General features: G+C 72.5%; 101 protein-coding genes and 2 pseudogenes (2 of these 103 running past the window's edge). 57 read left to right on the top strand and 46 right to left on the bottom strand.

Features of this window, described 5'->3' with window-relative positions:
• A protein-coding gene (locus KVT45_RS02705) for a glycosyltransferase (RefSeq protein WP_217544796.1) crosses the window boundary here: on the bottom strand, positions 1-854 show its 5' portion. 340 nt of this gene lie to the left of the window's left edge; only the first 854 of its 1,194 coding nucleotides appear in the window; the start codon lies at positions 852-854; its stop codon lies off the left edge, out of view.
• A 39-nt stretch (positions 855-893) separates the two neighbouring features.
• On the opposite strand from KVT45_RS02705, the gene KVT45_RS02700 reads away from it, so the two are divergent.
• Positions 894-1,685, top strand: a complete 792-nt coding sequence (locus tag KVT45_RS02700; protein WP_217544795.1) for a glutamate racemase — start codon at positions 894-896, stop codon at positions 1,683-1,685.
• 89 nt (positions 1,686-1,774) lie between these two features.
• Positions 1,775-2,332 carry a hypothetical protein gene (locus KVT45_RS02695; protein ID WP_217544794.1) on the top strand — a complete coding sequence of 186 codons (558 nt, stop codon included), beginning with the start codon at positions 1,775-1,777 and terminating at the stop codon, positions 2,330-2,332.
• Between the two features lie 100 nt (positions 2,333-2,432).
• Here KVT45_RS02695 and KVT45_RS02690 read toward each other — a convergent pair whose 3' ends face one another.
• Positions 2,433-3,470 carry an O-antigen ligase gene (locus KVT45_RS02690; RefSeq protein WP_217544793.1) on the bottom strand — a complete coding sequence of 346 codons (1,038 nt, stop codon included), beginning with the start codon at positions 3,468-3,470 and terminating at the stop codon, positions 2,433-2,435.
• A 185-nt stretch (positions 3,471-3,655) separates the two neighbouring features.
• Between KVT45_RS02690 and lnt the strand changes: the two genes are divergently transcribed.
• The 4 genes from lnt (at position 3,656) to KVT45_RS02670 (ending at position 8,726) form a co-directional block, all read left to right on the top strand.
• Entirely contained in the window at positions 3,656-5,269 is a 1,614-nt protein-coding gene (gene lnt, locus KVT45_RS02685) for an apolipoprotein N-acyltransferase (RefSeq protein ID WP_217544792.1), read from the top strand.
• 67 nt (positions 5,270-5,336) lie between these two features.
• Positions 5,337-5,816, top strand: coding sequence for an NUDIX domain-containing protein (locus KVT45_RS02680; protein ID WP_217544791.1), 480 nt, complete (start codon positions 5,337-5,339; stop codon positions 5,814-5,816).
• A gap of 54 nt (positions 5,817-5,870) precedes the next feature.
• A complete protein-coding gene (locus KVT45_RS02675; RefSeq protein WP_217544790.1) occupies positions 5,871-6,677 on the top strand; it encodes a 3-hydroxybutyrate dehydrogenase in 807 nt (268 codons plus the stop codon).
• An 81-nt stretch (positions 6,678-6,758) separates the two neighbouring features.
• Positions 6,759-8,726 (top strand): GAF domain-containing protein, encoded by a 1,968-nt coding sequence (locus tag KVT45_RS02670; protein ID WP_217544789.1) that lies wholly within the window; start codon positions 6,759-6,761, stop codon positions 8,724-8,726.
• A gap of 517 nt (positions 8,727-9,243) precedes the next feature.
• Here KVT45_RS02670 and KVT45_RS02665 read toward each other — a convergent pair.
• Positions 9,244-10,140 carry a helix-turn-helix transcriptional regulator gene (locus tag KVT45_RS02665; RefSeq protein ID WP_217544788.1) on the bottom strand — a complete coding sequence of 299 codons (897 nt, stop codon included), beginning with the start codon at positions 10,138-10,140 and terminating at the stop codon, positions 9,244-9,246.
• Positions 10,141-10,403: 263 nt separating this feature from the next.
• Between KVT45_RS02665 and KVT45_RS02660 the strand changes: the two genes are divergently transcribed.
• The 5 genes from KVT45_RS02660 to KVT45_RS02640 all read left to right on the top strand — a co-directional run bounded on the left by KVT45_RS02660 (position 10,404) and on the right by KVT45_RS02640 (position 13,753).
• Positions 10,404-10,727 carry a carboxymuconolactone decarboxylase family protein gene (locus KVT45_RS02660; RefSeq protein ID WP_217544787.1) on the top strand — a complete coding sequence of 108 codons (324 nt, stop codon included), beginning with the start codon at positions 10,404-10,406 and terminating at the stop codon, positions 10,725-10,727.
• Between the two features lie 68 nt (positions 10,728-10,795).
• Positions 10,796-11,203 carry a cupin domain-containing protein gene (locus KVT45_RS02655; protein ID WP_217544786.1) on the top strand — a complete coding sequence of 136 codons (408 nt, stop codon included), beginning with the start codon at positions 10,796-10,798 and terminating at the stop codon, positions 11,201-11,203.
• Positions 11,204-11,321: 118 nt separating this feature from the next.
• Positions 11,322-11,537, top strand: coding sequence for a hypothetical protein (locus KVT45_RS02650; RefSeq protein ID WP_217544785.1), 216 nt, complete (start codon positions 11,322-11,324; stop codon positions 11,535-11,537).
• Positions 11,538-11,641: 104 nt separating this feature from the next.
• Positions 11,642-12,613 (top strand): aldo/keto reductase, encoded by a 972-nt coding sequence (locus tag KVT45_RS02645; RefSeq protein ID WP_217544784.1) that lies wholly within the window; start codon positions 11,642-11,644, stop codon positions 12,611-12,613.
• Between the two features lie 51 nt (positions 12,614-12,664).
• Positions 12,665-13,753, top strand: coding sequence for an aldo/keto reductase (locus KVT45_RS02640; RefSeq protein ID WP_217544783.1), 1,089 nt, complete (start codon positions 12,665-12,667; stop codon positions 13,751-13,753).
• Positions 13,754-13,803: 50 nt separating this feature from the next.
• Here the strand turns inward: KVT45_RS02640 and KVT45_RS02635 are convergent, their stop codons facing one another.
• Positions 13,804-14,601, bottom strand: a complete 798-nt coding sequence (locus KVT45_RS02635; protein ID WP_217544782.1) for an acetoacetate decarboxylase family protein — start codon at positions 14,599-14,601, stop codon at positions 13,804-13,806.
• A gap of 108 nt (positions 14,602-14,709) precedes the next feature.
• Between KVT45_RS02635 and KVT45_RS02630 the strand changes: the two genes are divergently transcribed.
• From KVT45_RS02630 to KVT45_RS02620, 3 genes are all read left to right on the top strand, one after another.
• Positions 14,710-15,324, top strand: a complete 615-nt coding sequence (locus KVT45_RS02630; protein ID WP_217544781.1) for a TetR/AcrR family transcriptional regulator — start codon at positions 14,710-14,712, stop codon at positions 15,322-15,324.
• Positions 15,325-15,387: 63 nt separating this feature from the next.
• Positions 15,388-16,146: an IclR family transcriptional regulator gene (locus KVT45_RS02625; RefSeq protein ID WP_217544780.1), complete on the top strand. Its 759-nt coding sequence runs from the start codon at positions 15,388-15,390 to the stop codon at positions 16,144-16,146.
• Between the two features lie 97 nt (positions 16,147-16,243).
• Positions 16,244-17,620: a PP2C family protein-serine/threonine phosphatase gene (locus KVT45_RS02620; RefSeq protein WP_254646146.1), complete on the top strand. Its 1,377-nt coding sequence runs from the start codon at positions 16,244-16,246 to the stop codon at positions 17,618-17,620.
• A gap of 32 nt (positions 17,621-17,652) precedes the next feature.
• Here the strand turns inward: KVT45_RS02620 and KVT45_RS02615 are convergent, their stop codons facing one another.
• Entirely contained in the window at positions 17,653-18,078 is a 426-nt protein-coding gene (locus KVT45_RS02615; RefSeq protein ID WP_217544779.1) for an ATP-binding protein, read from the bottom strand.
• Positions 18,079-18,277: 199 nt separating this feature from the next.
• Here KVT45_RS02615 and KVT45_RS02610 point away from each other — a divergent pair, with 199 nt between their 5' ends.
• The 8 genes from KVT45_RS02610 to KVT45_RS02575 all read left to right on the top strand — a co-directional run bounded on the left by KVT45_RS02610 (position 18,278) and on the right by KVT45_RS02575 (position 26,745).
• Positions 18,278-19,045: an IclR family transcriptional regulator gene (locus tag KVT45_RS02610; RefSeq protein ID WP_217544778.1), complete on the top strand. Its 768-nt coding sequence runs from the start codon at positions 18,278-18,280 to the stop codon at positions 19,043-19,045.
• Between the two features lie 51 nt (positions 19,046-19,096).
• Positions 19,097-20,617 (top strand): glycerol kinase GlpK, encoded by a 1,521-nt coding sequence (gene glpK, locus KVT45_RS02605; RefSeq protein ID WP_217544777.1) that lies wholly within the window; start codon positions 19,097-19,099, stop codon positions 20,615-20,617.
• Between the two features lie 284 nt (positions 20,618-20,901).
• A complete protein-coding gene (locus tag KVT45_RS02600) occupies positions 20,902-21,270 on the top strand; it encodes an SCP2 sterol-binding domain-containing protein (RefSeq protein ID WP_217544776.1) in 369 nt (122 codons plus the stop codon).
• 58 nt (positions 21,271-21,328) lie between these two features.
• Positions 21,329-22,558: an acyl-CoA dehydrogenase family protein gene (locus tag KVT45_RS02595; protein ID WP_308310625.1), complete on the top strand. Its 1,230-nt coding sequence runs from the start codon at positions 21,329-21,331 to the stop codon at positions 22,556-22,558.
• Complete coding sequence (locus KVT45_RS02590) at positions 22,555-23,544, top strand: hypothetical protein (protein ID WP_217544775.1); 990 nt, start codon at positions 22,555-22,557, stop codon at positions 23,542-23,544. The genes KVT45_RS02595 and KVT45_RS02590 overlap by 4 nt, the downstream gene beginning before the upstream one ends.
• The gene (locus tag KVT45_RS02585; protein ID WP_308310624.1) at positions 23,541-24,509 is read left to right on the top strand and encodes a ThiF family adenylyltransferase; all 969 of its coding nucleotides are present in this window, start codon (positions 23,541-23,543) and stop codon (positions 24,507-24,509) included. The genes KVT45_RS02590 and KVT45_RS02585 overlap by 4 nt, the downstream gene beginning before the upstream one ends.
• 62 nt (positions 24,510-24,571) lie before the next feature.
• Positions 24,572-25,999, top strand: a complete 1,428-nt coding sequence (locus KVT45_RS02580; RefSeq protein WP_217544774.1) for an MFS transporter — start codon at positions 24,572-24,574, stop codon at positions 25,997-25,999.
• Positions 26,000-26,010: 11 nt separating this feature from the next.
• On the top strand, positions 26,011-26,745 hold the full coding sequence (locus KVT45_RS02575; RefSeq protein WP_217544773.1) for a response regulator transcription factor: 735 nt from the start codon (positions 26,011-26,013) through the stop codon (positions 26,743-26,745).
• Between the two features lie 75 nt (positions 26,746-26,820).
• Here the strand turns inward: KVT45_RS02575 and KVT45_RS02570 are convergent, their stop codons facing one another.
• On the bottom strand, positions 26,821-27,345 hold the full coding sequence (locus KVT45_RS02570; protein WP_308310623.1) for a helix-turn-helix domain-containing protein: 525 nt from the start codon (positions 27,343-27,345) through the stop codon (positions 26,821-26,823).
• Positions 27,346-27,565: 220 nt separating this feature from the next.
• On the opposite strand from KVT45_RS02570, the gene KVT45_RS02565 reads away from it, so the two are divergent.
• Positions 27,566-27,844 (top strand): hypothetical protein, encoded by a 279-nt coding sequence (locus KVT45_RS02565; RefSeq protein WP_217544771.1) that lies wholly within the window; start codon positions 27,566-27,568, stop codon positions 27,842-27,844.
• A 52-nt stretch (positions 27,845-27,896) separates the two neighbouring features.
• A complete protein-coding gene (locus KVT45_RS02560) occupies positions 27,897-29,087 on the top strand; it encodes a beta-ketoacyl-[acyl-carrier-protein] synthase family protein (protein ID WP_308310622.1) in 1,191 nt (396 codons plus the stop codon).
• 46 nt (positions 29,088-29,133) lie between these two features.
• Here KVT45_RS02560 and KVT45_RS02555 read toward each other — a convergent pair whose 3' ends face one another.
• The 3 genes from KVT45_RS02555 to KVT45_RS02545 form a co-directional block, all read right to left on the bottom strand.
• A complete protein-coding gene (locus KVT45_RS02555) occupies positions 29,134-30,861 on the bottom strand; it encodes an alpha/beta fold hydrolase (RefSeq protein WP_217544769.1) in 1,728 nt (575 codons plus the stop codon).
• A 220-nt stretch (positions 30,862-31,081) separates the two neighbouring features.
• Positions 31,082-31,834 carry an NADPH-dependent F420 reductase gene (locus KVT45_RS02550; protein ID WP_217544768.1) on the bottom strand — a complete coding sequence of 251 codons (753 nt, stop codon included), beginning with the start codon at positions 31,832-31,834 and terminating at the stop codon, positions 31,082-31,084.
• A gap of 4 nt (positions 31,835-31,838) precedes the next feature.
• Positions 31,839-32,906: an LLM class flavin-dependent oxidoreductase gene (locus KVT45_RS02545; RefSeq protein WP_217544767.1), complete on the bottom strand. Its 1,068-nt coding sequence runs from the start codon at positions 32,904-32,906 to the stop codon at positions 31,839-31,841.
• Between the two features lie 78 nt (positions 32,907-32,984).
• Here KVT45_RS02545 and KVT45_RS02540 point away from each other — a divergent pair, with 78 nt between their 5' ends.
• On the top strand, positions 32,985-33,458 hold the full coding sequence (locus KVT45_RS02540) for a MarR family winged helix-turn-helix transcriptional regulator (RefSeq protein ID WP_254646145.1): 474 nt from the start codon (positions 32,985-32,987) through the stop codon (positions 33,456-33,458).
• A 128-nt stretch (positions 33,459-33,586) separates the two neighbouring features.
• On the opposite strand, the gene KVT45_RS02535 is transcribed toward KVT45_RS02540, so the two are convergent.
• A complete protein-coding gene (locus KVT45_RS02535) occupies positions 33,587-34,498 on the bottom strand; it encodes a LysR family transcriptional regulator (protein ID WP_217544766.1) in 912 nt (303 codons plus the stop codon).
• A gap of 137 nt (positions 34,499-34,635) precedes the next feature.
• Between KVT45_RS02535 and KVT45_RS58370 the strand changes: the two genes are divergently transcribed.
• From KVT45_RS58370 to KVT45_RS02515, 5 genes and pseudogenes are all read left to right on the top strand, one after another.
• Positions 34,636-34,719: a putative leader peptide gene (locus KVT45_RS58370; protein WP_350760414.1), complete on the top strand. Its 84-nt coding sequence runs from the start codon at positions 34,636-34,638 to the stop codon at positions 34,717-34,719.
• A gap of 142 nt (positions 34,720-34,861) precedes the next feature.
• Positions 34,862-35,836, top strand: a pseudogene (locus tag KVT45_RS02530) (LLM class flavin-dependent oxidoreductase).
• Between the two features lie 56 nt (positions 35,837-35,892).
• Positions 35,893-36,450, top strand: coding sequence for an NADPH-dependent FMN reductase (gene ssuE, locus KVT45_RS02525; RefSeq protein ID WP_217544765.1), 558 nt, complete (start codon positions 35,893-35,895; stop codon positions 36,448-36,450).
• Between the two features lie 4 nt (positions 36,451-36,454).
• Positions 36,455-37,639 (top strand): SfnB family sulfur acquisition oxidoreductase, encoded by a 1,185-nt coding sequence (locus KVT45_RS02520; RefSeq protein ID WP_217544764.1) that lies wholly within the window; start codon positions 36,455-36,457, stop codon positions 37,637-37,639.
• A 57-nt stretch (positions 37,640-37,696) separates the two neighbouring features.
• The gene (locus tag KVT45_RS02515) at positions 37,697-38,839 is read left to right on the top strand and encodes an LLM class flavin-dependent oxidoreductase (protein WP_217544763.1); all 1,143 of its coding nucleotides are present in this window, start codon (positions 37,697-37,699) and stop codon (positions 38,837-38,839) included.
• 28 nt (positions 38,840-38,867) lie between these two features.
• Here KVT45_RS02515 and KVT45_RS02510 read toward each other — a convergent pair whose 3' ends face one another.
• Positions 38,868-39,992: a Gfo/Idh/MocA family protein gene (locus tag KVT45_RS02510; RefSeq protein WP_217544762.1), complete on the bottom strand. Its 1,125-nt coding sequence runs from the start codon at positions 39,990-39,992 to the stop codon at positions 38,868-38,870.
• Complete coding sequence (locus tag KVT45_RS02505) at positions 39,989-40,321, bottom strand: hypothetical protein (protein ID WP_217544883.1); 333 nt, start codon at positions 40,319-40,321, stop codon at positions 39,989-39,991. The genes KVT45_RS02510 and KVT45_RS02505 overlap by 4 nt, the downstream gene beginning before the upstream one ends.
• A 113-nt stretch (positions 40,322-40,434) precedes the next feature.
• Here KVT45_RS02505 and KVT45_RS02500 point away from each other — a divergent pair, with 113 nt between their 5' ends.
• From KVT45_RS02500 to KVT45_RS02485, 4 genes are all read left to right on the top strand, one after another.
• Complete coding sequence (locus KVT45_RS02500; protein WP_217544761.1) at positions 40,435-40,881, top strand: MarR family winged helix-turn-helix transcriptional regulator; 447 nt, start codon at positions 40,435-40,437, stop codon at positions 40,879-40,881.
• Positions 40,882-41,051: 170 nt separating this feature from the next.
• Positions 41,052-41,675 (top strand): DUF6230 family protein, encoded by a 624-nt coding sequence (locus tag KVT45_RS02495; RefSeq protein ID WP_217544760.1) that lies wholly within the window; start codon positions 41,052-41,054, stop codon positions 41,673-41,675.
• Between the two features lie 87 nt (positions 41,676-41,762).
• Positions 41,763-42,290: a DUF6114 domain-containing protein gene (locus KVT45_RS02490; protein WP_217544759.1), complete on the top strand. Its 528-nt coding sequence runs from the start codon at positions 41,763-41,765 to the stop codon at positions 42,288-42,290.
• Entirely contained in the window at positions 42,280-42,918 is a 639-nt protein-coding gene (locus tag KVT45_RS02485) for a hypothetical protein (RefSeq protein ID WP_217544758.1), read from the top strand. The genes KVT45_RS02490 and KVT45_RS02485 overlap by 11 nt, the downstream gene beginning before the upstream one ends.
• 106 nt (positions 42,919-43,024) lie before the next feature.
• Here the strand turns inward: KVT45_RS02485 and KVT45_RS02480 are convergent, their stop codons facing one another.
• Positions 43,025-43,918 carry a YncE family protein gene (locus tag KVT45_RS02480; RefSeq protein ID WP_254646143.1) on the bottom strand — a complete coding sequence of 298 codons (894 nt, stop codon included), beginning with the start codon at positions 43,916-43,918 and terminating at the stop codon, positions 43,025-43,027.
• A complete protein-coding gene (locus tag KVT45_RS02475) occupies positions 43,918-44,910 on the bottom strand; it encodes a 3-hydroxyacyl-CoA dehydrogenase NAD-binding domain-containing protein (protein ID WP_217544756.1) in 993 nt (330 codons plus the stop codon). The genes KVT45_RS02480 and KVT45_RS02475 overlap by 1 nt, the downstream gene beginning before the upstream one ends.
• 431 nt (positions 44,911-45,341) lie before the next feature.
• On the opposite strand from KVT45_RS02475, the gene KVT45_RS02470 reads away from it, so the two are divergent.
• Genes KVT45_RS02470 through KVT45_RS02460 form a run of 3 tightly spaced genes read left to right on the top strand, consistent with a single transcriptional unit; the run spans position 45,342 to position 48,683 of the window.
• Positions 45,342-46,619: an acyl-CoA dehydrogenase family protein gene (locus tag KVT45_RS02470; protein WP_217544755.1), complete on the top strand. Its 1,278-nt coding sequence runs from the start codon at positions 45,342-45,344 to the stop codon at positions 46,617-46,619.
• 31 nt (positions 46,620-46,650) lie between these two features.
• On the top strand, positions 46,651-47,868 hold the full coding sequence (locus KVT45_RS02465; RefSeq protein ID WP_217544754.1) for a CaiB/BaiF CoA-transferase family protein: 1,218 nt from the start codon (positions 46,651-46,653) through the stop codon (positions 47,866-47,868).
• Positions 47,869-47,903: 35 nt separating this feature from the next.
• Positions 47,904-48,683 (top strand): crotonase/enoyl-CoA hydratase family protein, encoded by a 780-nt coding sequence (locus tag KVT45_RS02460; protein ID WP_217544753.1) that lies wholly within the window; start codon positions 47,904-47,906, stop codon positions 48,681-48,683.
• A gap of 28 nt (positions 48,684-48,711) precedes the next feature.
• Here the strand turns inward: KVT45_RS02460 and KVT45_RS02455 are convergent, their stop codons facing one another.
• Positions 48,712-49,983, bottom strand: coding sequence for a CdaR family transcriptional regulator (locus tag KVT45_RS02455; RefSeq protein ID WP_217544752.1), 1,272 nt, complete (start codon positions 49,981-49,983; stop codon positions 48,712-48,714).
• Positions 49,984-50,123: 140 nt separating this feature from the next.
• On the opposite strand from KVT45_RS02455, the gene KVT45_RS02450 reads away from it, so the two are divergent.
• Positions 50,124-51,614 (top strand): long-chain fatty acid--CoA ligase, encoded by a 1,491-nt coding sequence (locus KVT45_RS02450; protein ID WP_217544751.1) that lies wholly within the window; start codon positions 50,124-50,126, stop codon positions 51,612-51,614.
• 8 nt (positions 51,615-51,622) lie between these two features.
• On the opposite strand, the gene KVT45_RS02445 is transcribed toward KVT45_RS02450, so the two are convergent.
• The 3 genes from KVT45_RS02445 to KVT45_RS02435 are packed head-to-tail and all read right to left on the bottom strand — an operon-like array spanning position 51,623 to position 54,380.
• Positions 51,623-52,210, bottom strand: a complete 588-nt coding sequence (locus KVT45_RS02445; protein ID WP_217544750.1) for a hypothetical protein — start codon at positions 52,208-52,210, stop codon at positions 51,623-51,625.
• The gene (locus tag KVT45_RS02440; protein WP_217544749.1) at positions 52,207-53,691 is read right to left on the bottom strand and encodes a HAMP domain-containing sensor histidine kinase; all 1,485 of its coding nucleotides are present in this window, start codon (positions 53,689-53,691) and stop codon (positions 52,207-52,209) included. Before KVT45_RS02440 ends, KVT45_RS02445 begins: the two co-directional genes overlap by 4 nt.
• On the bottom strand, positions 53,688-54,380 hold the full coding sequence (locus KVT45_RS02435) for a response regulator transcription factor (protein ID WP_217544748.1): 693 nt from the start codon (positions 54,378-54,380) through the stop codon (positions 53,688-53,690). The genes KVT45_RS02440 and KVT45_RS02435 overlap by 4 nt, the downstream gene beginning before the upstream one ends.
• Before the next feature lie 241 nt (positions 54,381-54,621).
• Here KVT45_RS02435 and KVT45_RS02430 point away from each other — a divergent pair, with 241 nt between their 5' ends.
• Positions 54,622-55,410 (top strand): DUF3152 domain-containing protein, encoded by a 789-nt coding sequence (locus KVT45_RS02430; protein WP_308310621.1) that lies wholly within the window; start codon positions 54,622-54,624, stop codon positions 55,408-55,410.
• Between the two features lie 69 nt (positions 55,411-55,479).
• Positions 55,480-55,977, top strand: coding sequence for a MarR family transcriptional regulator (locus KVT45_RS02425; protein WP_308310620.1), 498 nt, complete (start codon positions 55,480-55,482; stop codon positions 55,975-55,977).
• 46 nt (positions 55,978-56,023) lie between these two features.
• Here KVT45_RS02425 and KVT45_RS02420 read toward each other — a convergent pair whose 3' ends face one another.
• A complete protein-coding gene (locus KVT45_RS02420; protein ID WP_217544746.1) occupies positions 56,024-56,467 on the bottom strand; it encodes a MarR family winged helix-turn-helix transcriptional regulator in 444 nt (147 codons plus the stop codon).
• A gap of 114 nt (positions 56,468-56,581) precedes the next feature.
• On the opposite strand from KVT45_RS02420, the gene KVT45_RS02415 reads away from it, so the two are divergent.
• Together KVT45_RS02415 and KVT45_RS02410 are read left to right on the top strand one after the other, a co-directional pair.
• A complete protein-coding gene (locus KVT45_RS02415; RefSeq protein WP_217544745.1) occupies positions 56,582-57,181 on the top strand; it encodes a non-oxidative hydroxyarylic acid decarboxylases subunit B in 600 nt (199 codons plus the stop codon).
• The gene (locus KVT45_RS02410; RefSeq protein ID WP_217544744.1) at positions 57,181-58,674 is read left to right on the top strand and encodes a UbiD family decarboxylase; all 1,494 of its coding nucleotides are present in this window, start codon (positions 57,181-57,183) and stop codon (positions 58,672-58,674) included. Before KVT45_RS02415 ends, KVT45_RS02410 begins: the two co-directional genes overlap by 1 nt.
• 4 nt (positions 58,675-58,678) lie before the next feature.
• Here the strand turns inward: KVT45_RS02410 and KVT45_RS02405 are convergent, their stop codons facing one another.
• From KVT45_RS02405 to KVT45_RS02395, 3 genes are all read right to left on the bottom strand, one after another.
• Entirely contained in the window at positions 58,679-59,650 is a 972-nt protein-coding gene (locus KVT45_RS02405; protein WP_217544743.1) for an RNA polymerase sigma factor, read from the bottom strand.
• A gap of 130 nt (positions 59,651-59,780) precedes the next feature.
• The gene (locus tag KVT45_RS02400; protein WP_217544742.1) at positions 59,781-61,142 is read right to left on the bottom strand and encodes a carotenoid oxygenase family protein; all 1,362 of its coding nucleotides are present in this window, start codon (positions 61,140-61,142) and stop codon (positions 59,781-59,783) included.
• A 144-nt stretch (positions 61,143-61,286) separates the two neighbouring features.
• Positions 61,287-61,874 carry a hypothetical protein gene (locus tag KVT45_RS02395; RefSeq protein WP_254646142.1) on the bottom strand — a complete coding sequence of 196 codons (588 nt, stop codon included), beginning with the start codon at positions 61,872-61,874 and terminating at the stop codon, positions 61,287-61,289.
• 177 nt (positions 61,875-62,051) lie between these two features.
• On the opposite strand from KVT45_RS02395, the gene KVT45_RS02390 reads away from it, so the two are divergent.
• From KVT45_RS02390 to KVT45_RS02370, 5 genes are read left to right on the top strand one after another with little or no spacing between them, the layout of a single operon-like run.
• Positions 62,052-63,317 (top strand): sensor histidine kinase, encoded by a 1,266-nt coding sequence (locus KVT45_RS02390; protein WP_254646251.1) that lies wholly within the window; start codon positions 62,052-62,054, stop codon positions 63,315-63,317.
• Positions 63,314-64,033 carry a response regulator transcription factor gene (locus tag KVT45_RS02385; RefSeq protein ID WP_217544741.1) on the top strand — a complete coding sequence of 240 codons (720 nt, stop codon included), beginning with the start codon at positions 63,314-63,316 and terminating at the stop codon, positions 64,031-64,033. The genes KVT45_RS02390 and KVT45_RS02385 overlap by 4 nt, the downstream gene beginning before the upstream one ends.
• Before the next feature lie 35 nt (positions 64,034-64,068).
• The gene (locus KVT45_RS02380; RefSeq protein ID WP_217544740.1) at positions 64,069-65,001 is read left to right on the top strand and encodes an ATP-binding cassette domain-containing protein; all 933 of its coding nucleotides are present in this window, start codon (positions 64,069-64,071) and stop codon (positions 64,999-65,001) included.
• Positions 64,998-66,512 (top strand): ABC transporter permease subunit, encoded by a 1,515-nt coding sequence (locus tag KVT45_RS02375; protein WP_217544739.1) that lies wholly within the window; start codon positions 64,998-65,000, stop codon positions 66,510-66,512. The genes KVT45_RS02380 and KVT45_RS02375 overlap by 4 nt, the downstream gene beginning before the upstream one ends.
• On the top strand, positions 66,509-67,285 hold the full coding sequence (locus KVT45_RS02370; protein ID WP_217544738.1) for an ABC transporter permease: 777 nt from the start codon (positions 66,509-66,511) through the stop codon (positions 67,283-67,285). The genes KVT45_RS02375 and KVT45_RS02370 overlap by 4 nt, the downstream gene beginning before the upstream one ends.
• A 49-nt stretch (positions 67,286-67,334) precedes the next feature.
• Here KVT45_RS02370 and KVT45_RS02365 read toward each other — a convergent pair whose 3' ends face one another.
• Positions 67,335-67,724 (bottom strand): cold-shock protein, encoded by a 390-nt coding sequence (locus tag KVT45_RS02365; RefSeq protein ID WP_089105746.1) that lies wholly within the window; start codon positions 67,722-67,724, stop codon positions 67,335-67,337.
• A gap of 243 nt (positions 67,725-67,967) precedes the next feature.
• Between KVT45_RS02365 and KVT45_RS02360 the strand changes: the two genes are divergently transcribed.
• The gene (locus KVT45_RS02360) at positions 67,968-68,768 is read left to right on the top strand and encodes an SAM-dependent methyltransferase (RefSeq protein ID WP_308310619.1); all 801 of its coding nucleotides are present in this window, start codon (positions 67,968-67,970) and stop codon (positions 68,766-68,768) included.
• A 28-nt stretch (positions 68,769-68,796) separates the two neighbouring features.
• On the opposite strand, the gene KVT45_RS02355 is transcribed toward KVT45_RS02360, so the two are convergent.
• From KVT45_RS02355 to KVT45_RS02340, 4 genes are all read right to left on the bottom strand, one after another.
• Positions 68,797-70,053 carry a hypothetical protein gene (locus tag KVT45_RS02355; RefSeq protein WP_254646140.1) on the bottom strand — a complete coding sequence of 419 codons (1,257 nt, stop codon included), beginning with the start codon at positions 70,051-70,053 and terminating at the stop codon, positions 68,797-68,799.
• Positions 70,050-71,183 carry a dolichyl-phosphate beta-glucosyltransferase gene (locus KVT45_RS02350; protein ID WP_217544736.1) on the bottom strand — a complete coding sequence of 378 codons (1,134 nt, stop codon included), beginning with the start codon at positions 71,181-71,183 and terminating at the stop codon, positions 70,050-70,052. Before KVT45_RS02350 ends, KVT45_RS02355 begins: the two co-directional genes overlap by 4 nt.
• A 113-nt stretch (positions 71,184-71,296) precedes the next feature.
• Positions 71,297-71,848, bottom strand: coding sequence for a hypothetical protein (locus KVT45_RS02345; RefSeq protein WP_217544735.1), 552 nt, complete (start codon positions 71,846-71,848; stop codon positions 71,297-71,299).
• A gap of 10 nt (positions 71,849-71,858) precedes the next feature.
• A complete protein-coding gene (locus KVT45_RS02340; RefSeq protein ID WP_217544734.1) occupies positions 71,859-72,365 on the bottom strand; it encodes a SigE family RNA polymerase sigma factor in 507 nt (168 codons plus the stop codon).
• Positions 72,366-72,575: 210 nt separating this feature from the next.
• Between KVT45_RS02340 and KVT45_RS02335 the strand changes: the two genes are divergently transcribed.
• Genes KVT45_RS02335 through KVT45_RS02325 form a run of 3 tightly spaced genes read left to right on the top strand, consistent with a single transcriptional unit; the run spans position 72,576 to position 76,581 of the window.
• Positions 72,576-74,018, top strand: coding sequence for a hypothetical protein (locus tag KVT45_RS02335; RefSeq protein WP_217544733.1), 1,443 nt, complete (start codon positions 72,576-72,578; stop codon positions 74,016-74,018).
• 41 nt (positions 74,019-74,059) lie between these two features.
• On the top strand, positions 74,060-75,277 hold the full coding sequence (locus tag KVT45_RS02330) for a MoxR family ATPase (RefSeq protein ID WP_217544732.1): 1,218 nt from the start codon (positions 74,060-74,062) through the stop codon (positions 75,275-75,277).
• Positions 75,274-76,581 (top strand): VWA-like domain-containing protein, encoded by a 1,308-nt coding sequence (locus KVT45_RS02325; protein ID WP_217544731.1) that lies wholly within the window; start codon positions 75,274-75,276, stop codon positions 76,579-76,581. The genes KVT45_RS02330 and KVT45_RS02325 overlap by 4 nt, the downstream gene beginning before the upstream one ends.
• Positions 76,582-76,608: 27 nt before the next feature.
• On the opposite strand, the gene KVT45_RS02320 is transcribed toward KVT45_RS02325, so the two are convergent.
• Complete coding sequence (locus KVT45_RS02320; protein ID WP_217544730.1) at positions 76,609-77,289, bottom strand: transcriptional regulator; 681 nt, start codon at positions 77,287-77,289, stop codon at positions 76,609-76,611.
• A 110-nt stretch (positions 77,290-77,399) separates the two neighbouring features.
• On the opposite strand from KVT45_RS02320, the gene KVT45_RS02315 reads away from it, so the two are divergent.
• Positions 77,400-78,368: a threo-3-hydroxy-L-aspartate ammonia-lyase gene (locus tag KVT45_RS02315; protein ID WP_217544729.1), complete on the top strand. Its 969-nt coding sequence runs from the start codon at positions 77,400-77,402 to the stop codon at positions 78,366-78,368.
• 53 nt (positions 78,369-78,421) lie between these two features.
• On the opposite strand, the gene KVT45_RS02310 is transcribed toward KVT45_RS02315, so the two are convergent.
• A complete protein-coding gene (locus KVT45_RS02310) occupies positions 78,422-79,867 on the bottom strand; it encodes an MFS transporter (RefSeq protein WP_217544728.1) in 1,446 nt (481 codons plus the stop codon).
• A 72-nt stretch (positions 79,868-79,939) separates the two neighbouring features.
• Positions 79,940-80,341, bottom strand: coding sequence for a DUF3291 domain-containing protein (locus tag KVT45_RS02305; protein ID WP_217544727.1), 402 nt, complete (start codon positions 80,339-80,341; stop codon positions 79,940-79,942).
• Between the two features lie 137 nt (positions 80,342-80,478).
• Here KVT45_RS02305 and KVT45_RS02300 point away from each other — a divergent pair, with 137 nt between their 5' ends.
• Positions 80,479-81,096 (top strand): MerR family transcriptional regulator, encoded by a 618-nt coding sequence (locus tag KVT45_RS02300; RefSeq protein WP_217544726.1) that lies wholly within the window; start codon positions 80,479-80,481, stop codon positions 81,094-81,096.
• A 153-nt stretch (positions 81,097-81,249) separates the two neighbouring features.
• Here KVT45_RS02300 and KVT45_RS02295 read toward each other — a convergent pair whose 3' ends face one another.
• The 10 genes and pseudogenes from KVT45_RS02295 to KVT45_RS02255 all read right to left on the bottom strand — a co-directional run bounded on the left by KVT45_RS02295 (position 81,250) and on the right by KVT45_RS02255 (position 103,060).
• Positions 81,250-82,539: an NAD(P)/FAD-dependent oxidoreductase gene (locus KVT45_RS02295; RefSeq protein ID WP_217544725.1), complete on the bottom strand. Its 1,290-nt coding sequence runs from the start codon at positions 82,537-82,539 to the stop codon at positions 81,250-81,252.
• 32 nt (positions 82,540-82,571) lie between these two features.
• Positions 82,572-83,267, bottom strand: coding sequence for a 4'-phosphopantetheinyl transferase superfamily protein (locus KVT45_RS02290; RefSeq protein ID WP_217544724.1), 696 nt, complete (start codon positions 83,265-83,267; stop codon positions 82,572-82,574).
• 1 nt (position 83,268) lies between these two features.
• Positions 83,269-85,035 carry an acyl-CoA dehydrogenase family protein gene (locus KVT45_RS02285; RefSeq protein WP_217544723.1) on the bottom strand — a complete coding sequence of 589 codons (1,767 nt, stop codon included), beginning with the start codon at positions 85,033-85,035 and terminating at the stop codon, positions 83,269-83,271.
• Positions 85,036-85,050: 15 nt separating this feature from the next.
• The gene (locus KVT45_RS02280) at positions 85,051-86,733 is read right to left on the bottom strand and encodes an acyl-CoA dehydrogenase family protein (RefSeq protein ID WP_217544722.1); all 1,683 of its coding nucleotides are present in this window, start codon (positions 86,731-86,733) and stop codon (positions 85,051-85,053) included.
• A complete protein-coding gene (locus KVT45_RS02275; RefSeq protein ID WP_217544721.1) occupies positions 86,730-88,349 on the bottom strand; it encodes a PfaD family polyunsaturated fatty acid/polyketide biosynthesis protein in 1,620 nt (539 codons plus the stop codon). Before KVT45_RS02275 ends, KVT45_RS02280 begins: the two co-directional genes overlap by 4 nt.
• 23 nt (positions 88,350-88,372) lie before the next feature.
• On the bottom strand, positions 88,373-95,578 hold the full coding sequence (locus tag KVT45_RS02270; protein ID WP_217544720.1) for a beta-ketoacyl synthase N-terminal-like domain-containing protein: 7,206 nt from the start codon (positions 95,576-95,578) through the stop codon (positions 88,373-88,375).
• Between the two features lie 86 nt (positions 95,579-95,664).
• Positions 95,665-98,664 (bottom strand): SDR family NAD(P)-dependent oxidoreductase, encoded by a 3,000-nt coding sequence (locus KVT45_RS02265; RefSeq protein ID WP_308310627.1) that lies wholly within the window; start codon positions 98,662-98,664, stop codon positions 95,665-95,667.
• Between the two features lie 87 nt (positions 98,665-98,751).
• Positions 98,752-99,732: pseudogene (locus tag KVT45_RS56075) on the bottom strand (biotin/lipoyl-containing protein); the annotation flags it as partial.
• A gap of 60 nt (positions 99,733-99,792) precedes the next feature.
• Entirely contained in the window at positions 99,793-101,181 is a 1,389-nt protein-coding gene (gene lpdA / locus KVT45_RS02260) for a dihydrolipoyl dehydrogenase (protein ID WP_217544718.1), read from the bottom strand.
• Positions 101,182-101,515: 334 nt separating this feature from the next.
• The gene (locus tag KVT45_RS02255) at positions 101,516-103,060 is read right to left on the bottom strand and encodes a leucyl aminopeptidase (RefSeq protein WP_217544717.1); all 1,545 of its coding nucleotides are present in this window, start codon (positions 103,058-103,060) and stop codon (positions 101,516-101,518) included.
• A 429-nt stretch (positions 103,061-103,489) separates the two neighbouring features.
• Between KVT45_RS02255 and KVT45_RS02250 the strand changes: the two genes are divergently transcribed.
• A complete protein-coding gene (locus KVT45_RS02250; protein ID WP_217544716.1) occupies positions 103,490-104,263 on the top strand; it encodes an endo alpha-1,4 polygalactosaminidase in 774 nt (257 codons plus the stop codon).
• 9 nt (positions 104,264-104,272) lie between these two features.
• On the opposite strand, the gene KVT45_RS02245 is transcribed toward KVT45_RS02250, so the two are convergent.
• Positions 104,273-105,067: an adenosylcobinamide-GDP ribazoletransferase gene (locus KVT45_RS02245; protein ID WP_217544715.1), complete on the bottom strand. Its 795-nt coding sequence runs from the start codon at positions 105,065-105,067 to the stop codon at positions 104,273-104,275.
• Between the two features lie 108 nt (positions 105,068-105,175).
• On the opposite strand from KVT45_RS02245, the gene KVT45_RS02240 reads away from it, so the two are divergent.
• On the top strand, positions 105,176-105,967 hold the full coding sequence (locus KVT45_RS02240) for a hypothetical protein (RefSeq protein WP_217544714.1): 792 nt from the start codon (positions 105,176-105,178) through the stop codon (positions 105,965-105,967).
• Here the strand turns inward: KVT45_RS02240 and KVT45_RS02235 are convergent.
• The 3 genes from KVT45_RS02235 to cobT form a co-directional block, all read right to left on the bottom strand.
• On the bottom strand, positions 105,880-106,629 hold the full coding sequence (locus KVT45_RS02235) for a hypothetical protein (protein ID WP_217544713.1): 750 nt from the start codon (positions 106,627-106,629) through the stop codon (positions 105,880-105,882). The genes KVT45_RS02240 and KVT45_RS02235 overlap by 88 nt on opposite strands.
• A gap of 10 nt (positions 106,630-106,639) precedes the next feature.
• Entirely contained in the window at positions 106,640-108,460 is a 1,821-nt protein-coding gene (locus KVT45_RS02230) for a phosphatidylglycerol lysyltransferase domain-containing protein (protein ID WP_217544712.1), read from the bottom strand.
• A 433-nt stretch (positions 108,461-108,893) separates the two neighbouring features.
• The gene (cobT, locus tag KVT45_RS02225; protein WP_217544711.1) at positions 108,894-109,964 is read right to left on the bottom strand and encodes a nicotinate-nucleotide--dimethylbenzimidazole phosphoribosyltransferase; all 1,071 of its coding nucleotides are present in this window, start codon (positions 109,962-109,964) and stop codon (positions 108,894-108,896) included.
• A 150-nt stretch (positions 109,965-110,114) separates the two neighbouring features.
• Here cobT and KVT45_RS02220 point away from each other — a divergent pair, with 150 nt between their 5' ends.
• Entirely contained in the window at positions 110,115-111,092 is a 978-nt protein-coding gene (locus tag KVT45_RS02220) for a class I SAM-dependent methyltransferase (protein ID WP_217544710.1), read from the top strand.
• A 150-nt stretch (positions 111,093-111,242) separates the two neighbouring features.
• Here KVT45_RS02220 and KVT45_RS02215 read toward each other — a convergent pair whose 3' ends face one another.
• Positions 111,243-112,442, bottom strand: coding sequence for a bifunctional adenosylcobinamide kinase/adenosylcobinamide-phosphate guanylyltransferase (locus KVT45_RS02215; RefSeq protein ID WP_217544709.1), 1,200 nt, complete (start codon positions 112,440-112,442; stop codon positions 111,243-111,245).
• A 205-nt stretch (positions 112,443-112,647) separates the two neighbouring features.
• Here KVT45_RS02215 and KVT45_RS02210 point away from each other — a divergent pair, with 205 nt between their 5' ends.
• The gene (locus tag KVT45_RS02210) at positions 112,648-112,860 is read left to right on the top strand and encodes a hypothetical protein (RefSeq protein WP_217544708.1); all 213 of its coding nucleotides are present in this window, start codon (positions 112,648-112,650) and stop codon (positions 112,858-112,860) included.
• A gap of 51 nt (positions 112,861-112,911) precedes the next feature.
• Here the strand turns inward: KVT45_RS02210 and KVT45_RS02205 are convergent, their stop codons facing one another.
• Positions 112,912-113,529: the 3' portion of a S1C family serine protease gene (locus KVT45_RS02205; RefSeq protein WP_217544707.1), read on the bottom strand. Its footprint extends 462 nt past the window's final position; only the last 618 of its 1,080 coding nucleotides appear in the window; its start codon lies beyond the right edge, outside the window; its stop codon occupies positions 112,912-112,914.

The following is a 113,529-nucleotide window of genomic DNA, read 5'->3' as shown; positions in this document are numbered from 1 at the left end:
TACGCGCTGCGGGAGACCATCCGCCACAGGTCGTGCAGGCGCGGATAGGGGCGCACGCTGTCCACCCGGTCGGCGAGCCCCAGCCAGATGTGCCCTCCGGTGGCCTTCACCGCGCGGGCGAGTGCCACGTCGTCGATCACGGCGTGCCGGATGGCGTCAGGGATGCGCGCCCTCTCGGCCGTGCCGGCGCGCAGCAGGACACAGCCGCCCGCCGCTGCCGTCGTGCGCGAGCCCTTCCGGCCGATCCGGCGGAACGGGTACAGCTGAGCGAAGAAGTAGACGAAGGCGGGCACCACGAGCCGCTCCCACAGGCTTGCCACCCGCAGCCGGGCCATTTGCGAGACCACGTCGAAGCCCCCGGTGTCGGCGGCCGCCACCAGCATCCGCAGGCTGTCCCGCTCGTGCGCGATGTCGGCGTCCGTGAGCAGCAGGTACTCGGGGCCACGCGCGCGTGCCAGAGCGATGCCGTGCCGTACCGCCCACAGCTTGCCCGTCCAGCCCGCCGGCGGCTCACCGGGCGAGGTCACGGTCAGTGGCAGCCCGCCATGGCGCGCGGCCAGCTCCCGGGCCAGCTCCCCGGTGCCGTCCGTACTGCCGTCGTCGACCAGGAACACCTCCGCCCGACCCGGATAGTCCTGCGCCAGCAGCGACGGCAGACTCAGGGGAAGCACCGCGGCCTCGTCCCGGGCCGGGACGACCACGCACACGTCCGGCCACTGAGCGGGCTCGCGCCGGGGCGGCAGCCGGACGTCGGTGCGCCAGAAGAAGCCCTGGCAGAGCAGCAGCCACAGCCAGGCGGCGAGGGATACGGCGGCGGTCCACGCGATGGCGCTCACCCGCGCAGTCTGCCCCATCGGACCTGCTCCCAACGGCCCATCGTCTATCGTGGCCGGGTGAAGATCGCGCTCATCGACTCCGGAATCGGCCTGCTGGCGGCTACCGCAGCGGTACGGCGGCTGCGCCCCGACGCCGATCTCGTCCTCTCGTTCGACCCCGAGGGCATGCCCTGGGGACCCCGTACCCCCGAGGGCATCACCGAGCGTGCCGTGGCCGTCGCCGAGGCCGCCGCCGCCCGCCGGCCCGACGCGCTGATCATCGGCTGCAACACGGCCACCGTGAACTCCCTGTCGGCGCTGCGCGCGCGCCTGGAACCCGGTATCCCGGTCATCGGCACGGTCCCGGCGATCAAGCCGGCCGCCGCCGGCGGCGGCCCCGTCGCGATCTGGGCGACCCCTGCGACCACGGGCAGCGCGTATCAGCGGGGCCTCATCGAGGAATTCGCCGGCGGTGTGCCGGTCACCGAGGTGCCCTGCTGGGGGCTGGCCGAGGCCGTGGAGCACGCCGACCAGGCCGCCGTCGACGCCGCCGTGACCGCGGCGGCCGAGCTCACCCCCGACGATGTAACGACCGTCGTCCTGGGGTGCACCCATTACGAACTCCTGGCGGAACGTATCCGCGCCGCCGTCCAGCGCCCCGGCGCCGCACCCCTCGCCCTGCACGGCTCCGCCGGTGCGGTGGCCGCCCAGGCGCTTCGCCGGATCGGTGCGCAGCCGGCCCCCGGCGCACCGGCCACCGGCACGGTGACGGTGCTGCTCAACGGCCGGGAAGGCGAGCTGCCCGAGGCCGCGCTCAGCTACGCCGAGGCCCGCCTGCTGCGCACGGCCAGTCCTGCCGCGTCCCAGTGACCCCCCGGGGCCGGGGATACCGCCCGACGTGAGCAGTCACCCTCCGCAACGCGGTACCCGCGCAGCGAAACGTGAGTAATCTCGTAGACATGAGGGACCACCCCCGCGACCACTCTCCGGACAAGGGCGCCCCGCACCCGGATGTCTGGACCGGGCGCGCCACGAACCGGGTCCAGTGGCTGCTCGCGCTGGTCGGCGCGGCGTGCATGGCGCTCGGTATCGAACTGGCCGTGGACTCCGCCTGGAACTCGGGGATCGCCCCGCTGGTGATGTCGGTCGTGGGCTGCATCGCGGCCGGGCTGCTGGTCCTCTTCGGCACCCTTGCCTTCGTGCACGTCGACCTGAGGCTCGACAAGGAGTGCCTCGAAATCCGCTGCGGTCATATAGGAGTACCGCGGCGTCGTATTCCGCTCTCCCATGTGGTCGGCGCCGACTTCTCCCCGCAGATCACCCCGCGCCACTGGGGCGGCTGGGGCTACCGCTGGCGCCCCGAGAAGGGCACAGCCGTCGTCGTCCGTCGCGGCGAGGGCATCGTCCTGAGTCTGTGGGACGGCCATACCTTCACCATCACCGTGGACAACGCCGAGTCTGCGGTGCGGGTCATCAGGGAACGCCTGCGGACGATCACACCGGGTACGGCTCACTGACGTAGTTCGCGCACAGGGCTGGACCGCACAGGGCTGCATCACATCTGGCTGGATCACATGTGCCTGGATCACATGTGCCTGGGCCACACACCCGTATGGCTCAACCGCCCGGCACCGCCGCCACCCCCGCCACCCACGGGCGTGCCGTCGCCAGGCCCGCCAGCAGGCCCGCGCCCGCCGACACCGTCGTGAAACTCAGCGCGTTGCCGACCGCGGCGATCGCGGCCAGGGCGGTGAGTGCCGCGCCCGCGGTGAGGGTGACCGGTGTGGAGCGGGGGGACCGCCACAGGGCGTAGAGGATCCAGCAGAACGCGGTGGCCAGCAGCAGGACACCGACCAGGCCCTGTTCGGCGGCCTGCTGGAGCGGGGCGGAGTGTGGTTTGCCGTCGGGCAGCAGGGCCCCGGGCGCGGTGCCGCTCAGCTCGCCGAAGCGCCCCGGGCCGACGCCCAGGCCGGTGTTCCGGTGCGCGAGACGCACGGCGTCCCGCCACAGCTGCACGCGGTGCTCGGCGAGGGGGCCCGCCAGGGCGGAGGTGAGGCCGGCGGGCAGGACGTTCGCGGCGACCGCCCAGACCGTGCCCGCCACCAGGGCGGCCGCCAGAGCCAGCCCGGCGATGCCCGGCCCCCGCCGCCGCACCCGGCCGGCGGCGAGGGAGCACAGCAGGACGACGGCACTGGCCGCGCAGCCCGGTCCCGAGCCGACGGCCGCCCCGGCCGCCGCGATGCCGGCGGCCAGCATCCGCAGTCCGAACCGAAGCGCCGGAACCGGCGTCGCCCAAGCGGCACAGCACGCGCCGCCCGTCGCGAGAGCCAGCAGCGCCGCGACGGCGCCGGCATGACCGAGCGGGGTCGTGAACTGGGGGCCCGGAGCCACCTGAGGCATCGCCACCGCGAGCGTCAGCCCGGCCAGTGCGCCCGCACACGGCGCGGCGACCGGCAGCAGCGACCCGGACACCCGGCCCGCGGCATAGCCCGCGGCCACCGCGAGCACCGCCAGCAGTACACCCTCGGGCCGTCCGTCGCGACCCGTCGCGGAGATCAGCGGCCACACTGCGCAGGCCCCGAGCACCACGACGCCCACCACGTCAGAAACGTTTCGTCTGTCGTTGTCCGCGGCCGTCTCGGCAGCGGACGTCATCCCGGTCGACCCCACCGTCGCCCCCCGTACCCCGGTCCCCCGACCTGCGGCAGGCCCCGCCGCCCGCCTCGGCACACCGTAACCTCTGATGCCCGCTTTGTGGACGACTTGCGCGGGAACGGTGTGATTCCTGCATGCCGAGACCGTGCTGTCGGCCGCAAGGTCAACCGCCGTACACTCCCCGGGTGACCGTCACCGCAACTTCCGTGGACCAGTCGGACCAGCTCACGCCGCGTCCCGCCCCCCGCGCACGCGCCCTCCGGCTGCTCCGCCGCCTGGTCCCGGCCGCCGCCTCCGCCCTCAGCGGAGTGCTGCTGTACGTCAGCTTCCCGCCGCGCACCCTGTGGTGGCTGGCCCTGCCCGCCTTCGCCGGATTCGCATGGGTACTGCGCGGCCGCACCTGGAAGGCGGCCCTCGGTCTCGGCTATGTCTTCGGTCTCGGCTTCCTGCTGCCGCTGCTGGTGTGGACCGGCGTCGAGGTCGGCCCCGGGCCGTGGGTCGCGCTGGTGGCCATCGAGGCGATCTTCATCGCACTGGTCGGTGTGGGTGTGGCCGCGGTCTCCAAGCTCCCGGCCTGGCCGGTGTGGGCGGCCGCCATATGGATCGCGGGCGAGGCGGTACGCGCGCGCGTGCCCTTCCGCGGCTTTCCCTGGGGCAAGATCGCCTTCGGCCAGGCGGACGGCGTCTTCCTGCCGCTCGCCGCGCTGGGCGGCACCCCGGTGCTCGGTTTCGCCGTAGTCCTGTGCGGGTTCGGTCTCTACGAGGCGGGGCGGTTGGCCGTCGAGGGCCGGCGCACCCGCGAGATCCGCCGCGGGGCGGCGGCCGCGGCCCTGCTGAGCGTGGCCGTGCCGGTGGTGGGCGCGGTCGCGGCGCGGACGCTGGTGAGCGACAAGGCCGAGGACGGCGCCGTCACCGTCGCGGTCATCCAGGGCAACGTGCCGCGCGCCGGCCTGGAGTTCGCGGCCCAGCGGCAGGCCGTACTCGACTACCACGTGAAGGAGACGCTGAAGCTCGCCGCGGACATCAAGGCGGGCAAGGCCGCCAAGCCCGACTTCGTGCTGTGGCCGGAGAACTCCTCCGACGTCGACCCGTTCGCCGACGCCGACGCGGCCGCCGTGATCGACGAGGCCGCCAAGGCGGTGGGCGTCCCCATTTCGGTGGGCGGGGTCGTCGAGCGGGACGGCAAGCTGCTCAACGAGCAGATCCTGTGGGACCCGGTCAAGGGCCCGACGTCGACGTACGACAAGCGGCAGATCCAGCCCTTCGGCGAGTACCTCCCGCTGCGCGGTCTGGTCGGCGCCGTCAACAAGAACTGGACCAGCATGGTCCGCCAGGACTTCAGCCGGGGCACGAAGCCCGGTGTGTTCGACATCGACGGCACCAAGGTCGGCCTCGCCACCTGCTACGAGGCGGCCTTCGACTGGGACGTGCGGGACACCGTCACGCACGGCGCCGAGATGATCTCCGTGCCGAGCAACAACGCCACCTTCGACCGCAGCGAGATGACCTACCAGCAGCTCGCCATGTCCCGGATCCGCGCGGTCGAGCACAGCCGGACCGTCACCGTGCCGGTGACCAGCGGCGTGAGCGCGATCATCATGCCGGACGGGAAGATCACCCAGAAGACCGGCATGTTCGTGCCCGCCTACCTGGTCCAGAAGGTGCCGCTGCGCACCTCTGAGACGCCCGCGACCAGGCTGGGCATCCTGCCCGAGATCGCGCTGGTGCTGGTCGCCGCGGGTGGGGTCGGCTGGGCGATCGGGTCCGGAATGCGCGGCCGGCGCGCCGGTGACGCGTAGCCGTACACCCGCTGTACGCCCCGTGGTTCCGGCCGGGTGCGAGGAACCGGGAGGTTAGGGTCGCCTCATGGCTACTCCTGACTTCATCCGCGCGATCCGCGCCTCCGCGGGCCACCAGCTGCTCTGGCTGCCCGGGATCACCGCCATCGTCTTCGACGACGAGGGCAGAGTGCTCCTGGGCCGCCGCACCGACACCCGCAAGTGGTCGGTCATCGGCGGCATTCCGGAGCCGGGGGAGCAGCCCGCGGCCTGCGCCGTGCGGGAGGTCTTCGAGGAGACGGCGGTGCGCTGTGTCGCCGAGCGGGTGGTCCTCGTCCAGGCGCTGGAGCGCGTCACCTACCCGAACAGTGATGTCTGCCAGTACATGGACATCACCTTCCGCTGCCGGGCCGTCGGCGGCGAGGCCCGCGTGAACGACGACGAGTCGCTGGAAGTGGCCTGGTTCGACGTGGACGCACTGCCGGAGCTGAACGAGTTCGGTGTGTTCCGGATCAAGCAGGCGCTGTCGGATGCACCCACATGGTTCGACGCTACGGCTTTCAGCTGAAGTATGTGTGCTGACGCTATGCGGGAGCGGGTGGGCGCCGCCTAGGGTCCACCCATGAGCTCGCCCAGCACCCGCACCGCCCCCGCCCTCGACCTGCACGGCCGCACCGCCCTGGTCACCGGCGCCGCCGGAGGCATCGGCCGCGCCTGCACCCTGCGTCTCGCGGCGGCCGGCGCCCGGGTCAGAGCCGTCGACCGGGACGCGACGGGGCTGGCCGAGCTCGTGGACTTCGCCGGGCGGGCCCGGGGCGCGGCGGGCGGCGGTGCCGTCGAGCCGTACGTCCTCGATCTCACCGACCTGGACGCGGCCGAACGCGCCGCCGCCGGCACCGACGTCCTCGTCAACAACGCGGGTCTTCAACTGGTGCGCCCCATCGAGGAGTTCCCGCCGGACGTCTTCCACACCGTACTGACCGTGATGCTGGAGGCGCCGTTCCGGTTGATCCGGGGCGCGCTGCCGCACATGTACGCGCAGGGCTGGGGGCGGATCGTGAACGTGTCCTCCGTCCACGGGCTGCGCGCCTCTGCCTACAAGTCCGCCTATGTGGCCGCCAAACACGGTCTGGAGGGGCTGTCGAAGACGGCCGCTCTGGAGGGCGCGCCCCATGGGGTGACCTCGAACTGTGTGAACCCCGGCTATGTGCGCACCCCACTGGTCGAGAAGCAGCTCGCCGATCAGGCCCGGGCGCACGGCATCCCCGAGGAGCGGGTGCTGTCCGAGGTGCTCCTGACCGACAGCGCCGTCAAGCGGCTCGTGGAACCGGAGGAGGTGGCCGAGGCCGTGGCCTACCTCTGCGCTCCCCAGGCGTCCTTCGTCACGGGCACCTCGCTGGTGCTCGACGGCGGTTGGACGGCCCACTGACGGGACGGGCCGGACACCCGCCGGCCCGCGAGTTTTCCACAGGCCCGACGGGCCGGAGCGGCGATGCGGAATCCTGTGACCATGTCTCGCAATCACGTGCAGTCCGCCAGGCGGCCGGCCCCGGCCCTGGCGGCCGGTGCCCTCGACCTGGGCGCCGAAGTGCCGGGGGCCGCCGAGCCGGCGTACCTCGAACTGCTGGCCAGGGGTGCCTCGGCGGAGGCGTACGAGCAGCCGGTGCTGCTCGCCCGCGCAGAGAACCGGTCACCGGAGCGGATCGCCGCCCTGGAGCGGGCCAAGCTGCTCGCGCTGCGGGTCCGCGGCGAGCTGGAGGGCAGACGCCGGCGCGAGGCCGAGCTGTCCGCCCTGTTCGAGACCGCGCACGACCTGGCGGGACTGCGGGACGTGGACGCCGTACTCCAGGCGATCGTCCAGCGCGCCCGTTCCCTGCTCGGCACGGACGTCGCCTATCTGAGCCTGAACGACCCGGCGCGCGGCGACACCTACATGCGGGTCACCGAGGGTTCGGTCGCGGCCCGCTTCCAGCAGTTGCGGCTCGGCATGGGGGAGGGGCTCGGCGGACTCGTCGCGCAGACCGCGCGGCCGTACGTCACCGACGACTACTTCAAGGACGACCGCTTCCAGCACACGCTCACCATCGATGCCGGGGTTCGCGACGAGGGCCTGGTCGCCATCCTCGGCGTCCCGCTGATGCTGGGACCGCACGTCATCGGGGTGCTGTTCGCCGCGGACCGGCGGGCACGCGTCTTCGAACGGGAGCAGATCGCCCTGCTCGGCTCCTTCGCCGCGCTCGCCGCGGCCGCCATCGACACGGCGAACCTGCTCACCGAGACCCGTTCGGCCATGGCCGGCCTGGAGCGGGCCAACGAGATCATCAAGGACCGCAGCGCGGTCATCGAACGTGCCTCGGACGTCCACGACCGGCTCGCCGAGCTCGTGCTGCGCGGCGGCCAGGTCCGTGACGTGGCCGCCGCCGTGTCCCAGATCCTGGGCGGCACGGTCGAGTTCACCGACACCGCCGACCCCCGGTCGCTGGAGACGTCGCGCACGGAGGGGCACGCGGTACGGCACGGCCACGACTGGATCGCCGCGGTCGCCGCGGGCGGCGAACTCCTCGGCGCGCTGGTGCTCCGCGGCCATCCCGGCCTGGACCCCGTCGACCAGCGGACTCTGGAGCGCGCCGCGATGGTCACCTCACTGCTCCTGCTGGCCCGCCGCTCCGCCGCCGAGGCCGAACAGCGGGTGCGCGGCGAACTGCTGGACGACCTTCTCGACGCCCGCGACCGGGAGCCGCGCCAACTGCGCGACCGCGCCGCCCGGTTGCACGCCGACCTCGACGCCGCCCACGTCGTGCTCGCCGCCCGCCTGGACGGCCCCGCGGCGGACGCCGAGGAGGCGGCGGCAGCGCGCCGCCGGCTGTGGTCGGCCGCCTCCCACCTCGCCACCACCCGGCACGGCCTGGCCGCCGCCCGCGACGGCGGCACCGTCGTGCTGCTGCCCCTCGACCCCGGCGAGACCGCCACCGACCTCGCCCGGCGCACCGCGCGGCAGCTCGGCACCGCCGTCCACCAGCCGGTGACCGTGGGCGCCTCCGCCCCCGTCGCCGACCTCGCGACCCGCCCCGACACCGTGGCTGCCGCGTATGCCGAGGGCCGCCGCTGCCTCGACGCTCTGAACCTGCTCGGCCGGGGCGGGGACGGTGCCGCCGCCGAGGACTTCGGCTTCCTCGGCCTGCTCCTCGCCGGCGAACGGGACGTCACCGCGTTCGTCACGCACACCATCGGCCCGGTCGTCGCCTACGACACACGGCGCGGCACGGAACTGCTGCGCACCCTCGACGCGTACTTCGCCTGCGGGATGAGCCCGGCCCGCACCAAGGACGAACTCCACGTCCACGTGAACACGGTGGCCCAGCGGCTGGAGCGGGTGGCCCGCCTCCTCGGCGACGACTGGCAGCAGCCGGCCCGCGCCCTGGAGATCCAACTGGCCCTGCGCCTGCACCGGTTGGGGGCGGCACCGGAGCGCCGCTGATCCCGGGGGCCGGGCCAGCGGTGCGGGCTCAGCGGGGGTGGGGGGTACGTCTTCGGTGCGCGCCCTGACGGTCGCGGCGCCCTCGTGTCAGCCACCGCCGGATCAAGAACAGCCGCCTGGCCGCGGCCGGCCGGCACCGGGCGTTGGCCGCACTCACCGCTTCACCCGGGGCCCATTCCCACGACAACCGCCGACGGGAAGCCGGCGACCGCTGCCACGCGGCCCTCCGCAACCTGTTCAACCGCATGATCGGCCGGCTCCCTCACTGCCTGACCACCCGCCAGAAGCTCGACGAAGCGGTCGCCTTCGCCCCGCCGGCACTGCCACCGCTCGCAACCTCCGGTTGCCCGCGCGGCCGCCCAGGTCCCAGCCGCGGCATCCGGATCGCCTCCAGGACCGGTTCGAGCCGCGGTGAGTCACCCCTCTGCCCGGCCGTGATCACGCCTGCGCCATCCACATGGCCTCAACACCGCCGGTGCGTACGACCAGGTTTGCAGTAGCGCGGTGCCGGCTCCCGCTATGCGCTCTGTTCGCCGCCGGCGGCAGCGGTGTCCGGTTGGGCGTCCTGGTCGAGGGTGGCGGCCCAGCTGGCCAGGAGCTTGAGGCTGTCGTGGGACGGGGTGCCGGGTTCGGCGCTGAGGGCGGTGAGGGTGAGGCCGGGGTCCGTCGGGATGGGCATGGCCTCGAAGGGGAGGACGAGTTCGCCGACCGCGGGGTGGCGGAAGTGCTTGACGCCGGTCTGGTGCAGGCGCACGTCGTGCGCGGCCCACAGAGTGCGGAACTTCTCGCTGCGGGTGGAGAGTTCGCCGACGAGGTCGGTCAGGTCCCGGTTGTACGGGTCGCGTCCCGCTTCGGTGCGCAGGAGCGCCACCGCGCCGGCCGACTGGGCCTCCAGGTGGGGCAGGAAGTCGGCCGCGCCGGGGTTGAGGAACTCGTACCGGGCGAGGTTCACGGGCCGGGCCGGGTCGGCGAAGACCGGGTCGTACAGGGCGCGGCCTAGCCGGTTGGTGGCCAGGATGTCCAGGCGGCCGTTGCGGATGAAGGCCGGGGCTTCGGTCATCGCGTCGAGCAGGTGCTGCAGGCTCGCACGGATCGGCTGCGGCGCCCGCCGGCGGGGCGCGCGGCGGGTGGTGTTCGCGGTGCGCGCGAGGTCGTCGAGGTGGGCGCGCTCGGCCTCGTCGAGCTGGAGGGCGCGGGCGAGGGAGTCGATGACGGTCTCGGAGACGCCGGAGAGGTTGCCGCGCTCCAGGCGGGCGTAGTACTCGGCGCTGACGCCGGCGAGCAGCGCGACCTCTTCCCTGCGCAGCCCCTTGACGCGCCGGTTGCCGGTGAAGGCGGGCAGCCCCGCCTGCTGAGGCGTGATCTTGGCACGGCGGCTGGTCAGGAACTCGCGTACCTCGCTCCGGTTGTCCATGCCCTTGAGGCTACGTCGGCTTCCGCGACCGTGGGGTGTACTGCCAGTACACGTATCAACGAGCCCTTCCACGCGCGTGTGACCTGCGGTTCCATCGGTTGTGGCGCGATCGGCGCCAGGCCGGCCGGCCCGGTCGGCGGGAACCAAGTCCGGGTGTCGGCGGCCGCGGCGTGCGGGCGGAACGAAACCCCGGCGCGGTGTCGCCCGCCCGTCTGACGGCGGGCCGATGAACACCGGCGCGCCACGTGGAAAGGACACGAACAATGACGGAGAAGACCCAGCCGGGTCCGCGGGACCTGTTCGGGGACGTCGCTCCCGCACTGGCCGGTTACAGCGAGGACGTGCTGTTCGGACAGGTATGGAAGAGCCCGGAGCTGTCCCCGAGGGATCGCAGCCTGGTGACCGTGGCCAGCCTCATCACCATCGGCAGCAGCGAGCAGCTCGGCTTCCACATCCCCTTGGCCGAGCAGAACGGCGTGACCCGGGCGGAACTCATCGAGACGATCACGCACATGGCGTTCTACGCCGGCTGGCCCAAGGCCATGTCCGCGCTGACCGTGGCCCGCGAACTGTTCCGCTCGGCCTGACCCGTCCCAACGCCGGTTCACCCCCTACGGCCGCCCTGCGACGGCCGACGCAAGGAGTACGTACCACCATGGAGATCCTCAAGAAGCCCGCGACCATGAAGCTGCCCGCCCAGTGGTTCACCGGTGACGCCTGGGCGGATGTGATCCACCGGGGCGAGGAGCCCTCCCGGGCGCGGGCCAACATGGTCCGCTTCGCCCCCGGCGCCCGCACCGCCTGGCACAGCCACGGCCTGGGCCAGACGCTGCACGTCGTGTCCGGAGCCGCCCTGATCGGCACCCGGGACGGCGTGATCATCGAGGCCCACCCGGGCGACACCATCGGCTGCCCGCCCGGCGAGGAACACTGGCACGGCGCGAGTCCGGACCAGTTCATGGAGCACATCGCCCTGTGGGAGGGCGACGAGGTCAACTGGCTGGAGCACGTCACCGACGCCGAGTACGGCGGCCCGCGCACCAGCACCCGTACCTCCCGCTGATCACAGCCGGAGCCTGAGCGTCAGCCGGTTCCGGGGCCGGCACACCCCACATGGCGGCGGTGATCACGCACGCGGGGGTTCGCCGAGCGGAACCGCCACGTGCCTCCTCGGCAACGCCGTGACGGCCGGATCGACGCTGAGCGCCGCCGACCGGATGACCGCGACGCACTTGCCCGCACCGCCGGACGAGCTGACGGAACGGCCGACTCGTCCCCCCCCGAGCACCTGGGACCAGGCGCAGCCGCGCTCGTTCACGGCCGCCGACGACCTGCACATCTCGCCGTACCGCGGCTCGGTCACCGTCCGCATCATCCCTGCCGCACCGACCGACTGACGGAACGACGGCGACCGGCCGACCGCGGCTGCCCGGCACTCAGGCGGCTCGAAACCCCCGACTCCACAGCCCCGAACCGTATGTGACCGTGAAGGAGCGCCCCCATGGAATACACCCGTCTCGGCACCACCGGGCTGAAGGTGAGCCGGCTCGCCCTCGGCTGCATGAGCTACGGCGACCCGACCGTCCCCCGTGCCCACCCCTGGGCGCTGACCGAGGACAAGGCCGCGCCGTTCTTCCGGCAGGCCGTCGAGCTGGGCATCACCTTCTGGGACACCGCCAACGTCTACCAGGCCGGAACCTCCGAGGAGATCGTCGGCCGCGCCATCACGAAGTACTCCCGGCGCGAGGACATCGTCCTCGCCACCAAGGTCCGCGGCCCCATGCACGACGGTCCCGGCGGTGCGGGACTGTCCCGCAAGGCGATCCTGGAACAGGTCGACGCCTCCCTGGTACGGCTGGGCACGGACTACATCGACCTCTACCAGATCCACCGCTTCGACGACGATGTACCGGTCGAGGAGACGATGGCGGCGCTGCACGACGTCGTCAAGGCCGGAAAGGTCCGCTACCTCGGCGCCTCGTCGATGTACGCCTGGCAGTTCGCCAAGCTCCAGCACGCCGCCGACCTGGGCGGATGGACCCGCTTCGGGTCCATGCAGAACCAGTACAACCTCCTGCGCCGCCAGGACGAACCCGAACTCATGGCCATGTGCCGCGACATGGGCGTGGGACTGGTCCCCTACTCCCCGAACGGCAAGGGCCGCCTCGCCCGCCCCGTCGGCGAACAGAGCACCCGCTCCCGCACCGACCACGTCGTGCAGTCCTTCGACAGCGAGTACGACGAGCCGGTCATCAACGCCGTGCAGCAGCTCGCCGAAGCCCGACGCGTGCCCATGGCCCAGATCGCCCTCGCCTGGGTGCTGCGCAACCCGCTGGTCTCGGCGCCCATCGTCGGAGCCACCCGGCCCCACCACCTTCGGCAGGCAGTCGACGCGCTCGCCCTACGGCTGTCGGACGAGGAAGCGGCAGTCCTGGAGAAGCCGTACACCAACGCCGGGCCTTCCTGGTTCTGACCACGCGAACACGGCCGAACTCCTCAGCAACGGAAAGGCGTTCAGAACGTCATGCGATACCGCACCCTCGGCAACTCCGGTCTCGCCGTGTCCGAACTGGCGCTCGGCACCATGTACTTCGGCAGCGAGAACACCGAAGACGAGGCATTCGCCCTGCTCGATGCCTTCACCGAGGTCGGCGGCACCCTGCTCGACACGTCCGACGTCTACTCCGGCAGCCTCTCCGAACAGATCATCGGCCGCTGGCTGGCCGCCCGCCCGAGCGAGGTCACCGACCGCGTCGTCCTCGCCACCAAGGGCCGCTTCACCACCGGTCCCGACGTCAACGACCTGGGCCTGTCCCGACGCCACCTGCACCGCGCGCTGGACGCCTCCCTGCGCCGGCTCGGCGTGGAGACCGTCGACCTCTACCAGATGCACGGCTGGGACGCACACACCCCCGTCGAGGAGACCCTCTCCTTCCTCGACGACGCCGTCCGCGCCGGGAAGATCCACTACGCGGGTCTGTCGAACTTCACCGGCTGGCAGCTCCAGCTGACCGTCTCGACCGCCAGGGCGATGGGAGTCCAGGTCCCGCTCACCCTTCAGCAGCAGTACAGCCTGCTGTCCCGGGAGAGCGAGTACGAGATGGTCCCTGCCGCGCTGCACAACAAGATCGGCCTGCTGCCGTGGTCACCGCTGGCCGGTGGCTTGCTCACCGGGAAGTACGAGCGCGGTACGACCCCGGCGTCGGGCACCCGCGCCGGGTCCGCGAACGAGCTGTACCAGTGGGTGTCGGCCGAGTACGCCGCTGCCGACCGCAACTGGGCCACGATCGACGAGGTCGTCCGCATCGCCAAGGAGACCGGCGCCACCCCCGCCCAGGTCGCCCTGCGCTGGATCGCCGACCGCTCCGGTGTCGTCGCCCCCGTCTTCGGCGCCCGCACCCTGCAGCAACTCCACGACGGCCTCGGCGCGGTCGCCCTCACCCTGGACGACGAGGCCACCGCCGCCCTCGACAAGGTCAGCGCGCCCACGCCGGGCGGCTACCCCTACGGCGCGTTCGGCACCAGCCAGCGCGACCGCCGGCTCCAGGGCGGCCCCCAAGCCCTCGGCGACCTCGTCGGCAACGGCTCCGACCACCCCACCGGCCGCCTGTAGAGGAAGGATCTCTACTTCTGGGACGACCGTGGTGGGGACGGGCCCGGCGGTCAGCCGCTGTGGTCGACGAGGGTCTTGAGGTCGGTCACGGTGTAGGCGAGGTCGAAGTGGAATCCCCTGCCGACGCGCTGGATGGCCAGGTCGGCGAGTTCCTCGCCGCGGGCGGGGAGGAAGGCGAGGTCGGCGGTGCCCACCCAGGCGTCGCTGATCGCGGTGTTGTCCAGGACGGACATGACCAGTTCGTGGACGGCCGGCTTGTCGTGCAGTCCGGCGGCCAGGCGGGGGAAGTGCCGCAGGTTGACCACGGGGCGGTTCATCAGGGCGGTGGGGTCGGGGACCTCCTGCTCGAGGGTGATCTCGGCTTCGGCGATGCGCTGTCCGGCGGAGGACGCGGTGGCGCCGAACCGTCCGCCCGGACCGAGGACCGGGGTGCCGGGTCCGCCGACGGAGTAGGCGCGCGTCTGGTGGACGGTGCCGAGCTTCTTGGGGAAGCCCTGGACCCAGCCGCGGGCCATCGCGGAGTCGTTGTCGACGTAGATGTACGGGCACCAGGCCACCGGCGTGTCGTGGTGGCGGGCGTCCAGGGTGACCAGGAACTCGCGGTACTGCGAGCGTGCGGGGTCCAGGTACTCCAGGTCCGTGGCGGAGTACTGCCAGTCGATGAACATCGCGACGCCGCGGCCGGCGGAGTCAGGGTCGGGGGTCAGGCCCTCCGGCAGGGTCGCCGCGGCGGCCGCGGGGTCGGCGAAGAACTCCACGCCCACCACGGTGCCGGCGTAGTGCCACGGCGGAGCGGGCGCCAGGTTCGCGATGCCACGGGGAGAGAGGGGGACGGTGTAGCCCTTCATGTCACGTCCTTGGGGGAGACGGGAGGAAACGATACGTATCGTTTCGTCGACGTCCACGACCGTAGCACGCCTTGACCCCAAAGTGAAACGATACGTATCGTTCAGCGCATGGCTTCTGTCTTCTCCTCGCCCCAGGCGGCCGGCGGGCCGCGCTCTCTTGCGAAGATCCTCGACGCGGCACGGGGCGTCCTGTCGGAACACGGATATCCGGCGCTGACCATCGAAGCCGTCGCGGCGGCCGCGGGCGTCGGCAAGTCCACCATCTACCGTTGGTGGCCCAACAAGGAGGCGCTCGTGGCCGACGCGCTCGCCGAGGTCTTTCGCGCCGACGACATCCCCGACCTGGGCGACACCCGCGCCGAGCTCCGCTACGCCGTCGACATGACCATCGACAACTACGCGAACGAGGACATCGCCGCCTCGCTGCCCGCACTCGCCGCCGGTCTGCTTCCCCACCCCGAACTCATGACCCGGTTCCGCGAAGCCTTCCTGTTCCGCAAGCGGGAGAACATCGCCGTCGCGCTGCGCCGCGCCGTCGGGCGGGGCGATCTGCCCGACGATCTCGACACCGACCTGGTCCAGGACATCTGGGCGGGCACCATCCTCTACCGGCGGCTCATGACCGGTTCCCCCCTCGACGCCGATCTCGCGGAACATCTCGTCCGCCTCGTCACCGACACGCCAGGAAGGCGAAGCGGCGAGAGCGACCGCGGGGGCGCCTGAGCCGGGGTGGCCGCGAGAACCCCGCGTCTTGCCCGTACCGGGTGGTGGGCGCACGCTTGTGGCATGAGCGTTCATGAGAGCCCCACGCTCATCATGTCCGTGCAGCGTGCCTTCCGGCTGCTGGAAGCGGTGAGCGCGCACGAGAACGGCGCGCCCGCGAAGCAGTTGGCGCGTGAGACGGGGCTGCCTCTGGCCACCGCCTATCACCTGCTGCGGACGATGGTCCACGACGGGTACCTGCGGAAGCTGGCCGACGGCGGATTCGTCCTCGGCGACAAGATGCAGACGCTGCACACCGCGGGTCAGACCCAGGCGCTGCTCACCCGGGTCCGGCCGACGCTCGCCGCGCTCCGTGACGAGCTGGTCACCGCCACCTACCTCACGTTCTACGAGGGGGGTGAGATCAGCGTCGCCGAGATCGTCGACGGGCCCCGCGCGCCCCGGGTCGACCTCTGGGTGGGGTTCGAGGACGCGGGGCACGCCACCGCGCTGGGCAAGTCCGTACTGCGCGAACTGGACGAGGAGTCCCGTCGTGACTACCTCTCCCGGCATGATCTCGCCGACCTGACGCCACGGACCATCACCAGCCTCCCGGAACTGCTCCGGAACCTCGACGCCTCCCCCATGGCACCGGCCGTCACAGATCTCGAGGAGTACTCACTGGGCACGGTGTGTGTCGCCGTGCCCATCTACCGGGGCGACGTCCTCGGCTCCCTCGGCGTCTCCCTCCCGGCGGAACGGCTCTCCCGGCTCCCGGAGGTCCGGGCCCGGCTGATCTCGGTCGCGGACCGCGTGACCAGAGGCCTGTCGCTCACTATCTGAAATCCCGCTCCTTGTGGCTTGTTGGCCGAACCCCTTTCCTGGATGAAACGGATAAGTCGGGCTTAAGGCTCGTACGGGTGAGGATTGCGGAAGAGACATGAGGCAGGCGCGAGACCATGGTGGCAACCACTGGCTGTTGCGGCCGCTCCGGAAACCGGTGACAGGCTTCGGGGCGCCGGTCCCCAGGCGTGCCGCCTCACAGCTGGCCGCCGGAATGCCCGTGGTGCCGGTTCTGATCGTCTCCGGCATCGCGCTCGTCGACGTCTTCGCCGGGTCGGGGATGTTCTGGCTGCCGTTGCTGGCGGCCGGGCCGGCGCTGGCCGCCAGCACCAACGGTCCCCGAGGCGTCCTGTTCGTGGGACTCCTCGCCGCGGTGCTGGGCGCGACCCTGGGGGTCAGGGAGGCCGGTCCGGGGCATGAACTGGCGGCCGTGCTCTCGGCACTGCTCGCCGTCACCCTGGCGAGCGCCCTGGCCAGCGCACTGCGCGGCCGCCGGGAACGGGTGCTCGCCGCCGTCCGCTCGGTCGCGGAGGCCGCCCAGCACGCGGTTCTCAAGCCCATCCCGGAGACCGTCGGCCCGTTCCGGGTCGCGGTCCGCTACAGCGCGGCGGCGGCGGAGGCCCGTATCGGCGGTGATCTCTACGCACTGGTGCCCACCCCGCACGGGGTCCGGCTGATCGTCGGCGACGTACGCGGCAAGGGGCTGCCGGCTGTGGAGATCGCCGCGCTCGTCCTCGGTGTCTTTCGCGAGGCCGCCTATGACGAGCCCGATCTCCTTGCCGTCGTCGGCAGGATCGAGCGGAGCCTGGCCCGCAACCTCGGGCCCGACGACTTCGTCACCGCGGTGGTCGTCGGACACCCGTGCGCCGGGCAGCTCGAGATGGTCAACTGCGGACACGCGTCGCCCCTGCTCATACCCGCGTCAGGGGGCGTCGTAGCGGTCGAGGCCAGCCGTCCGGCTCCGCCCCTCGGCCTGCGTGCCCTCGTCGGCGAGCCCCCCTGTCTGGAGATCCTGCCCTTCTCCGACGGTGATCAGCTGCTGCTCTACACCGACGGGGTCATCGAGGCCCGCGACCGCGACCGCGAGTTCTACCCGCTGGCCGAAAGGGTGGCCCGGCATGTGTCCGGCGAGCCGGAGCACATCCTCTCCGCGGTCCATGACGAACTGCTGGCGCACGTGGGCGGCCGGCTGCACGACGACGCGGCGCTGCTCCTGCTCCAGATGCAGGCTGTGGGCGAACCGGTGCCGTCCGCATCGGAGGTACAGGGAACGGCCGTCCCGGAATCGGCATCGGAACCTGGCGCCGGACCGGAAGGGGAACCCGGATCCGGACCTGGACCGGAAGGGCATGACGGCCGCGGGACCGTCTCCGTGGTGTCGCGCAGCCGGTCCGCCACCGGCGGCCCGGACGGTGGAAGGCGCTGGTCGGCCCAGCGGACGGACGCCGCGTTCTCCTCGGGACCCGGCCGCTGACGGGAAGGGAACCTGCGCAGGCCCCCGCCTCCTCACACCGCGACGAGATCCGCCCACCGGGTGACCGCGCCGGGACGCACATGGATGCCGTACCGAGTCGCCAGCGCGTGCACGATGCCCTCGCCCCGGCCGTGCTCGTCCGGGTCGATCCCCGCGGGCGGCTGTCCCGCCGTACGCGCGGGACCCGCGTCGGTGACCTCGATGCGCAGGGTGCCGAGTCCGGCGTCGCGCATCCACGAAAGCCGCAGCACCGCCGGGGGCAGGGCATGCACCATCGCGTTGGTGAGCAGTTCCGATATCACCAGCAGCGCGTCCTCGACGACGTCCGGGGACACCTTCCAGGTGGCCAGGACTGCGGCCGCCCGTCGACGTACGTCCGGGACGGCACCGGCGACGGGCGGCATCGGGAAGACGTATTCGCTTGCCCCCCGCACCCGCGTGTTGAGCTGTACCGCCATCTCGTGTCTCCAGGGGTGAGGGCCTCAGGCCCCGCATCACGAGCCTCGGCACGTTGCCGGGCCTGATAGCACGCTAAGGAGCCTCGCCGGGTCGGTCAATGAACGTGGGTCGGCATTACCGAACGGAACCTCCCGGGCCGGCGCCGCGGCGCCCTGTGCACGTACGGCAGACCTTCCGATACGGTAATAGGCTCGATTCATGACCGGTCCGGTCCAGTCCATCGAACGGGCGGCCGCGATTCTGCGCCTGCTCGCCGGTGGGCCCCGCCGACTCGGGCTCGGAGAGGTGGCGGCCTCCCTCGGGCTGGCCAAGGGCACCGCCCACGGCATTCTGCGCACGCTCCAGCACGTGGATTTCGTGGAGCAGGACGCGGCGACCGGCAAGTACCAGCTCGGAGCCGCCCTGCTGCATCTGGGCACGAGTTATCTCGACGTCAACGAGTTGCGGTCCCGATCCATCAACTGGGCCGACGCCCTGGCCGCCCGCAGCGGGGAGGCGGTGCGCCTGGGCACCCCCCTGGAAGGCATGGTCCTGGTCGTCCACCACGTGTTCCGGCCGGACGACACGCTCCAGACCCTGGACGTGGGCTCGCTGCTGCCGCTGCACGCCTCCTCGCTGGGCAAGGTGCTGCTGGCGTACGGGACCGCGCCCTTCGAGTCCGCCCTGGATTCGGGCCTGGAGGCGTACACCAGGCACACCCTGGTCACCCGGGAGCAGCTCACCCGGGCACTCGCCGAGGTCCGGGAGGTGGGCTGGGCCGCCGAGATACAGGAAATGAGCATGGGCGAGGCCGGGCTCGCCGTGCCGATCCGCGGGCACGGCGGCCTTGTCGTCGGTGCCATCGGACTGTCCGGCCCGGTCGAGCGGGTCTGTGACAGCCAGGGCCACCCCCGGCCCGCCCTGATCACACTGATCCGGGAGGCCGCACGGGCGATCTCCAGAGACCTGGGCGCCGCCCGCTGGTGAACCCCCTGGCCCCGCGCTCACTCCGCGACCCATCGGAAGGCGGACCCGATCATGGTGGAACGGTATGTGATGTCCATCGATCAGGGCACCAATTCCACACGATGCATCCTGTTCGACCGGGGCGGGCGGCTGGTGTCCGTCGCGCAGCGCGAGCACCAGCAGCACTTCCCCAAACCGGGCTGGGTCGAGCACGACGCCGTGGAGATCTGGCAGAACCTGCGACGTGTGGTGTCCGAGGCCCTGTCCGGAGCCGGCACGGCCGTCGACGCGGCGCAGGTCGCCGCCATCGGTCTGGCCAACCAGCGGGAGACGACGGTGCTCTGGGACCGCCGTACGGGCACCCCGCTGGGCCGGGCGCTCGTCTGGCAGGACACGCGCACGGCGCCGCTGGTCGAGGAGCTCAGGGAACGGCCCGGGGAGGAGTTCTTCCTCGACCGGTGCGGGCTGCCGCCCTCCACCTACTTCTCGGCACTGCGGCTCCGCTGGCTGTTCGACCACGTCAAGGGCCTGGAACAGCGTGCGAAGGACGGCGAGGTGCTGTTCGGCACGATGGAGAGCTGGCTGATCTGGAACCTCACCGGGGCTGCCGACGGCGGTCTGCACATCACCGACGCCACCAACGCCAGCCGCACCATGCTGATGAACATCCGCACGCTCACCTGGGACGAGGAACTCCTGGCGTTCTTCGGCGTCCCCCGGCCGATGCTGCCCGCGATCCGCTCCAACGCGGAGACCTACGGCGAAGCCCGCTCGGTGCTTTCCGGCGTGCCCATCACCGCCGCACTCGGCGACCAGCAGGCGGCGCTCTTCGGCCAGACCTGCTTCTCCCCGGGCGAAGCCAAGTGCACCTACGGCACGGGCAGCTTTCTGCTGCTCAACACCGGTACCGACGTCATCCGGTCCCGGCACGGACTGCTCACGACGGTCGCCTACAAGATCGGGGACCGGGCACCCGTCTACGCCCTGGAAGGGTCGATAGCCGTCACCGGCGCCCTGGTCCAGTGGTTCCGCGACCGGCTGGGGCTGATCAACAGCGCGCCGGAGATCGAGACACTCGCGCGGACCGTCGAGGACAACGGCGGCTGCTACATCGTCCCCGCCTTCTCCGGCCTGTTCGCCCCCCGCTGGCGCAGCGACGCGCGCGGCGTCATCGTCGGCCTCACCTCCTACATCACCAGCGGGCACCTGGCCCGGGCCGTCCTGGAGGCCACGGGCTGGCAGACGCGCGAGGTCGTCGACGCCATGAACGCCGACTCCTCGGTGCCGCTGAAGGAGCTGAAGGTGGACGGCGGCATGACGGCGGACAACCTGCTCATGCAGTTCGTCGCCGATGTGCTCGACGTGCCCGTCGTACGGCCCATGGTCTCCGAGACGGTCTCCCTGGGGGCCGGGTACGCCGCCGGGCTCGCCGCGGGCTACTGGCCGGACCTCGAGGTCCTGCGCCGCAACTGGCACCCGGCCGCCCGATGGCTGCCGGGAATGGACCCCGGCCACCGGGAGTCGGAGTACGACAACTGGCAGCGGGCCGTCGAACGGTCGCTGGGCTGGATAAGACGGCCCGGGTCTCCCTGAGCACCGACTTCGGTGGGGACCGCCGGGTCACAGACGCAGCGTGTTGCGGTTGGTGCGTACGGAAACCCGCGAAGGGCTTTGGGGTGAATTTCCTTTCCGTTATCTGTTTTTCACCACCCGGTTATCACGTCTCCTTTCCGAGTCCTGTCCGCTTCCCTTCGGCCTTATGTTGGCACGGTGGAAGCCGGTCGTGACGGCCCCTAACGTTCTTTCGTGGGCGCTTTCGTGCATGAGAAGCGAGCGAAGAGCGAAGGGGGAACATGTCAGTATTTCCGTCCAGTGAAATGGCCGTGAAGGTCTTCAGCAGTTTGTTCGCCGTATTGCTGGAGGACGACGATTTCGTGGCGCGGGCCCGGCAGGAAGGCCTGTCCGTCCGGCTCGTCCACACGAGGCCCGACTGCGAGATCTTCGTGGCACCGCAGGGCGTCCGCGTCGGCGAGGAGCAGGCGGGGCCGGCGGCGATCACGCTCCGGATGTCCTGCGACACGGCCCACGCGCTGTGGATGGGGCAGCTCATGGTGCCCGTTGCCATCGCCACGGGCCGGCTCCGGATCCGCGGCAAGGTCGCCAAGGTGCTGGAACTGGTGCCGATGCTGCGCCCCGCGTTCGACCGGTACCCCGAGATCGCGGCCGCCGCCGGCATCGCCGCGTGAACCGTTGCCGGGCGACCCGTCCCGAACACCGAACCAACGCACAAGGAGTGACACGCACGTGAACACCGCTCTCTCCGAATCCGTGTCCGAGGCCGCGCTGAACTTCGACGTACTCCCGGAGGGTGTCGAGCAGTTCAGGGCGGCCGCCAGGGAATTCGCCCGGAACGTCGTCAAACCCCGCGTCCAGGAACTGGACCAGAAACCGGCGGCGCATTTCGACTGGGACCTCGTCGGTCACGGCCACCGGGTCGGTCTCACCCGCGCGGCGATTCCGAAGGAATACGGCGGTCTGGGGGTGGGGATGCTGGGCGTCGCCACCGCGCTGGAGGAGGTCGCCGCGGCCTGCCCGGGCACGGCACTGATCTTCGGGGCCACCCTGCTCGGCCAGGCGCCGATCCTGCTTTCCGGCGATCCGCGCCTCCAGGCCCGCTTCCTGCCCCTGTTCTCCGGCGACGAACCGGTCCTCGCCTGCAACGCGGTCACCGAGGAGGACGCGGGCTGCGACCTCATCGTCCCCGACCATGCCGAGCACGCGCGCAACGTCACCACCGCCCGCAGGGACGGCGACGAGTACGTGCTGACGGGCCGCAAGCGGTTCATCACCAACGCGAAGGTCGCCGCGTTCGCCTCCGTGTTCGCCAACATGGCGGGCAGCCCGGGGGCGACCGGGCTCACCTCCTTCATCGTCCCCCTCGACCTTCCCGGTGTGGTCCGCGGGCCCGTGGCGGACAAGATGGGATACCGCGCCTGCCTGGGCAGCGAGCTGGAGTTCCACGACGTCCGGGTGCCCGCCGAGTACATGATCGGCGCGGAGGGCGAGGGCATGGCCATCAACATGGCGCAGAGCAACATGGCGCGCGCCGCGGTGGCCGGCATCTCCACGGGGGTGGCGCGCAGCGCCCTGGAACAGGCCATCGCCTGGTGCGGTGAACGGGTCCAGGGCGGGCGGCACCTCAAGGACCAGCAGTTCACGGCGGCGAAGCTGGCCGGCATGGCCGCCAAGGTCGACGCCGCCCGCCTGCTGTACCTGCGTGCGGCGGACAAGGTCGACAACGAGCTGCCGCCGCCGGTCTACGAACCGGCCGCGGCCAAGCTGTTCGCGGACCGGACCGCGATCGACGTGGCGGAGACGGCCCTCTCCCTGCTCGGCGCGCGCGGCTATCTGCGCTCCTACGGCGTGGAGAAGATGATGCGGGACGCGCTGGGCACCCGGATCTACGAGGGCACCCCCGAGGTCCTGGCACTCGCCGTCACCGACAGCCTCTACGCAGAGAAGGACGAGTGGTGAGCGCCGCCGGCCGAGCCGCCGGCCCCGCCTTACGCGGCACCTTCGCCCCGGAGCCCGCCGGCAACGGGGACCCCCGCGCCCGGCGCTACGCCCGGGACATCATCAGGCTCCACGACCGGCTCAGCTACCGGCGGCTGCCCTCGGAGTTCAGGGGCGACCCGCTCTCCCTCGTCGAGGACCCGCACGGCGCACTGGTCACCGTCACGGGCCGCGACGGCCAGTTCCCCTCCCGCTACCTCAAGGGGATGCTGGGGTTCCGCCTGGCCCAGTACCTCCGGCTGGACTGGATCTCCGCCGCGGCGGTCCACCGTACCGCCGCGTTCCACGAACCACTGCCGCACTCGCCCGTGGAGAACATCCACACCGTCACCCTGTGCGCCCGCTCCGGGAAGATCCGCGGCTATGTGGGACTGGCCTGCTCGGCCGACACCGAGAGCCTGCCCCTGGACTCCGCGTGCCGTACCCCGTTCCCGACGGAGGCGGCGCACGGCATCGACCTGCTGGGCCGGTACGCACGGCCCGGCCTGGGCACCCACCAGGCCTTCGAGTTCAAACGGTTCCTGCGGGACCAGACGATGCCACGGGACGAGCAGCACACCCGTGTCCCCTGGCACCTCATGCTCGGCATCGGCGAGGCGCTGCTCCGACTGGGCGACGACGTGCGCGTCGTGCTGGGCGACGCCAAGGAGCACGTCGCCCTGCGCCATCTGCGGCTGGTCGGCTTCGACCTGCACGTCGTCGAGGGCACGTCGCCGTGCCTCGCCGAATCGGATCCCATGGCGCCGATCTACCGGCAGACGGTCGTGGCCAAGCCGTTCGTCGCCCCGGTGCCCGCGGACATGACCTGGTACCGCGACGTGGTCCGCTCCTACCTCGACGGAACGAGCGACCTGGCCTCGTGGCAGGCCGTGATCGCCACGCTGGCGGCACGCAGGAGGCGTACGGGACAGCGTCCCGATCCCGCACGAGGAGGGGTTCGCAGGTGACGAACGGCGACAGGGATCCGCTGTCCGAGACGGCCAAAGGGCCCGCGGCGAAAGCCGGGTTCTACGCCGAACTGACCGCCCGCAACGCCGGGGTGGTGCCCGGGGCCGACCAGCGGGCGCTGCGCACGGCCACCGTCCTGGTGGCCGGCTGCGGGTCGATCGGGGGCGCCGCCGTCGAACCACTGACACGGCTCGGCCTGCAGAAATTCGTGCTCGCCGACCCTGGGACGTACGAACTCAACAATCTCAACCGGCAGTCGGCGACCGTCGCCGACCTCGACCGGAACAAGGCCTCGCTGGCCGGGGACCGGGTACGGGCGATCAACCCCCACGCCTCGGTCGAGGTCTTCACCGAAGGGGTCACCCCGGGGACCGCCGAGAAGCTGACGGCCTCCTGCCAGGTGATCATCGACGGGGTGGACGTCACCACCCCCGAGGGGTGGCGGGCCAAACTCCTGCTGCACCGCCATGCCGTGCGGCGCCGGCTGCCTCTGATCACCGGCTGGGACATGGCAGGCACCCAGTACGTCCGCTGCTACGACTACCGCCACATCCGCGAACCGTTCGCGGGGGCCATCGGCCCGCACGACACGGACCGCTACGACATGTGGGACCTGCTGCGCCGGGCCGTGCCGTTGCGGCACGTGCCGACCGACATGCTGGCCGAGATCCGGGCCAACCATGCCCGGACCGACTACAGCTTTCCGCAGGTCGCCTACACGGCCATGGCGTTCGGCGTGATCAGCTCCCACATGGTGGTACGGCTGCTGGCCGGGCAGCGGGTGCGGCCCGAGGTCCGTCTCGATGTGCACCAGAAGACCAGGCCGCTCGGGGAGCGGTGGCGCACCCGGGCGCGATGGCCGGTGGAACTGGGGGCGCTGCTGCCGGAACTCCTGCGCCTGGCCCGTCGTGCCGGCGCGGACCGGACCCCGCCGGCCGCGGTGGACCGCGACGCGGCCCCGTGACGCAGGCCGGGCGAGGTCATGCCCCCTGCACCCGCGCAGCCATTCCGACCACGGAGGTGGACATGAGTGTTCGGCAACGGAACGTGCTGTGGACGTTCCTCTGCTGTGGCCTGGGCGTGGCCATGGTGTCGCTCGACAACCTCGTCGTCATCACGGCCCTGCCGTCGATCCGCGGGGACCTCGGCGGGAGCATCCAGCAGCTGGAGTGGACCGTCAACGCCTACACCCTCACCTACTCGGTGCTGATGCTGACCGGTGCGGCCCTCGGGGACAGGTTCGGCCGGCGGCGGATGTTCGGCATCGGGATGGGCGTCTTCGTCGTCGCGTCGGCCGGCGCCGCGCTCGCCCCCGGCATCGGCGCCCTGATCGCCGCGCGCGCCGTGCAGGGCCTGGGCGCCGCGCTGTTGATGCCGCTGAACCTGACGATCCTCACGGACGCGGCGCCCGTCCGGCGGCGCGGTGCCCTGCTGGGCGCGATGAGCGCCGTGGAGGGCGTGGCGATCGCCATGGGCCCGCTCCTCGGCGGAGCCGTGGTGGAGCACCTGAGCTGGCAGTGGATCTTCTGGATCAATGAGCCGATCGGCGCGGTGGTGCTGCCGGTCGCCCGCTGGAAGCTCGCCGAGAGCCACGGCCCCAGCCCCCGCCTGGACCTGCTGGGCACGGTCCTGGCCAGTGCCGGGCTCTTCGGGATCGTCTTCGGCATCATCAACGGTCACGCGGACCACTGGACCAGCGTTCGCGTCCTGTTGTCGCTGGCGGGCGGCGCGGCCCTCCTGGTCGCCTTCGTCCGCTGGGAGCGGCGTGCCGAACACCCCATGTTCCCGATGAAGTTGTTCCGCCACCGGACGTTCAGTGCGATGAACGTCGCCGGGCTGCTGATGTTCGCCGGCATGTTCGGGTCGGTCTTCCTGCTCACCCAGTTCCTCCAGGGGCCACGGGGCTACACACCCCTGGAGGCGGGTCTGCGGATCCTCCCGTGGACCGCGGTGCCCGTTTTCGTCGCCCCCCTGGTGGGCCTGGTCTCCGACCGCGTCGGCGGCCGGACCATCGTCGCGCTCGGTCTGGCCTTCCAGGCCCTCGGACTGGGGTGGATCGCCGCCCGTGTCTCGCCCGGGGTTCCCTATCCGTCGCTGATTCCCGCACTGGTCCTGTGCGGTCTGGGAATGACCTTCTACTTCTCGCCCACCGCGAACATGGTGATGAGCGCGGTCGACGCGGGGGAGCGCGGCATGGCCTCCGGGGCGATCAGCGCGCTGCGCGAACTCGGCGGGGTGCTCGGTATCGCGGTGCTCGCCTCGGTGTTCTCCGCGCACGGAGACCTGACGACGGCGGACCGGTTCACGGACGGCATGGTTCCGGCGGTGTGGACCGGCGTGGCCCTGATCGCCTGCGGAGCGCTGGCGGTCCTGCTGGTACCGCGGCGCCCCCGCGACGGCCGCTCCGCCGGCCCCGAACCGGCCGTGCCGGGGTGCGTGGGTGACCTGGTGTGAGGGGGACGGCGATGAACTCACCGATCAGGATCCTGCTGGTGGACGACCGGTCCATCGCCCGCACCGGAATCCGGTCCGTCCTCGACGAGGACGGCGGTATCGAGGTGGTCGGAGAGGTGGCCGACCGTGCGAGCGCGGTGGGGAAGGCCCGCGAACTCCGACCGCATCTGCTGCTCGCCGGCGCCCTTGCGGGCCCCGCCGACGCCGTGGAACTGGTCGAGGAACTGTCCGAGTGCTGCGGCGGAAGGGTGCCCGGTGTCCTGCTCATGGCCCACGAGGGGGGCCCGGGTGCCCGGCGGGCCCTGCGGGCCGGAGTGCACGGAGTCGTACTCCACCGCGTCACCCCGGAACAGCTGCTGTCCGCGATTCACGTCGTGGCGGCCGGATACCGGATCTTCTTCGACGACGAGGGGCCCGCGGCGGGCGGCGACGGCCGGTTTCCCGAGGCCGCGGAATTCCCTGGCGTCCCAATGGAGGGGGCGGCGGGATTCGAGTCGCTGACCCGGCGCGAGCGGGAGGTGTTCCGGCTGCTGGCCCAGGGGCTGAGCAATACGGAGATCTCCGCCGTGCTGGTGCTGAGCGAAAACACCGTGAAATCCCATGTGCAACGGCTGCTGGAAAAACTCAACCTGCGCAACCGGGTGCACGCGGTCATCCACGCCTATCGGATGGGCCTGATGGCACCGCCCTGCCGGGAGCCCGTACGGCGGCGGACCGGCTCCAGCGCTCCGGGGGCGCTCCAGTGAGCCTGCGGTGCTCCGCGCGAGCCCTGTTGAGCGCACGGCGCTCAACAGGGCTCGTTTCGTTGGCCGTTGTGAAGATCAGTCGCTGGATTCGAGGAGATATCCCCGTCCGTTGGCGGTCCTGATACGCAGTCCGAGGGCGACCACCTTGCGGCGGATTCTCATGATGTGCAGGTCCAGGGCGTTCTGGCTGGCCGTGCCGCGCCGCGCATGGAGCAGGGCGATCAGCTCGTGCCGGGCCACCAGGGTGCCGTACCGCTCGACCAGCGGCTGCAGCAGGTTCATCTGGGTCGCCGACACGGGCACCATCCGGGTGCCGTACCGGAGCAGCCCGTCCTGGTCGAGGACGGGGATCCGGTGCGTGCCAGCTCTGGCCCGGAGCGCCGCGACCCGGGCGGCGAAGTCGGCCCGGCTGACCGGCGCCCGGATCCAGTCCTCCCGCGAGTCGCTGGGAACCGGTGGAGTCGCGCCGTTCTCCACCACGAGGAGCCGGAGGGTTCCCCGGCGCCGCAACTGCTCCAGTTCCTGCACCTCGACCGGCCAGCGCAGGACACGTACGTCCTGAGTGGCTGAGAATAACTGCCCCTCACTGTATTGAGGCACGAATTGACTTCCCCTTTCGGATGGGTGGAATAATGCGGGGTCCTGTTGGCTTCGCTTCCCCTGCGGCATTACTACCTCACTATGCAGGGGGTCCAAGCGTCGCTGCAACAACTGCATTAGAGGGCGCGCTGCCAGGGTATCTGCATAAAATAGGACAGGTGGCGGGCTGTTAATCATCCTAATGGTCCTTTGTGGGGTATCCCTGACCTGCCCCGATCTCGTGAAAAAGAGTGAAGCGCCGGACCGTTTCGAGCGAGTAGATTTCTCCGGGCGGATGCGTCGAAGAATACGGTCGATATTCGAAGGTGCCGAAAAAGGCATGGAAAACGCCGAAGACATTCTCACTGCCGGGGAATTGCTGATCGCCATCATGGCGCTGGTGACGGCCGGGCTTCCCCGAGCTTCCTGGGAGACGCCGGGGGACCTGCCGCCGGCGACGCAAGGCAAGAGACAGGAACACCGTGCGGAAGGAACCCGCCATGCTGCCCGCGACCACTGAAGCGAACCGGCCCCGTACCGGCCGGCGTACACCCCCGGGTACCGATGTGCTGGTGACGGGTCTCGGAGCGACCACTCCGCTCGGCGGTGACGTTCCGTCCAGTTGGGCGGCGCTGCTGTCCGGCCGGTCCGGCGTGTCCCGGCTGGACGCCCCCTGGGCCGAACAGCTGCCGGTCCGTATCGCCGGAGGCATGTGCGAGGACCCCGCCGCACGGCTGGACCGGATCCAGCGGCGGCGGCTGGACCGCAGTCAGGCGGCCGCGGTGGTGGCGGCCCGGGAGGCGTGGACCGACGCCGGCGAGCCGCGGGTCGAGGCCGAACGGCTCGCGGTGGTCGTGGGGACCGGCATCGGCGGCGGGCTCACCCTCCTCGAACAGGACGACCGGCTCGAGAAACGGGGCCCACGCGCCATCTCCCCGTACACGGTGCCCATGCTGATGCCCAACGGCAGTGCCGCGGCGGTCGGCCTGCTGCTGGGGGCCCGGGCGGGCACGCACGCCCCGACCAGCGCCTGTGCGTCCGGTGCGGAGGCGCTGGCGGTCGGCACGCTGCTGATCCGCTCCGGCCGTGCCGACGTGGTCGTCGCGGGCGGTACGGACGCCTGCCTGCACCCGCTCGCACTCGGCGCGTTCGCCCGGATGCGCGCCCTCTCCCTGCGCAACGACGCCCCTGACCTGGCGTCCCGGCCGTTCGACCAGGAACGCGACGGGTTCGTCATGTCCGAGGGCGCCGGCATGGTCGTACTGGAACGCGCCGACTTCGCGCGGACCCGCGGCGCGCACGTGCACGCGACCCTGTCGGGTGCGGGAGTCACGTCCGACGCGTACGACGTGACGCTCCCCGCCGTGGAGGGCCAGACGCGGGCCATCGGGGCGGCGCTGCGGGACGCCGGTCTCACCGGGGCCGACATCGACCATGTGAACGCGCATGCCACCGGTACGCCCCTGGGCGATGTCACCGAGGCGAGGGCCGTACGGGAGGCCGTGGGCCCGCATCCTGCGGTCACCGCCTGCAAGTCCGCCACCGGCCACCTCCTGGGCGCCTCCGGAGCGGTCGAGGCCGTCTTCACCGTCCTCACCCTGGTGCACGGCCTGATCCCGCCGGTCCGCAACCTGGAGAAGGCGTCGGACGGGATCGAGCTGGACCTGGTGTCCGGCGGGCCGCGGCGGGCATCCGCCCGGGCGGCCCTGTCCACCTCGTTCGGATTCGGGGGACACAACGTGGTCCTCGCCTTCACGAGGTAGTACGCGGGGGAGCCCACCGCAGACGCCCGGGCCCGGCGGGCCGCGGCTATCGTGCGGCGGCCCGGTCCCGGCAGGACGTCAGAAGGCGTGCGACGGCGGCCGGATGGGTGAGCTGGGGACAGTGCCCGGCGGCCTCGATCACCGTGACCGGCGTGTCCACGGGCTCGGCCAGCGGATCCGCCGACCCGACGACGATGTCCACGGGCATCCGCAACTCCCGCAGTGCACGGCGCAGTTCCGCACGTTGCCGGTGGGCGTCGCGCACGGCGGCGACCACCCGGCGCGACGTCCCCGCACGCCGCAGGTCCAGCGCGAGGGCGTCCAGTCCGGGGCCCTCGGGCAGACCGAGCGAACGGGCCAGGCGGGCGGCGGGAGCCGCCCGCAGCAGCGGTACGGCCAGGGGCGAGCGCAGCGACGCGGCGGACGGCCGCTGGAGGAAGGCCGGTGCGACCAGCACGAGGGCCGCGAACCGGTCGGGCCGGGCCGCGGCGCACCGCAGTGCGGGACCGCACGCGAGCGAGTGCGCCACGAGCACCGGCCGGGTCTCCACCGGGCGCAGCAGGTCGCCGAGCCAGTCGTCGAGAGATGCCTCGCCCGCTCCCGACCTGCCGAAGCCGGGCAGGTCGGGAGCGAGGACGGGCGCGTCCAAGTGGTCCGCCGCCCCCGCCCAGGCGTCGGCGCTCAGCAGGAGTCCGTGCAGCAGCACGTATCCGGGGCGCCGCCGCTCTCCCGTCACCCAGGTACGGGTACCGGCCACACTGTGGAAGCCGTAGGGCCCGCGGGACCGGGCGGAGCGGCCGAAGCGGGTGGCGACCAGGTCGTCGGCCCACTGGCGCAGCGCCGTCGGCACCGGCGCCATGGACAGTCCGTGTGCCGCGGACAGGGCACGGGCGGCGGCCGTGTCGTAGCGGTCGGCGGACAGGAACGACAGGGTCTCGGGATCCGCCCGGGTGATCGCGCGGGGCAGCCTGCGCAGCAGGCCCACCGGGATCGAGCGGCGGGGCGGGCGCACCCCCATGTGCTCCGCGAGCAGGCCGACCAGCGCCGGCAGTTCGGGGGTCGAGTCGTCCAGCACCCAGTAGGTGCGGCCCGCGCTCCCGGGGTCCTGCGGAAGAGCGGCCAGGAACCTGACGAAGTGGTCCAGGGTCACCACCGGAAGGAAGATGCCGGGACCGCCGGGCAGGGCCCGCAGCCGGCCCTGCCAAAGACCGGAGACCACCTCGGCCAGGCCGAGGTACTGTCCCGGCCCGATCACCGTACTGGGATTGGCGATGCTCAGCGGCACCCCCAGCGCGCGGGCGCGCTCCCGCACCGCGGTGTCGCCTTCCTGCTTCGACGCCTCGTACGCACCCTGCCGCCGGTAGTCCGGCGGCCGCCCGTCCGCGGCGGCGGCCATGCGGTAGCCGCTGATGTGGACCACCCGGCGCAGCTCCGGCAGGCCCGCCGCCCACGAGACCACGTGTACGGCGCCGGTCACGTTGACCGCCCGCGCCTCGGCCGCCGTGATGCCGAACGCGAAGCGCGCGGCGGTGTTGTAGACGTCGCGGATCCCGGACAGCCCGTCCTCGGGCAGACCGAGACCGGGGGTGGTGATGTCGGCCCGGACCACCGTCAGCGCGGTACGGTCGACCCCTTGCCCGTCGAGCCACGCCGTCAGCCCGTCGCCGGAACCGCGCACGGCGGCCGCCACCCGGTGGCCCCCGCGCAGGAGTTCCGCCACGAGGGAGCGGCCGATGAAGCCCCCGGCGCCGAAGACGATCGAGTCCGAGAGCATGCTGTCTCCTTGTCCGGGCCGGAATGCCGTGTCAGGGCTCCGGGAACCGGACCAGGGGCCCCGCCCGCGGAGCGGCTCCCACCGTACCGAAACACCGGGGGCGAAGCGGACGAACCATGCCTGGACCGCACGATCGGGACGATGTGCTCATGTGTGCAAGCCGTTCTTGCGGCGCGTGAGCTCAGCGCGTGAGCCCGGCACGTGTGCTCAGCGCATGTGGTCAGGCGGGGGGTTCGGCCGGCGCGGTGGCAGCCGCCCGGGCGGCGATCACGACGCGTCCGCGGTCGGACTCCGGGAAACGGTCCAGCATGGCACGCAGTTCCTCGGCGCCGACGTACGCGCCGAACGGCTCGGTGCCCGGCTCCAGCCGTACCCCTTCCGCGAGCGGGCCCGCCACGACGGGGTCGAAGCCGAGCGCGTCGACGAGGTGTACGACGGTGGCGAGGCCGTCCGGATCGTCGCCGGCGATGGCGATCGCCCTGCGTCCCGGCGTCCCCGCGGGCCGTGCCCCGTCCTCCAGGTCGTGATAGCCCATGTGGTTGAACGCCTTGATCACCCGCGCTCCGGGCAGGTACGCCTGCACGGTCTGGCTGGAGGAGGTCAGCGGGTCGGTGAGGTCCTCGCGGACGCCGTCGACCTCCCACCAGTAGTTCATCGCGTCGACGACGAGCTTGCCCCGCAGCGCTTCGGCGGGAACGCCGCGGTACTTGCCGAGCGGCAGGGCCAGGACGACCACGTCCGCCTCCGTCGCGGCCTGCGCGGCGCCGACCGCGACGGCACCGGGGGTGAGGACCTCGACGGTGAGGGCGATCGCGGCGGGGTCGCCGGATCCTGCGATCAGCACGCGGAAGCCGGCCGCCACGGCCAGCCGCGCCAGCACCGTGCCGACCTTGCCGGCGCCCAGGATCCCGACCGTACGCACGCCGCCGGTCTCCTGCTGCGCCTTCTGCTCCGCCTTCTCTGCTCCGTTCACGGCGTCAGCCGGCGAGGAGGTCGCGGACCATCGGGATCACCTTGCTGCCGTACAGTTCGACGGCGCGCAGGCGGGCGCTGACCGACTGTGCCCCACCGGTGTAGATGAGGTCGAACCGGCCGACGCCGAGTGCCTTGACGGCGCCGGCCATCTTGCGGGCGACCGTCTCCGGGGAGCCGATGTAGAGGGAGCCGTGCTCGATCTCGGCCTCGTACTCCTCCCTGCGGATCGGCGGCCAGCCCCGCAGCGCGCCGATGCGGTCACGGATGACCCGGTAGTGCGGCCAGTGCTGCTCGCGGGCCGCCTCGTCGGTGTCGGCGACGAAGCCCGGCGAGTGCATCCCGACCGGGTGCGCGGTCGTGCCGAACTGGTCGGCGGCGCGCCGGTAGAGGTCGATGTACGGCGCGAAGCGCTCCGGGTTGCCGCCGATGATGGCGATCATGAGCGGGAAGCCGTAGCGGGCGGTGCGGATGACCGACTGGGGGGTGCCCCCGACCCCGACCCAGGTGCTGAGCCGGCCCGACTCGGTCTTGGGGAAGACGTCGGCGGCTTCCAGCGGTGCCCGTTTGGTGCCGCTCCAGGTGACGGGCTTCTCCTCCAGCAGCTTGGCGAACAGCTCGATCTTCTCTTCGAACAGCACGTCGTAGTCGCTCAGGTCGTATCCGAAGAGCGGGAACGACTCGGTGAAGGAGCCGCGCCCGAGGATGACCTCGGCCCGGCCGTTCGAGAGCGCGTCCACGGTGGCGAAGCGCTGGAAGACGCGGACCGGGTCGTCGGAGCTCAGCACGGTCACACCGGAGGCCAGCCGGATGCGGTGGGTCCGCGTGGCGATGCCGGCGAGGACGGTCTCCGGGGTCGAGATCGCGTACTCCGGGCGGTGGTGCTCACCGAGGGCGATGACGTCGACGCCGGTCTCCTCCGCGAGCACGGCCTCCTCGACGACCTGCCGGATGGCCCGCGCGCCGGACACCAGGGCTCCCGAGTCGTCCTGCGGCACATCGCCGAAGGTGTCGAGGCCGAAGACGAGATCGGATACGGGGCCGGGTGCGGGATCGGACACGGGGGCGGGCATGACGGGGCTCCTTCGAGTAATTGACGTGTCAATCATTGCTCGCATATGATTGACGTGTCAACAAGAGGGAGTGGCGGCATGATGACGGCGCGACGGAAGGAATTCCCCACCGCTGAGGAACTGCGGATCTGGCGGGACTTCATCGAGACGACGGAAGCGCTCCGCGCCGAGCTCGCGGCACGTCTGCAGCGCGAGAGTTCCCTGTCGCCGGGCGACTACGCCGTGCTCCTCGCCCTGCGCGAGGCGGAGGGGCGGCGGCTGCGCTCCTCCGAACTGGCGGCCCGCGTCGGCTGGGAGCGCAGCCGCCTCTCGCACCAGATCGGCCGCATGGAACGGCGCGGGCTGATCCGGCGCGAGGAGTGCGTCACCGACAGCCGGGGCGCCGAGGTGGTGCTCACACCCGAGGGCGCGGAGGCGTTCCGGAACGCGTCCCTGCCTCATCTGCGCGCCGTACGGGAGCTGTTCGTGGCCGCCCTCGCCCCGGACCAGCTCGCCGCGGCGCAGCAGATCACCACGGCGCTGCGGAACCACTTGACCGCGCTCGACACCTGAGGCCCGCTGAGCGCTCCGCTGGAATGCTGCGATCTGTCGTCTGCGGCGCCGTCGTGGCTGGTCGCGCCCACGCGGCGGTAGCCGCATATCGGATACGGCCCCGCGCCCCTTCGGGGCGCTGCCGCCGCTCAGTGGGCGTCCGCGCCCAGCTCGGCCGCCCGGCGCACGAATGTCTCGTACAGGTCCTGCGCGGCCTGCGGCACCGAATCGGCCCGTCGGCGCTGGAGCGTCAGCACCACCTCGGTGGCGTCCCCGGCCAGCGGCCGGCACACGATCGTCCCGCTGCGCTCCAGCGGGTCCCCGACCACGCTGAAGTCCGGCAGCACCGTCGCGCCCAGCCCCTCCGCGACCATCAGCTTGCCCATCTCGGCACCGTCCGTCGAGTACGAGAAGACGGGGGTACGGTCCGCCAGCAGCCGGTGCACATAGCGGTGCATCACGTAGCCGGTGCGCATGGCGATCAGCGGCACCGTGAGCAGATCGTCGGCCGACACCTCGGCCCGGCCCGCGAGCGGGCTGTCCGGCCGGACGCACACCACCGGCCGCCCGCGCAGCAGTTCGGTGGCCTCGAAACCGGCGGGCATGTCGTCGCCGTCGAGATGGTTCACCAGCCCCAGATCGAAGCCGCCCTCGGCGAGAGCCCGGTGGATCTCCGTCTGCTGGGCGCCCACCACCTCGACCTGGGTGACCGGGTGCGTGGCCCGGAAGTCCCGCAGCACCGGGACGAGCAGCGGCACGGTCGCCGCGTTGACCGTGCCGACGCGCACCATCCGACTGATCCGGTGCTGCTCGCCCGCCGCGACCCGCAGCCGGTCCACCGCCTCCAGCACCTGGACGATGTGCGGCAGCAGCTCCTGCCCCGCCGCGCTCATCGTCGCGCCGGTGCGCTTGCGCTCCAGCAGGTCGATGCCCAGCTCCCGCTCCAGGTTCCGCACGGTCTCGCTCAACGCGGGCTGCGACAGACGCAGTTCGTCGGCCGCCCGGCGCAGCGAGCCGAGCCGGGTCACGGCCGCGATGTATTCCAGCTGTTCGGTCCGCACCCCGGCAGAATGCGCCGTTGTCCGGGGCGTGTTCAAGGGTTTCCCTGTCACACGTTCGTGAAATTCAATGGTCCGCGATGCGAGAACGGTCGGGTTTTCCTTGACGCCCGTCGGCACCGACTGCGACCATCGACGGTATGAAGATGCGACTGGACCTCACGCGGCGACGCCATGTCGACCTCGCGCGCGTCTCCAGCGCCTCCTGTTGCGCCGCGGCCTGATCACCCCACCAAGATCCGCCGCGTTCTCTCCCTCTTCTTTTTCCACCTGAATTTTCCCGCCTGAATTCACCGTGCCCACCCGCGCGCCGCGCGGCCGGAGCTGAATTCCGGCGCGCCCGAAAACTCGCAACAGGAGTTCCGCATGTCCGCCGCGCCCGTGAAATTCGCCTACTGGGTCCCCAACGTCAGCGGAGGACTCGTCACCAGCACGATCGAGCAGCGCACCGGCTGGGGATACGACTACAACCGCGAACTCGCCGTCCTCGCCGAGAACAACGGCTTCGAGTACGCGCTCAGCCAGGTCCGCTACATGGCCGGCTACGGCGCCGAGTTCCAGCACGAGTCGACCAGCTTCAGCCTCGCCCTGCTGCTCGCCACCGAGCGCCTGAAGGTCATCGCCGCCGTCCACCCCGGTCTCTGGCACCCCGGTGTCCTCGCCAAGCTCGGCGCCACCGCCGACCACCTCTCGAACGGCCGGTTCGCCGTGAACGTCGTCTCCGGCTGGTCCAAAGGGGAGTTCACCGCGCTCGGCGAGCCCTGGCTGGAGCACGACGAACTCCGCCAGTTCTCGGCTTCGCTCGAACCGGGGGGACCCCCATCCGCCGCGCCGAGGAGTTCATCCGCGCGCTGCGCCAGATCTGGACCGAGGACCACACCGAACCCGCCGGTGACTTCTACCGGCTTCGGGACTTCTCCCTCAAGCCCAAGCCGCTCAACACCCCCGAGCGCCCGCGCCCGGAGATCTTCCAGGGCGGCAACTCCACCGCCGCCCGCGCCATGGCGGGCCGCGTCTCCGACTGGTACTTCTCCAACGGCAAGGACTTCGACGGCGTGTGGCAGGACTCCACCTTCGAGGACCTCGTCCAGTACAACGACGGCTTCCGCACCGGCCTGATCGGCACCCCCGAGCAGATCGCCTGGGGGTCCCCCGGCCGAAGGCTGGGGGAGCATCGTCGCCTGCAAGAGGCTCGGCGTCGACCTCCTCCTGCTCGGCTTCCTGCACTACCACGAGGAGGTCGAGTACTTCGGCAGGCGCGTACTGCCCCTGGTCCGCGAGCTGGAGGCCCAGCTCCCGGCCACCGAGTCCGAGTCCGAGTCCGCCCGAGCCCACACCTGACCCTCCCCCAGACGAGGCGTTTCGCGCCGCCCCGGCCACCAGAAAGAGGCAGCTCCATGGCCACCGTCCTCTCCGTCTCCGGCAGTCCCTCCGCCTCCTCCCGCACCGGCCGCCTGCTGCGCCACCTGGACCAGCGGCTGACCGCCCAGGGGCACGAGGTCGTCCCGCTCGACGTCCGCACCATCCCGGCCGAGGCCCTGCTCGGCGCGGACTTCCGGCATCCGGCGATCGTCGAGGCGACCGAGTTGTTCGCCCGCGCCGAGGGGGTCGTGGTCGGCACCCCGGTCTACAAGGCGTCGTACTCCGGTGTCCTCAAGGCTCTGCTGGACCTGCTCCCGCAGTACGCGCTCACCGGCAAGACCGTGCTGCCGCTGGCCACCGGCGGCTCCGTCGCACACGTCCTCGCCATCGACTACGCGCTGCGCCCGGTCCTCAACTCCATGGGCGCCGCCCACATCGTCCAGGGCTGGTTCACCCTCGACAAGGACATCACCGTGGGGGAGGACGGCACCCTGGTCCTCGCGCCGGCCGCTGCCGAGGCCCTCGTCCCGGTCGTCGACCAGTTCTCGGCCGCGCTCCTCGGCCGCACGCCCGTCCTCGCCGCGGCGAGCTGATCCGATGACCGCCCACGTCATCGCCGACGACACCGAGGCCCTCGCCGTGGCGAAGGGCCTGGCCGACGCGTTCCGGGCCGGGGCCGCCGAACGGGACGCCGAACGCAGGCTGCCCCGTGCCGAGTTGGACCAGCTGTCGGCCTCGGGTCTGCTGGGCGTCACCGTGCCCGCCGAGCACGGCGGCGCCGGCGTCGGCGCCCTGACCCTCGCGGAGATCTTCCGGCTTCTCGGCTCGGCCGACGGCAGTCTCGCCCAGATCCCGCAGAGCCACTTCGTGTACGTCAACGTGATCCGCCGTCAGGGAACCGAGGAACAGCGGAAGTTCTTCTTCGCCGAACTGCTCGCCGGCAGCCGCTTCGGCAACGCCCAGTCCGAGGCCGGCACGAAACACGTCCAGGACATCCGCACCCGCCTGGAACGCCAGGGTGACGGCGCCTATCTGCTGACGGGGGAAAAGCACTACTCCACCGGCGCCCTCTTCGCCGACTGGATCCCCGTCCTGGCCCGCGCCGAGGACGACGACCTGCACGTGGCGTACGTCCCCCGGGACGCACCTGGCCTCACCGTCGTGGACGACTGGGACGGCATGGGGCAGCGTACGACCGCCAGCGGGACCGTCCGGCTGGACGGCGTGGCCGTGCCCGCCGACCGCGTGCTGCCGCACCACCTGACCTTCAAGGGACCCCAACTCCACGGCGCGGTAGCCCAGTTGCTGCACGCCGCGATCGACGTGGGGATCGCCCAGGGGGCGCTGGCCGAGGCCGCGGAGTTCGTACGGACCAGGAGCCGGCCCTGGTTCGAGAGCGGGGCGGAGTCCGCCGCGGAGGACCCGTTGCTGATCCAGCGGTTCGGCGAACTCGCCGTCCAGGTACGGGCGTCCGAGGCCCTGCTGCGGGAGGCCGCCCGCGCGGTGGACGCGGCCGGCGCCCGGCTCTCCGACGCGTCGGCCGCCGAGGCGTCCATCGCCGTGGCCGCCGCGAAGGTGCAGGCGGCAGAGACGGCCGTGGCCGTCGCCGGGGCGCTCTTCGAGGTGTCCGGAACCCGCTCGGCCCTCAACTCCCTGAACCTGCACCGGCACTGGCGGGACGCCCGGACCCACACCCTGCACGATCCGACCCGCTGGAAGATCCAGCACATCGGCCGGTATGTCCTCAACGGCACCCTGCCGCCCCGTCACGGCCTGCTCTAGCCGCCTCGCCGCGAGCCCGGCTCGCCCCAACGGACACTCGTGATCGGAGAATGCCCCGTGTCCCTCACCTTCCACTGGTTCCTGCCCACCAACGGGGACAGCCGGCATGTCGTCGGCGGCGGTCACGGCACCCCGGCGACGGTCTCCGGACGGGACCGGCCGCCCACGGTCGCCTATCTGAGCCAGATCGCCAGGGCCGCGGAGGACCTCGGTTTCGTGGGGGCGCTCACCCCGACCGGCGCCTGGTGCGAGGACGCGTGGCTGACCACGGCGATGGTCAGCCAGCACACCGAGCGGCTGAAGTTCCTGGTCGCCTTCCGGCCGGGGTTCGTCTCGCCGACGCTCGCCGCGCAGATGGCGTCCACCTTCCAGCGGCAGACCGGCGGACGGCTGCTGCTCAACGTGGTGACCGGCGGCGAGAGCCATGAACAGCGGGCCTACGGGGACTTCCTCGACAAGGACGCGCGGTATCGGCGTACCGGTGAGTTCCTGGAGGTCGTACGGGGGCTGTGGGAGGGCAGGACGGTCGATCTGGACGGGGAGCACCTCCGGGTCGAGGACGCCAGGCTGGCCCGGGTGCCGGAGCCGGTGCCCGAGGTCTACTTCGGAGGGTCCTCGCCGGTCGCGGGCGAGGTCGCGGCCCGCTACGTGGACGTGTACCTGACCTGGGGGGAGCCGCCGGCCCAGGTCGCGGAGAAGATCGCCTGGATCCGGGGGCTCGCGGCGGAGCAGGGGCGCACCCTGCGGTTCGGGATCCGGCTGCATGTCATCACCCGGGACACGTCCGAGCAGGCCTGGGCCGAGGCCGGCCGGCTGCTCGACGGGTTCGACCCGGAGACCGTGCGGTCGGTGCAGTCGGGGCTCGCCCGCAGCGAGTCCGAGGGGCAGCAGCGGATGCTGGCCCTGCACGGCGGCCGGCGGGACGCGCTGGAGATCCACCCCAACCTGTGGGCGGGCATCGGGCTGGTACGCGGCGGCGCCGGCACCGCCCTGGTCGGCTCGCACGACGAGGTCGCCGAGCGGATCAAGGAGTACGCGGCGCTGGGCATCGAGGAGTTCGTGCTGTCCGGGTACCCGCATCTGGAGGAGGCGTACTGGTTCGGGGAGGGGGTGCTGCCCCGGCTGGCCGCGGACGGGGTGTGGCGGCACCCCGCCGGGAAGGGCGCAGCGCCCTCGGCTCAGGTGCCGTTCGCGTCCTGAGGATTCCGGCTCGGCGGCGGCCGCCCCGTCAGGGTGCTGCCAGGCCGGATTCGATGCTGCGGTGCCGGGCGGCGCCGTGCGCGAAGTCGGGCACGACCGACGTAGCGTCGCTGCACAGGTCGTCCAGGAACTGCCGGTAGGCGTGGGCGACCGCGTAGGCCGGCGCATCGGCCCGGGCGTCCAGGCCGGGGACGCGGACGAGGGATTCGGGCACCGGCAGCGGAGCGAGGCCGGTGGACGTGGAGCGGCCGCCTTCGAGGGTGACCGGGCCGAGCTGGAGATGGCCGACGGGAGCGGTGAGGACGAGGTCGCCCTCGGTGCCGTTGATCTCCCAGCGGAAGCCGGTGCCCCGGGACATGCCGCCGCGGTAGTGGACGGCGGCCACCGCGCCGCCCGGCAGCCGTCCCGAGGCCACCACCTGGTCCGCGGCCGTCATGGGCACGCGCTGTCCGGTCTCGCGGTCCACGGACCAGGTACGGCGCGAGGCCGTCCGGATCCGCAGTTCCTCGGGCTCTCCCAGGACCGACGCGAGTCCGTCGAGCAGGTGGCCGAAGGGAATGGTCAGCATCGTCGCGCCGTTCGCGGCGTCGAGGACGTAGTGGTCGCGGGGACCCACGGTCGCGCCCCAGGCCCCGCCGGAGCCCACGACCGTCGTGGACAGCACCTCCCCGACGTAGCCGTCGGCCACGAGGCGGCGCGCGTGGACGACGGCCGGGTGCGAGCGCGCCTGGAGCCCGACCACCGTCGGCACGGCCCGGTTCCGCGCCTGCCGGGCCATGTCCTCCGCCTCCGCGAGCCCGTTGCCCAGCGGCCACTCGCAGAGCACGCTCTTGCCGGCGCTCAGCGCCGTCCGCACCAGTTCCCGGTGGTGCGGCACCTTCACCGCCACGACCACGAGGTCCACTTCGTCGCAGGCGGCCAGCTCGGCGGCCGACCCGAAGGCGCGGGGCACCCCGTGCACCTGTCCCGAGCGCTCCGCCGATTCCTGCGAACTCGTGCTCAGTGCTCTCAGCTCGTATCCCGGGACGGCGCGCAGGGCCGGCAGGTGCGAGCGCTCGGCCCAGCTTCCGTGGGTGCCGAGTCCGATGATCCCGACGCCGATCGGCTTCCCGGACCGGGCCCGCTCGGCGAGGAGTGATGCGGATGCGTTCATGATGCGGAGACCTCTTCTTGCGGCCGCGGGCCGCGCTCGCTGTCCAGCAGGGCGATGAGGGGCGCGGCGTAGCGGGTTCCGGCCACCGCGTCGGCCGGGACGGCCTCCTCGACGCGGTGCGGCCGGCGGGCGGGACGGTGGACGTCGACGTAGTCGGTGCCGAGGAGGGTGACGCCGGTGTCGAGGGCCGTACGGATCGTGGCGACGGCGTCTGCTTCGTCGGCGGGGGCGGTGCCGTCGGACATGCCGGCGCAGCCCGGCGCGGGCGGGGCGACCTGCGGGCCGGGGGCGACCCGCGGGCCGCCGGTTCCAAGGGGTCGGGTTCGCATAACTCCTTCTGCGGGCGTGCGAGGTGGGCGCGGCACACACGGGTGCCGCAGGCGTGGCCGCCACCGCCACCTGCTAGCGTTGACATTTCAACACTAGGAAGAGGTCGGTTGATATGTCAACGCCCAAGGGTGAGGTCGGCGAGCCGGCGGGCGGCGTCGTGCCGGAGCCCGTCGAGCTCTGGTCCGCCTTCAAGCGCGCCCATGAGCTCGTCCGGACCCGGGTGGTCGCGGACACCGCCGAGGCGGCGGGTCTGTCCGAACCGGACCTGACGATTCTCGTCAACCTCGACAAGGCGGGCGGCGCCCTGCGCCAGAGCGAGCTCGCCGCGTCGCTCGGCTGGGACCGCACCCGTATCTCCCATCAGCTCACCCGCATGGGCAAGCGCGGACTCGTCGCCCGTGAACGTGGCGACGGCGTCACCGTCGCCCTCACCGACGCCGGGCGCCGGACCGTCACCGCCGTGCACCCCGGCCTGGAAGCCGCGGTGCGCCGCCACTTCACGGACCGGCTCTCCGCGGAGGAGGCCGAGATGCTGAGTTCCGTGCTCCGTCGGCTGTAGCCGGGGCCTCGTCGCCCGAAGAGAGCAGCAGAACTTGCGTCACTCGTCCGGCTGGCCTGGCGTGCGGTCGGTTCGCGCGGCCGGGAGCCTAGGATCCATCACCGGACAAACAGGGCATCTGCTGCCTTGTCGGCATGGGCGGGTCCACCTCACGACCGAAGGAGACGGGGATGTCGCACCGCGCCGGAAGAACCCGTTGGAGACGCTTCGCGGTCGTCCTCGTGCCCAGCGTCGCCGCCTTCGCGAGTGTCGGCATCGCCATGGCGCAGGGTGTGCTCGCCGCCTCGTTCTTCATCTCCGGCCAGCACTTCCAGGTCGCCGCCGACTCCCTGACCGCCCGCGGATTCAGCCTCTACGGCATGGTCGACGTCACGAGGAAACACGAACTCGTGCCCGTCGTGGTCTCCGGTTTCCGGCACGCCACGCTCATCGGGCTGTGCCAGTCCGTCGTAGTCGACGTCCCGGTGCTGGGCACGCAGACGCTGCGGCTCACCGGCGGTGGCGGCCGGCCGGTCGAGGCCTCGAACCTTTTCATCGACGCGACGAGCGAGTCGGTCGGTCAGGCGAACTTCGACGGCCTGGACATCGGTGTCGCCCAAGGGGCCGTCACCAAGGGCCCGGTCAGGTCCGGGGACCGGAACTCGCGCTTCTTCGATCCCGACGGCGTCGCCCAGCAGGCGGTGTCGACCACCCTGAACGACGTGCGGGTGAGTGCGGTCGCGGTCTCCGCCGGCACGTTCAACATTCCGGGCCTGCGGGTGCGCGTCGAGCAGGGCAACCACTCCTGCTTCTGACCCGGGTGGCCGCTGTGCACGGGAGCCGCTCGCCCCGGCTCACATCCTTCTCGCGGGACCGAAACCCCACTCATCAGGACAGGACGCGTGATCACCAACCCTTTCGGCAGAGGACGTGAACTGCTCGCCAGGGCACCGGAGTTCCGGCGCAGGTTCAGCGCCTGGCGTGGCGAACGTCCCTTCTGGGCCGGGCTGTTCACCTTCGCCGCCGGTCTGCCCATCCTCTACTGGCCCTACGCGAACCTGAACCTGGGCGGGATTCCGCTCGCCCTGTCGACCACGTCCGGCGCCGGGTCGCTGGTGATCGGAACCCTGCTCCTGGTCCTGGGCGTCACGCTCTGCTGGCGCCCCCATCTCCGTGTGTTCGCCGGCATCGCCACCCTCCTGCTCGCCCTCATCTCCTTCCCCGTCGCGAACTTCGGCGGCCTGTTCCTCGGCGTGGCCTCCGGTCTGATCGGCGGCTCCCTGGCCTGTGCCTGGCTGCCGCCCACGGCCGACGAGCCGTCGACCGCGCCCGGCGACCAGATGGCCGCGACGGCTACGACGGCTACGACGGCTACGACGGCTACGACGGCAACGTCGGCTGCGGCGGGAGAGGGGCCCAGTGGCTCCTGACCACCTGCTCCGCCGTGTGGCCCGGCCGCTCGCGGGTGCGCTGGCCGTGGTCGGCGTGGCCGTGCTCCTGCACCTCGACGTGCCGCGGCCGGCCGGCAGCGCTGCCGGCGCGCGGCTCGGTTCGTCGCCCCCGGTCCGTCCCGCGAAGGGCCCCTGCGTGCTCCGTGCCGACCGGCTCGTACTCCGCGGCGCGAGGTTCCGCGGGGTGGTCTCGGTGCGCACCGGGGCCGGGACCGTCCGGGCCCTGAAGTTCACCGTACGGTCGCTGGACGCCGTCAACCTCGATCTGACGGCGGGCCGGGGCCGGGCGGCGATGCGTCTGCGGGCGAGGCCGGCGACCACCGCCACGCTCAAGGGGCCGGGGGCCGGCGGGGTGGCGACCCTCTACGTCCGCAGACTGACCGGCAGGATCACGGGCCTCGGCGGCGGCCCGCTCCCGGCGGACCGCACCGTCACCGTCACCGTCGACGCCGTACCCCACTGGCTCTCGCACCCGCCCGCCCCCGCCCGCACCCGCACCATCACCCTCGCCGGGGCGACCGCATCCCAGGTCACCCAGTTCGGTGGCCGGCTGTCCATCAAGGGCCCGGAGCTGCGGACGACGGCACGGGGACCGCACAGAGCGTGACGCCGGACGGGCCCGTGAGGCTCCCCGGGGGCGTGATCCTTCGTCAGAACACCTTGGTGGTGAGGTCGTCGACGGCGTCACGGTCGATCGTTTCCGGGCACGGTTCTCACCCTGTGTGCAGCACGGCGTGGGCGATGCCCGTGAGGTTGCCCTGGGCGACGAGGATCTCCCGCCGGTCCGATCCGTCGAGACCGGCCGCGTAGACGGTCCCGGCCAGGTCGGTCACGTACATGCGGTCACCGTCCGGGTCGAGGGCGATGCCGATGCCCTCCATGAGGTGGGTCACGAGGATCTCGGACGTCCACCGGCCGTCCGGCGGGTCCAGCGAGGCCCGGTTGACGGTGTTGCCCCTCGGCGGGTCCCCGCGGTCCGTCCAGTACAACGCCCTTGCCTTGAGGTCGAGTTCGAGGTCGATCGGTTCCGGCAGGCCCTCGAACAGCACCTCCACGTCGTCGCGCCGGTCCGGTGTCCGCCCGGCGGGCAGGGCGGTGTCCGCCCGCAGGATCCTGCCGAGTCCCGCGTCGCTCGGACCCTTCTGGGACCAGTAGAGGTGTCCGCCCACGGGGTCGACGGCGACACCCACGCACCACTTGGTCTCGTCCCGGCGGTCGTCCTCGCCCTCGCCGGTCCGGACGAGGGTCTCGACGTTCGAGCCGTCCAGGTCGCAGCGCATCACGCGCATGCCTTCGCGGTCACTCCAGTACAGCTTCCGGTCGGCTGCTTCGAGGTGGAGCTGCTTCGGGGTGTGCGTGGCACCGTCGGGGACGATCGTCGTCCGGTTGCCGCCGTCCAGGTCCGCGCGCTCGACGGAGCCGTCGTTCTCCGCCGGGACGCCCATGTTCGTCCAGTAGACGTACCCGGCGCCGGCGTCGACGGCGACACCGTCGGGGATCCGGCACCCGGTGACGAGGACCGTCTTGCCGGAGCCGTCGGGGAGCACCGAGAACAGGCGGCCGCCGCCGCTGGCCTCCAGCACGAACAGTGTGTCCCGGTCGCCCATCACGTCGCCTCCTTCGCGTCCGGCCCGGTCCGGGTCGCGGCCGGCGGCCCGGACAGGTCGTGCTGCGCGCGCACGGCCAGCAGGGCCGCGAGCATGGCGTCACGGCGGGCGGACAGCTCGTCGACCGAGTGGCCGTCCGCCTCCTTGAGGACACCGCTCACGATGGTGTCCCTGAGCTCGGGGGTGAACTCGGGGGTGCCCAACTGCTCCCAGAACCCGACCATGCGCGGCATGAGGGTGTCCATGAAGTGCTGGATGCCGCCCTCGCCGCCGCCGAGGTGCCACAGCAGGTGCGGGCCCATGACGCCCCAGCGCAGCCCCGGCCCCCAGGACACCGCGTCGTCGGAGTCGGCCACGTCGAGCACGCCCTCCTGGACCAGGTACACGACCTCGCGGTACAGCGCGGCCTGGATGCGGTTGGCGACGTGTCCGGGGAGCTCCTTCTTCAGGTGGATCGGCTTCTTGCCGATCGCGGCGTAGAACGACATGGCGTCCCGGATCGTCTCCGGGGCGGTCCGCGTGCCGCCGACGACCTCCACCAGGGGGACGACGTGCGGAGGGTTGAAGGGGTGGCCGATGACGGTCCGCTCCGGGTGCCGGCAGTCGACCTGGATGTCACTCATCGTGATGCCCGACGAGCTAGACGCGATGATCGAGTCGGGTGGTGTGGCGTCGTCGAGGTCGGCGAACAGCTTCACCTTGAGCTCCGGGCGTTCGGGTGCGTTCTCCTGGACGAAGTCGGCGTCCGCGACGGCCTGGCGCATGTCCGGGGTGAAGCCCAGGCGGTCGGGCGAGGCGCCGGGGGCGAGCCCGATCGCGGCGGCCGCGTCCCACGCGCCTGCCACGTACGACCGCAGGGCCGTTTCCGCGGTGGGCGCGGGGTCGGTAGCCGTGACGTCGAAGCCACGGACGAGGTAGTGCGTCGCCCAGCTGGCACCGATGGTGCCGGTCCCGACGATCGCCACGCGGTGGACGGGCCTGTGCGATGTCATGGCTGATCACTGCTCCTGATCGTGGGCCACGGAAGGTGCGTGGAGACGCCGTGCGGCGGCCACGGGACAACCCTCGGCCCGGGGGAGCGCCGGCGCATCGGGCTGCGCGCCCAGGATTCGGGCGGGTTCTTGGTGCCGCGGTACAGGGCCCCGGCCGGCGGCCCGCCGCGGTGCCCGGGACTCCCCGGTCGGCAACGCCCGCGCCGCCTCGGGTACTTGAGGCCCGGCACGGCCGGGTCGGAAGCGCCGGTGCCGGATCCGCCTGCCGCGGGCTCGTCGCATGTTTTGGTGCAAGAGCACCAAATCGGTCGGCAATGTGGTGTTCCGCGCCCAGTGGCTGTGACTCCGCCGCCTCCTAGCGTCGTTCGTACTGACCCCATCGGATTCCCCATTGGATTCCCCTTCGGATTCCCGATCGGAAGGAACGGCAGATGAAGGCGACACACGGCGCGGCAGCCGATCAGGGACACGCTCTCGCGAGCCCCAACGGGAACTCGTCCGGGGTGGAGCCGCCCGTTCTGGGCGGATCGGAGTTCTCCGACTACTTCCTTCTGGACAACCTGCTCACCGACGAGCAGCGGGCTCTGAAGAAGAAGGTCCGCGAGTTCATGGACCAGGAGGTCATCCCGGTCATCAACCCGTACTGGGAGCGGGCGGAGTTCCCCTTCGAGCTGGTGCCCAAGCTGGCACAGCTGGACATCGCGGGCTTCCAGATCTCCGGGTACGGCTGCCCGGGGATGAGCAACGTGACGGCGGGCCTGGTGATCCTCGAACTGGCCCGGGGCGATCTGAGCATGTCGACCATGATGGGGGTCCACTCGGCCCTGGCCATGATGTCGATCGCGCTGCTGGGCTCCGAGGAGCAGAAGCAGCGCTTCCTGCCGGCGATGGCGCGCATGGAGAAGCTCGGCGCCTTCGGGCTGACCGAGCCCACGCACGGCTCGGACGTGGTCAAGCTGGAGACGACCGCGCACCGCGACGGCGACTCGTACGTCATCAACGGCCACAAGAGGTGGATCGGCAACGCGACCTTCGCCGACTACTCGATCATCTGGGCCCGCGGCGACGACGGGCATGTCGGCGGCTATGTGGTCGAGAAGGGCACGCCCGGGTTCGACGCCCAGGTCATCAAGGGCAAGACGGCCCTGCGCTGTGTCCAGAACGCGCAGATCTCCCTCACCGACGTCCGGGTGCCGGCGGCGAACCGGCTGGCGAACGTCCACACCTTCCGCGACACCGAGAAGGTCCTGCTGGCCTCGCGCTTCTGCGTCGCCTGGGAGTCGATCGGGGCCGCGGTCGCGGGCTACGAGACGGCCCTGGCCTACGCCAAGCAGCGCCGGCAGTTCGGGATGCCGCTGGCCGCCTTCCAGCTCATCCAGTACAGGCTCTCCCGGATGCTCGCGGACATCACCGACATGCTGTGCATGCAGCACCGGCTGAGCCAGCTCCTGGACGAGGGCGAGTACTCGATGCCCCGGGTCGCGCTGGCCAAGATGCACTACACCGAACGGGCCCGGGCCATCCTCGCCGACGCCCGCGACATGCTCGGCGGCAACGGGATCCTGCTCGACTACCACGTGGCCCGGCATCTGTGCGACATCGAGGCGATCGACACCTACGAGGGCACCGACACCGTGCAGGCGCTGATCGTCGGGCGTGACATCACCGGCTACAGCGCCTTCGTGCCCGCGGCGCCCAGCCACCACTGACCCGGTGCCCCGTCGAGGACAAGGAGTCGTCATGAGCAGCACGCCCCTCCTTGAGGGACTGCACGTCGTCGATCTCGCGAGCTTCATCGCAGGGCCCGCCGCGGCCACCATCCTCGGCGACTTCGGCGCCGACGTCGTCAAGGTGGAACCCCCGGGCGCGGGCGACGCGTACCGTTCGCTCAGCCGCATGCCACCGAACCCGCGCGTCGAGGGGGTCAACTACCCCTGGCAGCTGGACAACCGCAACAAGCGCAGCATCGCGCTCAACCTGAAGGCACCCGGCGCCCGGGCCGTGGTCGAACGGCTGGTGACCTGGGCGGACGTACTGGTGACCAACTTCCCGCCGCACACCCGCGCCAAGCTGGGCCTGGACTACGACGACCTGGTCCCGCTGAACGCCCGGCTGATCTACGCCGATGTCACCGGCTTCGGCGAGGAGGGCCCGGACGCGAACCTGCCCGGGTTCGACGTGACCGCGTTCTGGGCCCGCAGCGGCCTCATGGACGTCACACGCCAGCACGAGGCGCCGCCGGCGATCAACGCGTTCGGGTCGGGCGACCACCCGACGGCGATCACCCTGTTCGCCGGGATCATGACCGCGTTGTACCGGCGGGAGAAGACCGGCGAGGGCGCACGCGTCACCGCCTCGCTGGTCGCCGAGGGCGCCTGGGCGGCCGGCATGTGGCTGCAGGCCGTCCTGGTCGGCGGGAAGGCCCCCCGCCCGGTCGACAGGACCGACCCGCCGAACGCGCTCGCCAACGCCTACCGCACCGCGGACGACCGCTGGCTGCTGCTGGCCTTCGCCAACGAGGACAAGCAGGTCCCCCTCTTCCTCCAGGCGATCGGTCACCCCGAGGCCGCCGAGAACCCGCACTACGCCGACTCGCAGAGCCGCCGCGCCCACGCCGCCGAGATCGCCGGCGTGCTGGACAAGACGTTCGCGGCCCGTCCGCTGGCCGAGTGGCGTCAGGTGCTCGACGCCGCGGGCCTCACCTACGGAGTCGCGCAGACGATCGAGGAGTTCGCCCACGACCCGCAGCTCGTGGCCAACGGGATCCTCGTACCGATCGACGACGGCGGTACCGACCCGCATCTGACCGTCGACAGCCCCGTACGACTGGACCAGGAACCCAAGGTCCGTCCGCGTCCGGCCCCCGACCTGGGCGAACACACCGACTCCGTGCTCCGTGACATCGGCTTCGACACCGCCGGGATCGAGGAACTGCACAAGGCCGAGGCCGTCGCCTGAGGCCATGGGCCGCCAGGAAAGAAGGGAAACACGTCATGACCACGGCCACGAACGCACCGACCGTACGGACCGAGGAGATCGACGGCATCTTCGTGATCACCATCGACCGGCCCCGGGCCCGCAACGCCATCGACGGGGCCACCGCACGGGCCCTCGCCGCCGCCCTCGACGAACTGGAGTCCCGTGACGACCTCAGGGTCGGCATCCTCACCGGTTCCGGCGGCGTCTTCAGCGCGGGCATGGACCTCAAGGCCTTCGCGGCCGGCGACAAGCCCATCGTCGGCGGACGGGGCTTCGCGGGGATCACCCGCGCCCGGATCAGGACTCCGCTCATCGCCGCCGTCGAGGGCTACGCGCTGGGCGGCGGCACCGAGATGGCGCTCGCCTGCGACATGATCGTGGCCGCGCGGAACGCCACCTTCGGCCAGACCGAGGTCCGCTACGGCATCGTGCCGCCCGAGGGCGGCATGGTGCGCCTGCCCGAGCGCATCCCGCACAACATCGCGCTCGAACTGCTGCTCACCGGCGGGACCCTGCCCGCCGAGCGAGCCGAGCGCTTCGGCCTGGTCAACGAGCTCACGGAACCGGGTCAGGCGCTCCAGCGGGCCCTGGAACTGGCCAGCAGCATCACGCTCAACGCGCCCTTGGCCGTGGAGGCCGTGAAACGGGTCGTCAACGAGCGGCGCGCCTTCAGCGACGAGGACGCCTTCGCCGAGCAGGACCTCATCGCCGACCCGGTGCTGGCCTCCCAGGACGCCCAGGAGGGTGCCCACGCCTTCGCGGAGCGGCGTCAGCCGCACTGGGAAGGCCGCTGACCCGGGACGCCGGCAGGTGTCGCGCGTGTCATGTGTGCCGTTCGGCGTTCGTGCGCAGCAGCGTGGAGCCGAGGTACTGGACGGCGCGCAGCGCGATCTCCAGATCGGTGTGCTCCTTCTGGACCGGGTGCCCCATGATCTCCTCGGCTTTGCGGATGCGGTACTGCACGGTGTTCTTGTGCAGGATCTGGGCGCTCGCGGTGGCCGTGTAGCTGCAGCCGCTGTCCAGGAATATCTGCGCGGTCTCGCGAAGGCGGGCGCTGTTCTCGTCGTCGAGGGCCAGCGGGCCGAGGACGTCCCACACCCAGGCACGTATGTCGTCGATGTTCGTCGCCATCAGGGCGATGGGAGCCACGGTGGAGAACTGCGTGAACCGGGGGACCGGATCGGCCACGGCCGCGAGTTCCTGGACGCGCAGCGCCTGCCGGTGGGTGGCGCGGAATCCCTCGACGTCGTATCCGACACCCCCGGCGCACATGCGGACGGAGGGATCGCTGCGCTCCAGCACGCTCGACACCTCGTGCCAGGGGACGTCACTGTTCGGGCCCAGCGGCAGCCAGGCCCAGGACACGATCGCGTCCCGGGGGACGAACAGCGGGCGTGCGGCGCAGCCGAGTCTCCGGGCGATCTCGTCGGTGACCCGGTGCAGCCGGGAGAGCCCGTCGCCCCCGTCCTTCGGCGTGGGCAGCCACGCCACCAGTCCGAGGTGATGCTGCCGGAGCCGGTAACCGAGGGCCGGTTCGATCCGGTTGAGGTCGACGTCGCTCGCGGCGAGGATGTCGCGCACCCGGGCGGCGCGCGCCGCGGTCTGGCTGAGCAGCCAGTTGTCGCGTTCGTGCTGGTACTCCGCGATGACGTGCTCGGTGACCCGGTCGATGTAGCCGAAGCTCGTGTGCAGCATGCGCCGGTTGGTCGCGACGGCCAGATCCTCGGCGGCGTTCTGCCGGTTGAGTTCGTCCAGACACCACTGCAGAAAGCGCCAGTGCCCGATCCGGTAGGCCCTGATCAACGCGCTCAGGGAAATTCCCCGCTGAGCCAGTCTCCGCGCGTATTCGAGGGCGGCCGCGGGTCCCTCGACCTTTTCCAGGGGAATGTCGTTCTCGAAGACGTGCAGGAGCGTGCCGGCGTTTTCCGAGATGCTCGCACGCAGGATTTTCACGATGGTCGCGTCGCCCCTGAGCTCCGGTATCTCGGCAAGAACGTAGTCCCCGATGTCGCGGCCGACCTCCGGAAGATGTGACCCTACGTTCTCCGCGACCACGGACAGTTGTTTCACGGCCTCTGGGTGCTCCGCAGCCATGCCTCAAAGCTAACCGCAGAATGGTCCGACGGCACCAATTCGGTCCCCCGGGTCGTATCGCGAGCCCAGTGATTTCCCTGGGTTCCAGGCCTAGCCTCTGCTCATTCGAGCCCTTGGGAAGTGCTTGAGAAGGACGCGTCATGAACCTCGCCCACCACGTGCCCGACAGCGCCCGGGCGCACCCGGACCGCCCCGCGCTCCGCATCGAGGGCACCGCGGTCTCCTACCGCGCGCTCGACCGGAGCACCGCCCGCATGGCCGGACTGCTCCGCGACCGTGGTGTGAAGCCCGGCGACCGGGTCGCGCTCATGCTGCCCAACGTTCCCGAGTTCGCCGTCGTCTACTACGGCGTACTCCGGGCCGGCGGCATCGTCGTCCCGATGAACCCCCTGCTCAAGTCCCGTGAGGTCGCCTACTACCTCGGCGACTCGGGGGCCCGGCTGCTGTTCGCCTGGCACGACTTCGCCGACGAGGCGCACGCCGGTGCGCGGCAGGCGGACGCGGAGGCGGTCGTCGTCCGTCCCGACGTCCTCGACGAGCTGCTGGAACCCGCGTCGCCCCTCGATGAACTGACGGAGCGTCACGATGACGACACCGCGGTCATTCTGTACACCTCGGGGACCACCGGTCAGCCGAAGGGCGCCGAACTGACCCACGCCAACCTGGCCCGCAACTGCGACATCGTGGCCGGTGAGCTGTTCCGGCTCACCGCCGACGACGTGATCTTCGGCGGACTGCCCCTGTTCCACGCCTTCGGGCAGACCTGCACCCTCAACGCCGCCGTGGCCTCGGGCGCGTGCCTCACCCTGCTGCCGCGCTTCGACGCGGCACAGGCTCTCGGCATCCTCGACGCACACGGGGTGACCGTCTTCGCCGGGGTGCCCACGGTGTACAGCAGGCTCGTACGGCAGCCCGGCAAGGAGAGCCACGACGTCTCCCGGCTGCGCGTGTGCCTCGCCGGCGGCGCCGAACTGCCCGTCCAGGTGCTGTACGACTTCCAGGCCGCGTTCGACTGCGTCGTGCTCGAAGGCTACGGACTGTCGGAGACCTCGCCCGTCGTCTCGGTCAACACCCTGCTGGCCGGGCCCAGGCCCGGCTCGGTCGGCACCCCGATCCCGGGCGTCCGGGTGCGGGTGGTCGACAACGGCAAGGAGGCGCCGCAGGGGGAGACGGGCGAGATCGCGGTGCGCGGGCACAACGTGATGAAGCGGTACTGGCAGCGCCCCGAGGAGACCGCCGCCACGATCCGGGACGGCTGGCTGTACACCGGTGACCTCGGCCGGATGGACCAGGACGGGTACCTCTGGATCGTCGGCCGGAAGAAGGACGTGATCATCCGGGGCGGGTACAACGTGTACCCCCGCGAGGTCGAGGACGTGCTCTACGAGCATCCGGCCGTCGCCGACGCCGCGGTCATCGGCCTTCCCGACCCCGACCTCGGCGAGGAGGTAGGTGCGGCGGTCGTGCTCCGGCCGGGGGCGCGGACGACGGCCGAGGAACTGCGTGCGTACGTAAAGGGCCAGGTCGCCGCCTACAAGTACCCGCGGAAGGTGTGGATCGCGGACACCCTGCCCAAGGGGCCCACCGGGAAGATCCTCAAGAAGGAGATCGTGCCGCCGGCCGGGCGATGAGCCGGGTGTCAGGCGCCGGGGCACCCGCCGGCGGCTCCCTCGACGTGCCGGCCGTCGGGGAGCGTGACCGTCACCGGCTCGGGTTCGGCACCGGGGTCGGCTATGCGCTGCGCCGCGTCCGCAGTGCAGGCGAGCTGTGCGGCGGCGAGGCCGGGATCGCTCAACTCGCCGGCGAAGGCGGACAGTTCGACGGAGATCCGGTCCTCCCGAGCGGTCACCCGCAAGAAGTGCGCCCCGTCGGACGCCTCCGGTACGGCGGTGGCACCCCCGCTCGGCGCCGGGACGGCGGGGACCGCCGACGGCAGGCCCGTGAGCAGGGGCAGGCGCGTCGTCAGTCCCTTGCCGCGCTCCGCGCCGGTCGGGCCCAGGAGCAGTTCCCGCAGCGCCGACTCGACGTCGCCCGGCGCGTCGGTATCGCGCCGGACGGCGACCAGAGCGCCGTCCCGCACGAAGTACAGCCGCGTCTTCGGCACGACGCCACCGGCGGGACCGCCCGCCTGCACCACACCGGTCGCGGGGATGCCGCAGGAGGCCAGGACGCCCACCGCCGCCGGGACCAGGAGCGCGAGGCGGGCCCGCCGCCGGAGGCTCGTCACCGGTCCTCCCGGGCCGGTTCGCCGGCCGGCAGGGGGAGCCGTACGGTGAAGACGGCGCCGCCCCCGGGCCGGTTCGCGGCGCGGACCGTGCCGCCGTGCACCCGGACGTTCTCCGCGGTGATCGCGAGGCCCAGGCCGCTGCCCTCGGTGCGGGTGCGGGCGGCGTCCGACTTGTAGAACCGCTCGAAGACCTGCGGCAGCACGTCGTCCGGGATCCCGGGCCCGCTGTCCAGCACCTCGATCACCGCGAGCCGCGCCCCGCCGGGCTCCCCGCCGTCGTACAGGCGCAGGGCGACCGGCCGGGCGCCGTGCCGTAGTGCGTTGCCGACCAGGTTGGCCACGACGACGTCGAGGCGGCGCGGGTCGACGCGGCCGCGCAGGGTGCCGGGCGGCGGCAGGTCGCAGTCCACCAGGCCGGTCCAGGCGCGGGCGTCCAGGGTGCGCCGCAGGGACTCGGCGAGGTCGATCTCGTCCAGGTGCAGCACCGCGGCGCCCGCGTCGAAACGGGAGATCTCCATCAGGTCGTCCACCAGCCGGGCCAGCTTCACGGTCTCCTCGCTGATCAGACGGACGGCGGTGGCGGTGTCCGGGTCCAGGCCGGCGGCGTCCTCGTCGAGGACGTCGGTGACAGCGGACATGGCGGCGAGCGGGGTGCGCAGTTCGTGCGACACGTCCGCGGCGAAGCGGCGGGCCCGGGCCTCCATGCCGCGCAGTTCGGCCACCGACTTCTCCAGCGCGGCGGCCGTCTCGTTGAACGTGTGGGAGAGATCGGCGAGTTCGTCGGATCCGTCGACGGCGAGCCGGGTGTCCAGGCGTCCCTCGGCGATGCTGCGGGTGGCGTGGCGCAGGGCCCGAACCGGGCGCAGCACCCCGCGGGCGGCGAGCAGCGCCAGCAGTACGGCGAGCGTCAGCGCGGGCACCGCGGCGCGTTCGGCGGCGGTGACCAGGGCGTCGACGTAGGCGCGTTCGGTGGTCTGGGGCACCGTCAGGAAGACATGGACACCGGAGGTGTACACGCCCTTGGCGGGTGCCTGGTCGAAGGTGACCGACATGCCGACGACGAGTGCGGTGCGGTCGCCGTCGGCCACCCGCTGGAAGACCGTGGCCATGCTGGAGCCGACGGCCTCGCGCACGGCGGGCGTCAGCTCCTCGAAGCGGTCGCCCGCGGCGGAGGTGGCGCTCAGGCTGCCGTAGGTGGCCAGCACCCGCCAGGTCCCGGAGGGCTCCGAGCGGGCCACGTCCGACGCGAACCGTGCCAGTGCGGTCCGGTCCGGCGGGAAGGCGAGGTCCGGGGCGAGGCGGCCGACCTGCGTGCGCAGCTGCTGGATCACGGCGTCCTGGCTCTGCTGGAGCACGCCGGTACGGGCCTCGCGGAAGGTCAGGGCGCCGGTGGTGGCCGCGGTGACGGCGGCGACCAGCGTGAAGGCGAGCACCAGGCGGATCCGCAGACCGCGCAGCTGCGGGAGACGCGGGCGCCTCACCGGGCCGCGAACCGGTAGCCGAAGCCGCGCACGGTCTGGATGTGGCGCGGTTCGCGCGGTGGCTCGCCCATCTTGGCGCGCAGCCGCCGCACGCAGGCGTCCACCAGCCGTGCGTCCCCGTGGTAGCTGTGCTCCCAGACCGCCTCCAGGAGCTGCTGCCGGCTGAACACCTGACCGGGCGACGCGGACAGGGTGAGCAGCAGACGGAGTTCGGAGGGGGCGAGCGGGATCGGCACACCCCCGCGGGCGACCGAGAGCCCGGCCCGGTCGACGGACAGGTCCCCGTAGGTGTCGATCTTCGGTATGCCGCCCTCGGCGGGTGGGCCGCCCGCCCGGCGCAGCACCGCGCGGAGCCGGGCCTCCAGCACCCGCGCCCGCACGGGTTTGACCACATAGTCGTCGGCGCCCGCCTCCAGGCCCACCACGATGTCCTCGTCGTCGCCTCGCGCGGTCGCCATGACGATCGGCAGGGTCTGGTCGAGGCCGCGGATCCGGCGGCACACGTCGAGTCCGGGCATGCCGGGCAGCATGAGGTCCAGCACCACGACGTCCGGCCGGAAGGACCGCACCCGCTCCAGCCCGTCCTCGCCGGTCGCCACGGCGGCGACCTCGTGGCCCTGGCGGCGCAGGGCGAGGGCCACCCCCTCCCGCACGGCACGGTCGTCTTCGATCAGCAGAACGCGTGGCATGCGCTCAGTATCCGCATCGCATCCGCACAGCTGTGCGCTTGTTACGGGATGATCATATAAGCCTGCAACGTCACGCCCGTTATCTCTTCGTTATCGCTTGCGCCAGGTCCGATCACATTCCGATCACAGCCTGACGGTCATGACCACGCGTACAGCAGCTTCGTCCCGGGGCAGTCGCCGGAGCGGTCCCTCGCATGCCTCGCCCAGCAGAGGGAAGCGGAAGGGGCCCGTCTGGGGAGCCGTGGCCGCGCTGGCGGTCCTGGGCGCCGCCGGGTTCGCGGCCGTCGACGGGGGTTCGTCCGGTACGGGTGCGGCCCACGCCGGCGGCCCGACCGGGCCCACCGAGCGGGCGCGCTCCGGGCGCCTCGGCGCCACCGGTCCGGCGCACGGCTCCCGGTCCCCGTCGCCCGGTCCGGCCACCACCTCCGCCTCGCCTCGCCCCGGTACCTCGCCCACCCCGGAGATCCCGGCCACGGGACCGGGCACGTTCGTCACCGCGGCCGGCGGCAGCACCAGGGTCGGGTCCGGGACGGTCCTGCGCTACCGGGTCGACGTCGAGAACGGCATCGACCTGTCCACGGCGGACGTCGCCCGGCAGGTCGAGCGGATCCTGGCCGACCGGCGTGGCTGGACCGCCGACGGCCACTCGGCGTTCGAACGGGTGTCGAGCGGTCCGACCGACTTCGTCGTCCGGGTCGCGACGCCCGGGACGGTGGACAGGATCTGCGGGGAGTACGGGCTGGACACCGGCGGCGAGGTCAACTGCGACGTGGGCCGGCAGGTCATGGTGAACCTCAGGCGCTGGCTCCTCGCGACCCCCGTCTACGCCCGGCGCGTCAAGGACTACCGGGCGCTGATCATCAACCACGAGGTCGGCCACTTCCTCGGCCACGGCCATGTCGGCTGCCCGGGTGCCGGGCAGCCGGCTCCCGTGATGATGCAGCAGATCAAGGGCATGCACGGGTGCCTGCCCAACGTCTGGCCGTACGACGAGAAGGGGCGGTACCTGACCGGACCGGCCGTGTCCTGACCCGGCCGCCGGTGCGGTGCGCCCCGCGGGCATGACATGAAGGCTCAAGTGAGCTGATACGCTCCCGACGTGACCGCTCCCGACCAGCCCCGACCGGACGACGAGCACGCCGACCGGTGGCTGACGCCCGCTGAACTGGCCTCGTGGATGTCGGTGGTCCGTCTGATCAACCGGCTGCCCTGGGCCCTGGACGCCCAGCTGCAGCGGGACGCGGACCTGAGCATGGTCGAGTACATGGCCATGGCGATGCTGGCCGAGACGCCCGACCGGACCCTGCGGATGAGTGTGCTGGCCGAGGAGACCAACTCGTCGCTGTCCCGGCTGTCGCACCTGGTGAAGCGGCTGGAGAAGCGTGGTTACGTCCGGCGGGAACCGGACCCGGCCGACGGGCGGTTCACCAACGCCATCCTGCTGCCCGACGGCATGCGGAAGCTGGAGTCGGCCGCGCCCGCCCATGTGGCCAACGTCCGCCACCTCGTCGTGGACAACCTCTCTCCCGAGCGTCTTCGCCGGCTCGGCCAGGACGCCGAACGCATCCTCGGACGGATCGACTCGCCGGTGCGCTGAGCGCACCACGATGACTTGAGCGTTAAGGCGACCGTACGGGCACTGTCTACTGCTCGCGGCCCGCGTCCCCGAGTTCCTTGAGCAGCAGGGTCAGGGTCGCCAGCCGGTCGGGGCCGAGCAGTTCCTCTATCCAGCGGCTGGTCTCCTGGGCCTGCTCGCGGCCCAGCGCCGTGCGTTCCCGCCCGGCGGGAGTCAGGGCGATCAGCTGGCGGCGGCGGTTGTCGGGATCCGTGTTCTTGGTGACCAGTCCGCGCGCCACGAGCCGGTCGAGCAGGGGAGTGAGCGTCGAGCGGTCGACCGCGGCGAGAGCGCCGAGCGTCTTCTGGTCCAGGCTTCCGCGTTCGTCCAGGATCTGAAGCACGGCGAACTGCGGCGGCGTCAGGTCGCCGCTGCGCAGCTGCCACGAGGCGTTCACCGCCTGCGAGGCCCGTCGCAGCTGGTGGGCCATGCCGTCTTCCAGCGTTCCGTCGTATCGCGCACCACTCGTCATGGGCCCAGGTTACCTCCGTGCACTGTCATTCCGCACACGGAGCGTTTGCCATCGCAAGGCAGGTGGTCTAGATTGATCCGTGTACGGACTTACCGCGTACGGAAGGTGTTTCTCATGCCGCGACGAGTGATCTTGGGGATGACGGGGGCCACCGGCGCCGTCTTCGGTGTCGAACTGCTGCGCATGCTGCGGGAGCAGCCGGACGTGGAGACCCATCTCGTGCTGTCCCAGTGGGCCAGGGCGACCATTCATCTGGAGACCGACCACTCGGTGCGCGACGTCACCGACCTGGCGGACGTGACGTACGCGTGGAACGACCAGGGCGCGGCGATCTCGTCCGGCTCTTTCCCGGTCGACGCCATGATCATCGCGCCGTGCAGCATGAAGACCCTCGCCGGGATCCGCACCGGATACGCCGACGGCCTCATCCCGCGCGCCGCCGACGTCACGCTGAAGGAACGGCGGCCCCTGGTGCTCGTGCCGAGGGAGACCCCGCTCAGCGAGATCCATCTGGAGAACATGCTCGCGCTCTCCCGCATGGGAGCGCGGATCGTGCCGCCGATGCCGGCCTTCTACAACCGCCCGCAGACCATCGACGACCTCGTCGGGCACATCGCCGTCCGAGTGCTGGACCAGATCGGCATCCAGGTGCCGTCGGACCGGCGCTGGGACGGAATGCCCCGCCAGTCCGAACCGAAAGGCGCAACCAGCTGATGTCCGCCACCGATGACTTCCGTTCCTACCTCGCCGCGCTCGAAGAGCTGGGCGACCTCCAGCGCATCTCCCGGGTGATCGATCCCGACCTGGAGGCGTCCGCCGTCACCCGGCGCTCCACCGAGAACGGCCGCCCCGCCCCGTTCTTCGAGCACCTCAAGGGGGTCGCCGAGGGCTTCCGCATGGTCGGCGCCCCCGGTGCCCTGTCCAGCATCCCCGGGCATCCGCTGGCCCGGATCTCCCTCTCGCTCGGCCTGCCCCACACCACGACCGCCGCCGAACTGGTCGAAAGGCTCGCGCAGGCGGGCACCGGGGAACTGCTCCCGCCGCGGCGGGTGGCGTCCACCGGCGCGCCCTGCAAGCAGCACGTCCTGACCGGTGACGACGCCCGGCTCGACCGGTTCCCGATCCCGTTCGTCCATCAGGCCGACGGCGGCCCCTACGTCAACACCTGGGGCGTCGTCGTCGCCAGGACACCGGACGGCCGCTGGACCAACTGGGCCATCTCCCGGATCATGAAGATCGACGACCGGCACATGACCGGACTGGTCCTGCCGGGCCAGCACCTCGGGATGATCTGGCGCGAGTGGGAGGCCATCGGCGAACCGATGCCGTACGCCCTCTTCCAGGGCGGTGACCCGGGTGCCGCCGTGGTCGGCGGCATGACCGTCCCGACCGAGGTCGACGAGGGCGCGTATCTCGGAGCGCTGCTCGGCAGGCCGGTCGACGTGGTGAAGTGCGAGACCAACGACCTGGAGGTGCCGGCCTCCGCCGAGGTCGTCATCGAGGGCCACCTGTCCGCGACCCGCGACGCCGTCGAGGGGCCGTTCGCCGAGTTCCACGGCTGGGCACTGCCCGAGACCTCGCCGCAGCCGCTGTTCGGCATCGAGGCGATCACCTACCGGGACGCCCCGATCTGGCCGCTCGCCCCCGCCGGACGGCCCGTCGACGACTCGCACGTCGCACCCGCCGCCGGAATCTCCGGCGAGGTCGTCGCGGAACTGCGCAAGGCCGGGCTGCCCGTCACCACCGCCTGGCTGCCGCTGCGCGCCGCCTGCTTCTGGACGGTGATCACGGTCCCGTCGAACTGGCGCGACCTGATGCCCGGCATGGACACCGCGCGGTTCGTGCACCGCATCGGCGAGGTGCTCAACGGCACCCGGGTCGGCCGGCTCTCCCCGGTCGTCTACGTCCTCGACGACGACGTGGACCCGGCGAACGACTCGGACCTGCTGTGGGCACTGGCCACCCGGGTGCACCCGACGCTGCGTCAGGAGCAGTGGCACGGGCCGATCATGCCGTGGTACCCGTGCTTCACCGAGGAGGAACTGCACAGCGGCTGGGGAGCCGTCGTCGTCCATGACGCGCTGCTCCCGGCGGAGGGCCACGGCCGCGCCCCGCAGGCCACCTTCGAGGGCGTCTTCCCGGCGGAGCTGCGCGCCAGGGTCCTCGCCGCCGAGGCCCAGTCGGCCGAGGCCGGCCCCGGCGCCTGACAGGTCACAGCGCCGGGAGCAGCTCCATCGCCTGCAGCGGCCGCGGATGGAACAGGCGCAGCCGGTGCACCCGGCCGGCCTCGTCCAGCGTCATCAGCCAGGCCACGGTGGGCGGGCAGTGCCCGGGGTCGTCGGACGGGTTGACGATGTCCATCTCCCAGATGGCCAGCGACCGTCCGGCGACGGCATGCGCGAGGCGCTGCCGCACCCCGGCGGCGATGTCGCCGTCCATGGCACGCACCAGCAGGTCCCCGCCCCCGACCCGGTCATCGCCCCTGAGCAGGGCGACCTCGGGGGACCAGCGTTCCGTGAGCAGCGCGCCGAAGTGCCCGCTCTCGGCGGCCGCCAGTGTCTCCCGGGCCTGGGTACGGCTGTCCCGGGTGCGCCGCGCGGTGTCGCCGTGCGCGGCGTCCGCCGTGCCGGCCAGGGCCGCCGCGAGCTTGGCCCGGCCCTGACTGAGCCGGCTGCGGACCGTGCCGACGGGGATCCCGCAGACGCCGGCTATCTCCTCGTACGAGGTGACGCTCGTGGTGAAGTGGCGCAGCACCAGCGGCAGCCGCAGCGTCGGGGAGAGTTCCTCCAGCGCCGCCCAGATCCAGTCCCGCAGCGCGCTCTGTTCCAGCCACTGCTCCGGACCCGCCTCCGCGGACGGCAGGTGCAGGCCCTCGTCCACCGGCCGGACCGGAACCGCGTCCCGCAGCAGGGAGCGCGCGGCGTTGCGCACGATCATCCGCAGCCACGCGCCCACCGCCCCCGGATCGCGGACGTCGCCGATCCGCCGCAGCGCGGTCAGCGCCGCGTCCTGCAGGACGTCCTCGGTGTCCGGGCCCGGCCCGAGCAGGCTCAGCGCCACCGCGCGCATACCCGCGCGGTGGCGTTCGAGCAGCAGCCCCAGGGCGACGACCTCGCCCGCCTGCGCGGCCCGGGTGAGCACCGCGTCCTCGACGCGCGCGGCCTCGGCCGTCTCCTGGATCACGAGGCCGCACCGGCGAGGGAGAAGGCGGCTGCGGGACCGGGTGCCGAACCGGCACCAGGTGGTGTGTCCTTCCGGCGCCCGGACCGGAGCAACCGCATCTTCTCGGCCTCTCTGTTCTCGCGGGCTCCGGCTAGTCCTCGTCGCCGAGTTCCGGCAGCCAGCTGCCGTGGAAACCCGCCGGGACAGCGTAGGGGAGTTCCACCACCGCCTGCTCGGAGAGGTCCGTGGCGTCGAGGACGAGCAGTTCCCCGGCCTTGCCGTCGTCGTCGGAGACGAGCGACAGCAGCCAGCCCTCGTCCTCGCTCCGGCCCTTCGCGGCCGGGACGAACACCGCCTCACCCGCGTACCGGGCGCCGGGCGTCGCATGGACCCGGGTGGTCTGGCCCGTGAGGTCGTGCTTGGCTATGCCGTCACCGGAGACCGTGTACAGGTAGCGGTTCTCGCGCCCGGTGAGGGTCTCGTTGTGGGTGGGGAACTCGGCGTCCCGGTCGTCCAGCTGGTGCTCGGTGGCCTTGCCGGTGGCCGGGTCCAGCGTCCAGCGGTACAGCACCGCGGGCGCCTGGACGAGGCCCGGCTCCGGCACGACGGCCACGCCGGTGGGCCCGCCGATGTCGCCCCAGGCGTGCTCGAACCTGTCGTGGTCGTAGCGCACCGCGTCGAGGACGATCCGTCCCTGCGCGTCCTCGGAGGCGTTGCCGACGTGGAAGACGTAGCAGGGGTCGACGTCGAACCAGCGCACCTCGGTGCTGCCGGGCGTGCGGGACATGATGCCGAGCCGCGCGCCGTAGCCCTCGTCCCACTGGTAGGGCATGCCGCCGTGGCCGGCGAGTTCGGGCCGGAAGACGACGGGCAGGTCCATCCAGACGATGTGGTGCTCGGTGATGGCGAAGTCGTGCATCATCGTCGGGCCCGGCACCTCGATCGGGCGGCTGTCGACCAGCTCCCCCTCCGCGGTGACCCGGTGGTAGGTGAGATACGGCGGGGCGAACGCGGTTCCGAACAGGTGGAGTTCGCCGGTGACCGGATCCTCCTTGGGGTGTGCGGTCATCGACGTGGTCAGCTTGCCGCCGAAGTCGTACGGCCCGACGGTCTCCAGTGCCGGGGTGACCCAGTAGGGGAAGCCGACCTCGCACAGCGCCAGCACCGTGTCGGCGTGCCGGATGACATGGGTGTTGCCGGGTGTCGCGGTGAGGTCGAAGGTGCCGTCCTCGCGGACGAACGGGTGGCCCTCCAGCTCCCTGGTGCGGATCCACCGGTTGCGGTACCACTCGGCGTTTCCGTCGCGCAGCCGGAGGCCGTGGAGCATGCCGGGGCCGGTGAACCAGTGGCCGTTGTCCTCGTCGGGCAGCGGGTTGGGGCCGTTGCGCAGGTAGCGGCCGTCCAGTTCGGACGGGAGGGTGCCGCGCACGGTGAGGTTGAAGGCGCTGTGCTCCTCGGCGACCGGGGCGAATCGGCCTCGGAGGTAGAGGGGGAGGGTGGTCTCTTCGGTCATGGTGCTTTCCTTGTCCGGGCCGGCAGGGCGGTGCCGGCCCCGTGCTGGATCAGGTCCGGGGTGATCAGGCGGTGGCCGGGCAGGAGCTCGGCCTGCTGCCCGGCGTTCGGGATCCCGGACGCCGTGCGGAGCAGTGGCGACGGGTCACCGGGGTGCGGACGACAGCCCCTGGGACTCCAGCAGGCGCCGCTGCACCCGCTCCGGGTAGACCTTCGTGAAGACGATCGGGGCGGTCAGGCCGATGACGTGGGCGGTGATGCCCACCCAGGCCGGGGCGTCCACCGCGTTGCTGATGGCCAGGGCGACGGCGATGAAGGTGAAGCCGGCGCCCCAGGAGCTGGTGATGTGGTTGTTGACCTGGAGGAACTCGGGCATGTCCCAGTACTCGCGCGGCGTCTGGCGCTTGGCGATGCCCAGCGTGAAGGGGCGGCGGATCGCCATGGATCCCCACGCGGTGGCGGCCAGCCAGGCGAACGAGAGGACGTCCGTGTGGTCCTTCAGCCCCGAGTCAGGGTTGCTGAGGGAGACGCCGCCGATCACGAGGAAGTACAGGATGGTGCTGGCCTCCAGGATCAGCGCGTCGAGGTCGACCCCCCGACGGCGGTCCTGGAGCAGCAGCACCAGCCCCGAGACGACACCGGCGACAGCGCCCCAGCGCCAGTCGACGAAGCCCGACACGACGCCGGCGACGATCCAGGGGACGAAGCCGCGCAGATAAGCCATGAAACCCATTGAATGTTCCTTGCTGAATCAATTGGACGGCCCTGGAGGGGGGTTGCTCCGCGGCCGTTCGAGAACCGACGCGGACTAGATGCAGGACGAGCGCCAAAGTTCGACCGCGGGAGTGTGACCCTCGTCACGATGATGTTTGGATGACCGGACGCGCCCGCTGTCATACTGACCGGCGTGATGCGTGCGGGGGCATGGCGGGACACCGGGCGCCGGCCGCGCCGCCGGATCGCCCAACGGCCCTACGCCTGCGCGGTGTTGCTCGGATGCCTCGCGGTCACCGAGTCCCTCGCGGAGTTCGTCGCCGGCCACGGCTCGGTCCCGCGGATGTTCGCGGACGCCGCCTCCGGCACCGGCCGCGTGCAACTCACCCTGGTCATAGGGCTGTTCTGCCTGGCAACGGCGCTACCGCCGCTGTTCCTGCGGCCGTTGGCGGCCGGGGTCACGGTCACCGCCGCGAGCCTCGGCTCGCTCACGATCCTCCACACCCTGACGGTCGCGGGACTCACGGCCCAGCTCGTCGTCCAGTACCGGCTGGCCCGCACCGGTTCCACACCGCTCGCGCTCCTGCTCGGCGCGCCCTTCCTCGCCCTGGCCCTGTCCACGGTCACGGACATGGCCACGGTCACGGACACCGCTACGGACACGGCCACCCGCACGGTGCTGCTCGCCGCGCTCGCGCCCGCCGCCGCCTGTGCCGGGCTCGCCGCACGGGCCGCCGAGCACCGGCGCGCGCACTCCGCCGCACGCCAAGTCATGGCCGTGACCGAATGGGAGAACGCGGCGCGGGGCGAGCGCGCCCGGATCGTCCGTGAACTCCACGACGTCGTCGGCCACCACCTCTCCATGATCGCCGTACAGGCCGAGACCGCCCGGGTGGCCACCCCCGGCATGCCCGCCCAGGGCGCCGAACGCCTCCTCGGCATCGGGGACACCGCACGCGCCGCGCTCACCGAGATGCGCCGGCTGCTCGGTGTGCTGCGCGCGGACACCGGGTCCGCGACCGGCGGCGAGCGCAACCCCCAGCCGGGCCTGCGCCACCTCAACGACCTCCTCGACGAGGCCCGTTCGGCCGCCGGCGGCTCCGTCCGGCTGGTCCTCAGCGGCTTTCCCCGCACCCTCGACCCCGGGGTCGAACTCGCCGTCTACCGGATCGTCCAGGAGTCCCTCACCAACGCCCGCAAACACGCGCCGGGCGCCGCCGTGGACGTCGAACTGCACTACACCGACGACCGCCTGCACCTGCGCGTCCGCGACAACGGCCCAGGCCCGGACGCCGGTCGACCCCCCGACGGACACGGCCTGTTGGGCATGCGCGAGCGGGCCGCCGCGGTGGCCGGGGACGTCCGCACCGGCTCGGCGGACGTCGGCGGCTTCGTGGTGGCCGCCCGCTTCCCCGCGCCGCCGCGCGACGAACCCGAGGCCAGGACGGAAGAGAGCGCATGAGCGTCCCCACCCCGCCGATCCGCGTCGTGATCGCCGACGACCACCTGGTCGTCCGCACCGGCTTCGCCGCGCTGCTGGACTCCCAGCCCGACTTCACCGTCGTCGGCACCGCCGCCGACGGCACCGAGGCAGTCGGCGTGTGCCGGGAGACCCGCCCCGACGTCGTCCTCATGGACATCCGTATGCCGGGTCTGGACGGCATAGAGGCCACCCGCCGGCTCCTGGGCACCGCACCGGAACAGACCGGCCGGCCGCGGGTCCTCATCCTCACCACCTTCGACCTGGACGAGTACGTCTACGACGCCCTGCGCGCCGGCGCCAGCGGCTTCCTGCTCAAGGAGGTCACCGCCGAGCGGCTCTTCGACGCCGTCCGGGTCGTCGCCGCCGGGGACGCCCTGCTCGCCCCCGCCATCACCCGCCGGCTGATCGGCGAGTTCGCCCGGCTGCCCGACCGGGCCGCCGCGAGTGTCCCGCCGCCCCGGCTGGGCACGCTCACCGCCCGGGAGACCGAGGTGCTGCTGCTCGTCGCCGAGGGCCTGTCGAACCCGGAGATCGCGGCCCGGCTCGTCGTCGGCGAGGAGACGGTCAAGACCCACGTCAGCCGGATCCTCGCCAAGCTCGGCCTGCGCGACCGCACCCAGGCCGTCGTCGCCGCCTACGAGTCAGGACTCGTCGTCCCCCGTGCGAGGGATGCGAAAGCTGGCTCCGAGGGGTGACGCGTCCGGCCGCCGCGCTTCCTAGCCTGGCGGTCATGGAAACGACGATCCAGGTCAGTGGCTTGCACAAGCGCTTCGGGAGCGTGCGGGCGCTGGACGGGATGGAGTTCACCGTCCGGCCCGGCCGGGTCACCGGCTTCGTGGGCCCGAACGGCGCCGGCAAGTCCACCACGATGCGGGTGATCCTCGGCCTGGACCGGCCCGACCGGGGCAGCGCCCTCGTCGGCGGCCGCCGGTACCACGAACTGCGCACCCCCTTCACCCGCATCGGGGCGCTGCTGGACGCCGCGGCCGTCCAGCCCGCCCGCACCGCCCGCCACCATCTGCTGTGGCTGGCGCACTCCCAGGGCCTGCGCGCCGCACGGGTCGAGGAGGTGCTCGGGCAGGTCGGCCTGCGGGACGCGGCGCACCGGAAGGCGGGCGGCTTCTCGCTCGGCATGCGGCAGCGGCTCGGCATCGCGGCCGCCCTGCTCGGCGACCCGCCCGCGGTGATGCTGGACGAACCGTTCAACGGGCTCGACCCGGAAGGCTTCCGGTGGATGCGCGGCTTCCTCGCGTCCCTCGCCGGGGAGGGACGGGCCGTCCTGGTCTCCAGCCACCTCATGGGCGAACTCCAGGACACCGCCGACCATGTGATCGTCGTCGGCCGGGGCCGGGTCGTCGCCGACATGAGCGTGCGTGAGCTGCTGGAGTCCGTCTCCCGCGGACAGGTCACCCTGCGTACCTCCGCGCGCGGCGACGCCATGACGGTGCTCGCCCGCGCCGGCGCCACCGTCAGTTCCACGGGCCCCGACTCGGTCACCGTCACCGGGCTGGCCGCCGAGCGGATCGTCTCGCTGCTCGGCGGGCACGGTGTGCCGTTCGCCGAGGTCGCCGCGCATCGCGCCTCCCTTGAGGAGGCGTACATGGAACTGACCCGCGACGCCGTCCAGTACCGCGGGACCCTGCCCGAGGAGGCCGGTCGATGACCACGGCCACCCTCGGCGGGTTCGGGCCGCTGCTGCACGCGGAGTGGACCAAGTTCCGTACCGTGCGCGGCTGGTGGGTGAGCAGCGTCGGCGCCGCCCTCGTCGTCTGCCTGGTCGGGCTGCTCGCCACCGCGGCCGGCAACCGGGGCTCGGGTTCGGCCCTCCCCGTCGGCCCGGGCGGCGAGGCGGTCAACGATGACTTCTCCTTCGTGCACCGGTCGCTGACCGGCGACGGCACGATCACCGTCGCCGTGACCTCGCTCACCGGCGTGATCGCCACCGACCCCGGCCACACCGGATCCGGCCTCGCACCCTGGGCGAAGGCCGGGATCATCGTCAAGGGCGGACTGGCGCAGGGCTCGTCGTACGCGGCGGTCATGGTCACGGGAGGCCACGGCGTGCGGATGCAGTACGACTACACGCACGACGTCGCCGGAGCGGCGGGTCCGGTCTCCTCCTCGTCGCCGCGCTGGCTCCGGCTGCGGCGCGCGGGCGACGTGCTCACCGGCTACCAGTCGGCCGACGGCCGCACCTGGAGCGAGGTCGGCACCGCCCGGCTCGCGGGGCTCCCGGACACCGTCCGGGCAGGGCTGTTCGTGACCTCGCCGTCGGCCCGGCAGTCCACCGGGACCGGTTCCGGCTTCGCGCCCGCGGTGGCCACCGGCGGCTTCGACCGGATCGCCCTGGACGGGGGCTGGACGCCGGGCGGTTGGCGGTACCGGCAGGTGGGCGACGACGCCGGGGCCTCGGGCAGCTACACCGCGGGCACCAAGGGCACGGCCGTACGGTCCGGTTCCGGTTACACCGTGACCGGGGCCGGGGACATCGCGCCGGTCGTCGGCGGCCCGGCCACCAGCGGGGTGCGGACCATCGAGAACTTCCTCGTCGGCGCGTTCGCCGGGCTCGTCGTGGTCGTGGTGGTCGCCGCCGGATACATCACCGTCGAGTACCGGCGCGGACTCATCGGCCTCACCCTCGCCGCCAGCCCGCGCCGCGGCCGGGTCCTCGTGGCCAAGGCGCTCGTGGTGGGCGGGGTCTCCTTCCTCGCCGGGACGGCCGCCGCCGCCGTGATGGTCCCGCTCGGCTCAGCGCGTTCGCGGGCCGGCGGCTTCCCGGTGCTCACCGTGCCCACCGGCACCGAGGTGCGGGTCGTCGTCGGCACCGGCATGCTGCTCGCCGCCGCCGCGGTGTTCGCCCTCGGCGTCGGCACGATCCTGCGGCGCAGCGCCGTCGCCATCACCGTGGTGGTCGTCGGCATGGTCCTGCCCTACCTGCTCGCGACGGCGTCGGTGCTGCCCGACGGGGCGGCCGAGTGGCTGCTGCGGGTCACCCCGGCCGCCGGGTTCGCCGTCCAGCAGAGCGTCGTGCGGTACGACCAGGTGGTCACCGTCTACGCGCCGTCGTCCGGGTACTTCCCGCTCTCGCCCTGGGCCGGGTTCGCGGTGCTGTGCGGCTACGCGGCCGTCGCGTTCGGGTCCGCCGTCGTGCTGCTGCGCCGGAGGGACGCATGAGGCGCGCCGGGCACGCGGAGTGGACGAAGCTGCGCACCGACACCGCCAACGCCTGGCTGGTGCTGAGCCTGGTCGCGCTGACCGTGGCGGTCGGCGCCGGGGTGGCGATGTCCTCCCGGTGCGACGCCCCGGGCTGCGGCGGTGATCCCGCGCGGCTGAGCCTGACCGGGGTCATGGCCGGGCAGGTCGCGGTCGCGGTCCTGGCCGTCCTGACGGTAGGCAACGAGTACGGCACCGGCATGATGCGCACCACCCTGACGGCGGTGCCGCGACGGCTGACGGTCCTGTCCGCCAAGGCCGCCGTCCTCACCGCCGTGACGCTGGCGGCCGCGACGGTCTCGGTGCTCGGCTCGCTGCTGATCGGGCGGCTGGTCGAGCCGGGCCGGGGCTTCACCCGGGAACACGGCTACCCGGCCCTGTCGTTGACCGAGGGGCCCACCCTGCGGGCCGCGGCCGGCTCCGTGCTCTACCTGGCGCTGATCGGCCTGCTGAGCCTGGGCCTGGCGCTCGCGGTACGGAACTCGGCCACCGCGGTCGGCATCGTGCTGGCGCTGCTGTTCGTCTTCCCGGTCCTCGCCCAGGTCGTGGCCGACCCGGACTGGCAGCGCCACCTCCAGCAGTTCGCGCCGATGACGGCCGGCCTGGCCGTCCAGACGACCGTCGGCATCGGCCGACCGCCCATCGGCCCCTGGCAGGGGCTGGGCGTCCTGGCCCTCTGGGCGGTCGCCGCCCTCACGGCGGGCGGCCGGCTGCTGCGCTTGCGCGATGCGTGAACGCGACACGTGGACGCGACACGTGAACCGGCCGCCCGTCGCGGGCGGGTCAGCCCTCGATCCAGCCGTGGTTCTTCGCGAACTGGGCCAGCGCGCCCCGGACCCGCACGATCTCCTCCGCGGTGAGCGTGGGCGCCGACGCCAGCAGCGTCTCGGTGACCTCGCGGGTGAACTCGTCCGCGCTGAGCAGATCGCACAGCGAGTCGTCGTCCGGCCCGAGCGTGCGGACGTCGGCTCCCCGGGCGAGCCGGACACCGGACGCCTTCGGACCGCGTTCGCCGGCCTCGATCTCGAACTCCACGGCCACGCCGGGGCGGACGTACGACTCCGACATCTGCATGTCGTTCACATGCAGGAAGACGTCCTCTCCGCCACCGTCCGGAGCGATGAAACCGTACCCGCGCGAGCTGTCGAACCGCACCACACGACCAGAAACCATGTGAAACCCCCAACCAAAACCAAACCGGGCCACCTGCCCGGACACCTGGTCCAGATGGTAGTCAAGTCCGGCCCGGTCGGTCGACCGGGCCCGTCGGCCGGTGCCGCGGGCGTGCTCCACGCGATCGTCGGGAGGGCGGGCGGAGCGGGAACTCGGTGCGCCGGAACAGAAGTTGATATGGAAAGCTGTCGCCAGCCGTCGGTGAGCCAAGGGGGGCCGGGACGGTCGTTGAGAGGAGCGCACGTGACGCAGGACGGCAACGGGTCCGTGGAGATCGACACCAGCAAGCCGCATCCGGCGCGGATCTACGACTACCTGCTGGGCGGCAAGGACAACTACGAGGTGGACCGCAAGGCCGCCGACCAGCTCGCCGCCGTCGCGCCCGAGGTGTGGATCTCCGTACGGGCCAACCGCGGCTTCCTCCAGCGCGCGGTCCGGCACGTCATCGGCAGCGGCGTCCGCCAGATCCTCGACATCGGCACCGGGCTGCCCACCTCACCGAACGTGCACGAGGTAGCCCAGGAGCTGGCGCCGGACGTCCGCGTCGCCTACGTCGACAACGACCCGATCGTGAAGGCCCACGGCGACGCGCTGCTCAGCCGGGCCGGTACCACCAGCATCGTCCTCGCCGACCTGCGCGACCCGCAGTCCGTCATCGACCACCCCGAGGTGCGCCGCATCATCGACTTCGGTGAGCCGGTCGCTCTGTTCCTCGTCGCCATCCTCCACTTCGTCCGCGACGAGGAGGAGCCCGAGCGGATCGTGGCCACCCTGCGCGACGCGCTCCCGGCCGGCAGCTTCCTGGTGCTCTCGCACGCCACCGACGACTTCGCCGACGACCGCAGCGAGGCCCAGGCCGTCTACAACAACGCGACCGCCTCCATGAACCTGCGCCCCCGGGCCAGGGTGGAGGGGTTCTTCGACGGGTTCGAGCTGGTCGAACCCGGCGTCGCCCAGGTCCCGTTCTGGCGCCCGGAGGCCACCCCGCCGGCCGGCTCCGAGGAGATCGGCTTCTACGGCGGAGTGGCCGTCAAGAAGGCCTGAGCCGCGGTCGAGCGGGACTGAGCCGCCGTCAGGGCACTCCGAGCTCGAACAGGGCGTAGCCCGCGTACGAGCCGGAGGCCAGCGCCGCGATGCCCAGCAGAACGCAGAGGCAGGGCAGGCCGATCCGGCGCAGCGCGACCGCCGGCGGGACGAACAGCGGGAAGGCGGGCAGCAGATAGCGCGAGACGTTCGCGAAGTACTGCTGACTGCCCAGCACCAGGGCGAGGGTGAGCACCGTGTGGACGACCAGCACCGCCGGCGGCCGCAGCCGGAACAGCAGCGGCAGCAGCGCCAGGTCCAGCAGGACCACCCCGACCCCGATGACGTCCGCGAAGGGGAGCGCGAAGAGATAGCCGAAGTGGCCCACGGGGACGGACGTCAGGACGTCCAGGGTCTGTCTGCCGTAGTCGAACTCGTGCCCCCACGCCCCTGACTGGAGCTCGAAGTAGCCGCGGTAGTCGCCCATGCGGTGGCCCACCCAGCCCAGGTAGCCGAGCAGGCCCAGCGGGGCCACGAGCATCGCGGTCAGCGGACGGGCGACGCCGTCCTCGCGTCGGCGCAGGGCGAGGAGCGCGGCCACGGCGAGTGCGGCGATCAGGGCAACGGCGGTGGGCCGGTTGAGGCCCGCCGTGAAGGTCAGCACCCCCGCCGTCAGCCAGCGGCGGGTCAGCACGGCGTACAGGGCCCAGGCGGCCAGGGCCACGTACAGCGAGTCCGAGTAGACCGCCCACTCCACGCCGGAACCCGGCCACACGGCCCACAGCCCGGCAGCCGCAAGCCCCGCCCGCCGGCCGCCGAACCACGCGGCGACGGCGAAGATCCCCAGCGCCGCCGCGAACGACGCCGCGACCGACACCAGCAGCCCCGCTCCGAACGGGCCGAGCCCGGTGACCTCCATCGCCGTCCGCATCAGCACCGGGTAGAGCGGGAAGAACGCGGCCGAGTTGCCCTGGAGGGTGATCAGGCCGGTGGCCCCGGGGACCGGGACCAGCGCGGGATGGTAGCCGTGCAGGGCGATCTGCTGGTACCACCAGCCGTCCCAGGTGCCCAGCACGTCCCAGGTGTGCGCGCCGCCCCCGAACCGCGGATGCTTCCTGCGGAAGTCCCCGGCCGAGTCCAGCAGATACATGAAGGAGCCGAAGCCGACGAGCTTCAGCACGCCGTACAGCGCGAGGACCGGGCCGTGGCGGCGGACCGCGTCGCGCACGCGCTGTCCGGGGCCCGGCACGGCGGTCCCGGAGGCGGCGGGCCGGGGTGGCGCCGTGTTCTTCAGGGGCGTGGTCATGAGGCCGTGGACTCCGTCCGGCGACGCCGCCCGCCGAAGGCCGACCGCGCGAGGACGAGGGACAGGTGGGCGGTGGCGAGCGCGGCCAGTTCCGCGCGGAGTCCGGCGGCGGGGACCGTGTGCCGCAGGACGGCGAGCGAACCGGCGGTGAGCGCCAGGCGAGCGGCCAGGGCGGGCAGCGCGGGCCGCGGGAGCCGGCCGCGGACCGGCAGGGCGAGCGTCCAGCAGGCCAGCAGGGACAGCGCGTTGGCCACCTGCGCGGCGGCGGCCGGGCGCAGAGCCGCGTACAGGAGCAGATGGGCGAGAGCCATGACGGCCGCGGGGACGACGTACGGTCGTGGTGGCCGCCCCGACGGCAGCGCGCCCGGGGCCGGCGACAGCGCGACCCTCGCGATGCCGCGCAGATCGGCGAGCGCCGTGGACAGCAGCGCGACCCGGCTGTCGGGGTCGTCCACCCAGTCGACCGGCACCTCGTGGATCCGCAGCCCGGCTCGCTCCGCGACCACCAGCAGCTCGGTGTCGAAGAACCACGCGGAGTCCCGCACCAGCGGCAGCAGCCGCGCGGCGGCGTCCCGTCGTACGGCCTTGAACCCGCACTGCGCGTCCGAGAACCCCACCGACAGCGTGCAGCGCAGCAGGACGTTGTAACAGCGGGAGATGGCCTCCCGTTTCGGGCCCCGCACCACCCGGGCGCCGGGCGCCAGCCGGGTGCCGATGGCCAGGTCGGAGTGGCCCGAGAGCAGCGGGGCGACGAGCGGCAGGAGTGCCGCGAGCCCGGTCGACAGGTCCACGTCGAGATAGCCGACGACGGGCGCCGACGATGCCGACCAGACGGCCCGCAGCGCGCGGCCGCGGCCCTTCTCGGCCAGCCGTATCCACTCCACCTCGGGCAGCTCGGCGGCGAGCCGGGCCGCGATGAGCGGGGTGGCGTCGGTGCTGGCGTTGTCCGCGACGGTGATCCGGAAGGGGTACGGGAACGTCTCCCGCAGGTGGGCGTGGAGCCGCCGCACGCTGGGCTCCAGGTCCGCCTCCTCGTTGAACACCGGTACGGCCAGGTCGAGGACCGGCTCGTCATGGTGCGCCGGAGTCGGCGGCGCAGGGACCGGGAGCGTGATCCGAGGATGATTCATGGCGTTTTTTCGCATTCGCTCTCGTTCTCGGGGCGTGCCGAAGACACACCCGGTGGTGGGGTGGGTGAGGGGGTGCGGCCCGCCGGCCGTCCGCTGGCCGGCCGAGCCGTCCGCTATCCGGCCGAGCCGACCGTGGCCGACGAGCCGCCCGACGGGTCGGGACTCTCGGTCGCGGGCGCCGACGGCGGTGACGTGGTGGCGGTCGAACCCCCGGACGAGCCCTCCGTCGCGTTCCGGGTCGTGCCCGCGTCCGGGGTGGCCGTCTCCGTCGCGGTCGGCGTGGACGAGGCGGTGCTCCCGCTCGTGGCCGACGGGGTGTCCGCGGGCGCGGTGGTGTCCGTGGGCGGCGGGGCCGAGGTCGTGACGCCGGAGGTCGGCGCGCTGGGGGAGATGCCCGGCGTCGGTGCCGCAGGGACGGTGGGGCTGGTCGCGGGCCGCGGGTGCGGCGCGCTCGGCTCGTCACGGACATCGGCGTGGGGCCACAGGAACAGGCCGAGGCCGAGCCCCGCGGCCGCGAGGACGCCGCCCGCCGCCCGCCGGGCCGCCCGGACCCGCCGCCGCGCCCGCACACCGGCCCGCAGCCGCTCCCGGTGCCGGGGCTCGAACGCCGCCGGTTCTCGTTCGCCGTGCATCAACTGCGTCAACTGCCGCTCGAAGTGATCCATGGCCTCTCCCTCACCCCACCGGCTCGATGGCGTCCGCCAGCAGCTCCCGCAGCCGGGCCACCCCGCGCGCCGCGTGCGACCGGGCGGTGCCCACCGGGCACCCCAGCACCTCGGCGACCTGCCGGTCGGGCAGGTCCTGGTAGTAGCGCAGGACGACCGCGGCCCGCTGGCGCGGGGTCAGCAGCGCCAGCGCGGCCTCCAGCCGGGAGCGCTCGGCGACGAGCGCCGACACGTCGCCGGCCGCCGCCACCTCGGGCAGCTCCTCGACGGGGCGCTCGCCCCACCACCGGCGCCGCGCCGAGCGGGCCGCCGCGCGCGCCAGGACCTTCCGGACGTACGCCTCCGGCGCCTCGTCGGCGATCTTCGGCCAGACGAACCACAACCGGACCAAGGACTCCTGCAACAGATCCTCGGCCCGATGCCGATCGCCACCGGTGAGCAGACGGGCCAGATGGAACAGCCCCGACCAGCGGGCCGCCACGAACTCGTCGTACTCACCGGCCCGAGCCTGCTCCATTCCCACGGTCCCCGCTCTCCCCGGCTGCCTACACCTGGGAAAAGGCCCTGGGGGCGGCAGAACGCTGCACCCGGCCGGGGTGATCCGCGTCACGTGCGGGCCCGGTGCGTAATTGCCTGGCGGACCTCGCTGACGGCGCCGTATGCTCCCCGCGATGACCACTCATTCTGCTGTCAGATTGGGGGTCCCGTCCGCGTCTGGTGAGTGCTGATGGCCACTCACTTCGCGAACGGGGACACCCGCCTCTCCCTGTGGCGGCGCGTGCGCGAGTTCGCCGTGCCGCCCGCCATGATCGAGACCGCGACCGCCCGCCGGAACGCCGGCGACTGGGCGGGGGCCTGTGCCGCCGCCGGTTTCGACATCGACCTCGACCTGCGCGCACTGACCCGTGCATGGGGCCGGGACGTCCGGGAACGGATCCGTGCCGACCTGCGGCGGCTCGCGCCCGACCTGCTGCGCTGGCATCTGCCGAGGATCGCGCCCGACGGGTTGCTGCGGCCGGGGCTGACCATGCCGCTCGCTCATTACGACGCCGGGGAGAGCTCGCTGTGCCTCGTCGTGCGGACACCGCCCGCCTGGGCGGACGGCGGGCAGCGGATCAGCCTCGCGCTGTGGGACGGCACGCTGAGCGAGCCCGTCGCCCGGGGGCATCCGCATCCGCGCCCCAGCCGCCGGTTCCGCTTCGACCTGCACCGCCATCTGTGGGACGCGGGCGCCGCCGGCGAACTGCGGACCCGCTCGGGCGCCGACCGTTCCGCGGGCGGCGAGTGGCCTGCGGGCGGCGAACGGACCGCGTACGCCGACTGGTTCACGTTCGTCGACCAACTCCCCGCCCCTGAAGGGTCCTTGTGCGCCACGGAGCGGTGGGCGGACGAGGCACGGATCCTGCTGGGTGCCGAGGGCCGGCACAGCGGGACCGTCGTCGTACGCCTGGGCGGCCGGCAGCGGCTCGCGCTGCACCTCGCGGCCGACGGGACCGTGACCACCGGCCGGGACACCCGCGGTCAGGAGACCGCGGGCCGGGACACCGCAGGGCGGGACGTCGGCTCCGGCGCACCGCTCGTCCTGCCCGACGCGGCGACCTGGACGCTCCCCGATCTGGAGCTGCTGCGCGCCGGGTTGGTCGATGCCGGGCGGCTGCACCCGCTGGTCGCCGGCGCCCTCGTCCCCGGACACTCACCGGCCGCCCGGGACCCGCACCCCGACCCGGCCCGGCAGTCACGCCTCGTGGAATGCCGGGGCGCCCGGCACCGGATCGGCCTGGTCGACGGGGTGCTGTCGCCGCTGGACCACTCCCCGGACGAACTGCGGCGCGAGGAACTGCTGGTGGCGCTGGGCGGCCCGCCGCTGCCCTGTCTGCGGGTCATCGACGAGGCGCACCGCCGCCCCGACTGCCTCACCGGCGTCCGCGAACGCCTCGACCACGGGGACATCGCCGGCGCGCTGGCCGTCGTAGAAGGACTGCTGGGGCCCGAAGCCGTCCTGCGCGACGGCCCGTTGAAGGACGAGCTGGAGTCGGCCGCGCGGCGCCGGATCACCTACGGCCTCTACCGGGCGGGCCTCGCTGTCTCCCGCACCGGCCCCGTCCGCACCCGGCGCCGCCGGTCCGTCCGCGACCCGCGCCTCGGCCCACGCCCCGCCGGCCGGCGCTGACACCCGTCCACTTGTCTTCTCACACCCCTAGGTGATCTCCCATGCCCCTTCATGCTCCTGACCAACTCGTCGTCGCAGACACCCTGGTGGGGCTGCTCGGCGACTCCACCACCGAACCCCGGCCCGACACCCAGCTGGAGGCGCTCACCCTCGCCGTCGCCGCCGACCTGCCCGTCCTCCTGTGGGGCGAGCCCGGCATCGGCAAGACCGCCGCCCTGCACCGGCTGGCCGAGGCGCTCGACCTGCCGCTCACCACGGTGATCGCCAGCGTGCACGAGCCGTCCGACTTCTCCGGCCTGCCCGTCGTGGGCGACGACCCGGCCGTCCAGGGCGTCCCGATGGCCCCGCCGGACTGGGCGGTACGGCTGGTGCAGGCCGGCCGGGGCCTGCTGTTCCTGGACGAACTGTCCACCGCGCCCCCTGCCGTCCAGGCCGCCCTGCTCCGGCTGGTCCTGGAACGTCGCGTGGGCGCCCTCCGGCTCCCGCCCGGCGTACGGATCGTGGCCGCCGCCAACCCGCGTTCGTCGGCGGCCGACGGCTGGGAGCTCAGCCCGCCGCTGGCCAACCGGTTCGTGCATCTGCAGTGGGCCCACGACCACGAGGTCGTCGTCCGAGGTCTCGGCGGCACCTGGCCCCGGGCGACCCTGCCCCGGCTCGACCCGGACCGGCTGCCCGCCGCCGTGGACTTCGCGCGCCGTGCGGTGTGCGGCCTGCTCGCCACCCGCCCGACGCTCGTCCACCGGCTGCCGAGCGGCGAGACGCGCCGGGGCGGCGCCTGGCCGTCGCCCCGCAGCTGGGACATGACACTGCGCCTGGTCGCCTTCGCGCACGCCGCCGGCTCGTCCCGGGACGTGCTCTCCCTGCTGGTCAGGGGAACGGTCGGGGACGGGCCGGGGCTCGAACTGCTGGCGAGCGTCGACCGGATGGAGCTCCCGGACCCCGAGACGCTGCTCGCCGACCCGGACGCGGCCGACCTGCCCGAGCGCGGCGATCTGCGCCAGGCCGTGCTGGACGGCGTGGTCGCGGCGGTCCGCGAACGGCCGGACCGGGCCCGCTGGGACGCGGCCTGGGCCCTGCTGGTGCGGGCGCTGGACACCGGAGCGCCCGACCTGGTGGTGGTCCCCGCCACCACCCTGGCCTCGCTGCGCCGGGACGACTGGGACGTCCCGGCGGCGATCGAACGCCTTGCAGGAGCGGTGTCCGTCTCCCGGCGCGCCGACCGGGCCGCCGAACGCGTCGCCGCGAAGGCCGGCCGATGAGCACAGCACAGGGCACCGCACCCGGCACCAAGCCTGACGACGCACCGGGTGCGGAGCCCGGCACCGCACCGGCCGGGGCGCTGGACCTGGACCTGGACAAGCTCTACGCCGCCCGGCTGCAGGCCGCCCGGGCCCGGCCCTACCTCGCGACGGCCCTGTTCGCCCTGCACGTCGTGGAGTCCCGGCAGGTGCCGACGATGGCCGTCGACAAGCACTGGCGCTGCTATGTCTCGCCCGCGTTCGTGGACCGGATGCCGGAGGAGGACCTGGCCGGGGTGTGGGTGCACGAGGTGTCGCACCTGCTGCGCGAGCACCACGCGCGCAGCGACCGGGTCGCCCGGGAACGCGGACTGACCGGGGTCGGAGAGCGGCTGCGGATGAACATCGCGGCGGACCTGGAGATCAACGACGACGCGTACGGCGACGGGCTGGCGCAGCCCCGCGGTGCCGTCCGGCCCTACATGCTGCGGCTGGACGAGGGCCAGTTGATGGAGGACTACCTGCGCCAGTTCCGGCTCGGGCCGCTGACCCAGGACCTCACCTGGATGGACTGCGGCAGCGGAGCCGACGGCCGCGACCGGGAGTGGGACCTGGGGGCGGAGGGCGCGCACGGCCTGAGCGAGCAGGAGCGGGACGGGGTCCGGTTCCGGGTGGCGCAGGCCATCACCGGCCGGCCGGGAAGCACCCCGGAGGGCTGGCGGCGCTGGGCGGAAGAGGCCTTCCATCCGCCGCAGCCCTGGCGGGAGTTGCTGGGCGCCGCGGTCCGCTCGGCGGCCTCGGCCGCGGGCGCCGGCGACGACTACAGCTACGGCCGGCCCTCGCGCCGGTCGGCCGGCCTGCCCGGCGTGGTCCTCCCGAGCCTGCGCCGCCGCCCGCCCCGGGTCTCGGTCGTCATCGACACCTCCGGCTCGGTCAGCGACGCCGAACTGGGCAGCGCCCTGCTGGAGGTGGCCGCGATCGCCCGCGCCGTCGGCGGCCGCCGGGACCTGGTCTCCGTGCTGTCCTGCGACGCGGCCGCCCGGACCGTGCAGCCGCTGTGCCGCGCGGAGGGAATCCCGCTCGTCGGCGGCGGCGGTACGGACCTGCGCGCGGGCTTCGCCAGGGCACTGCGGGCCCGGCCGGCGCCGGACGTCGTGGTGGCCCTCACCGACGGACAGACACCCTGGCCGATGACGCAGCCGGCCTGCCGAACGGTGGTCGGCCTTTTCCCCCGGCAGTACAGCGGCACGTCGTGGGAGGAGGACGACCCCGACTACGTACCGGACGCACCGCCCGCCTGGGCACGGGTCGTCGAGATCGGCTAGCGCGGCCGGCCCGCTGAGGGCAGGTGGTCAGCCGGTGCGGGTCGCGGACAGGTAGTTGTAGGCGGAGGCCCGCGAGATGCCGAGGCGGGCGGCGACCTGCTGCACCGCGCCGCGCACCGCGAACACGCCCTGCCGGTCGAGGTCCCGGAACAGTTCCAGCCGTTCCTCGCGGGTGAGTTGGGACCAGGGCCTGGGCCGGCGGAGCTGGCGGGCGTCGACGATCGAGTCCAGGACGGCGGTGATGTCGTCGCCGAACGTGGTGGTCGGCGGCGCCACGGCGCTGGCGGTGACCCCGGCGAGGCCGCCGACCAGCTCGTGCACCTGGTGGACGGCCGTGACGTCGAGGTTCACGCACAGCGCCCCGAACGCCGTACCGCGCGAGTCGCGCAGCACCATCGTGGACGACTTGACCAGCTTCCCGTCCCGGGTGCGGGTCAGGTAGTTCAGCTCGTCGCGTGCCTCGTCGCCGGCCGCCAGCAGTTTCATGCCGATCTCGCTCATCGAGCCGCCGACCCCCCGGCCGGTGACCGACCCGGCGAGGGCGACGACGGAATGTTCCGGACGGCGGAAGTCGTGGACGACGACCTCGCAGAAGGAGCCGAAGGTCGCCGCGATCCCGTCGACGACCGGGGACAGCGCGCCGATGATCGCGTCCTGCTCGGCCCGTGCCGCCGCCTCGCCGCTCGGTGCCGCCGGTCCGTGTGCCATCGGTACCCCCGCCGGGATCGGGTCTGGACTTCCCGTCCAGATGATAGACAATAATTCCATACGATGGCCGCCCATCCGGCGCCCGGCGGCGCCCAGAACGGAGGACGAACATGCCCGACACCCCGCCCGTGACCCTCCAGGACGTGCACGACGCGGCGGCGCGGATCAAGGGGGTGGCCCACCGCACCCCCGTGCTGCGCTCGCGCACCCTGGACGAGCTGGTCGGTGCCGAGGTCTTCCTGAAGTGCGAGAACCTCCAGCGCATCGGCGCGTTCAAGTTCCGGGGCGCCTACAACGCCGCGTCCCGGCTGTCGCCCGCGCAGCTCGCCAAGGGCATCGCCGCCTACTCCTCCGGCAACCATGCCCAGGCCGTCGCCCTCGCCGCCCGTGAACTCGGCACCACCGCCGTCATCGTGATGCCCGAGGACACCCCGCGCGCCAAGCTGGAGGCGACCGCCGGATACGGCGCGGAGATCGTGACGTACGACCGCTACACCGGCGACCGGGTCGCCATCGGCGAGGCCCTCGCCGCCGAACGCGGGCTCGCGCTCATCCCGCCGTACGAGCACCCGCACGTCATCGCCGGGCAGGGCACGGCCGCTCTCGAACTCATCGAAGAGGTCGGCGAGCTGGACGCGCTGGTGGTGCCCGTCGGAGGCGGCGGGCTGATCGCGGGCAGCGCCACCGCCGCCAAGGGGCTGCTGCCCGGGATCCGGGTCGTCGGGGTCGAGCCGGAGGCCGGCGACGACACCAGGCGGTCCCTGGCGGCCGGGCACCGGGTGTCGATCCCGGTGCCCCGCACCATCGCCGACGGCCAGGCCGCGGACATCCCGGGGGAGCTGACCTTCTCCCTCAACCAGCGCCTGGTGGACGACATCTCGCTGGTCACCGACGCACAGATCGGGGACGCGATGCGGTTCGCCTTCGAGCGTCTGAAGACGGTCCTGGAGCCGAGCGGTGCCAGCGGTCTGGCCGCGCTGCTGGCCCACCGGGTGGCGCCGCTGCCGCGCCGGATCGGGGTCGTCCTGTCCGGCGGGAACGTGGGGGCGGAGCGGTTCGCCGAGATCGTCGCCGGCTGAACACGGAAGGGCGGAGGCACCGGTCGGGGTGCCTCCGCCCGGAGCGGGGGGGCTCAGGCCTGCTCGTCCGCCGGCTGCGGCCGGCGCGGGATGCCCAGGGCGCACAGGGCGCCGAAGAAGACGACCGCGACACCGACCCAGACGGCGGGGTGGAGTCCGTCGACGAACTGCTGCGGGCCCTGCGTGCTGCCGTACGTCACGAACACCGTGCTCAGTACGGCGATGCCGAGCGCGCCGCCGATCTCGCGGACGGTGGTGTTGGCGCCGGACGCCTTGCCCGCGTGCTCCTTGGCCACCGAGCCGAGGACCACCGCCGCCGTCGGCGCGAACACGAAGCCCATGCCGATGCCGGCCACGATCATCGGGCCGACCAGCGAGGGGTACGCGGTGTCGGTGCCGGCGACCAGGTTGATCCAGCCGAGGCCGACGCCCTGCAGGAAGAGGCCGAGGGCCATCAGCCGGCCGCCGCCGACCTTGTCCGTGATCAGACCGGCCACCGGGGCCACGAACATCGGCATCAGCGTCCAGGCGAGGGTGCGGACACCGGCCTCCAGCGGGGAGCGCGGGGGCACGATCTGGAGGTACTGCGCGAGCAGGAACAGCGAGCCGAAGACACCGAAGTACATGGTCGCCGAGACGATGTTGGTGAGGGTGAAGGCCCGCACCCGGTAGAAGGAGAGCGGGAGCATCGGCTCGTCGGTCCGGGACTCCCAGACCACGAACGCGGCGAGCAGCACCGCGCCGCCCGCGAACGCGCCCAGCACCTTGGCGGAGGTCCAGCCGTCCGGCTCGCCGTGCACGATCGCCCACACCACCGCGCACAGTCCGGCCGCCGCCAGCACCATGCCGACCAGGTCGAGGCGGACGCCCGGCAGCGAGCTCTCCTTCACGGCGAACAGCACCAGCGGTATCGCGATCACGCACACCGGCACGTTGATCCAGAAGATCCAGCGCCAGTCCAGACCGTCGACCACCGCGCCGCCGACCACCGGGCCCATGGCCACGGCGAGCCCGCTCACCCCGGACCAGACGCCCAGCGCCAGCCCGCGCAGCTTCTCCGGCACCGCCTGCGAGAGCAGGGTCAGCGACAGCGGCATCACGGCCGCCGCGCCGAAGCCCTGGACCGCCCGGAAGGTGATCAACTGGGCGCTGGTGTCGGACAGTCCGCAGCCGATGGAGGCCAGCGTGAACACGGCGACGCCGATGACGAACACCGTCCGGCGGCCGAACCGGTCACCGAGCGCGGCACCCGTCATCAGCAGGCAGGCGAAGCTCAGCACGTACGCGTTGACGAACCACTGGAGTTCCTGGGTGTTCGCCTCCAGGTCGACGGCGAGGGTGTGCAGGGCGGTCGACACGACGAGGTTGTCGAGCGCGACCATGAACATCGGCACGCTGCACGCGACGATCGCGAGCCACAGCGGCACCCGGCGCCCCGCGGCGGCGACCGGGGCGGCCGGCTCCTCGTCGAGGACCGGGCTCTCTTCGGACAGGGTCATGGCAGGGGGCTCCTAGCGAAGGGGCTCGTGGGGGAGGGGCTCGTGTGTGCGGAGGGCCGGGCGGGACGGGTGTCAGGAGTCGGCGCGTTCCTGCTCGGCGAGCCGGCGCCGGGCGTCCGTCCAGTCGATGGGCAGTTCGGCCGCCGGGACCTGCCAGAACGTGAAGACCGAGCCCTTCATGGTGGGGCGCAGTCCGGTCATCACCGACTTGTGCGGTTCGGTCCTCGCGTACCGGTAGAGGGCGTCCTTGTCCTCCCAGGCGGAGAGCGTCCAGAAGGTGCGCTTCAGGGGCTCGGCGATCAGCGAGGCGCCGTACGCGCCGGGCGCCCCGGTGACCTGCTTCCACGCCACCAGCGACTTGGCGAAGAAACGCGGCACGTCCTTGAGGGAGCGGACCTCCAGCCGGGACGCCATCACGAACGCCTCGGCGTCGGGTGCGGGGGTGTTGACGGTGGTCCAGCGCAGGGTGGGCATGGCGCGGCCTTCTCCCGTGGGAAGAAATTGGATACCTCTACTATCCATGTTAGACAGTAGAGGTATCCAATTTCCAGTGCCGAGGTGTCGTCCGGTGGAACGGAGCCGATACCGATGCGAGAGCGGAGCCGAACCCGATGCGCATGTCCGAGCTGAGCCGCCGCAGCGGCGTCTCCGTCACGACGATCAAGTACTACCTCCGCGAGGGCCTGCTCCCGACGGGCCGTCAGACCGCCGCGACCCAGGCCGAGTACGACGAACAGCACCTGCGGCGGCTCCGGCTGATCCGCGCCCTGACCGGCGTACGCGGCCTCTCGGTCAGCGCGACCCGCGAGGTCCTGGACGCGCTCGGCGAGCACGACGGTGACACCCACCGGCTCCTGGGCCTCGCCCTGGGCACGATCCGGCTGCCCGCCGACACCGCCCAGGACGCCCCCGAGACCGCCGAAGTCGACGCGCTGGTCAAGGAGCTGGGCTGGAAGGTGCACCAGAACGCACCCGCCCGTGGCACGCTCGCGGAGACGATCACCTCGCTCCGCTCGCTCGGCGTCCCGCTGGACTGGCACACCCTCCTGCCCTACGCCCGCCTCGCCGAACGCACCGCGACCCTCGACCTCGACCAACTCGACGGTATCGAGGACCCGTTGGAGGCCGCCGAGCGCGCCCTGCTGCTGACCGTCCTCCTGGAGCCCGCACTGATGGCGCTGCGCCGCATGGCCCAGGAGAACGAGTCCGCACACCGGCACACGCCCTAGCCAGGCGCTCCGCTGGAAGAGCTGCGATATGCCGTCAGTCGACTGCGGCACCGTCGTGGCTGGTCGCGCCCACGCGGCGGTAGCCGCATTTCGGATACGGCCCCGCGCCCCTTCGGGGCGCTGCCGAACCGTAGCGCACTTCGCCGGACCCGCTTAGGCGCCGAGTTCCCGCAACAGCTGGGCCGCCGCCTCCTTCCCGGAGGAGAACGCGGCCTCGTGGGAGCCGATCTGGTCCCAGTACTGCTGCTTGGAGTGGAACCAGGAGCCGCAGAGCTTCACCCGCGGGCCCTCGTTGACCGCGTAGATGGTCTGCTGCGCGGTGCGCATCGCCATGTCGATCATCGGGTGCTCGTAGTGGAACCGCCGGATGACGGCCGCCTCGTCGACCTCCAGCGGGTAGTCCAGGGTGACGAAGTAGTCCGTCTCCGACTCGAAGCCGTGCAGCTTGTTCATGTAGTACGCCACGTAGGTGCGCGGCTGCCCGTCGACGGTCACCTTGCCGTAGTTCCAGGCCTCCCAGCGGTCCCGGCCGGCCGGCATCACGGACGGGTCGGTGTGCAGGATCACGGTGGAGGCGTTGTAGCGCAGCGGCGCCAGCAGGTCGCGCTGGGCGGGGGTCGGGTTCTCCAGCAGCGAGCGGGTCACGTCGGCGTGGGTGGCGAGCACGGCGTGGTCGAAGCGCTCCTCGCCGTTCGCGGTGCGGATCACGACCCCGTCCGCCTCTTCCCGGACGCCGACGACCGGCTCCGAGAGCCGCGTCTTCGGGTCGATCGCGGCGATCACCTTGCGCACGTACGAGATCGACCCCCCTTCCACGGTCCGCCAGTCGACCCGGCGGCCGCCGAGGCCGCTCTCGTCGTGCGCCATGAAGAACGCGATGACCGTGGTGGCCGGCATCTCCCAGATCAGCTCCGCCGGCACCGACCACACCGCGCTGCACAGCAGGATGAAGTAGCCGTACCGGAACTCCTCGCTGTAGCCGCCCCGGTCCAGGTACTCGCCCATCGGCAGGTCGGTGCGCTTGCGGAAGAAGTCGTGCCGGCCCTCCTCGTGGAACCGCCGCGCCTCCCGCCAGATGGTCTGGAAGTACTCCGGATAGCGGGCCCGGACCTCCTCCTCCGGCAGGTCCATCTCCTCGCTGCCGTACTGCAGACCGTTGCTCAGGTCGAAGAAGTTGAACCCGCTGAGGAGTTGCTTGTCGGCCACTCCCAACTCCTCGAAGAACGCGGAGAGGTTGGGATAGGCGGGCCGGTTGAAGACGACGAACGCGGTGTCGATGCCCAGGACGCGGCCGGCGTCCTCGACCTCCACGGAGTTGGCGTGGCCGCCGAAACGGTCCTCGCGTTCGAACAGGGTGATCTGGGCGTGCTCGCGCAGCGCGTAGGCGGCGGAGAGGCCGGCCACTCCACCGCCCACGACGGCGATGCTGGGCTTGACGGACATCGGTGCTCCTCGGTCTTCAAGCAGGACAGGCTTCAGCAGGACAGGACGGTGGTGGTCAGGCCGTCGGTACGGGACCGCTCGCTGGCGACGGCCAGCACGTGCCCCGGGGTCGGGTGGACCAGGTCGAAGTGCCAGTGCCGGGCGGCCGACCCGGAGTCGTGCACGGCGATGGGCGGAGCGGCGGCCGGGTGGGTGAAGGCGACGGTGGACAGCTCACGGCGCAGCCCGGTGCCGAGCGCCTTCAGGTACGCCTCCTTCAGCACCCAGTACGCGGCGACCAGCGCCGCCCGCTCCTCCCGCGGCGCCCGCTCCAGCTCGGCCCGCTCGGCCGGGGCGAAGAACCGGGGCAGGTGCGCGAGCGCGTCCGCACCCGCCGGTGACGGCTCGGCGTCGACCCCGCAGGCACGGCCGGCGTCGGTCACCACACAGGCGATCAGACCGTCGGTGTGGGTGAGGTTGAACCGCAGCCCGCCGTACGCCGGCTCGGGCTCCGGACGGCCGTCCCCGGTGGTACGGAACCGCCACGCGCCGGGCGGCCGTCCGGACCGCTCGGCTAGCGCGTGCCGGGCCAGCAGCCGCGCGGCCAGCCGGCGCCGCCGCAGCTGCGGCGAGAGCGCGCGCTCGCAGCGCGCTCGTTCCTCCCCGGAGAGCAGCGCCGTGCCGCCCAGCCGTGCGACGAACGCGTCGGCGGCGGCCTCCGGCAGCAGCCACAGATGACGGTCGGACATCTCAGCTGCGGGCCGCGGCCAGGTCGCCGCGCTCGGCGAGCGGGAACTGCCAGTACGAGAACAGCCGGTTCTCCCGGTACAGCTCGCGCAGCACCCGCATCACGTCGTCGACCACGGCCGCGTCGGTGACGGACTCGTGCGGCCGCAGATGCCGCCGGATCCGCTCCAGCTGGAGCAGCAGCAGGGCACCGCTGGGCAGCGGGTCGTCGAGGGCGGCGGCCGAGTGGACGTACGTGTGCAGGCAGGCGGCGGTGGCGTGCAGCAGGCAGTACTCCTTGGCCAGGTCGAAGAGTTCGGCCGACTGGCCGTACGCACGGCCGAGCTCGGCCCTGAGCCGCGCGGTGCGCTCCCGCAAAGAGTCGGCGTGCGCGAGGAGTTCGGCGGCGACGGCCGCGGACCGCGCAAGCCAGCCGTGCTCGTCGCCCGCCTGGGCCAGACCGCGCAGCCGGTCGAGCGCGGCGGGTGCGGCCCGCACCGCGTCGTCCTGGCCCCGGCTGAACAGCTCCTGGTCCCACGGCCGGTACAGCGGCAGCTCCTGGTCGATGCCGAAGAGCACGGCCGCCCGCTCCTCGGCAGCCGCGCCCGGCCCGGCGGCGAGCAGCCCCTCCAGCTGAAGGGCGATGTTCTTCAGGTTCACCACCGTGTTGCCGTCGGCGAAGTTCGCCACCGGCAGGTCGCGCATCATCTTCTGGTGGATGGCGTAGTGCGGGTGGTCACGGAGGTAGAAACGGGCCCCGAGGACGACGTTGAGCCGGGCGAACGTCCGCTCCAGCAGCGTCGGCACGAAGTACTTCACCACCGACGACCACACACTGGTCTGCTCCGGCACGACCTGGAGCGCCCGGACCGCGCCCAGACTGACCGCGTCCGCCACCATCAGGTCCGCGAAGCACTCCGTCAACTGCCGCCGGGAGTACGGGATGTCGCTGACGGTACGGCCGAACACCTGCCGTCCCTCGGTGAAGTCGAGCGTCACCCGCAGTCCCGTGTCGACCGCGGACAGGGCGATCCCGCTGATCAGCGCACGCGCCGTCTGTGACGTCTTGAGCGCGATCTCCAGCCCCTGTCCCTCCCGGCCGAGCAGCGCCGAGTCGGGTACGAAGACGCGGTCCAGGCGGAAGCCGCTCATGTCCAGGCCGCGCAGCCCGTGCATGCGCTCCCGCGGCAGCTCGTCCACCGCACCGGCGGGGGTACGGCGCTTGTCCAGCACGAACACGGAGTAGCCGGCGGGGCCGCCGCGCGGGTCGGTGCGGGCGTGGATGCTCAGGCCGTCGGCGACCCGGCCGTTGCCGATCAGCCACTTCTCGCCGGTGAGGAGATAGCCGCCGACGGTCTTCTCGGCGGTCATCTCGTTGGCGGTGAGATCACTGCCGTGGTTGCGCTCCGACAGGCCCCAGGCGTAGCGGGTGCCCTGCTGGATCGCCTGGACGAGGGCCCGCTTCTGCTCGTCGGTGCCGGCCACCCAGGCCGGCATGAAGCTGAGGCTGGTGATGATGAACGCGGTGGCGGTGGTCGGGTCGCGGCGGGCGATCAGCCGCATCAGATTGAAGCCGATCTCCACGTCGCCGGCCTTGCCGCCCTGGGCGAGGGGGAGGGAGTGGTCGAGGGCGCCCCAGCGCTGGAGCAGGTTGACGAACTCGTAGGGGTAGTCCTCCCGTTCGTCGTACTCCAGGACTTTGGCGTACGGCATCCGGCTCGCGGGGTCGTGTGGATCGCCGAGGTGGTTCTCCAGCCGGACCGCGAGTTCTGTGAGGTTCTTCTTCGGCACGGGTGTCTCCGACGGTCAGGCCAAGTGGACAGGCAGGGCGCTGAAGAGCTGGTCGTGGTCGTGCAGGTCGGTGGTGATGTCCAGCGCGGGGAGCTGGGCGTCGCCCGCTCGGCGGAGATCGGTGCCGGTCGCTCTGGCGAGGAGGTGGGCGAGGGTGGCGTGCAGCCAGCCGGTGGTGAAGAAGGGGTTGTTCTCGTTGGCCCACCAGAGATGGAGGCAGGACGCTGCCGCGTGGAGCCAGGTGAAGCGTTCGGCCACGTCTATGAGGCCGGTGTCCCGGTCGGCGGTGGCGAGTTCTGCGGGGAGATCGCCTACGGCTGCGACCAGTTGGGTGATGAGGTGTGCGGTGGGGTGGTCCGCTGCGGCTGTGAGTCTGGTGAGGGCTTCGGGGGCGATGAGGGGGAGTGCGGCGGTGACCGGGTCGTAGCCGCGGGCATTGAGGTCGAGACGGTCGGGCGCGTAGGGAGGAAGGGGTTCTTCCAAATCGAAGATGGTTTGGATTCGTTTTTTGGCTGCGGGTGCGTCTGGGCTGGTCGCGCAGTTCCCCGCGCCCCTAAAAGAAAAAGAAAAGGTCTGTTGCAGCTGGCTTGCGAACGAGCGGAGGTTTGCCAGGGGGCTGGTGTCCACCACTCGTACGACTGCGGCGTCTCGTTGGAGCTTCTGGAACAAGCCGTCTCGGAGCACCGCTCTCGATGCCAGCACCCCACCACAGCGGCGTAGTAGTTCGTCCGTGCTCTCCGCCACGACGTGCTTCGCCGCGCAGCCCCAGACGCTGAAGGTCTCGGGGACCACGTGGATGCCGCGGGATGCGGCCGGCGCCGTGGCGTCCGCCGCCAGCAGGGCCGCTGATGCGATGGCCAGCTCGCGCCTCGGGTAGGGGGATCGCAGGACCGTCGTCCGGCCCACCCTTCGGTCCGCCGCGAAGTCCAGCGTCTGGCGCAGTGCCGTGTCGGCGATGCCCAGGCTGCCCGCCATGCTCATCACGCGGACCACCTGCTGCGCCTTCATCACCGACTCCAGCGCCTCGCCCTCCCGGCCCACCAGGGCCTCGCGCGGGACCGGGAAGCGGTCGAAGCCCAGGTCGGCGAAGTCGATGCCGCGCATGCCGGCGGCCGGGACCAGCGGGCCGCGGTCCAGGCCGGTGCCGGTGGTGAGGTCGACGAAGACCGCGGAGTAGGCGGCCGGGCCGCGCTCGCCCGTCTTGGCGACCACATAGGCCGCCTCACAGCGGTGGCCGAGGCCGACCAGCCACTTCTCGCCCGTCAACTCCCAGCCCTCAGCAGTCGGTTCGAGGCGGGCCGTGTTCGCCAGCAGGTCGCTGCCGTGCCGCGCCTCGGAGAGGGCGAAGCCGATCGCGCCGCCCTCGGTGAGGATCTCGCCCGCCCGCTTCCGCTGCTCGGGCGAGCCGTGCAGGGCCAGGCAGGTGGCGGCGGTGATGCCGAACATCGTGCCGGGCATCACGTTGAGGTCCCGGCGGGCGGCCGTGCGGACCAGGAGCATGCTGCGGTCGAAGGACTCGAAGCGGCCGCCCCACTCGCGCGGGAGGTAGTTCAGGTGGAAGCCGGCCTCGCGCAGCTTCGCGCACAACTCCTCGGGGAACGCATCCTGTTCGTCGCGGGCGACCGCCGCCGCGAAGCCGTAGGGATTCACGGGGTCGTACGGGTCGCCCAGCAGGCGTTCCAGTTCGTCGGGGGTCATCGGGCGCCCTCCAGTGCGGGGGACTCCAGCGGGACCGGGCGGTAGTCCGCCGCCGAGGGCGGGATGCGGACGCCCGCGACGCGCAGCTGGGCCAGGCGGGTGTGGAAGGCCGCGCCGCGCATCAGGTGGTGGGCGACGTCCGCGACGCGGCGGTTCCCGGGGGCCTTGAGGTAGCTGGCGGTGACCCAGTCGTTGAAGGCGCCCATCGCCGGGCCGCACCACACCTGGTAGTCCAGGACGCGGCCCGGGTCGCCGGTCGTGGACCAGCGCGAGGCCATGCCCAGGTACCAGCGGAAGACCAGGGCCATCCGCCGCTTCGGGTTGCCGGCGGCGCGGGCCAGCTGCTCGGGGTCGCGGCGGGTGAAGTAGCCGACGCACTCCTGCCAGACGTCCTCCAGCGGACGGCGGAAGACCTGCGTCTCCAGCTTGGTGCGCTCGGCCGCCGGGAGGGCCTCCAGGCCGTCGTACGACTGGTACAGCTCGTACAGGCGCTTTGCGCGCATCGGGAACAGGGTGCCCTTCTTCAGCACCTGGAGTTCCACGCCCATCTCGAACATGTCGGCCGCCGGTGCCATCTCGCAGTCCGCGATACCGGCGTCGGCGAGCAGCGCCTTGGTGGCCTTCGACGAACCGGACTCCACGCACGACTGGTTGACCGAGCCGGTCACGACGTACGCGGCGCCCATCGCGAAGGCACCCGCGACCGAGACCGGGCAGCCCAGGCCGCCGGCCGCGCCGACCCGGATGGGGACCGGGTAGCGGTGCTCGTGCTGGACCGTGTCGCGCAGGCGCAGGATCGTCGGGAGGAGTGCGGGGAGAGGCCGGCGGTCGGTGTGGCCGCCGGAGTCGCCCTCGACCGTGATGTCGTCCGCCATCGGCACGTACTTGGCCAGGTCGGCCTGTTCGGCGGTGATCAGGCCCTGACCGAGCAGCGCACTGATGATGGTGGCCGGGGCGGGGCGCATGAAGCGCTCGGCGGTCTCCGGGCGGGAGATCTTCGCGATGAGCCGGTGGTCCGCCACCACGGCACCGGAGTGCGGCTCGCGGCGCAGGCCGGCCAGGCGGTAGCGCACCACGTGCGGGCTGAGGCTCATGAAGGCCGACGCCTCCACGCACCGCACCCCGTGCCGCAGGAACAGCTCCACGGCCTCGCGCTCCAGACGCTCCTCGCTGGGGCTGTGGATCAGGTTGACGGCGTACGGAAGGCCGGGGATCTCCCGCGCGAAGCGGGTGAGCTCCTTCGCGATGGTCTCCGGGAGCAGTCCGGCCGCGCCGTAGGAGGCGAGGAAGCCCTCCCGGGCCAGCGCGATCACCATGTCGGCGGAGGCGATGCCGCCGGCCATCGCTCCGGCCATGTAGGCGTGCCGGACGCCGTGCGCGGCCAGGAAGGCGGGCGAGCCGAGGGTGCGGGGCGGCAGGGGAGCGGCGGCGGCCAGCAGCGGGAGGCCCTGCGGGCCCGCCGTGGCGGTGCCGCCGGCCGCCGCCCCGATGCCGTGCGGGGTGCGGACCACGAAGCAGGGGCGGTCGAGGTCGGCGAGGGCCTCGTAGATGCCCGCCGGGTCGGTGTGCGGGGCGCTCGCTCCCTGCCAGCGCAGCGGAGTGGGCTGGGCGTGCATGACTCGGACGTCTCCTCGAAGCATCAGGCGTGGGTGTCGTCGGGACGGACCTCGATGGCCACGTCGGTGAGTTCGTAGATGCGCAGCCCCGGCTTCCACAGGTCGGCGTCGGCGACCACGACGAGCCGGTCGCCGTCTCGGCGGACCTCCTTGACGTGCACGTCGAAGCTCAGCTCGCCGTCGTGGCGCAGGATCTGGCCGCGGTACTTCCAGCTCATGGCGATGCCGGTGCCGAGCGCGAACCGGGGGCGCTCGATGCCGTCCGCCAGGCCCCGCTCCAGCACGTACAGGCGCATCGCCTGCAGGATCGCCTCCACACCGAGCGAACCGGGCATCACCGGGTCGCGGTGGAAGTGGCAGTCGAAGTACCACTCGTCGGGCCGGATCGCGCGGTGACCGTGGAGATATCCCTTGCCGTGCCGGCCGCCCTCCTCGACCAGGTCGACATGGTCGACGAGGTGGAAGTGACCGGCGGGGAGGCGGAGCTCGCCGCCGAACTGCGGGGCGTCGTCGGAAAGTTCGATGCGGCGGACGTTCTCCGGCTTCGCCTGCTCGATCCAGGGTGCCACGTACGTCCCGCTGTCCAGGCCCAGCTGGTTGGCGAGCGCGGCCTCGCTGAAGTAGCCGAAGAGGGACTCGCCGGTATAGAACACCTCGCCGTCGGCGGAGAGTTCGTAGCGGAAGTTCTGGAGCACGGCGCCCGAGACCGCGCTGGTCATCAGGAGCGTGGAGTGGTGGCGGATCGTCTTGCCGCGCAGGTCGACGTCCTTGACGAGGGTGGCCGTGCCGTCGAGGTTGCGGATCGAGTACTCGGTCTCCGGCTGCTTGAGGGTGGCGCCCAGGTAGTAGCCGAGCAGGATCGCCGCCTGCAACGACGTCTCCATGTACACGCAGTTGGGCATGTGCGGGTGGGAGTTCTCGCGGTAGTACCAGGCGTCGGCGGGGGAGTCGTACTCCGTGACCATCTCGGCGCCCGGCTTCAACTCACCGCGCGTTCCCTTGAGCCGCATGATCCGGTCGACGAACTGGAAGTCCCCGTTGGGGATGTACGGCGCCCGGCTCTCCTTGTAGACGTCGAACTCGGGGCCCATCGCCGTACCCAGGTCGCCCTTCGCGGCGTGCGCCAGGTGCAGTTCGTTGATCATCGCGGGCTCGCCGGCGCGGTTGCGGCGGCCGAGGAACTCCGGGACACCGCCGAGCGGCGGACGGTACGCGGTGCCGTCCTTCTCGCGGACCTGGATGCCGAAGTTCCGCATCCGGATCACCGGCTTGTCGCCGAGGTAGACCAGGACGTCCGCGACCACGGAGGGCCGCGGCAGCAGCGTCAGCTCCATGACCTCGATCTCGTACCGGATCTCCCGGTGCTCCGGGGTGATCTGGCCGCGCACCTGCACCTCGGTCTCCAGGCCGATGATGGTCTGGAAGCGGGCGTCCGGCAGCACCAGGTGCATGCCCTGGTGGAGGAGGTAGGCCTGGAGGGTCTGCACGGCACCCTCCGCGACCATCGAGCCGGCCAGTACCGGGTCGTCGGGGAAGTGGCACTCGAAGTACCAGGCGTCCGGCTCCAGACGCTTGTAGGCGGTGATCGCACCGAGGCCGCGCGGACCGCCCGTGCGGTCGATGCGGATCTCGTCGACCATCCGCAGGCGGGCGTCGGGCAGCCGCAGCGCCGGGTTGAGGCCGGGGTCCTGGGCGTGGTGGGGACCGAAGACCTCGCCCGGCTTCCCCTCGGCGAGCAACTCCAGGTCGGCGGCGGTGAGATGGTTCCGGTCCGTGTCCGCCAGCGGCTTGAACCAGGTCTTCGTCAGCGCCTCCCGCCGCTGCTTCTCCTTCTCCGTGGTGACCACGCCGAGCGGGGTGGCCAGTTCGGCCGCGGAGAAGAACCCGGCGCAGGCGTCCTTGAGTTCGAGGATCAGCTCGCCGTCCGCGTAGCAGAGGTAGCTGAAGAAGAAGAGGGTCGTGTCGCCCTGGCGGACGAACCGGTTGATCGAGATGTCGTAGCGCAGGGTCTGGCCGGTGCGCGGCAGGTCGCCGTGGAAGACCAGCTTGCTGTCGAGCAGCCGGTAGACGCGCTCGCCCTTGTTGCGGAAGTCGATGCCCAGGTAGCTGATCAGGAGCAGGTCGCACTGGCCGGCCTCGATGGCCACGGCCGGCGGCACCCCGCCGTCCACCGCGTACCAGGCGTCCTTCGGCACGTCGTACTCGGTGCGGATGAACGACGGCTCGTACACCCCGGTCTCGGCCTGGAGCGCGGTGACGCGGGTGACGAAGTGGTACGGCGGCGCGGGCAGCCGGACCCGCTTGGCGTAGCCGTCGATCTCGGCGAACTCGGGGCCGAAGACGTCGGTGAGGCGGCCGGTGGCGAAGGCGAGGAGCTGCTGCTCGTCCCAGATGACGCCCGGGGTGCGCGGGGCGGCGGGCGGCAGTGCGGGGGGCAGCACGGCCGTGGGCTCGATGACCACGGGCTCCACGGCCACCGGCCCGGTGTTCACGGATCCGACGGGACGGGACGGTGCGGGGGCCGGTGCGCCGGTGTCGAGGAGGGCCTCCATCCGGGCGAGCGTGTGCTCCTGGAGAACCCGCTGGGTCTCCATGACCACCGAGTGCGTGGCCACCATCTGCTGCCGTATGTCACGGAGCAGGTCGGCGGCGGAGCCGCTGGGCGCGGCGGTCGGCTGCGGGGCCGTGGCCGGGCGCGACGCCGTGGCCGGGCGCGGCCGGGGTGTCTCGGGCCGTACGGCCTCTTCCGGCTGTTCCGTCCACGGCAGGAGCGCGAGGGGTTCGCCGTCGAAGGTGATGACCTCGGTGTCTTCGAGTGTCGGGTCGGCGGGCATCAGGTCGGTTACCTCCAGCGAGACGGCGGCCACGGGGGCCGGCCGCGCGTCCTCGGCGTCGACGGGGGCGGCCACCGGTGCCGGTACGGCCGTACGGACGGACGGCGCGCGTTCTTCCGCACGGGCGCCGTGGACAGGGGAGGGGGCCGGGACGGGCACGGCGGGCGCCGTACGCTCCGCGATCCCGGCCGGGATGGACGGGCCGCCGCCGACCGGCACCCGCAGCAGCGGGGCGCGCCCGGCGGTCACCGGGTCCGGGCCGAGCAGGCCCGCCACGTCGAGCGGCAGGCCATGGGCGATCAGCCGGGCGGCGAGCTGGGCCACCGAGCGGGCGGCGGGCACGCCCCGGGGGTCCACCGGCATCGCGACGTGCGCGGCGTCGCCGAGGGTGTCGTGCACCCAGCGCGTGCAGGTGGCCCCGGGGCCGGTCTCGACGAAGTAGCGGAACCCCCGGTCGTAGGCGGTCCGCACGAGCTTCGGGAAGTCGATGGTGGAGCGCAGCGTCCGGGCGATGCGCCGGGCCACCTCCGCCTGCCCGAGGTCGCCGACCGGCTCGTAGTCATAGGCGCTGAACAGCTCGAGGCCGCCCACGGAGCCCGTCGGATGGTCGTTGAGCTCGGCCAGGCCGGCCAGCTCGCCGCCCACGACCGGGCAGTGCATCACCGAGCCGACGGGGGAGCGGGCCGACGGGCAGCCCAACTCCTCGATCAGCGCCCGGCACTGGGCCGGGTCGCCGGCGATGACCGCCTCGGTGGGGGTGTTGACGTGAGTGAGGAAGACCCGGTCGTGGCGGGCCAGGGCCTCGGTGACGCGGTCCGCCGACTCCAGCAGGACGAAGCTGCCCCACACCGCCTCGTCCGGGGTGTCGTCGGGCAGGTTCCACAGCTCGCGGACCGTGCGCCGGGGGCCGGTCAGCCGGTCCCGGAACAGCGGGGTGGCGCTGATCCGGTCGTCGCGGCGGGCCGGACGCCGCCAGCCGCCGGTGGCGAACAGCATGCTGGACTCGCCGAGGCTGTAGCCGAACGCGCCGTGCGCCGTGACGCCGAGCCGCTCGCGGACCAGGTCGGTGTAGAGGATCGCGAAGGTGGTGCCGGTGGCGAGCATGAACGGGATGTCCTCGCCGAGTTCGCCCTCAAGGCGCATCAGGTCCCGTCGCTCCAGGGCGGTCTGGGTCCGCGGATACAGCTGGGCGGCACGGAACATCCGGTCCGGGTCGCCCGCCTCCGACTCGAAGCCGCCGAGAAGGGACGGGAAGACCCGGAACAGGTCGCGGCCAAGCCCCGGATAGGAGTTGAAGGCGCCCGGGTACACCAGGGCCACCTTGCCGGCCGGGCCGATCGGCCGCGGCGCGAAGCAACTGCCCGCCGGAGTGGTCCACTCCTCTCCCGCGCCATACGCGTCGCGCAGGCTGCGGGCGGCCAACTCCAGTTGCTGAAGCAGCTGTTCACGGTCCCGGCCGACCAGCACCACCCGCAGGGCACTGCCCGACAGCCGCTCGGCGGCGGCCCGGCCCAGCCGGTACGGGTCGGCGCCCGCTTCCAGCAGTTCCGCGTGGCGTGCGACCTCGGCCAGCAGCCCGTCGATGTCCGCCGCGCCCAGCGGCAGCAGCGCCGGAGCGCCGGCCCGCCGCCAGTCGGCGGGGACGACGTCGCCGCGGGTGCCCTCGGCGGACAGCACCAGATGGCCGTGGGCGCCGTCGGAGCCGATGACGTTCACGGCGGCGTACCGGCGCCGCGTGTGGTCGGTGCGCAGCCAGGGCCGGGACGCGTCCGGCACGTGCAGCGCCGACGCCGCGAACCGCTCCGCCAGCTCCGGCGCGGGCCTGCGCCAGCCCGGTACGCCGGGCAGGTAGCCGTGGTGCAGGCACAGCACCGCCCGCAACAGCCCGGCCAGCGCGGACGCGCCGACCGTGTCGCCGACCTGCGCCTTGGCGCTGCCAAGGGCCACGGCGCCCGAACCGGCGGGGTAGACCCGCGCCAGGGCGGCCACCTCGGCCGCGTCCCGCACCGCCGTACCGCCCGCGTGCGCCTCCAGGTATCCGACCTCGCCGGGGCCGATCCCGGCGGCGGCCAGCGCCTGCTCCGCGGCCTCCGCGAGGGCGTCCGCGTCGGCCTCGGGCAGCCGGCCGTCGACCGGAGCGGAGTGCCGTACGGCGACGGAGTCGAGGCGCGCATAGGCCCGCCGGACCCCGGGGCGGGTCACCACGACCGCGCCCGCGCCCTCCCCGATCCGGACGCCGCGCTGCCCGTCGCCGAAGGTCAGGCCCGCGCCCGCGACCGGTGCCGTGCCGCGCAGCAGCAGGCTCTCGGGCGAGCCGGCCAGGTCGACCGCGCCGACCAGGACGGCCTCCACGGTCTCGTCGAGCAGCAGGAGCCGGGCGATCTGGAGGGCCTCGGCGGCGCCGGCCGCGTCGGAGGAGACGGTGAAGGACGGACCGGTCAGGTTCCAGAGGGACGAGATGCGGCTGGCCATGATGTTGCCGATGTAGCTGAGCACCTCGTTGGCCACGATCGGCCGGTGGATCGCCTCCCGGGCCGCCTGCGCGAGTTCGCCGGGCAGCTCCAACCCGGCCTCGGCGTAGGCCCGTTGAAGGAAGTCGCCGATGCCGTGCCGGGCCAGGTGCAGGTGGGCGCTGGGCTCGATCTCCATCGCCACCACGACCGCGATCCGGCGCGCCTGCGGCGCCTTCGCGCCCGGCGGCACGGTCCGGTCGTACCCGGCGTCGCGCAGCGCCTCGTCGGCGACCTTGGACATCAGGGCGTGCTGGAGGTTGTAGTTGCGCAGGTCGGCCGGGGGAATGCGGTGGTCGGCGGGGTCCATCTCGATCCGGTCGACGAAACCGCCCTCGGGCAGCTGCGCCCGGTCGAGTCCGGCCCGCTCCAGGGTGCCGCCCGCGGTCTCCTCCAGGCCGCGCCAGCGGTGCTCGGGGAGCGGCCGGAAGGCGTCGGCGCCGTCGTGCAGGGCGCGTTCGAAGGCCGCGGCCGAGTCGAGGGTGCCGAAGTGCGCGCCGAGGCCCACGATGTCGAGGGCCGGCGGCACGGCGGGCGCCGACTCCCCTTCGTCCACGGCCTCCTGGGAGAGGACGACGTGGGCGTTCGTACCGCCGAAGCCGAACGCCGAGACCGCGGCCCGGCGCGGCCCCGGACGCCCGTCCGGCCAGGAGCGGGCCTCGCGGACCAACGGCAGGGTGTCGGTGAGGGGTTGGCCGACCCCGATGGTCGGCGGCAGTTCGCCGTGGCCCATCGCCAGGATCACCTTCAGCAGACTGCTCAGGCCCGCCACGGTCAGCAGATGACCCAGGTTGCCCTTCACCGAGCCCAGTGGCGGCACCGTGCCGCCGCGCGCGCCGAACCAGCCGGCGACCGACTCGGCCTCGGTGCCGTCGCCGACCGGCGTGCCGGTGGCGTGGCACTCCAGGTAGTCGACCTCGTCGGGACCGAACCCGGCCCGGGCGTAGGCGAGTTCGTACGACGCGAGCTGACCTGACGGGTTCGGGACCAGGAGATGGCGGCCGGCGCCGTCGTTGGACAGGCCGATGCCGTCGACGACCGCGTAGATCCGGTCGCCGTCCGCCAGCGCGTCGGCGAGCCGCCGGACCGCGACCATGCCCGCGCCCTGGCCGGTGAGGATGCCGGTGGAGCGGGCGTCGAAGGGCTGGCTGATCCCGTTCTCCGGATAGGCGTGCAGGTCGGAGAAGGAGAGGTGGATGAGGGTCGGGTCGGGGGCGCAGACCCCGCCTGCCAGCACCAGGTCGGCCTGCCCGGCCGCCAGGTGGTCGCAGGCCAGCTTCAGCGCGTACAGGGCCGAGGAGCAGGCCGCGTCCAGGGCGTAGCGGGGGCCGCCCAGGCCGAGGGCGGCGGCCGCGATCCGGGCGGGCGCGCCGCTGACCCGGGCGTCCGCCGGGTGCACGGCGGCCGGGTCGAGGAGCGCGGCCGGTGCCGGCACCGGGTGCCCGGAGCGCCGTACGCCGTCCAGGACCGCCTCATGGACCAGGGGCAGGCTGATGCGGGCCGAGGCCGGGGTGGGGAAGGAGTAGTCGCCGACCACCAGGCCGGTGCGGGCCAGGAGTTCGGGGCGGTCCGCGTGGCCGCTGTCGCGCAGGGCCTCGCGGGCGGTGTGCAGGGACCAGTGGAAGACACGGTCCAGGCGGGTCAGGTCCTCCGGGCGGAGCCGGTAGCCGGACGGGTCGAACTCGAAGCCCGTGACGAAGCCGCCGCGCACACAGGTGATGGTGTGCTCCGGGTCCGCGACGCGGGGGTCGGGGGCCGGGCCGAAGACGTCCGGGCCGCCCTCGGTGCGGCTGTCGACGCCGTCGCGCAGGTTCCTCCAGAACGCGTCGGGAGTCTCCGCCCCGGGGAACAGGCAGGAGATGCCGACGATCGCGTACTTGCTCATAGCGCTGTTTCCTCCAGGAGGCCGGCCCGGCGGGCGGTGACACAGGTCCGCCCGCCGGGACCGGCGGTCCACAGGTCGGCGTCGGCTCAGCGGCGGGCGAACGAGGCGGCCAGCTGCGGGGTGGACACCAGCGACACGCCCGTGAGCCGGGTCAGCACCCGTCCGTCGGGAGCGCACGCCGTCACGGTGAGCGTCGCGCCGGTGCCGTTGGCCTGGACCGGCTCGACCACGACCAGGAACGGCTCGCCGTCGGGCAGCGCCTCGAACAGCTCGGCCCGGGCCACCCCGACCGGCAGCGTCGCCGTGTCACGGTTGACCCGCATCCACACCAGCGCGGCCTGCAGCAGCAGGTCGGCGGTGCCGGGCGCGTACCGCGCGGACCCGAACGCCCCGCCCGCGGGCCGGTGTTCGGCCAGCGCGCACTCCAGGACCAGCCGCGCCTCGGCCGACTCCAGCACCCGGCGCAGCCCGCGCAGCGACGGACCGTGGAACAGCGTGCCGTCGGCGTAGAAGACCTGCGCGTCGCTGCCGCCGCCCGGCGTGGGGAGCCCGCCGACCCGGGGAGCCGGTGCCGAACCGGCGCCGAACAGCACCCGTGCCGCGTACCGCGGGCGTACGGTCCCGTCCTCGCCCACCGAGCGGATCGTCACGTCGGCCTCGGTGCCGTCCGGCACCGGGTCGGCCGTCAGCTGGAAGCGCCCGGTGTCGGCCTCGCCGTCGAAGACGACGCCCTTGTGCACCGCGAAGTCCCGGACCTCGGCGACCTCGGCGCCGGTCAGCCGCTCGACCGAGCCCACCGCCCAGCCCAGCGCCGCCGTGGCCGGCAGCACCGGCGCGTCGCCGATCACGTGGTCGGTGACCAGCGGTTCGCCGGCCAGCGCGGACAGGTCCCGCTCCAGGACGACCGGCGCCGCCGGCGCGGTCCGCCCGGGCACCGACAGGGGCGTGGTCGGACCGAGCACCACGACCGTGTCACCGGCCCGCTCGGGCGCGAACTGCCCGGCGAACAGCCGGGTTCCGGTCTCCTCCGGGATCAGCGCGATGCCGCGCTCCTCGAAGACCGCCTTGATCTGCGGCGAGACCATCCCGCTGTCCCACGCGCCCCAGTTCAGCGAAGTGACATGCGCCTGCGGGTGGCCGGCGCGGAAGGCGCCGGCCCAGGCGTTGAGGACCTCGTTGGCCATCGCGTAGTCCGACTGACCCCGGTTGCCGAAGAACCCGGCGACCGACGAGAACAGCAGGACGTGGCGCAGCCGTTCGGCGGGCAGCGCGGCCACCACCGAGCGCAGCCCGCCCAGTTTGACGGCGAAGACCCGCTCGATCTCGGCGGCCTTCTTCGCAGCGATCAGCTGGTCCGCGAGCACACCCGCGCCGTGCACCAGACCCGTGATCCGCTCCCGGTACGGCGCGAGGGCGGCGGCGGTCGCGGCCGCGTCGGTGATGTCCACGGCAAGGTACTCGGCCTCGGCGCCGGCCGCCCGGATCTCGGCCAGGGTCTGCCTGACCTCCCGCTCGCCGACCACCGACCCGTAGAGCTGCTCCACCCGCTTAGGGGTGGGCTTCTCACCGGCCGCCTTGAGCTGCTCGACGGCCGCGGCCTTCAGGGCGCCCGCGTCGGTCAGCCCGTTCGCCCACGCGGGCTCGGTGCCGAGCGCGGTACGGCCGAGGAGCAGCAGGCCCGGCCGGTGCGCGGCCGCCAGGGCCACGGCACAGCGGGCGGTGATGCCGCGGCCGCCGCCGGTGACGACCAGGAGGTCGTCGGCGGAGAGCGGGGCGCCGGTGCGCGCGGCGGCCGGGTCCTGCTCGCCGAGTGTCAGCGCGACCCGCCGGACCCCGTCACGGCCCACCTGGACCGGGCTCGTCCCCGCGTCGAACAGTTCCTCCAGGACCAGGTCGGCCGCCGCGTCGGCGCCCAGCCCCGGAGCCAGGTCCAGCGCGCGGCAGAACAGCTCCGGTGCCTCCACGGCGAGGGTCTTCACCAGACCGCCCACGCCGCCGGCCGGGGCCGCGTCCTCGGCGACACCGGTGAGCCCGAAGGCGCCGTCCAGCCGGGTGACGGTCACGAAGGCGGCACGGTGGCCCGTCGCGGCGGCCGCGGTGAGCGGGGCGACCAGGTGCCGGGCGGTGAGCAGCGTGTGCGCGAGGCGGCGGACGCCCTCGGACCACGGCAGCCCGTCCACGGCCGCGAACGTGACGGCCAGGTGCACCGGATCGGCGCCCAACTCCTCCACCCTGGCGGCGAGTTCAGATGCGCCCCAGCCGGTCAGCGGAAGGTCGGCGGCTCCGGCGACGCGCTGCGGGACGCCGGGCAGCCGCAGCACACGCACCAGCCAGCCGCTCTCGCCGAGCCGCGCGGCGACGGCCTGGGCGACCTCACTGCCGTCGTCCACGACCAGCGCCGTCGCCCCCTGCGGGTAGGCGCCGACCAGGCGGTCCGGGAGCGGCAGGTCCAGCAGGGCGGCGTGGCCGCGGCCGATTGGGGAGGGGGCCGGGGCGGTGGCGGCGGCGGTGGCCGTCGTGGGCGGCTGGGCGGCCGCCGCGGGGGCGGGCTCGGTACCTGCGCCGTCGGAGAGCCCGGTCACGAAGCCCACGATGTCGCCCAACGTCCGCAGCTCGGCCAGCTGTTCGGGGCCGACCGGGGTGGGGCTGGGGAACTGCTCCTGCAGGACGCCCATGATCTCGACGCGTTTGATGGAGTCGATGCCGAGGTCGGCTTCGACGTCCATGGTGAGGTCGAGCATGTCGGCGGGGTAGCCGGTCTTCTGGGCCACGACACCGAGCAGGGCGGCGCGCACGTCGTCGGCGGAGACGGCCGCGGCAGGGGCGGCCTGCGCAGGGGCCGCGGCCGGGCGCTCGCCGCCGAGCTCCAGCACGAAGCCGACGATCTCGTTCAGCGTGCGGAGTTCGGCGAGTTGTTCGGGGCCGACGGGGGTGGGGCTGGGGAACTGTTCCTGGAGGACGCCCATGATCTCGACGCGTTTGATGGAGTCGATGCCGAGGTCGGCTTCGACGTCCATGGTGAGGTCGAGCATGTCGGCGGGGTAGCCGGTCTTCTGGGCCACGACACCGAGCAGAGCCGCCGTCACGGCCTCGGTGCTGAACCCGGTGCCGGGCACGGACGTCTCGGCCGGCGCCGGGGCGCTCGCACCACCGAGGCTGAGCACGAAGCCGACGATCTCGCTCAACGTGCGCAGTTCCGCCAGCTGTTCGGGGCCGACGGGGGTGGGGCTGGGGAACCGCTCCTGGAGGACGCCCATGATCTCGACGCGCTTGATGGAGTCGATGCCCAAGTCCGCCTCCACGTCCATACCGAGGTCGAGCATTTCCGCCGGGTAACCGGTCTTCTGCGACACGACGTCGAGCAGGGCCGCGGCCACATCGTCGGCGGATACCTCGGCCGTGGGCGCGGGGGCAGCAGGGGCGGGGACGGGCGCGGCGGGGGCGGGCGCGGGGGCCGGAGCGGCAGGGGCCGGAGCCGGGGCAGCGGCGACGGGCGCCGGAGCCGGGGCGGCCGGAGCCGGGGCGGCCGCCGGAGCGGCACCCGGGGCGCCGATGACGGCGAGCTTGGCGCCGACCTCGGCGGTCTCGTCCTCGCCGACCGTGATCTCCAGCAGCACACCCGAGGTGGGCGCCGGGATCTCCGTGTCGACCTTGTCGGTCGACACCTCGAGCAGCGGCTCGTCGGCCTCGACGGAGTCGCCGACCGACTTCAGCCAGCGGGTGACGGTGCCCTCGGTGACGGACTCACCGAGCGCGGGCAGGACCACGTCCGTGCCGGACGCGCCACCGGCCGGGGCGGCGGGGGCAGCGGCGGCGGGGGCGGGGGCCGGGGCGGCGGGGGCCTCGGCGACCGGCGCGGGGGCCGGGGCGGCGACGGGCTCGGCGGCCGGGGCCGGAGCGGCAGCCGGGGCGCCGGTGCCGTCGTCGATGATGGCCAGCTCGGCGCCGACCTCGACCGTCTCGTCCTCGGCGACCTTGATCGAGGCCAGGATGCCCGAGGCGGGGGCCGGGATCTCGGTGTCGACCTTGTCGGTCGAGACTTCGAGCAGCGGCTCGTCGGCCTCGACGCGTTCACCCTCGGCCTTCAGCCAGCGGGTGACGGTGCCCTCGGTGACGCTCTCGCCGAGCGCCGGAAGGGTTACGGAAACCGCCATGGTTTCGGTTGCTCCTTACGAATTGCGGAAGTCTGAGTCGTCGCTTGTGTCGACCGAGGGTCAGTCGTGCGAGTGCAGGGGCTTGCCGGCCAGGGCCAGGTGGGCCTCGCCCATCGCCTCGTTCTGCGTCGGGTGGGCGTGGATGAGCTGGGCGACCTCGGCGGGCAGCGCCTCCCAGTTGTAGATCAGCTGGGCCTCGCCGACCTGCTCGCCCATGCGGTCGCCGACCATGTGGACGCCGACCACGGCACCGTCCTTCACCTGGACGAGCTTGATCTCGCCCGCGGTGTTCAGGATCTTGCTCTTGCCGTTGCCCGCCAGGTTGTACTTGAGAGCGACGACCTTGTCCGCGCCGTAGATCTCCTTGGCCTTGGCCTCGGTGATGCCCACGGAGGCGACCTCAGGGTGGCAGTACGTGACCCGGGGAACACCGTCGTAGTCGATCGGGACGGTCTTCAGACCCGCCAGGCGCTCCGCCACCAGGATGCCCTCGGCGAAGCCGACGTGCGCGAGCTGGAGGGTCGGGACCAGGTCGCCGACGGCGGAGATGGTCGGGACGTTGGTCCGCATGTACTCGTCGACCAGGACGTAGCCGCGGTCCATGGCGACACCCTGCTCCTCGTAACCGAGACCGGCGGAGACGGGCCCGCGGCCCACCGCCACCAGCAGGACCTCGGCCTCGAACTCCTTGCCGTCGGCGAGGGTGACCTTGACGCCGTCGGCGGTGTACTCGGCCTTCGAGAAGAAGGTGCCCAGGTTGAACTTGATGCCGCGCTTGCGGAACGCGCGCTCAAGAAGCTTGGAGGAGTTCTCGTCCTCGACCGGGACGAGGTGCTTGAGGCCCTCGATGACGGTGACGTCGGCACCGAAGGACTTCCAGGCGGAGGCGAACTCGACGCCGATGACCCCGCCGCCCAGGATGATCGCGGACTTGGGCACGCGGTCCAGGACGAGGGCGTGGTCGGAGGAGATGATCCGGTCGCCGTCGATCTCCAGGCCCGGCAGCGACTTCGGCACGGAGCCGGTCGCGAGGAGCACGTGGCGGCCCTGGATGCGCTGGCCGTTCACGTCCACGGAGGTCGGGGAGGAGAGACGCCCCGTGCCCTCGATGTACGTCACCTTGCGCGAGGCGATCAGACCCTGCAGGCCCTTGTACAGACCGGCGATGACGCCGTCCTTGTACTTGTGGACGGCCGGCACGTCGATGCCCTCGAAGGTGGCCTTGACACCGAACTGCTCGCTCTCGCGGGCCTGGTCGGCGATCTCGCCCGCGTGCAGCAGGGCCTTGGTGGGGATGCAACCCCGGTGCAGGCAGGTACCGCCGACCTTGTCCTTCTCGATCAGGGCGACGTCCAGGCCCAGCTGCGCCCCGCGCAGGGCCGCGGCGTAACCGCCACTACCACCGCCGAGGATCACTAGGTCGAAAACGGTGCTGGCGTCGTTCGCCACGTCACGTCCTCCATGCATGTGCGCCGTACGCCGGTCAACGGTGACCGGTCGGCGGCTGGTGTCCGGCCGCTCTTCTTCGGCCCTGTGGGTGGGGCCCTGTCCTGCCGAGCCCCATCTTCGCACTTGTCGGAGGTGAACGAGACGCGGGGCCGGGGTGTGAGACACCACACGCTCACTTGATAACGCCCCGAGGACAGCGCCCCGTCAGGGGCGCGGGGAACTGCGCGACAAGCCACGAATCACCCGCAGTCGCCACACAACCGAAAGCCCCGAACCAATAGGCGACGGGACCCCGCCCTACCCGCGTGCGAGGTCCCGTCCACAAAAACCGACGTCAGCCCAGGTCGCCCTCGGCGGTCAGCTCCGCCAGCCGCACCAGCGTCCGCACCGCCGACCCCGTGCCCCCCTTCGGCGTGTAGCCGAAGGCGCCCCCCTCGTTGAACGCCGGCCCCGCGATGTCCAGGTGCGCCCAGGTGATCCCCTCACCCACGAACTCGCGCAGGAAGAGCCCGGCGACCAGCCCGCCGCCCATCCGCTCACCCATGTTCGCGATGTCCGCGGTGGGGGAGTCCATCCCCTTGCGCAGGTGCTCGGGCAGCGGCATCGGCCACGCCGGCTCGCCCACCTCCTCCGCGGCCTCGTGCACCGCGGAGCGGAACGCGTCGTCGTTGGCCATGATCCCGAACGTCCGGCTGCCCAGCGCCAGCATCATCGCGCCGGTCAGCGTCGCCACGTCCACGATCGCGTCCGGCTGCTCCGCCGACGCCGCCCACAGCGCGTCGGCGAGCACCAGCCGGCCCTCCGCGTCCGTGTTGAGCACCTCGACGGTCTTGCCGCTGTACATGCGCAGCACGTCACCCGGGCGCACGGCGGTGCCGGACGGCATGTTCTCGGCCAGCGCCAGCCACCCGGTCACATTGACCGGCAGGCCGAGCCGCGCCGCCGTGACGACGGCCGCGAACACCGCCGCCGCGCCGCTCATGTCGCACTTCATCGTCTCGTTGTGGCCGGCCGGCTTGAGCGAGATGCCGCCCGAGTCGTAGGTGATGCCCTTGCCGACGAAGGCGAGGTGCTTGTCCGCGTCGGCGTGCGTGTACGACAGCTTCACCAGCCGCGGGGTCGCGGCCGAGCCGCCGCCGACGCCGAGGATGCCGCCGTACCCGTCCTTGGCGAGCGCCTTGTCGTCGAGCACCTGGATCTTGAGGCCGTGCTCCTTGGCCGCGCCCTGGGCGATCGCGGCGAACGCGGCCGGCGTGAGGTCGTTCGGCGGGGTGTTGACCAGGTCGCGGGCCCGGTTGAGCTCCTCGCAGACGGCGGTGGCGCGGGCCAGGGCCGCCTTGTGGGCCGCGTCCCGCGGCTTGCCGCCGAGCAGCACGCCCTCGGCGAGCGGGGTCCTGCCGTTCTTCGCCTTCGCGTTCTTGCCGGTGCCGGTGCCGGCACCGTTGTCCTTGTACGTGTCGAAGGAGTAGGCGCCGAGCAGGACACCCTCGCTGATCGCGCCCACGGCGGCCGCGTCCTCGACCGGCAGCGCGAAGGCCGCCTTCTTGGCCCCGGCCAGCGTGCGGGCGGCGACACCGGCCGCCCGGCGCAGCGCCTCGGCCTCGTAGTCGGCGTCCCGGCCGGGCTCGGCGCCCAGGCCCACCGCGATGACCAGCGGGGCCTTGAAGCCGGCCGGAGCGGGCAGCTTCGTCAGTTCGCCCTCGGCACCCGAGGCACCGAGGGTCTCCAGGACGGCGGCCAGCCTGCCGTCGTAGGCCGTGTCCACGGCTTCGGCGCCCGGGGCGACGACCGGGCCCTTGGCGCCCTTGGCGACACCGATCACGATCGCGTCGGCCCGGAGGCCGGGCGCCGCTGAGGTGCTGAGAGTGAGAGCAGTCACGGTGGTGGAATCTCGCTTCCGATGTTGAGTTGCAGTGGCCGAGCGGGTGGGTCGACCGGGCCCGGGAAGCGACCCTGAGGAGTTCCCTCGGGGCGCTTGACCACCGGGGCCTTCACCCCGTCGGCGAACACCCGGGACGAGCCTACGCGTGTGTATGCGTTCGCTCATTCCTGCGGGTGTTCACCTGGGGGTGGCGTCGTGGCCACTTTCCATCGCGCCGGGAGGCGGAGCGCCCCTTCAGGGGCGCGGGGCTGTATCCGTGTGCGGCTCCGCCGCGTGGGCGCGAGCGGCCTCAACGGACCCGCGGCCGACGTCCGTTCGCGCGGTTCCCCGCTGCTCGACCGCGCACGGGGCCCCGGTGTACTGCGCCGTGTCCGGGACGGGAGATCATCCATCGGGTACCTCGCCGCACACCCTGGAGCCCGCCCGGTGAACCTCCGCGCCGTCCCGCTGCTCGCCCTCCTGGCCCTGCTCGCCGGCTGCACCCGGGCCCCGGACGACGCCGGACGCTGGCGACCGAGGCCGGGCGTCAGCTGGCAGTGGCAGCTGAGCGGCCGTGTCGACACCTCCGTCGAGGCGTCCGTCTACGACATCGACGGCTTCGACCAGTCCAGGGCGACGGTCGCCACGCTGCACGACAAGGGCCGCAGGGTCATCTGCTACGTCTCCACCGGCGCCTACGAGAACTGGCGCCCCGACGCGAAGAGGTTCCCGGCGTCGGTGCTCGGCCGCGGCAACGGCTGGGAGGGCGAGCGCTGGCTGGACATCCGCCGTACGGACGTGCTGGAGCCGTTGATGGCGGCCCGCTTCGACATGTGCAGGGACAAGGGCTTCGACGCGGTGGAGCCGGACAACATGGACGGCTACGAGAACCGCACGGGCTTCCCCCTCGATGCGGCCGACCAGCTCCGCTACAACAGGCTCATCGCCCGGCTCGCCCACGACCGGGGCATGTCGGTGGGCCTGAAGAACGACCTGGACCAGATCCCGCAGTTGGTGGGGGACTTCGACTTCGCGGTGAACGAGCAGTGCGCCCAGTACGGCGAGTGCGACGACCTGAAGCCGTTCGTCAAGGCGGACAAGGCGGTCTTCCACGTGGAGTACGAACTGCCGACGAGCAGGTTCTGCGCACAGTCACGCAGGCTGCGACTGAGCTCGCTGGAGAAGAAGTACGAGCTGGGGGTCTGGCGAAAAGCCTGCTGAAGCGGTCCTTCAGTGGCCCAGCGAGAACACCACGAGCGCCGCCGTCGCCGCCGTCTCGGCGAGTGCCCCGAACACATCCCCGGTCACCCCGCCGAACCGTCGCCTGCAGTGCCGTAGCAGCCCGTCCGTCGCGGCCTCGGCCACCACCACCGCGAGCAGCGCCCGCAGGCTGTCGCCCGGCCCGACCAGTGCCCCGGCGCCCGCCGCCAGCAGCATCACCGCGAACGTGACCACGGTCGCCCCCACCTTGGGCACCACCCCGGCCACCGCCGCCCCCAGCCCCTCCGGCCGGGCGGCGGGCACCCCCTCCACCGCGGCCAGCGTCAGCGCCAGCCTGGCCACCGTCGCCGCGACGACCGCCGCCAGGGCGCCCCGCGCCCACCCGTCGCCGTAGGCCTGGGCCAGCGCGGCCACCTGCCCGAGCAGGACGAAGACGAGCGTGATCACCCCGAACGGCCCGATGTCCGACTGCTTCATGATCCGCAGGGCGTCCTCGGCGGGCTTGCCGCTGCCCAGGCCGTCGGCGGTGTCGGCGAGGCCGTCCAGGTGCAACCCCCGGGTGAGCACGGCCGGTACGGCGACGGCGGCGACCGCGGCCACCAGCGCACTCGCCCCGAGCGCCACCAGCAGCGCACCGACCGCCCCCGCGCAGACGCCGACCGCGAGGCCGGCCAGCGGAGCGGACAGCATGCCGCCGCGGGCCGCCTCACGGTCCCAGCGGGTGACCTTCACGGGGAACACGGTGAGCGTGCCGAAGGCGAAGCGGAGGCCGTCCGGCCAGGGAGTCGCAGAGGTCGCAGCCACCGGCGCAGGTTACCCGGTGGTCAGGAAGGTCCGCGTCCCCGGCCGGACTCCCGCCGGACTCCCGGTCGGGCCACCGGTCGGGCTCCCGGCCAGGGATAAAGTGCGCACATGGGACATTGGCTGGAGCGGAACATCGTCGAGCCGGGCAAGCTCCCGCTGCTGCTGGCCCTGACCGCCTTCGTCCTGACCTTTGTGATCACACGCGTCATCACCCGGCTGATCCGCGCCGGAAAGGGCCCGTTCGGCAACGTGAAGGCGGGCGGGCTGCACATCCACCATGTGGTCCCCGGGGTCGTCCTCGTCGTCATCGGCGGCTTCGGCGCGGTCGCCAGTTCCCGCAACGGCTTCGGCGCGGCCCTCGCCGCGATCGTCTTCGGGATCGGCGCCGGGCTCGTCCTCGACGAGTTCGCGCTGATCCTGCACCTCGGCGACGTCTACTGGACCGAGGAGGGCCGCAAGAGCGTCGAGGTCGTCGTCATCACGGCCGCTCTGGTGGGGCTGTTGCTCGCCGGGTTCTCGCCGTTCGGCGTCAACGACCTCTCGGCGGACGAACTCCAGGACCGGGGGGCCGTCATCGCGAACGTCGTGGCCAACTTCGTCTTCTCCCTCGTCGCCCTGAGCAAGGGCAAGGCCCGCATCGCGATCTTCGGGGTGATCGTCCCGCTGGTCGGCCTCGTCGGCGCGGCCCGGCTGGCCCGCCCCGGCTCGGCCTGGGCCCGCCGCTTCTACGGCAACCGGCCGCGCGCCCGGGCCAGGGCAGGACTGCGCGCCTATCACCACGACCGCCGCTGGTCCCGGCTCACCCGGCCCCTTCAGGACTGGATCGGCGGCAAACCCGACCGCCCCGAACCGGTACGGCTTCCCGGCCCCGGTCCTGGCCCCGACCCCGGCCGCCGTTGACGCCGCCGGTGCCACAGCCGCATCCCCACCGGCACCGCCGCGCACAGCGCCGCCACGCCCGCGATGGCCGCCAGGTGCTCCTTGCCCGCGAGGTTGTCCTTCAGCGCCACCTCGACCGCCATCGCGGCCGCCACCGCACCGGCGGTGACGTAGGCGCCGTACCGCCAGCCCAGGTAGACCGCGAGCCCGACGACGGCGGCCGACGGCCCGGTGTCCACGACCCGGGCGTCGGAGGCCGGCAGACCCGGCGGACCGTGCGGCCCCAGCGCGATGCCGAGCCGGGCGTACAGCGTGCCGGCGAGGGTCGCCACGTACGCGACGGCCAGGGTCCGCCACCAGCCCAGGCACACCTCGGCGATGCCGAACACCACCAGGATCTGGGCCAGTGCGCCCCACACCGGAAGGTCCAGTGCCGGCACGAACAACGACAGGGGAGTACGCAGCAGGGCCGCCCACAGCGGGTCCGCGGCGCGCACCGCCCCGGCCTCCTGCACGAAGCGGTAGCCCCACGACTGGTTCTGCGCGAACTGCAGCAGCGCGGTCAGGCACACCGCCCCGGCCGTCATGGGCACCGCCCGCAGCCGGCGCTTCGCCAGCGGTCCGCGCACGGTGGCGGACAACAGCCCCCATTCGGCGCGGGCCCAGCGGGCGAGCGGCTTCATGCGGTGGTCCTCATCCGTGCGTGTCTCGTCGTGCGTCCCGGTGCGCGTCCCGTTCCGTGTCCAGGTGCCGCCGGTGCAACCACTTCGGCAGCCCCGGCGCCTCCAGGAACCCCTCCGCGCGCGCCGACGCCAGGCCGATGCGCGGCAGGTCCGCGCTCTTCTCGAAGAGCAGGAACCGGGGTTCCCAGATGGGCCGGTACTTGGCGTTGGCCCGGTACAGGGACTCGATCTGCCACCACCGGGAGAAGAAGCTCAGCAAGGATCTCCACAGCCGCAGCACCGGCCCCGCGCCGAGACGCGCACCACGTTCGAAGACCGAACGGAACATCGCGAAGTTGAGCGAAACCTGCGTGATCCGGATCTCTCCGGCACGCCGCAGCAGTTCGATGACCATGAACTCCATCAGGCCGTTGTCGGAGTCCCGGTCCCGCCGCATGAGATCGAGGGAGAGCCCGCCCGGCCCCCACGGCACGAAGGAGAGCAGGGCCCGCAACTCCCCCTCCCCGTCCGTGCACTCCAGCATCACGCACCGCCCGTCCCGGGAGTCCCCGAGCCGCCCCAGCGCCATGCTGAACCCGCGCTCGGTGGCCCCGTCCCGCCAGTCGTCGGCGCGCCGGATCAGATACGACATCTCGTCCGCCGGAATGTCCTCGTGACGGCGGATCCGCACCGCGTACCCGGCCCGCCCGACCCGGTTGTACGCCTGGCGGACGGTCCGCATCGCCCGCCCCTCCAGCGTGAACTCGGCGACCTCGACGATCGCCTCGTCACCGAGCTCCAGCGCGTCCAGCCCGTGCCGCGCGTACACGGTCCCGGCCTCCTCGCTCGCCCCCATCACCGCGGGGATCCACCCGTGCGTCCGTGCCTCGCCGAGCCACGGCACGATGGCCCCCGGCCACGCCTCCGGATCCCCGATCGGATCCCCGGAGGCCAGGCTCACCCCGCCCACCACCCGATAGGCCACCGCCGCCTTCCCGGTCGGCGACCACACCACGCTCTTCTCCCGCCGCAACGCGAAGTACCCGAGCGAGTCCCGCTCGCCGTGCCGCTCCAGCAGCACCCGCAGCTGCTTCTCGTCGTCCTCGGTGATCGGGTCGACGGCACGGCGGGAACGGAAGGCGGCGTAGAAGACGGCGAGCACGAGCAGCGTGCTGAGCACGTTGACGACGACGTTCACCCAGTTGGGCGGCGCGATGTCCGGGAACCGGGTGGGGTCGGCGGCGACCGACACCAGGCGGAGGGTGCCGTAGTGCCAGCGCTCCAGGAACGTCGAACGCCCCGCGTGCGAGGCCTGGTTGGTGACGGTGACCAGGAGAGCGGCGAGCAGCGAGGCGACGAGCCCGCCGCCCACGGCGACGGTGGCGGCGAGGCGGGGGTTGGACCGGTCGCCCTTGGCGTAGAACTCCCGCCGCCCGACGAGCAGCGCCCCCACGAACGCGGCGGTCAGCACGATCGAGATCCAGTTCTGCGCGTACCGCCGGATCTCCGGAAAGGCCATGGCGAACGCGAACAGCGCGAGGAAGAGCCCGCTCAGCACCAGGTTGAGAATCCACGCGGCCCGCTTCCGCCGCCGCATCGTGATCGCGAGGAACGCGGTGAACACACCGGAGGCGAAGCCGGCCGTCAGCAGGTACGGCGTGAAGAAGTTCTCCTGGTTGTGCCGCCGCACGTCCTGCCCCAGCGAAAGCCACACCGCGCTGAGGAAATTGACGAAGGCGACGGCCCGCAAGTACCACACAGCAAAGGCGGCGGCCCGCTCGGAAACCCCGGCACCCCGCCGCCCCGACCCACGTCCATCACACCGCTCGACGGCAATTCGGACATCTCCCATGGAGAGCGATCATATGGGCGCCCCCGCATCAAACCCCGCCGCACGCACCCTTTTTCCGCCGGGCGCATACGCGGACCGCGGGTCTCGCCGCCGCGGGTACCGGTCACACGCCGAGTGCCGCGCGACTACGGCCGATCGCGCAGTTCCCCGCGCCCCTGAAGGGGCGCTACACCCACCGGCCCCTCACCAGCTCCCCGTCTCACCGGTCCGTCTTCTTGCCGGTCTCTCTTCTCGCCGGTCCGTCTCCTCCACCGGTCCCTCTTCTCGGCCGGTTCTCTTGTGCGTCGGCCCCTTTTGTCTGCCGGTCTCTTCTGTCCGCCGCGACGGCGATCAGCCGGGACGGCGATCAGCCGGGACGGCGATCAGCCGGGACGGCGATCAGCCGGGACGGCGCATCTCGGCGGTGCCGTCCCGGACCTGACCCGCGGGCCCACTACTCCTCCGGCTTCTCCTCGGCTTCCGGCTTCTCCGGCAGCTCCGCCGCCAGTGCCGCCGCGGCCTGGACCAGCGGCAGCGCCAGCAGCGCCCCCGCCCCCTCGCCCACCGTCACGCCCTGCTCAAGGAGCGGCTCCAGGGCCATCCGGTCCAGCGCCTTCGCCTGCCCCGGCTCCCCGCTGTTGTGCCCGGCCAGCCACCAGTCCGGCGCCCGGAACGCGATCCGCTGCGCGACCAGCGCGCACGCACCCACCACCACCCCGTCCAGCACCACCGGCAGCTTCCGCACCGCCGCCTGCAGCAGGAACCCGGTCATCGCCGCGAGATCGGCCCCGCCGACCGTCGCCAGCAACTGCAACTGGTCCCCGAGCACCGGCCGCGCCCGCCGCAGCGCATCCCGGATCGCCGCACACTTCCGCATCCACGCGAGGTCGTCGATGGCGAGCCCGCCCCGCCCGGTCACCACGGACGCGTCCGTCCCGCACAGCGCGGCGACAAGGACGGAGGCCGCCGTGGTGCCGCCGACGCTGACGTCACCGAGCACCACCAGGTCGGTCCCCGAGTCGGCCTCCTCGTCGGCCAGCGCGACGCCCGCCCGGAAGGCCGCCTCGGCCTCCTCCAGGGTCAGCGCGTCCTCGATGTCGATACGGCCGCTGCCCCGCCGCACCCGATGCCGTACCACCTCCTCGGGCAACGTCTCCGGGTCGCAGTCCAGCGCCATGTCCACGATCCGCACCGGCACCCCGAGCCGCCGGGCAAGGACCGCCACGGGGCTGCCGCCCTCAAGGATCGCCCGCACCAGCAGCTCCGCGCTGCCCGCGGGCCGTGCGGAGACGCCGAGTTCGGCGATGCCGTGGTCACCGGCGAAGAGCAGGACCCGCGGCCGTTCGACCGGTCGTACCGGTACCGAACCCTGCGCGGCGGCCAGCCACTCACCCAGGTCGTCGAGGCGGCCCAGCGACCCGGGCGGCACGATCAGCCGCTCCCGGCGCGCCTCGGCGTCACGGCGCACACCGCCGTCGGGGCGCTCGATCAGATCGGTGAAGTCGTCGAGATTAAGCGAGCTCATTCGCCGAACAGTACCGGCACGGAACCAACGGTTCGGTGCCAGATCGCCACCACACCCGCACGGCGTCTTGGCACGCAAGATCGGTATCCCATACGTTCCGGTTTGCAGTGGATTGCGTTCAGGGAGCACAGGGATTACAGGGAGCCGCCCATGCCGCCGCCCACGCCCGAACTCGCCCCGGGCCCCGACCGGTTCCACGAGCCGCGCCGCGGGGACTGCCCCTGGTGCGGCTCCAGGCGCCTGCGCACCCGGCTGCGCACGCCCGACCTCCTGCACCACCGGCCCGGCACGTTCACCGTCGACGAGTGCCGGGACTGTGCTCACGCCTTCCAGAACCCCCGGCTGTCCCCGGAGGGCCTCGCCCTATACCACCGGGACTTCTACGAGGGCCGCCTGGAGGACTACACCGACCGCCTCCACACCACCCGCGCCGGCCGCCGCCGGCACCGCGCCGCCGCCCGCGTGATGCTCGCGCTGCCGGAGCCGGAGAGCTGGCTGGACGTCGGCACGGGCCACGCCCACTTCCCGCGCCAGGCGAAGGAACTCTTCACCTACACGTCCTTCGACGGCCTGGACCCGACCCTCCGCGTGGCGCGGGCCCAGGCCGAGGGCCGCGTCGAAGAGGCCCACTGCGGCTACCTGGCCGCCCCGGAGGTCCTGGCCCGCCTGCGCGGCCGCTACGACGTCGTCAGCATGTTCCACCACCTGGAACACACCCCCGACCCACGCGCCGAACTCCGCGCCGCCCTCACGGCGCTGCGCCCCGGCGGCCACGTCCTGATCGACGTCCCCAACCCGCGCAGTGCCTTCGCCAGGCTCCTCGGCAGGTGGTGGATCCCCTACGGCCAGCCCCGCCACCTGCACCTCATGCCGCTGGACAACCTCCGGGCGGAGCTGGAGTCCCAGGGCTGCGAGATTCTCGGAACCGACCGGAAATCGCCCCACCTGCCGTACGACATCTCGGCGGCGGTCGGTCTGGCCCTGGGCCAGGTGCTGCCGAAGCGGTGGCTGCGGGCGACGGCTCCGCTGATCGCCGTGACGAGCGTTGCCGACCACGCCCTGGCTCCGCTGCTGCGCCGGACGCCTTTCTCGAACTCGTACCGGATCGTCGCGAGAAAGGGGCGGTGACGGCCGTAGTCCGGCTGCGGGCCGGTGGGGGTTGCTCGCGCAGTTCCACGCGCCCCTAAAGGGGCGCTCCCCAGCCGTGTCTCATACGGCCGCGGGCGGCACCCGGCAAGCGCCGGTAAGCGTCCCTACCCTCCGGCCCCCGCCCCCCCACTACCTCAGCACCACCACCTGCCCCGCCACCACCAGCACCACCTGCTCGCACTCACCCGCGAACGCCGCGTTCAGCCGGCCCAGTTCATCCCGGTACCGCCGCCCCGACGCGGTCGCCGGAACGATTCCCGACCCCACCTCGTTCGACACGGCCACCACCGTCCGCCGCGTCGCCCGTACCGCCTCCGTCAGCTCCCGCACCCGCTCCCGCAGCGCCTTCTCCCCGCCCGCCGCCCACTCCGTGTCGTCCCACGCCCCGACGGAGTCCATCGCGTCCGTCAGCCACAGCGACAGACAGTCGATCAGTAACGGCGCCCCGTCCTGCGCCAGCAGCGGCACCAGGTCGCACGTCTCCGTCGTACGCCACGACCCCGGCCGCCGCTCGCGGTGGACGGCCACCCGCGCCGCCCACTCGGTGTCCCCGCCGCGTGAACCGCCCGTGGCGACGTACAGCACGTCGGGGAAGGACTCCAGCCGCCGTTCGGCCTCCACGGACTTCCCGGACCGCGCCCCGCCCAGCACCAGCGTCCGGCGCGGCACGTCGGGTACGTCCTCGTACACCCCGACCGTCAGGGTCGTACCGTCCGGCACCGCCCGCGCCCCGGCCGCCGCCAGCCGCCGCCGCAACTCCGCGCCGGGCGGCACGTCATGGCCGAGATGGACGGCGACGACATCAGTGGTCGGCCCGGCCGAGCCGACCGCCCGCAGCCGCGCCAGCGCGTCCGGCCGGCCGACGACGTCGAGGAGCACCAGGTCGTACGAGTCCGCGCTCCCGTTCTCCAGCCCGGCCGGCGCCCCGCCCGGCGGGAGATACAGCAGCCGTTGCCCGTCGGGGCCGGTCACCGCGTACCCGGTGCCGCCCGCGTCCATCGACACCGCCCGCACCCGATGCCCCGTCAGCAGCGCCAGCTCCCGCCCGTCCGGCACCCGGGCCGGCTGCGGCAGTGCGGCCGGCACCTCGACGGCGGGCCCGTCATGAGGATGCGACAGCAGCACCTGCCGTACACCCCCGAGGGACCGCCCGGCCCGGGCGGCCGCGAACGCCGCGCCCGGCGTCAGATCGAGCAGCAGCGTCCCGTCGACGAGCAGCGCGGTGGCCGCCCTGGCATCCTCCCCGACAGCACACGAACAGGCCGCACAGGGACAGTCCGGGCGAGGCAGCCCCGCGGGAGCACCGGTACCGAGCAATGTCACTTCCACGGACCGATTCTCACCCGTCCTGACGGTTCTCGCTTCAGCCGGCGCCCCCTGCAACGCGCCCCAAAGGGGCGCGGGGCTGTATCGATATGCGGCTCCGCCGCGTGGGCGCGCTCAGCCCCCACCGGGCCCGCACACAAGCCCACAACCAGCGGAGTTTTTGTCCGCGCCCTTATACGATGCACCAGTTGGATCAAAGGAGGCCCACATGACGGCATGGACGTGGCGGTTCGAGAAGGCCGACGGGACGGAGGTCCAGCCCGCGGTGGAACCCGAGGAGTTCACCACCCAGGGCGACGCCGAGTCCTGGATCGGCGAGCAGTGGAAGGCCCTGCTGGCCGGCGGCGCCGACCAGGTGCGGCTCTACGAGGACGCCACCGAGATCTACGGTCCGATGAGCATGCACGCCGACGAATCCTGAGACGCGCCGGTCCGGGGCGGCTCGGCTCTCCGCGGTCGCCCCGGACCGCCGTCACTGCTCGCCCAGTGTCACGTCCACCGTCCTGTCGACGCCCTCCCGGCTGTACGTCACCGTCGTCTTCTGCCCCGGCCGGTCCGAGGCGAGCGACTCGGCCAGTGAGGTGATGGTGGTGATGTCGTCGTGCCCCACCCTGGTGATGATGTCCCCGGGCCGGATGCCCGCCTTGTCGGCCGCGTCGCCCGGTTTCACGGTGACCACGGCCACCCCGGACGGCTGGTAGTTCACGTCGACGACGGTGCGCCCGGTGATGCCGAGCGCGGCCCGTCCCGAGTCGGTGACCTTGCCCTGCTTGATGATCTGGTCGGCGACCGTCGTCACCATCGACGCCGGGATGGCGAACCCGATCCCCGGTGCCGCGCTGCCGCCCAGGTTGGGGTCGCTCGCGGCGAGCGTCGGAATGCCGACGACCTGGCCGTCCAGGTTGACCAGCGCGCCGCCGCTGTTGCCGGGGTTGATGGCCGCCGAGGTCTGCACCATGTTGGGGATGGTGGCGCCCGTACCGCCGCCCGCGGTGTTCTCGCTGACGGTCCGTCCGGTCGCCGACACGATCCCCTCGGTCACGCTGGACGACAGCCCGAGCGGTGATCCCATGGCCAGTGTGATCTGCCC

This window comes from Streptomyces sp. GbtcB6, from assembly GCF_019091475.1.
Lineage (GTDB): Bacteria > Actinomycetota > Actinomycetes > Streptomycetales > Streptomycetaceae > Streptomyces > Streptomyces hyaluromycini.
The sequence above is the reverse complement of the archived record's forward strand: the minus strand, read 5'-3'. Positions and strand labels throughout refer to the sequence as shown.

Bases quoted from the DNA above. Each gene is read 5' to 3' on its own strand.
- KVT45_RS02695 (WP_217544794.1), top strand. From the start codon at position 1,775: ATGAGGGACCACCCCCGCGACCACTCTCCGGACAAGGGCGCCCCGCAC.
- KVT45_RS02690 (WP_217544793.1), bottom strand. From the start codon at position 3,470: ATGACGTCCGCTGCCGAGACGGCCGCGGACAACGACAGACGAAACGTT.
- KVT45_RS02680 (WP_217544791.1), top strand. From the start codon at position 5,337: ATGGCTACTCCTGACTTCATCCGCGCGATCCGCGCCTCCGCGGGCCAC.
- KVT45_RS02675 (WP_217544790.1), top strand. From the start codon at position 5,871: ATGAGCTCGCCCAGCACCCGCACCGCCCCCGCCCTCGACCTGCACGGC.
- KVT45_RS02670 (WP_217544789.1), top strand. From the start codon at position 6,759: ATGTCTCGCAATCACGTGCAGTCCGCCAGGCGGCCGGCCCCGGCCCTG.
- KVT45_RS02665 (WP_217544788.1), bottom strand. From the start codon at position 10,140: ATGGACAACCGGAGCGAGGTACGCGAGTTCCTGACCAGCCGCCGTGCC.
- KVT45_RS02660 (WP_217544787.1), top strand. From the start codon at position 10,404: ATGACGGAGAAGACCCAGCCGGGTCCGCGGGACCTGTTCGGGGACGTC.
- KVT45_RS02655 (WP_217544786.1), top strand. From the start codon at position 10,796: ATGGAGATCCTCAAGAAGCCCGCGACCATGAAGCTGCCCGCCCAGTGG.
- KVT45_RS02645 (WP_217544784.1), top strand. From the start codon at position 11,642: ATGGAATACACCCGTCTCGGCACCACCGGGCTGAAGGTGAGCCGGCTC.
- KVT45_RS02640 (WP_217544783.1), top strand. From the start codon at position 12,665: ATGCGATACCGCACCCTCGGCAACTCCGGTCTCGCCGTGTCCGAACTG.
- KVT45_RS02635 (WP_217544782.1), bottom strand. From the start codon at position 14,601: ATGAAGGGCTACACCGTCCCCCTCTCTCCCCGTGGCATCGCGAACCTG.
- KVT45_RS02630 (WP_217544781.1), top strand. From the start codon at position 14,710: ATGGCTTCTGTCTTCTCCTCGCCCCAGGCGGCCGGCGGGCCGCGCTCT.
- KVT45_RS02625 (WP_217544780.1), top strand. From the start codon at position 15,388: ATGAGCGTTCATGAGAGCCCCACGCTCATCATGTCCGTGCAGCGTGCC.
- KVT45_RS02620 (WP_254646146.1), top strand. From the start codon at position 16,244: ATGAGGCAGGCGCGAGACCATGGTGGCAACCACTGGCTGTTGCGGCCG.
- KVT45_RS02615 (WP_217544779.1), bottom strand. From the start codon at position 18,078: ATGGCGGTACAGCTCAACACGCGGGTGCGGGGGGCAAGCGAATACGTC.
- KVT45_RS02610 (WP_217544778.1), top strand. From the start codon at position 18,278: ATGACCGGTCCGGTCCAGTCCATCGAACGGGCGGCCGCGATTCTGCGC.
- glpK (WP_217544777.1), top strand. From the start codon at position 19,097: ATGGTGGAACGGTATGTGATGTCCATCGATCAGGGCACCAATTCCACA.
- KVT45_RS02600 (WP_217544776.1), top strand. From the start codon at position 20,902: ATGGCCGTGAAGGTCTTCAGCAGTTTGTTCGCCGTATTGCTGGAGGAC.
- KVT45_RS02580 (WP_217544774.1), top strand. From the start codon at position 24,572: ATGAGTGTTCGGCAACGGAACGTGCTGTGGACGTTCCTCTGCTGTGGC.
- KVT45_RS02575 (WP_217544773.1), top strand. From the start codon at position 26,011: ATGAACTCACCGATCAGGATCCTGCTGGTGGACGACCGGTCCATCGCC.
- KVT45_RS02555 (WP_217544769.1), bottom strand. From the start codon at position 30,861: ATGCTCTCGGACTCGATCGTCTTCGGCGCCGGGGGCTTCATCGGCCGC.
- KVT45_RS02545 (WP_217544767.1), bottom strand. From the start codon at position 32,906: ATGCCCGCCCCCGTGTCCGATCCCGCACCCGGCCCCGTATCCGATCTC.
- KVT45_RS02540 (WP_254646145.1), top strand. From the start codon at position 32,985: ATGATGACGGCGCGACGGAAGGAATTCCCCACCGCTGAGGAACTGCGG.
- KVT45_RS58370 (WP_350760414.1), top strand. From the start codon at position 34,636: ATGAAGATGCGACTGGACCTCACGCGGCGACGCCATGTCGACCTCGCG.
- ssuE (WP_217544765.1), top strand. From the start codon at position 35,893: ATGGCCACCGTCCTCTCCGTCTCCGGCAGTCCCTCCGCCTCCTCCCGC.
- KVT45_RS02520 (WP_217544764.1), top strand. From the start codon at position 36,455: ATGACCGCCCACGTCATCGCCGACGACACCGAGGCCCTCGCCGTGGCG.
- KVT45_RS02510 (WP_217544762.1), bottom strand. From the start codon at position 39,992: ATGAACGCATCCGCATCACTCCTCGCCGAGCGGGCCCGGTCCGGGAAG.
- KVT45_RS02505 (WP_217544883.1), bottom strand. From the start codon at position 40,321: ATGCGAACCCGACCCCTTGGAACCGGCGGCCCGCGGGTCGCCCCCGGC.
- KVT45_RS02500 (WP_217544761.1), top strand. From the start codon at position 40,435: ATGTCAACGCCCAAGGGTGAGGTCGGCGAGCCGGCGGGCGGCGTCGTG.
- KVT45_RS02495 (WP_217544760.1), top strand. From the start codon at position 41,052: ATGTCGCACCGCGCCGGAAGAACCCGTTGGAGACGCTTCGCGGTCGTC.
- KVT45_RS02480 (WP_254646143.1), bottom strand. From the start codon at position 43,918: ATGGGCGACCGGGACACACTGTTCGTGCTGGAGGCCAGCGGCGGCGGC.
- KVT45_RS02475 (WP_217544756.1), bottom strand. From the start codon at position 44,910: ATGACATCGCACAGGCCCGTCCACCGCGTGGCGATCGTCGGGACCGGC.
- KVT45_RS02470 (WP_217544755.1), top strand. From the start codon at position 45,342: ATGAAGGCGACACACGGCGCGGCAGCCGATCAGGGACACGCTCTCGCG.
- KVT45_RS02465 (WP_217544754.1), top strand. From the start codon at position 46,651: ATGAGCAGCACGCCCCTCCTTGAGGGACTGCACGTCGTCGATCTCGCG.
- KVT45_RS02460 (WP_217544753.1), top strand. From the start codon at position 47,904: ATGACCACGGCCACGAACGCACCGACCGTACGGACCGAGGAGATCGAC.
- KVT45_RS02455 (WP_217544752.1), bottom strand. From the start codon at position 49,983: ATGGCTGCGGAGCACCCAGAGGCCGTGAAACAACTGTCCGTGGTCGCG.
- KVT45_RS02450 (WP_217544751.1), top strand. From the start codon at position 50,124: ATGAACCTCGCCCACCACGTGCCCGACAGCGCCCGGGCGCACCCGGAC.
- KVT45_RS02435 (WP_217544748.1), bottom strand. From the start codon at position 54,380: ATGCCACGCGTTCTGCTGATCGAAGACGACCGTGCCGTGCGGGAGGGG.
- KVT45_RS02420 (WP_217544746.1), bottom strand. From the start codon at position 56,467: ATGACGAGTGGTGCGCGATACGACGGAACGCTGGAAGACGGCATGGCC.
- KVT45_RS02415 (WP_217544745.1), top strand. From the start codon at position 56,582: ATGCCGCGACGAGTGATCTTGGGGATGACGGGGGCCACCGGCGCCGTC.
- KVT45_RS02410 (WP_217544744.1), top strand. From the start codon at position 57,181: ATGTCCGCCACCGATGACTTCCGTTCCTACCTCGCCGCGCTCGAAGAG.
- KVT45_RS02400 (WP_217544742.1), bottom strand. From the start codon at position 61,142: ATGACCGAAGAGACCACCCTCCCCCTCTACCTCCGAGGCCGATTCGCC.
- KVT45_RS02395 (WP_254646142.1), bottom strand. From the start codon at position 61,874: ATGGGTTTCATGGCTTATCTGCGCGGCTTCGTCCCCTGGATCGTCGCC.
- KVT45_RS02390 (WP_254646251.1), top strand. From the start codon at position 62,052: ATGCGTGCGGGGGCATGGCGGGACACCGGGCGCCGGCCGCGCCGCCGG.
- KVT45_RS02385 (WP_217544741.1), top strand. From the start codon at position 63,314: ATGAGCGTCCCCACCCCGCCGATCCGCGTCGTGATCGCCGACGACCAC.
- KVT45_RS02380 (WP_217544740.1), top strand. From the start codon at position 64,069: ATGGAAACGACGATCCAGGTCAGTGGCTTGCACAAGCGCTTCGGGAGC.
- KVT45_RS02375 (WP_217544739.1), top strand. From the start codon at position 64,998: ATGACCACGGCCACCCTCGGCGGGTTCGGGCCGCTGCTGCACGCGGAG.
- KVT45_RS02370 (WP_217544738.1), top strand. From the start codon at position 66,509: ATGAGGCGCGCCGGGCACGCGGAGTGGACGAAGCTGCGCACCGACACC.
- KVT45_RS02365 (WP_089105746.1), bottom strand. From the start codon at position 67,724: ATGGTTTCTGGTCGTGTGGTGCGGTTCGACAGCTCGCGCGGGTACGGT.
- KVT45_RS02355 (WP_254646140.1), bottom strand. From the start codon at position 70,053: ATGACCACGCCCCTGAAGAACACGGCGCCACCCCGGCCCGCCGCCTCC.
- KVT45_RS02350 (WP_217544736.1), bottom strand. From the start codon at position 71,183: ATGAATCATCCTCGGATCACGCTCCCGGTCCCTGCGCCGCCGACTCCG.
- KVT45_RS02345 (WP_217544735.1), bottom strand. From the start codon at position 71,848: ATGGATCACTTCGAGCGGCAGTTGACGCAGTTGATGCACGGCGAACGA.
- KVT45_RS02340 (WP_217544734.1), bottom strand. From the start codon at position 72,365: ATGGAGCAGGCTCGGGCCGGTGAGTACGACGAGTTCGTGGCGGCCCGC.
- KVT45_RS02335 (WP_217544733.1), top strand. From the start codon at position 72,576: ATGGCCACTCACTTCGCGAACGGGGACACCCGCCTCTCCCTGTGGCGG.
- KVT45_RS02330 (WP_217544732.1), top strand. From the start codon at position 74,060: ATGCCCCTTCATGCTCCTGACCAACTCGTCGTCGCAGACACCCTGGTG.
- KVT45_RS02325 (WP_217544731.1), top strand. From the start codon at position 75,274: ATGAGCACAGCACAGGGCACCGCACCCGGCACCAAGCCTGACGACGCA.
- KVT45_RS02320 (WP_217544730.1), bottom strand. From the start codon at position 77,289: ATGGCACACGGACCGGCGGCACCGAGCGGCGAGGCGGCGGCACGGGCC.
- KVT45_RS02315 (WP_217544729.1), top strand. From the start codon at position 77,400: ATGCCCGACACCCCGCCCGTGACCCTCCAGGACGTGCACGACGCGGCG.
- KVT45_RS02310 (WP_217544728.1), bottom strand. From the start codon at position 79,867: ATGACCCTGTCCGAAGAGAGCCCGGTCCTCGACGAGGAGCCGGCCGCC.
- KVT45_RS02305 (WP_217544727.1), bottom strand. From the start codon at position 80,341: ATGCCCACCCTGCGCTGGACCACCGTCAACACCCCCGCACCCGACGCC.
- KVT45_RS02300 (WP_217544726.1), top strand. From the start codon at position 80,479: ATGCGCATGTCCGAGCTGAGCCGCCGCAGCGGCGTCTCCGTCACGACG.
- KVT45_RS02295 (WP_217544725.1), bottom strand. From the start codon at position 82,539: ATGTCCGTCAAGCCCAGCATCGCCGTCGTGGGCGGTGGAGTGGCCGGC.
- KVT45_RS02290 (WP_217544724.1), bottom strand. From the start codon at position 83,267: ATGTCCGACCGTCATCTGTGGCTGCTGCCGGAGGCCGCCGCCGACGCG.
- KVT45_RS02280 (WP_217544722.1), bottom strand. From the start codon at position 86,733: ATGACCCCCGACGAACTGGAACGCCTGCTGGGCGACCCGTACGACCCC.
- KVT45_RS02275 (WP_217544721.1), bottom strand. From the start codon at position 88,349: ATGCACGCCCAGCCCACTCCGCTGCGCTGGCAGGGAGCGAGCGCCCCG.
- KVT45_RS02270 (WP_217544720.1), bottom strand. From the start codon at position 95,578: ATGAGCAAGTACGCGATCGTCGGCATCTCCTGCCTGTTCCCCGGGGCG.
- KVT45_RS02240 (WP_217544714.1), top strand. From the start codon at position 105,176: ATGGGACATTGGCTGGAGCGGAACATCGTCGAGCCGGGCAAGCTCCCG.
- KVT45_RS02235 (WP_217544713.1), bottom strand. From the start codon at position 106,629: ATGAAGCCGCTCGCCCGCTGGGCCCGCGCCGAATGGGGGCTGTTGTCC.
- KVT45_RS02230 (WP_217544712.1), bottom strand. From the start codon at position 108,460: ATGGGAGATGTCCGAATTGCCGTCGAGCGGTGTGATGGACGTGGGTCG.
- cobT (WP_217544711.1), bottom strand. From the start codon at position 109,964: ATGAGCTCGCTTAATCTCGACGACTTCACCGATCTGATCGAGCGCCCC.
- KVT45_RS02220 (WP_217544710.1), top strand. From the start codon at position 110,115: ATGCCGCCGCCCACGCCCGAACTCGCCCCGGGCCCCGACCGGTTCCAC.
- KVT45_RS02210 (WP_217544708.1), top strand. From the start codon at position 112,648: ATGACGGCATGGACGTGGCGGTTCGAGAAGGCCGACGGGACGGAGGTC.